The 115,343-nt window shown below is 52.0% G+C and carries 99 protein-coding genes, 1 pseudogene and 1 riboswitch (2 of these 101 running past the window's edge); of the genes and pseudogenes, 41 read left to right on the top strand and 59 right to left on the bottom strand.

The genetic code is table 11. From position 1 onward, the window contains the following. The 22 genes from OGY68_RS22845 to OGY68_RS22740 all read right to left on the bottom strand — a co-directional run. A protein-coding gene (locus OGY68_RS22845; protein WP_125362642.1) for a glycosyltransferase crosses the window boundary here: on the bottom strand, nt 1–587 show its 5' portion. 418 nt of this gene lie to the left of the window's left edge; only the first 587 of its 1,005 coding nucleotides appear in the window; its start codon is at nt 585–587; the stop codon falls past the left edge of the window. 398 nt (nt 588–985) lie between these two features. Next, a complete protein-coding gene (galF, locus tag OGY68_RS22840; RefSeq protein WP_057067813.1) occupies nt 986–1,879 on the bottom strand; it encodes a GalU regulator GalF in 894 nt (297 codons plus the stop codon). 165 nt (nt 1,880–2,044) lie between these two features. Beyond that, nucleotides 2,045–3,439 (bottom strand): colanic acid biosynthesis protein WcaM, encoded by a 1,395-nt coding sequence (gene wcaM / locus OGY68_RS22835; RefSeq protein ID WP_057067815.1) that lies wholly within the window; start codon nt 3,437–3,439, stop codon nt 2,045–2,047. Nucleotides 3,440–3,450: 11 nt separating this feature from the next. Then, nucleotides 3,451–4,671 carry a colanic acid biosynthesis glycosyltransferase WcaL gene (wcaL, locus tag OGY68_RS22830; protein ID WP_057067817.1) on the bottom strand — a complete coding sequence of 407 codons (1,221 nt, stop codon included), beginning with the start codon at nt 4,669–4,671 and terminating at the stop codon, nt 3,451–3,453. Next, entirely contained in the window at nt 4,668–5,948 is a 1,281-nt protein-coding gene (gene wcaK, locus OGY68_RS22825) for a colanic acid biosynthesis pyruvyl transferase WcaK (protein ID WP_057067819.1), read from the bottom strand. The genes wcaL and wcaK overlap by 4 nt, the downstream gene beginning before the upstream one ends. A gap of 23 nt (nt 5,949–5,971) precedes the next feature. Beyond that, the gene (wzxC, locus tag OGY68_RS22820) at nt 5,972–7,450 is read right to left on the bottom strand and encodes a colanic acid undecaprenyl disphosphate flippase WzxC (RefSeq protein WP_057067821.1); all 1,479 of its coding nucleotides are present in this window, start codon (nt 7,448–7,450) and stop codon (nt 5,972–5,974) included. A 1-nt stretch (nt 7,451) separates the two neighbouring features. Further along, a complete protein-coding gene (gene wcaJ, locus OGY68_RS22815; protein ID WP_057067823.1) occupies nt 7,452–8,846 on the bottom strand; it encodes an undecaprenyl-phosphate glucose phosphotransferase in 1,395 nt (464 codons plus the stop codon). 54 nt (nt 8,847–8,900) lie between these two features. Beyond that, a complete protein-coding gene (gene cpsG, locus OGY68_RS22810) occupies nt 8,901–10,271 on the bottom strand; it encodes a colanic acid biosynthesis phosphomannomutase CpsG (RefSeq protein ID WP_057067825.1) in 1,371 nt (456 codons plus the stop codon). Between the two features lie 135 nt (nt 10,272–10,406). Continuing rightward, nucleotides 10,407–11,843 (bottom strand): mannose-1-phosphate guanyltransferase, encoded by a 1,437-nt coding sequence (cpsB, locus tag OGY68_RS22805; RefSeq protein WP_008785192.1) that lies wholly within the window; start codon nt 11,841–11,843, stop codon nt 10,407–10,409. Beyond that, nucleotides 11,843–13,069, bottom strand: coding sequence for a colanic acid biosynthesis fucosyltransferase WcaI (wcaI, locus tag OGY68_RS22800; protein ID WP_057067827.1), 1,227 nt, complete (start codon nt 13,067–13,069; stop codon nt 11,843–11,845). Before wcaI ends, cpsB begins: the two co-directional genes overlap by 1 nt. Continuing rightward, nucleotides 13,066–13,545 (bottom strand): GDP-mannose mannosyl hydrolase, encoded by a 480-nt coding sequence (locus OGY68_RS22795; RefSeq protein ID WP_008785194.1) that lies wholly within the window; start codon nt 13,543–13,545, stop codon nt 13,066–13,068. The genes wcaI and OGY68_RS22795 overlap by 4 nt, the downstream gene beginning before the upstream one ends. Nucleotides 13,546–13,547: 2 nt before the next feature. Beyond that, entirely contained in the window at nt 13,548–14,513 is a 966-nt protein-coding gene (fcl, locus tag OGY68_RS22790) for a GDP-L-fucose synthase (RefSeq protein WP_057067829.1), read from the bottom strand. Between the two features lie 2 nt (nt 14,514–14,515). Continuing rightward, nucleotides 14,516–15,637, bottom strand: a complete 1,122-nt coding sequence (gene gmd, locus OGY68_RS22785; RefSeq protein ID WP_057067831.1) for a GDP-mannose 4,6-dehydratase — start codon at nt 15,635–15,637, stop codon at nt 14,516–14,518. Nucleotides 15,638–15,661: 24 nt separating this feature from the next. Next, on the bottom strand, nt 15,662–16,216 hold the full coding sequence (gene wcaF / locus OGY68_RS22780) for a colanic acid biosynthesis acetyltransferase WcaF (RefSeq protein ID WP_048235022.1): 555 nt from the start codon (nt 16,214–16,216) through the stop codon (nt 15,662–15,664). Nucleotides 16,217–16,225: 9 nt separating this feature from the next. After that, nucleotides 16,226–16,972, bottom strand: a complete 747-nt coding sequence (wcaE, locus tag OGY68_RS22775) for a colanic acid biosynthesis glycosyltransferase WcaE (protein WP_057067833.1) — start codon at nt 16,970–16,972, stop codon at nt 16,226–16,228. Between the two features lie 5 nt (nt 16,973–16,977). Continuing rightward, nucleotides 16,978–18,195: a colanic acid polymerase WcaD gene (gene wcaD / locus OGY68_RS22770; RefSeq protein ID WP_020996654.1), complete on the bottom strand. Its 1,218-nt coding sequence runs from the start codon at nt 18,193–18,195 to the stop codon at nt 16,978–16,980. Beyond that, the gene (gene wcaC, locus OGY68_RS22765; protein WP_057067835.1) at nt 18,170–19,387 is read right to left on the bottom strand and encodes a colanic acid biosynthesis glycosyltransferase WcaC; all 1,218 of its coding nucleotides are present in this window, start codon (nt 19,385–19,387) and stop codon (nt 18,170–18,172) included. The genes wcaD and wcaC overlap by 26 nt, the downstream gene beginning before the upstream one ends. Continuing rightward, nucleotides 19,384–19,872 (bottom strand): colanic acid biosynthesis acetyltransferase WcaB, encoded by a 489-nt coding sequence (wcaB, locus tag OGY68_RS22760; RefSeq protein ID WP_032943932.1) that lies wholly within the window; start codon nt 19,870–19,872, stop codon nt 19,384–19,386. Before wcaB ends, wcaC begins: the two co-directional genes overlap by 4 nt. 2 nt (nt 19,873–19,874) lie before the next feature. Then, nucleotides 19,875–20,717 carry a colanic acid biosynthesis glycosyltransferase WcaA gene (wcaA, locus tag OGY68_RS22755; protein WP_000206145.1) on the bottom strand — a complete coding sequence of 281 codons (843 nt, stop codon included), beginning with the start codon at nt 20,715–20,717 and terminating at the stop codon, nt 19,875–19,877. A 72-nt stretch (nt 20,718–20,789) separates the two neighbouring features. After that, on the bottom strand, nt 20,790–22,952 hold the full coding sequence (gene wzc / locus OGY68_RS22750; protein WP_057067837.1) for a tyrosine-protein kinase Wzc: 2,163 nt from the start codon (nt 22,950–22,952) through the stop codon (nt 20,790–20,792). Then, a complete protein-coding gene (gene wzb, locus OGY68_RS22745) occupies nt 22,949–23,398 on the bottom strand; it encodes a low molecular weight protein-tyrosine-phosphatase Wzb (RefSeq protein WP_032943935.1) in 450 nt (149 codons plus the stop codon). The genes wzc and wzb overlap by 4 nt, the downstream gene beginning before the upstream one ends. Nucleotides 23,399–23,403: 5 nt before the next feature. Further along, nucleotides 23,404–24,543 carry a polysaccharide export protein gene (locus OGY68_RS22740; RefSeq protein WP_003834266.1) on the bottom strand — a complete coding sequence of 380 codons (1,140 nt, stop codon included), beginning with the start codon at nt 24,541–24,543 and terminating at the stop codon, nt 23,404–23,406. Nucleotides 24,544–25,198: 655 nt separating this feature from the next. On the opposite strand from OGY68_RS22740, the gene OGY68_RS22735 reads away from it, so the two are divergent. Then, nucleotides 25,199–26,782 (top strand): TerC family protein, encoded by a 1,584-nt coding sequence (locus OGY68_RS22735; RefSeq protein ID WP_032943936.1) that lies wholly within the window; start codon nt 25,199–25,201, stop codon nt 26,780–26,782. 44 nt (nt 26,783–26,826) lie between these two features. Here the strand turns inward: OGY68_RS22735 and asmA are convergent, their stop codons facing one another. The 3 genes from asmA to udk form a co-directional block, all read right to left on the bottom strand. Continuing rightward, the gene (gene asmA, locus OGY68_RS22730) at nt 26,827–28,680 is read right to left on the bottom strand and encodes an outer membrane assembly protein AsmA (protein WP_057067259.1); all 1,854 of its coding nucleotides are present in this window, start codon (nt 28,678–28,680) and stop codon (nt 26,827–26,829) included. A 26-nt stretch (nt 28,681–28,706) separates the two neighbouring features. After that, nucleotides 28,707–29,288 (bottom strand): dCTP deaminase, encoded by a 582-nt coding sequence (gene dcd, locus OGY68_RS22725; protein WP_003834269.1) that lies wholly within the window; start codon nt 29,286–29,288, stop codon nt 28,707–28,709. 91 nt (nt 29,289–29,379) lie between these two features. Beyond that, nucleotides 29,380–30,021: a uridine kinase gene (gene udk / locus OGY68_RS22720; RefSeq protein WP_003036776.1), complete on the bottom strand. Its 642-nt coding sequence runs from the start codon at nt 30,019–30,021 to the stop codon at nt 29,380–29,382. Between the two features lie 315 nt (nt 30,022–30,336). Between udk and OGY68_RS22715 the strand changes: the two genes are divergently transcribed. Beyond that, nucleotides 30,337–33,666, top strand: a complete 3,330-nt coding sequence (locus OGY68_RS22715; RefSeq protein WP_057067281.1) for a diguanylate cyclase — start codon at nt 30,337–30,339, stop codon at nt 33,664–33,666. Here OGY68_RS22715 and alkA read toward each other — a convergent pair. Continuing rightward, nucleotides 33,634–34,503 (bottom strand): DNA-3-methyladenine glycosylase 2, encoded by an 870-nt coding sequence (gene alkA, locus OGY68_RS22710; protein WP_234692127.1) that lies wholly within the window; start codon nt 34,501–34,503, stop codon nt 33,634–33,636. The genes OGY68_RS22715 and alkA overlap by 33 nt on opposite strands. A gap of 136 nt (nt 34,504–34,639) precedes the next feature. Between alkA and yegD the strand changes: the two genes are divergently transcribed. After that, nucleotides 34,640–35,992 carry a molecular chaperone gene (gene yegD, locus OGY68_RS22705; protein ID WP_032943940.1) on the top strand — a complete coding sequence of 451 codons (1,353 nt, stop codon included), beginning with the start codon at nt 34,640–34,642 and terminating at the stop codon, nt 35,990–35,992. A gap of 99 nt (nt 35,993–36,091) precedes the next feature. Here the strand turns inward: yegD and OGY68_RS22700 are convergent, their stop codons facing one another. Then, complete coding sequence (locus OGY68_RS22700) at nt 36,092–36,151, bottom strand: type I toxin-antitoxin system Ibs family toxin (RefSeq protein ID WP_106672390.1); 60 nt, start codon at nt 36,149–36,151, stop codon at nt 36,092–36,094. A 279-nt stretch (nt 36,152–36,430) separates the two neighbouring features. Here OGY68_RS22700 and OGY68_RS22695 point away from each other — a divergent pair, with 279 nt between their 5' ends. The 8 genes from OGY68_RS22695 to trhP all read left to right on the top strand — a co-directional run bounded on the left by OGY68_RS22695 (nt 36,431) and on the right by trhP (nt 49,401). After that, nucleotides 36,431–37,678 carry an MdtA/MuxA family multidrug efflux RND transporter periplasmic adaptor subunit gene (locus OGY68_RS22695; protein WP_057067263.1) on the top strand — a complete coding sequence of 416 codons (1,248 nt, stop codon included), beginning with the start codon at nt 36,431–36,433 and terminating at the stop codon, nt 37,676–37,678. Next, a complete protein-coding gene (locus tag OGY68_RS22690) occupies nt 37,678–40,800 on the top strand; it encodes an MdtB/MuxB family multidrug efflux RND transporter permease subunit (RefSeq protein ID WP_057067264.1) in 3,123 nt (1,040 codons plus the stop codon). The genes OGY68_RS22695 and OGY68_RS22690 overlap by 1 nt, the downstream gene beginning before the upstream one ends. Further along, on the top strand, nt 40,801–43,881 hold the full coding sequence (gene mdtC, locus OGY68_RS22685; RefSeq protein ID WP_057067266.1) for a multidrug efflux RND transporter permease subunit MdtC: 3,081 nt from the start codon (nt 40,801–40,803) through the stop codon (nt 43,879–43,881). It abuts the gene before it with no gap. Continuing rightward, complete coding sequence (locus OGY68_RS22680; RefSeq protein WP_003834276.1) at nt 43,878–45,290, top strand: MFS transporter; 1,413 nt, start codon at nt 43,878–43,880, stop codon at nt 45,288–45,290. The genes mdtC and OGY68_RS22680 overlap by 4 nt, the downstream gene beginning before the upstream one ends. After that, nucleotides 45,290–46,693: an envelope stress sensor histidine kinase BaeS gene (gene baeS / locus OGY68_RS22675; RefSeq protein WP_032943945.1), complete on the top strand. Its 1,404-nt coding sequence runs from the start codon at nt 45,290–45,292 to the stop codon at nt 46,691–46,693. Before OGY68_RS22680 ends, baeS begins: the two co-directional genes overlap by 1 nt. Then, the gene (gene baeR, locus OGY68_RS22670) at nt 46,690–47,412 is read left to right on the top strand and encodes an envelope stress response regulator BaeR (protein ID WP_286617522.1); all 723 of its coding nucleotides are present in this window, start codon (nt 46,690–46,692) and stop codon (nt 47,410–47,412) included. Before baeS ends, baeR begins: the two co-directional genes overlap by 4 nt. A gap of 135 nt (nt 47,413–47,547) precedes the next feature. Next, nucleotides 47,548–47,880 carry a YegP family protein gene (locus OGY68_RS22665; protein ID WP_008785215.1) on the top strand — a complete coding sequence of 111 codons (333 nt, stop codon included), beginning with the start codon at nt 47,548–47,550 and terminating at the stop codon, nt 47,878–47,880. A gap of 159 nt (nt 47,881–48,039) precedes the next feature. Beyond that, on the top strand, nt 48,040–49,401 hold the full coding sequence (gene trhP / locus OGY68_RS22660) for a prephenate-dependent tRNA uridine(34) hydroxylase TrhP (protein WP_032943948.1): 1,362 nt from the start codon (nt 48,040–48,042) through the stop codon (nt 49,399–49,401). A gap of 267 nt (nt 49,402–49,668) precedes the next feature. Here the strand turns inward: trhP and clpA are convergent, their stop codons facing one another. Next, the gene (gene clpA, locus OGY68_RS22655; RefSeq protein ID WP_286617520.1) at nt 49,669–51,945 is read right to left on the bottom strand and encodes an ATP-dependent Clp protease ATP-binding subunit ClpA; all 2,277 of its coding nucleotides are present in this window, start codon (nt 51,943–51,945) and stop codon (nt 49,669–49,671) included. Between the two features lie 30 nt (nt 51,946–51,975). After that, nucleotides 51,976–52,296: an ATP-dependent Clp protease adapter ClpS gene (gene clpS / locus OGY68_RS22650; protein ID WP_003036810.1), complete on the bottom strand. Its 321-nt coding sequence runs from the start codon at nt 52,294–52,296 to the stop codon at nt 51,976–51,978. A 323-nt stretch (nt 52,297–52,619) separates the two neighbouring features. On the opposite strand from clpS, the gene cspD reads away from it, so the two are divergent. Continuing rightward, complete coding sequence (cspD, locus tag OGY68_RS22645) at nt 52,620–52,844, top strand: cold shock-like protein CspD (protein WP_003036813.1); 225 nt, start codon at nt 52,620–52,622, stop codon at nt 52,842–52,844. 74 nt (nt 52,845–52,918) lie between these two features. Here the strand turns inward: cspD and macB are convergent, their stop codons facing one another. Together macB and macA are read right to left on the bottom strand one after the other, a co-directional pair. After that, nucleotides 52,919–54,865, bottom strand: a complete 1,947-nt coding sequence (macB, locus tag OGY68_RS22640) for a macrolide ABC transporter ATP-binding protein/permease MacB (protein ID WP_048215946.1) — start codon at nt 54,863–54,865, stop codon at nt 52,919–52,921. Next, the gene (macA, locus tag OGY68_RS22635) at nt 54,862–55,977 is read right to left on the bottom strand and encodes a macrolide transporter subunit MacA (protein ID WP_057067268.1); all 1,116 of its coding nucleotides are present in this window, start codon (nt 55,975–55,977) and stop codon (nt 54,862–54,864) included. The genes macB and macA overlap by 4 nt, the downstream gene beginning before the upstream one ends. A 159-nt stretch (nt 55,978–56,136) precedes the next feature. On the opposite strand from macA, the gene OGY68_RS22630 reads away from it, so the two are divergent. Further along, on the top strand, nt 56,137–57,087 hold the full coding sequence (locus OGY68_RS22630; protein WP_032943951.1) for a VirK/YbjX family protein: 951 nt from the start codon (nt 56,137–56,139) through the stop codon (nt 57,085–57,087). Here OGY68_RS22630 and OGY68_RS22625 read toward each other — a convergent pair. Continuing rightward, on the bottom strand, nt 57,084–58,742 hold the full coding sequence (locus tag OGY68_RS22625) for an ATP-dependent endonuclease (RefSeq protein ID WP_003834292.1): 1,659 nt from the start codon (nt 58,740–58,742) through the stop codon (nt 57,084–57,086). The genes OGY68_RS22630 and OGY68_RS22625 overlap by 4 nt on opposite strands. Nucleotides 58,743–59,112: 370 nt before the next feature. Between OGY68_RS22625 and aqpZ the strand changes: the two genes are divergently transcribed. The 5 genes from aqpZ (at nt 59,113) to OGY68_RS22600 (ending at nt 65,556) form a co-directional block, all read left to right on the top strand. After that, nucleotides 59,113–59,808, top strand: coding sequence for an aquaporin Z (gene aqpZ / locus OGY68_RS22620; protein ID WP_003840208.1), 696 nt, complete (start codon nt 59,113–59,115; stop codon nt 59,806–59,808). Between the two features lie 268 nt (nt 59,809–60,076). Beyond that, nucleotides 60,077–60,976, top strand: coding sequence for a LysO family transporter (locus OGY68_RS22615; RefSeq protein WP_149617970.1), 900 nt, complete (start codon nt 60,077–60,079; stop codon nt 60,974–60,976). Nucleotides 60,977–61,131: 155 nt separating this feature from the next. After that, nucleotides 61,132–62,784: a hydroxylamine reductase gene (hcp, locus tag OGY68_RS22610; RefSeq protein WP_008785224.1), complete on the top strand. Its 1,653-nt coding sequence runs from the start codon at nt 61,132–61,134 to the stop codon at nt 62,782–62,784. A 10-nt stretch (nt 62,785–62,794) separates the two neighbouring features. Further along, nucleotides 62,795–63,763, top strand: a complete 969-nt coding sequence (gene hcr / locus OGY68_RS22605) for an NADH oxidoreductase (RefSeq protein ID WP_057067271.1) — start codon at nt 62,795–62,797, stop codon at nt 63,761–63,763. Between the two features lie 179 nt (nt 63,764–63,942). After that, nucleotides 63,943–65,556 (top strand): FAD-NAD(P)-binding protein, encoded by a 1,614-nt coding sequence (locus OGY68_RS22600; RefSeq protein ID WP_057067273.1) that lies wholly within the window; start codon nt 63,943–63,945, stop codon nt 65,554–65,556. A 74-nt stretch (nt 65,557–65,630) separates the two neighbouring features. On the opposite strand, the gene OGY68_RS22595 is transcribed toward OGY68_RS22600, so the two are convergent. Continuing rightward, nucleotides 65,631–66,065 carry a DoxX family protein gene (locus OGY68_RS22595; protein ID WP_003834302.1) on the bottom strand — a complete coding sequence of 145 codons (435 nt, stop codon included), beginning with the start codon at nt 66,063–66,065 and terminating at the stop codon, nt 65,631–65,633. A 153-nt stretch (nt 66,066–66,218) separates the two neighbouring features. Between OGY68_RS22595 and poxB the strand changes: the two genes are divergently transcribed. The 4 genes from poxB (at nt 66,219) to OGY68_RS22575 (ending at nt 71,646) form a co-directional block, all read left to right on the top strand. Beyond that, entirely contained in the window at nt 66,219–67,937 is a 1,719-nt protein-coding gene (gene poxB / locus OGY68_RS22590) for a ubiquinone-dependent pyruvate dehydrogenase (RefSeq protein WP_057067274.1), read from the top strand. A gap of 155 nt (nt 67,938–68,092) precedes the next feature. Next, a complete protein-coding gene (gene ltaE / locus OGY68_RS22585; RefSeq protein ID WP_286617518.1) occupies nt 68,093–69,094 on the top strand; it encodes a low-specificity L-threonine aldolase in 1,002 nt (333 codons plus the stop codon). Between the two features lie 10 nt (nt 69,095–69,104). Next, the gene (locus OGY68_RS22580; protein WP_048216410.1) at nt 69,105–70,535 is read left to right on the top strand and encodes an SDR family oxidoreductase; all 1,431 of its coding nucleotides are present in this window, start codon (nt 69,105–69,107) and stop codon (nt 70,533–70,535) included. A gap of 97 nt (nt 70,536–70,632) precedes the next feature. Then, the gene (locus tag OGY68_RS22575; protein WP_003834312.1) at nt 70,633–71,646 is read left to right on the top strand and encodes a 3-beta-hydroxysteroid dehydrogenase; all 1,014 of its coding nucleotides are present in this window, start codon (nt 70,633–70,635) and stop codon (nt 71,644–71,646) included. Nucleotides 71,647–71,746: 100 nt separating this feature from the next. Here the strand turns inward: OGY68_RS22575 and OGY68_RS22570 are convergent, their stop codons facing one another. The 4 genes from OGY68_RS22570 to cspE form a co-directional block, all read right to left on the bottom strand. Further along, nucleotides 71,747–72,577 carry an N-acetylmuramoyl-L-alanine amidase gene (locus OGY68_RS22570; protein WP_008785229.1) on the bottom strand — a complete coding sequence of 277 codons (831 nt, stop codon included), beginning with the start codon at nt 72,575–72,577 and terminating at the stop codon, nt 71,747–71,749. After that, the gene (locus OGY68_RS22565) at nt 72,574–72,897 is read right to left on the bottom strand and encodes a heavy metal-binding domain-containing protein (RefSeq protein WP_001160725.1); all 324 of its coding nucleotides are present in this window, start codon (nt 72,895–72,897) and stop codon (nt 72,574–72,576) included. Before OGY68_RS22565 ends, OGY68_RS22570 begins: the two co-directional genes overlap by 4 nt. 204 nt (nt 72,898–73,101) lie before the next feature. Then, nucleotides 73,102–73,290 (bottom strand): cold shock small protein YmcF, encoded by a 189-nt coding sequence (ymcF, locus tag OGY68_RS22560; RefSeq protein ID WP_071692589.1) that lies wholly within the window; start codon nt 73,288–73,290, stop codon nt 73,102–73,104. Between the two features lie 10 nt (nt 73,291–73,300). After that, complete coding sequence (gene cspE, locus OGY68_RS22555; RefSeq protein WP_057067279.1) at nt 73,301–73,513, bottom strand: transcription antiterminator/RNA stability regulator CspE; 213 nt, start codon at nt 73,511–73,513, stop codon at nt 73,301–73,303. 520 nt (nt 73,514–74,033) lie between these two features. Here cspE and OGY68_RS22550 point away from each other — a divergent pair. From OGY68_RS22550 to yegS, 7 genes are all read left to right on the top strand, one after another. Continuing rightward, the gene (locus OGY68_RS22550; protein ID WP_286617515.1) at nt 74,034–74,549 is read left to right on the top strand and encodes a lipoprotein; all 516 of its coding nucleotides are present in this window, start codon (nt 74,034–74,036) and stop codon (nt 74,547–74,549) included. 225 nt (nt 74,550–74,774) lie between these two features. Continuing rightward, on the top strand, nt 74,775–75,503 hold the full coding sequence (gene artP / locus OGY68_RS22545; protein ID WP_003027295.1) for an arginine ABC transporter ATP-binding protein ArtP: 729 nt from the start codon (nt 74,775–74,777) through the stop codon (nt 75,501–75,503). Nucleotides 75,504–75,519: 16 nt separating this feature from the next. After that, on the top strand, nt 75,520–76,251 hold the full coding sequence (gene artI, locus OGY68_RS22540; RefSeq protein ID WP_003027298.1) for an arginine ABC transporter substrate-binding protein ArtI: 732 nt from the start codon (nt 75,520–75,522) through the stop codon (nt 76,249–76,251). Nucleotides 76,252–76,257: 6 nt separating this feature from the next. Next, nucleotides 76,258–76,974 (top strand): arginine ABC transporter permease ArtQ, encoded by a 717-nt coding sequence (gene artQ / locus OGY68_RS22535; RefSeq protein WP_003027301.1) that lies wholly within the window; start codon nt 76,258–76,260, stop codon nt 76,972–76,974. After that, entirely contained in the window at nt 76,974–77,642 is a 669-nt protein-coding gene (artM, locus tag OGY68_RS22530) for an arginine ABC transporter permease ArtM (protein WP_003840185.1), read from the top strand. The genes artQ and artM overlap by 1 nt, the downstream gene beginning before the upstream one ends. 261 nt (nt 77,643–77,903) lie before the next feature. Continuing rightward, the gene (artJ, locus tag OGY68_RS22525) at nt 77,904–78,635 is read left to right on the top strand and encodes an arginine ABC transporter substrate-binding protein ArtJ (protein WP_003027308.1); all 732 of its coding nucleotides are present in this window, start codon (nt 77,904–77,906) and stop codon (nt 78,633–78,635) included. Between the two features lie 131 nt (nt 78,636–78,766). Further along, complete coding sequence (gene yegS / locus OGY68_RS22520; protein ID WP_048215937.1) at nt 78,767–79,666, top strand: lipid kinase YegS; 900 nt, start codon at nt 78,767–78,769, stop codon at nt 79,664–79,666. Between the two features lie 20 nt (nt 79,667–79,686). On the opposite strand, the gene fbaB is transcribed toward yegS, so the two are convergent. Then, on the bottom strand, nt 79,687–80,739 hold the full coding sequence (gene fbaB, locus OGY68_RS22515) for a class I fructose-bisphosphate aldolase (RefSeq protein ID WP_003834421.1): 1,053 nt from the start codon (nt 80,737–80,739) through the stop codon (nt 79,687–79,689). Nucleotides 80,740–80,991: 252 nt separating this feature from the next. Between fbaB and OGY68_RS22510 the strand changes: the two genes are divergently transcribed. Genes OGY68_RS22510 through OGY68_RS22500 form a run of 3 tightly spaced genes read left to right on the top strand, consistent with a single transcriptional unit; the run spans nt 80,992 to nt 84,232 of the window. After that, a complete protein-coding gene (locus tag OGY68_RS22510) occupies nt 80,992–82,269 on the top strand; it encodes a nucleoside permease (RefSeq protein WP_043016917.1) in 1,278 nt (425 codons plus the stop codon). After that, on the top strand, nt 82,266–83,270 hold the full coding sequence (locus OGY68_RS22505) for an ADP-ribosylglycohydrolase family protein (protein WP_057068853.1): 1,005 nt from the start codon (nt 82,266–82,268) through the stop codon (nt 83,268–83,270). Before OGY68_RS22510 ends, OGY68_RS22505 begins: the two co-directional genes overlap by 4 nt. Beyond that, nucleotides 83,267–84,232, top strand: coding sequence for a PfkB family carbohydrate kinase (locus tag OGY68_RS22500; protein ID WP_057068850.1), 966 nt, complete (start codon nt 83,267–83,269; stop codon nt 84,230–84,232). Before OGY68_RS22505 ends, OGY68_RS22500 begins: the two co-directional genes overlap by 4 nt. Here OGY68_RS22500 and OGY68_RS22495 read toward each other — a convergent pair. Genes OGY68_RS22495 through thiM form a run of 3 tightly spaced genes read right to left on the bottom strand, consistent with a single transcriptional unit; the run spans nt 84,206 to nt 86,580 of the window. Then, nucleotides 84,206–84,952, bottom strand: coding sequence for a GntR family transcriptional regulator (locus OGY68_RS22495; RefSeq protein WP_057068848.1), 747 nt, complete (start codon nt 84,950–84,952; stop codon nt 84,206–84,208). The two genes, OGY68_RS22500 and OGY68_RS22495, sit on opposite strands and share 27 nt — an antisense overlap. A 42-nt stretch (nt 84,953–84,994) precedes the next feature. Next, nucleotides 84,995–85,795 carry a bifunctional hydroxymethylpyrimidine kinase/phosphomethylpyrimidine kinase gene (thiD, locus tag OGY68_RS22490; protein WP_057068846.1) on the bottom strand — a complete coding sequence of 267 codons (801 nt, stop codon included), beginning with the start codon at nt 85,793–85,795 and terminating at the stop codon, nt 84,995–84,997. Further along, nucleotides 85,792–86,580, bottom strand: a complete 789-nt coding sequence (gene thiM / locus OGY68_RS22485) for a hydroxyethylthiazole kinase (RefSeq protein ID WP_057068844.1) — start codon at nt 86,578–86,580, stop codon at nt 85,792–85,794. Before thiM ends, thiD begins: the two co-directional genes overlap by 4 nt. A 31-nt stretch (nt 86,581–86,611) precedes the next feature. After that, a riboswitch (TPP riboswitch) is annotated at nt 86,612–86,707 on the bottom strand. Between the two features lie 240 nt (nt 86,708–86,947). On the opposite strand from thiM, the gene OGY68_RS22480 reads away from it, so the two are divergent. Continuing rightward, the gene (locus OGY68_RS22480; RefSeq protein WP_032940076.1) at nt 86,948–87,274 is read left to right on the top strand and encodes an RcnB family protein; all 327 of its coding nucleotides are present in this window, start codon (nt 86,948–86,950) and stop codon (nt 87,272–87,274) included. A 54-nt stretch (nt 87,275–87,328) separates the two neighbouring features. Here OGY68_RS22480 and OGY68_RS22475 read toward each other — a convergent pair whose 3' ends face one another. From OGY68_RS22475 to apbC, 6 genes and pseudogenes are all read right to left on the bottom strand, one after another. After that, nucleotides 87,329–88,339 carry a fimbrial protein gene (locus tag OGY68_RS22475; protein WP_057068841.1) on the bottom strand — a complete coding sequence of 337 codons (1,011 nt, stop codon included), beginning with the start codon at nt 88,337–88,339 and terminating at the stop codon, nt 87,329–87,331. An 11-nt stretch (nt 88,340–88,350) separates the two neighbouring features. Further along, entirely contained in the window at nt 88,351–90,837 is a 2,487-nt protein-coding gene (locus OGY68_RS22470; protein ID WP_057068840.1) for a fimbrial biogenesis outer membrane usher protein, read from the bottom strand. A gap of 13 nt (nt 90,838–90,850) precedes the next feature. Then, nucleotides 90,851–91,530 (bottom strand): annotated as a pseudogene (locus tag OGY68_RS22465) (fimbrial assembly chaperone). Nucleotides 91,531–91,593: 63 nt separating this feature from the next. Continuing rightward, nucleotides 91,594–92,133: a fimbrial protein YehD gene (gene yehD / locus OGY68_RS22460; protein ID WP_065772024.1), complete on the bottom strand. Its 540-nt coding sequence runs from the start codon at nt 92,131–92,133 to the stop codon at nt 91,594–91,596. Nucleotides 92,134–92,417: 284 nt separating this feature from the next. Next, complete coding sequence (locus OGY68_RS22455; protein ID WP_071941301.1) at nt 92,418–92,699, bottom strand: DUF2574 family protein; 282 nt, start codon at nt 92,697–92,699, stop codon at nt 92,418–92,420. A 265-nt stretch (nt 92,700–92,964) separates the two neighbouring features. Then, entirely contained in the window at nt 92,965–94,074 is a 1,110-nt protein-coding gene (gene apbC / locus OGY68_RS22450) for an iron-sulfur cluster carrier protein ApbC (protein WP_003027343.1), read from the bottom strand. Between the two features lie 164 nt (nt 94,075–94,238). Between apbC and metG the strand changes: the two genes are divergently transcribed. After that, nucleotides 94,239–96,272, top strand: coding sequence for a methionine--tRNA ligase (gene metG / locus OGY68_RS22445; RefSeq protein WP_057066541.1), 2,034 nt, complete (start codon nt 94,239–94,241; stop codon nt 96,270–96,272). Between the two features lie 205 nt (nt 96,273–96,477). Continuing rightward, nucleotides 96,478–96,936: a YehR family lipoprotein gene (locus OGY68_RS22440; protein ID WP_057066540.1), complete on the top strand. Its 459-nt coding sequence runs from the start codon at nt 96,478–96,480 to the stop codon at nt 96,934–96,936. 43 nt (nt 96,937–96,979) lie between these two features. On the opposite strand, the gene OGY68_RS22435 is transcribed toward OGY68_RS22440, so the two are convergent. From OGY68_RS22435 to OGY68_RS22425, 3 genes are read right to left on the bottom strand one after another with little or no spacing between them, the layout of a single operon-like run. Beyond that, nucleotides 96,980–97,450, bottom strand: coding sequence for a YehS family protein (locus OGY68_RS22435; protein ID WP_003834454.1), 471 nt, complete (start codon nt 97,448–97,450; stop codon nt 96,980–96,982). A 46-nt stretch (nt 97,451–97,496) separates the two neighbouring features. Further along, nucleotides 97,497–98,216: a two-component system response regulator BtsR gene (btsR, locus tag OGY68_RS22430; RefSeq protein ID WP_003840155.1), complete on the bottom strand. Its 720-nt coding sequence runs from the start codon at nt 98,214–98,216 to the stop codon at nt 97,497–97,499. Then, nucleotides 98,213–99,898, bottom strand: coding sequence for a sensor histidine kinase (locus OGY68_RS22425; RefSeq protein ID WP_020996665.1), 1,686 nt, complete (start codon nt 99,896–99,898; stop codon nt 98,213–98,215). The genes btsR and OGY68_RS22425 overlap by 4 nt, the downstream gene beginning before the upstream one ends. A 225-nt stretch (nt 99,899–100,123) precedes the next feature. Here OGY68_RS22425 and mlrA point away from each other — a divergent pair, with 225 nt between their 5' ends. After that, the gene (gene mlrA, locus OGY68_RS22420) at nt 100,124–100,855 is read left to right on the top strand and encodes an HTH-type transcriptional regulator MlrA (RefSeq protein ID WP_286617512.1); all 732 of its coding nucleotides are present in this window, start codon (nt 100,124–100,126) and stop codon (nt 100,853–100,855) included. A 199-nt stretch (nt 100,856–101,054) separates the two neighbouring features. Further along, complete coding sequence (locus OGY68_RS22415; protein ID WP_003027354.1) at nt 101,055–101,162, top strand: protein YohO; 108 nt, start codon at nt 101,055–101,057, stop codon at nt 101,160–101,162. Here the strand turns inward: OGY68_RS22415 and OGY68_RS22410 are convergent. The 5 genes from OGY68_RS22410 to bglX form a co-directional block, all read right to left on the bottom strand. Next, nucleotides 101,143–101,874 (bottom strand): ABC transporter permease, encoded by a 732-nt coding sequence (locus OGY68_RS22410; protein WP_048234924.1) that lies wholly within the window; start codon nt 101,872–101,874, stop codon nt 101,143–101,145. The genes OGY68_RS22415 and OGY68_RS22410 overlap by 20 nt on opposite strands. Next, nucleotides 101,858–102,805 (bottom strand): ABC transporter ATP-binding protein, encoded by a 948-nt coding sequence (locus OGY68_RS22405; protein WP_032943978.1) that lies wholly within the window; start codon nt 102,803–102,805, stop codon nt 101,858–101,860. Before OGY68_RS22405 ends, OGY68_RS22410 begins: the two co-directional genes overlap by 17 nt. Next, a complete protein-coding gene (locus OGY68_RS22400) occupies nt 102,798–103,964 on the bottom strand; it encodes an ABC transporter permease (RefSeq protein WP_057066543.1) in 1,167 nt (388 codons plus the stop codon). The genes OGY68_RS22405 and OGY68_RS22400 overlap by 8 nt, the downstream gene beginning before the upstream one ends. Nucleotides 103,965–103,979: 15 nt before the next feature. Then, nucleotides 103,980–104,897: a glycine betaine ABC transporter substrate-binding protein OsmF gene (gene osmF, locus OGY68_RS22395; RefSeq protein WP_008785251.1), complete on the bottom strand. Its 918-nt coding sequence runs from the start codon at nt 104,895–104,897 to the stop codon at nt 103,980–103,982. A 232-nt stretch (nt 104,898–105,129) separates the two neighbouring features. Beyond that, nucleotides 105,130–107,427: a beta-glucosidase BglX gene (gene bglX / locus OGY68_RS22390; RefSeq protein ID WP_057066539.1), complete on the bottom strand. Its 2,298-nt coding sequence runs from the start codon at nt 107,425–107,427 to the stop codon at nt 105,130–105,132. 232 nt (nt 107,428–107,659) lie between these two features. On the opposite strand from bglX, the gene dld reads away from it, so the two are divergent. Beyond that, entirely contained in the window at nt 107,660–109,366 is a 1,707-nt protein-coding gene (dld, locus tag OGY68_RS22385; protein WP_057066538.1) for a D-lactate dehydrogenase, read from the top strand. Nucleotides 109,367–109,470: 104 nt separating this feature from the next. On the opposite strand, the gene pbpG is transcribed toward dld, so the two are convergent. Both pbpG and OGY68_RS22375 read right to left on the bottom strand, forming a co-directional pair. Next, nucleotides 109,471–110,418, bottom strand: a complete 948-nt coding sequence (gene pbpG, locus OGY68_RS22380) for a D-alanyl-D-alanine endopeptidase (RefSeq protein WP_048234922.1) — start codon at nt 110,416–110,418, stop codon at nt 109,471–109,473. 180 nt (nt 110,419–110,598) lie between these two features. Continuing rightward, a complete protein-coding gene (locus tag OGY68_RS22375) occupies nt 110,599–111,186 on the bottom strand; it encodes a Yip1 family protein (protein ID WP_003834475.1) in 588 nt (195 codons plus the stop codon). Nucleotides 111,187–111,426: 240 nt separating this feature from the next. On the opposite strand from OGY68_RS22375, the gene OGY68_RS22370 reads away from it, so the two are divergent. Then, the gene (locus tag OGY68_RS22370) at nt 111,427–111,996 is read left to right on the top strand and encodes a DedA family protein (protein WP_003834476.1); all 570 of its coding nucleotides are present in this window, start codon (nt 111,427–111,429) and stop codon (nt 111,994–111,996) included. Between the two features lie 37 nt (nt 111,997–112,033). On the opposite strand, the gene mdtQ is transcribed toward OGY68_RS22370, so the two are convergent. Beyond that, entirely contained in the window at nt 112,034–113,473 is a 1,440-nt protein-coding gene (gene mdtQ, locus OGY68_RS22365; RefSeq protein WP_057066537.1) for a multidrug resistance outer membrane protein MdtQ, read from the bottom strand. Nucleotides 113,474–113,642: 169 nt separating this feature from the next. Here mdtQ and OGY68_RS22360 point away from each other — a divergent pair, with 169 nt between their 5' ends. After that, entirely contained in the window at nt 113,643–114,377 is a 735-nt protein-coding gene (locus tag OGY68_RS22360) for a class I SAM-dependent methyltransferase (RefSeq protein ID WP_057066536.1), read from the top strand. A 70-nt stretch (nt 114,378–114,447) separates the two neighbouring features. Continuing rightward, the gene (gene yohP / locus OGY68_RS23000; RefSeq protein ID WP_015572324.1) at nt 114,448–114,531 is read left to right on the top strand and encodes a small membrane protein YohP; all 84 of its coding nucleotides are present in this window, start codon (nt 114,448–114,450) and stop codon (nt 114,529–114,531) included. Between the two features lie 103 nt (nt 114,532–114,634). Here yohP and dusC read toward each other — a convergent pair whose 3' ends face one another. Further along, a protein-coding gene (gene dusC, locus OGY68_RS22355; RefSeq protein ID WP_048215919.1) for a tRNA dihydrouridine(16) synthase DusC crosses the window boundary here: on the bottom strand, nt 114,635–115,343 show its 3' portion. Its footprint extends 236 nt past the window's final position; only the last 709 of its 945 coding nucleotides appear in the window; its start codon lies off the right edge, out of view; its stop codon occupies nt 114,635–114,637.

Here is a 115,343-nt window from a genome sequence, read left to right as displayed (position 1 = left end):
AAATAATAGTCCAGAGCTGTGACTAGATCCTTATTTTCCCCTAAACCTGAAACTAAAAGTAAATATCCAAGATCTTTTATTTCGGTAACATTAGCAATTTTCTCAAATGTGAAAAATGGATTTGGGAGCAGGATAGATTCTATACGCTTAAATAGCGATATTCTCTTAGACACTCGCTGAGTGCTTTGAGAAATAAATATTACTTTCTTTGCTAAAAAAGAAGAAAAATAAATACAGATTTTCACATAAATAGCAGCAAGGTTTCGTTTGTTTTTCTTAAGACTAATGAAGTCATGAATTATAACAATTGCCTTACCTAATAACAAGTCAATGATGGAACTACTATTATAGGGATATATATTATACTTAGTTCTATAAACTATACCCATAATTGGTATTAAAAGCTGCTCTACTATTATAAAAAGAACATTCAGAAACCATGAAGGAAGCTTATGGAATATTTTTGGACATGCAACATAAATAACCTGAACATTATTATCTCTTAACTTTTGCACAAGTTCAGAAGTATAGATCGGTATTCCTCTTTTCAAAATACCATCAAAAAAATTATTTACAATTACTTTCATGTTTGCTCTTAAGTCTATTTCAGATATTATCAATTGTATAAAAATAGTCAGGATTATTATTTCTTCTTTTGAGAACGCATCATATAAACACAATCATACCACGCTACCGCCCCTGGCTTAACAGCTACCAGTGCACTAGCAAAATTCCAAAGATGTACCCCGCCCCGCTAGCTATCGCAAAGCTATCTTAAATTCAAACGCTAATTGTCTTACCAAACGCGGCCAGAAACAAGAAAAAATCCAACAAAAAACAAATTAAACTTGGTAGGTTAACTTGTTGTAATTCTTTATTTTTAATATAAAAAACGACAGTAACATTCCATTGCCTAAAGCATAGACGCTGGGATGTTAGCTGCCGCTATTTTTTCTGGCTAGCCGTCACAAAGACCTGTAAATTTCTACTCGCTCAGTAGGTTCTCGATGCTCTTACGGAACTTCGGACCTTCCTTCAGATTATGCAGCCCATACTTAACGAATGCCTGCATGTAGCCCATCTTTTTACCACAGTCATAGCTTTCGCCGGTCATCAGCATGGCATCAACAGACTGTTTTTTAGCCAGCTCTGCAATGGCATCCGTCAACTGAATTCGCCCCCAGGCGCCTGGCTGCGTATGCTCCAGTTCTGCCCAAATATCAGCAGACAGCACATAGCGCCCTACGGCCATCAGATCGGAATCAAGCGTTTGCGGCTGATCCGGTTTTTCGATGAATTCAACGATGCGACTGACTTTACCTTCATTGTCCAAAGGCTCTTTGGTCTGAATAACAGAATACTCAGACAGATCGCCTTCCATACGCTTAGCAAGTACCTGACTGCGCCCGGTTTCATTAAAACGGGCAACCATGGCAGCCAGGTTGTAACGCAGCGGATCCGCACTTGCGGTATCCAGAATGACGTCAGGTAATACCACGACAAACGGGTTATCGCCAATGATAGGGCGAGCACAAAGAATGGAATGCCCCAGACCCAGCAACTGAGCCTGACGAACGTTCATGATAGTCACGCCCGGAGGACAGATAGACTGCACCTCGGCTAATAACTGGCGCTTAACACGCTGCTCAAGCAACGATTCGAGTTCGTAAGAGGTGTCGAAGTGGTTCTCAACGGCGTTCTTAGACGCATGAGTCACCAGAACGATTTCTTTGATACCGGCAGCTACAATCTCGTCGACAATGTATTGAATCATCGGCTTGTCTACGATCGGCAGCATCTCTTTAGGGATTGCCTTCGTGGCAGGCAACATGTGCATCCCCAGACCTGCTACCGGAATAACTGCTTTCAAATTAATCATTAAGTCATTCACCTATTCAATTGTTGCTGAATTATAGCTTTTTAGCTTGTTTTAGCCAGTATGAATTACATTACTCCGATGCCGCGTATGTTACGCCGCTTAACTGCGGAATGCAGTAATCTTAATCCCAGGCGGGTACAACTTTTGCCAGGAATGGTCGCAAAGTTACCTCCCCTGCCCCGGCAGTCGAAAATTCACCGCTTCGACATTCACCACCTGATGGCTTACCCGGTCAATGTCAACTGAACTTTGCCCGCTTTCGTTTACCGCATGGATATTCGCCAGTGATAGCAAGGTGTCCTGCTTAGCCATAAACTTGCCGCGCACATCCTGGCGTAGATCGAATTGCATCTTGAGCGCGGGTCCTGTTGCGGATTGCTGCATCACTCTGATGTTACGTAAAAAAAGATGCTGCGGTTGGTTGTGCAACTCAAGCGTGGCTCGTTTCATCTCAACGTTGGTAATGGCCACGAACGACGTTGCATTACCTGATGAGATCTGAATGCCGCGTAATTTATATTCAAGTTTCGTGTTATCCAGATGGATATTATTTAACTTAAAGTTCTGCGGGATGGATAAATATCGTCCTTTAATAACACCGTAGCCAATGAGCATACCTGCGCTATTTTCCATATTGATATTATCAATCACGAAATTATCACAGCCATAAATAGTGACCGTCGCATTATCAATACCTGCTTTCTTACTAAAATCTGGGGTAATATTTCGTGCGGTGATATTACGAATGATAAAATGTTTACCGTTCTCTACATGGACTAACTGTCGACAGTCGGTGCCGGTGATATTCGCCACCACAAAGTTTTTTACCGCCAGCTCATCGGGATAGGTATTGTCATAGGTACTGCCCGCCAGTCCGATGCCGATGCCCCAATTCACGTTGCCATTGGTACAGTTGATACGTTCAATGACATGGTCAGAAATGAGGATGTTGCTGTCGTTGATCGCCACATTCCACTCAATGGCATCTCCCTGTAGATCGCTAAAACGGCAGTTTGTAATCTTTACGCCATCCATCCGGTTATGAAAGCCCTGACGCAGGATCCCATAGTTGGCGCGCGTGACGGTAATATCATCGATAACCAGATTGCGCATCAGCCTTGGTGTTTTGCCGCCGATATACATTTGCGTCACTGGGCCAAAACCACTCATGGCAATCCCTTTTATCACACAGTCTGAACCGCGCACATCGAGGGTAACATTCCTCAGGCTCCCCCTCTGCTCACCCACTACCTTACATCCATCCTGCAGAACAAAGCGACCACGGCCATTGCCGCTGATTCTGCCTTGCAGGTGTAGCGTTTTGCCAGGAGGAATAAGGATAGCGGTATTGAGATCCTTACATTCAAGTCCATTTGGTACGACTACCGTTTGTCCTTCTTTGAACGCCTGCCGGAAAGAAGCGACCCAATCCTTTGGGTTGTAATCCTGAATGTTAACACTGTCCGATGATTCAAGCGCCCGGACAACGGGAGAATGCAGTACGACAAGCGCAGAGCCTGCCGTCAGAAAAGTACGGCGTGAGAGTTTGTTCTCTGACATACAACCTCGATTTACATCGTTTGCAGCAGACTGGCTAACTGTTTATTGATCGCTAACTGATTAAATTCAGTTTCAATTTTTTCGCGCGCGCACTGCACAATCGGTTGTACCTGCTCACTGTCGAGTAGGCTAAATGCCGCTAATCTCTCTGCCAGTGCCTGCGCATCGTTTTCCGGTGCCAGCCAGCCAGACTTGCCCGACTCGACCAGCTCAGGGATCCCGCTGTGAACGGTAGAAATTACCGGGATACCTACCGCCATCGCCTCCATCAGCGCCACCGGGATCCCCTCCATATCGCCGTCTCTTCCGGTAATCGACGGCAGTAAAAATACATCCGCCTGTTCAAGCATCTCCTTTACCTGATGGCTGGGCTTAAAGCCGGGCATCTCAATCACGTCATCGAGTTGATATTGCTCGATCAGTGTGCGTAAACGTCGCTCCCAAGGGCCGATACCCAGGATGCGATAACGAAATGAGACGCCCTGCTCTTTTAACTGACGACAAGCTTCGATGGCGACGTGCAGTCCTTTTTTCTCGGTTAACCGGGCGACAGAGATAATTTCCAGCGGTGCAGCTGGTGCTTTCAGTTGGCGAGGGGTAAAACGCGTCATGTCGATACCCATACGCGAAACCGCGATTTTTTGCGGCGGGCATCCCATGTTTTTTAAACGTCCGGCCCAGAGATTGCTGATGGGTAACATCAAATCTCCACGTTGAAACAGCTGCTGATACTCAGGGGTATAGCGGGTAAGCACATCCCGATGCGAAACATCGACGCCGTGAAATACCGTGGCGATTTTTCCGCGGATCATCCCAAGCTCACGCAGCTTAGCGGCCGTTACGCCTGCTGGCCCAAAATGAGCAATAAAGACATCCGCTTCAAACGCCCGCGGATTCCCACCGCAAATGGCCGCCAAAATCAGATTGCGTGCCTCGTCGCCATAGTGTGCAACATTAAGCGCTTTCCAGGTCGCTGCGCGGGTGAGACCGTGCAGAGCCGCCGCCGCCCTATATTTCAGCTTCGCCAGTTTGCTTTCCGGTTCATTCAGCAACCAGCGCGTTTTTTCCCCCAGATGGTAGGTATTAAATGAGGCATGCGTATTTTCAAGATCGCCCTTCTGCAAAGCGACAATCTCCACGTCGTAGCCCATATCAATAAATGCGGTTATCTGATTGAGTACAAAGGTCTCAGAAGAGAGCGGAAATTTAAGCAGGAAAAAACCAATCTTCATTTTTCCCCCTCAATACGCGTTAAAACCGACTGCACCATGCGTACCCCGCGTTCGCGTTCGCGTGTCACAGCGTCCCCAAGTCGTATGTTCAGATCAGGTAACTGTCCGAGGGTATCGGCGACCTTTCCTTCCAGACTGCCATCGAGCAGATGACGAATATCGACAGCCATCTCCGGCAACCCCAACTGTTGCATGATCCCTGCCGATTTATGCTCGTAGTTAATGGCGATGGCCGGCGTCATAAAATTCATCGAGATGATGGCCGAGTGCAACCGAGTACCCACCGTCAGATCGCATGCCCCCAGAATCTTCCCCATCTCCAGATCGTTAAGTTCATCCATCACCACGTGATATCGGGACGAATCGTTAACATACTGGCGCAGGTTTAACGCCACCATGCGATCATCTTTGTTGTAACTATCAATACCAGTGCAGGTTGACAGCGCTATCACCTGGTAACCTTCATCAAGGATGCGGTTCACCACGCCGGCAAAGGCTTGCTCATAGGCCTGCTGCGTTGTCCCCAGACGCTTATCAAAAGGAGCCAGCTCGCGCAATGTAATGGCAACGGTCTTCTGTTTAGCCGCCATGTCTAACCAGTGCTGTACCGCATAACCTGGCTCAAAATCCTCATGATGATTGTCGACAAGCCAGGCCGTATCCACGCCTGTTTCGACTTTATCCGTGGTAATTGCGCTGCGTTTCATCAGATCCAGACTGACGGATTCACGTAAAATCAATGCATTACAGTGGCCAAACACGTAGTTCGCCAGTTGATTAAACTGCTCATCCTGGAATGGCCCCACGCTGTGACCAATCATGTACAACGGTTTTTTCGCCATAAACGAACACAACGCATGTTCAAACTGCGGCACACCATACAGATCGACAAAGAACGATCCACCGACCTGGATGATGGCGTCATAGCGCGACAACAAACGAACAAAATCGGTAAAGCCCTGTGCGATAGCTATATTGCGCAGATTACCGGAGTCGGTAACACGCGAGAGCAGTACCTGGTGCTGATAGCGACGACGCAGCACCTTCTTCACGCGCCCCATAACACCCGCTGCGTTGTTGTGTTGCTTCATCTGCGAATACAGCGGATCGCCCATAACCGGGCGGTTCAGCAACCACGAAGAGCTCACCGGGTAGCGGCTCATAACATCCACTTCAGTCTCAGGACGCAACGCGTTAATGGCATCCAGCAAACCGCGCAGGATCGCGCTATCCCCTCGGTTCCCGCAGGTATGGTTGCCCAAAATTAATAGTTTCATTATGACCTCTTAAAGCGTTGTTCTTATCCTGCACGGAGCAAGGTTTTCATTTTTTCACTGCGACAGAGCTGGCGTTTTATTTCCACCACCAGCGGATGACGCGACAGCACCATCATTAGCGCAAACGCCAGTGCCCCTGCCGCTATCTGGCTCCCCAACAACACGCCCAACGACAGTTGCCCATGCAGCATTACGCCCAGCGCATAGCTCACCACAAGGGTTGGCAAGGAGAGATACAACGGCAGCCAAAGACTGAGCATGTACTGGCGGTAGCTGGGGCCAAGAACAGGTTTAATCATCACGAAATAGCTGAGGACTGTGTTAATCACCTGGACCAGCAAAAAGCCCAGCGTCACGCCAATTGCCCCGGCCAGATGTCCACCGATGAAAATGGCGGGAATAAACAGAAAGGTTTTGAACACATTGAATTTAAAGCTGATATCGACCCGCGCTTTCGCCATCAGCAGTGAACCGATTGGATTCCCCACCGAGCGCAGCAGCCCAACAATGCACAGCAGTTGCAGGATGGGGATAATGCCGTTCCACTTCTCACCGAATACCAGCGGCACCACGTTATTCGACACCACCATCAGTCCCAGCAGCGCCGGGAAGTTGAAAATCCCAACCACCGACAGCAGCTTGTAAAAATTCACTCGCAGCTTTTCACTGTCGTCCTGGATTTTGGCAAACGCCGGAAACAGCACGCGGGTGATAATCGGGTTCAGTTTGATCGGGGGGACAACCGCCACATTCCAGGCGAGATTGAATCCGCCCGCCACGCCAGCTCCCAACGTGCGGGCTAAAACCAGCGTGGAAAGGTTGGTATTGATGTAATTGATGATGCTGTCTGCCGTCAGCCACGCACCAAAACGCAGATTCGACGAAACGGATGCCAGCGAAAAATGCAGCCCCGGACGGTAAATCCGGCGACCAAAATAGCCGAACAGCAGCGTACGTAGCGTACTGTTTACCAGGTACCCGAGAATGGCCGTCAGTGCGAGCGGCCAGAAATGGGCGCTGACTACGGTAAAGGTAAAACCGGCCAGTACCGAACTGGTTTCAATCATGCCAATTTTGTTGAAGGCCAGCTCTTTTTGCATCAGCGCACGAAACTGCTGCCCGTGCGGTATCACCACAAACGCCAGCGATAACGTTTTGATGAGCGGTGCCAGTTCTGGGTTATTAAGTACGCTGGCAATCGTCTCGCTCAGCAAAAACATCGCTACGCATACCACGATACCCAGCCCCACGTTGAGCCAGTACAGCGTGGTCAGTTCAAGATAGCCAATCTCTTTGCGCTGAATAATTGAGTTGGCAATACCAAAGTCAGACAACGTATCGGCCAGCGCGATGATCACCAGCGCCACGGTTAACAACCCGAACTGGTGGTTATCAATAATCCGTGCCAGTACGGTCATCTGGATAAGACCCAGACCAATGATGATCACCGTGGCAATCGCCGACCACTTTGCGCCGTTCAGCGTTTTTTCTCGTAAGCTCATGTTAATACGCCGCTTTGTTGACAAAGCCTTTGAATACCGTCAGAAAAACAATTTTGATATCGAACCACACGCTCCACTCGCGAATGTATTCGAGGTCAAACTCCACACGTTTTTCCATTTTTTCCAGCGTATCGGTTTCACCGCGCCAGCCGTTGATTTGCGCCCAGCCGGTAATACCCGGTTTCACCTTATGGCGTAACATGTACCCCTCGATAAGCTGGCGGTACTGTTCGTTATGCGCTACCGCATGCGGGCGTGGCCCGACAATAGACATGCCCCCGGTCAGCACGTTAATAAACTGCGGCAGTTCATCGAGCGACGTTCGGCGCAGGAAATTCCCCACAGGGGTAACGCGCGGATCGTTTTGCGTCGCCTGCGTCACAACCGCGTCGTTTTCCATCACTTTCATCGAGCGAAATTTCCAGACTTTGATCGGTTTTCCGTCCATGCCATAACGGGTCTGACGGAAAATCACCGGTCCTTTGGAGGTCAGTTTTACCAGTAGCGCTATGCCACACAGCACCGGAGAAATAAGCAGCAGGATCAGCGAAGCCAGCACGATATCTTCCGCGCGTTTCAACAGGCGATTGATCCCCGAGAGCGGCGTGTCATACAGCGGCACCACCGGAACGCCGTTCATCTCTTCAATCCGTGAATGCAGAATGTTGAATGTAAAGACATCAGGAATAAGGATCACTGAGCAGGTAGTGTCGGCCAGCGCGCGAACCAGTTTTTTGACGCTGGCGCCATCGCTCATCGACATGGCGATATAAACGTTATGAATACGTGAGGCTTTGGCGTCGTCCACCAGCTGTTGCAGATTACCGGCCCAGTCACGGGAGTTTTTTCCAGGGATAGGATCGTGATAGACCCCCGCCACTTCAAACCCCAGCCACGGTTCATGGCGAAAGCTGTCCAATAGCATTTGTCCGGCGGGCAGGTCCCCTGCCACCGCCACCCGGCGCGTGTTATACCCGCGATTACGCAGCCATCCCGCGCCGTAGCGAATAAACGAACGGCACAACACCAAGCCAACGCTGGATAGCAGATACCACGCCAGCCAGACGGCGAGACGGTTATCAAAATCGTTATTAAAGGCGATCAGACCTGCGCAAAAAATCAGGCTCAGCGTCCAGTTTTGCAGCAACAGCACCAGCTCAGTGGAAATTTTGACACCGCGCCAGGAGCGATAAAAATCCGTTATGCCACCGAGCATCTGAAAAACGACCAGCGTGATCAACGCCACCAGCAGGTGCATGTACAGGAAAGGCAAACCGCTTAATTCGCAGATTACCCACAACCCGCCAAACATGATGGTGATATCTGAAAAGCGTTGCACCATCGAAATTAACGACGCATTGGTTTTGGCGCGTTCGCGCTTCTTTAGATGTGTCATCGTGGTTCCTGTTAGTCACCCTTTGCCCAGAATCGGGCAAAGGAAGCACCAGCATTACTGATTCAGTAACGCCAGAAGAGTGCGCGTTCGCGCTTCCATCAACGGAATATCTCCGCGCGATTCCACGTTCAGGCGCACCACCGGTTCGGTATTGGATGAGCGTAAATTGAAGCGCCAGTCGACAAACGACATGCTGATACCGTCCGTTCTGTCCACCGACAACGCCTCACGGGAAAAATGCTGCTCCACGCGCGCAATCGCTGCCGTCGGCTCTGCCAGCGTACTGTTTATTTCTCCGCTCGCCGGATAGGCCACCATCCGGTCGCGGACCAGCTCGCCCAGCGACTGTCCTTTCAGACACAGCAGCTCCGCCACCAGCAGCCACGGGATCATTCCGCTGTCGCAATAGGCAAAATCGCGGAAATAGTGGTGCGCGCTCATTTCGCCACCATAAATGGCATCTTCGTGGCGCATCCGCTCTTTGATAAACGCGTGCCCGGTTTTTGACATCACCGGTTTACCGCCTGCCGCCGTCACCACATCCACGGTGTTCCAGGACAGGCGTGGGTCGTGGATAATTTTCGCCCCCGGACTCTTCTCCAGAAACGCCTCCGCCAGCAGGCCGACAATGTAGTAGCCTTCAATGAACTGACCTTTTTCATCGAACAGAAAGCAGCGGTCAAAATCACCGTCGAAGGCAATACCCATATCCGCGCCGTGTTCAATCACTGCATGGCGCGTATCGGCCCGGCATTCCGGCAGCAGAGGATTGGGAATACCGTTGGGGAAGTTGCCATCCGGCGTGTTGTGAATTTTGATGAACTCGACCGGCACGCCCAGCGCCTTAAAACGGGCTTCAATGGCGTCAACCACCGGACCTGCCGCGCCGTTGCCGGAATTGAGCACCAGCTTCATCGGTTTCAGGTTGGCGGGATTGATGTAACCCAGCAGGTGGTCAATGTAGGCATCACGGGTATTAATGCGCTGGTAGCGGCCACGTTTTGTCTCATCAACCGCCGGGAAGTCGTTGGCTTCCGCCAGACGCTGCACGTCGCGCAGACCGGTATCACCGCTGATGGGCCGCGCCCCTTCCCGCACCAGCTTCATACCGTTGTAATCCATCGGATTATGGCTGGCGGTCACTTCAATACCGCCGTCAATGCCCAGGTGGAAGGTGGCGAAGTAAATCTCTTCGGTGCCCGACATGCCAATATCCAGCACATCCACGCCCGCATCCTGCAGTCCTTTCGCCAGCGCCAGCTTTAGCGTCTCGCTGGTCAGGCGCACGTCACCGCCGAGGACAATCGTTTTTGGCTTCAGGTACTCGCCGTAAGCGCGGCCAATGCGCCACGCGATATCTTCATTCAGCTCTTCGCCCAACCTGCCGCGAATATCGTAGGCTTTGAAACAGGTTAATTTCGTCATGATTTACCCTTCTTCAGGCAACAGGAGGCCCTGACTCTTAATGAGCCTTTTAATGAGTGTTAAATGCATTTCCCGGAGCGCTTCGCTTATCGGCCCTACGGTGTTGTAGGCTGGATAAGCGCAGCGCATCCGGCATCAGGTACGCCCGTATCTGTCCGCAAACCGCACCACATCATCCTCATCGAGATAAGATCCGGAGCGCACTTCAATCAGATCGAGCGGGATTTTCCCCGGGTTCTCCAGACAATGGGTCGCCCCCAGCGGAATATAGACAGACTCGTTTTCAGCGAGCAGTTTGATGTCGTCATTGATTGTCACCTTCGCGGTACCAGCCACCACAACCCAGTGTTCAGCCCGGTGATGATGCATCTGCACGGACAATCCCTCACCGGGTTTAACGGTAATCCGCTTCACCTGGTAACGGTCTCCGGCATCAATAGAGTCGTACTTGCCCCATGGACGGTAAACTTCACGGTGAATATGGTGCTCATGACGTCCGTCAGCTTTAATTTGCTCCACCACTTTTTTGACGTCCTGCACCGCGTTGCGATCGGCGATCAGCACCGCATCTTTGGTCTGCACCACCACCAGATCTTTCACTCCGACGGTGGTTACCAGGCCAGACTCGGCATACACGTAGCTGTTTTCCGTTTTGTGACTAATGACGTCACCATGATGCACATTGCCTTCAGCAGTATGGGCACTGATTTCCCACAGCGATGACCAGGAGCCAACATCGCTCCAGCCTGCGTTCATGGGCATCACCACCGCATCGGCCGTACGTTCCATTACCGCATAGTCCACAGACTCTTCCGGGCAGGCGAGAAACGCCTGTTCATCAACGCGGATAAAATCGAGATCGGGATCAACCGTACTCATGGCGTTTTCGCAGGCCTCAAGAATGTCGGGGCGATATTTTTTCAGTTCTTCCAGATAACGCCCGGCCCGGAACAGAAACATGCCGCTGTTCCAGTAATAGTCGCCGCTCGCCACGTAAGCCTGCGCGGTTTCCAGATTGGGCTTTTCAACAAACTGCGCCACCTCAAAAGCCACGGCGTCGGTATTGGTCGGCGAAACCTCGCCGCGACGTATATAGCCGTAGCCGGTCTCCGGCTGGTCCGGCACGATACCAAACGTCACCAGCTTACCCGCGCTGGCATACGGCATTGCATTGCGAACCGCCTCTCGAAATGCCTCTTCATCGGCAATCATGTGATCGGCCGCCAATACCAACAGCAGCGGATCTTCCCCCGGACTTTGACGTTTTGCCGCCAGCGCGGCCAGCGCTATCGCCGGTGCAGTGTTACGTCCGGCGGGTTCGAGAATAATATTCTCAGTCAGCTTGTGCAGTTGCCGTAGCTGTTCCGCTACAATGAAACGGTGTTGTTCATTACAGATAACCACCGGGCTTTCACACTCCACGCCGTTCAGACGACAGATCGTTGTCTGCAGCATGGTGAGATCGCCTTTCAGACACAGGAACTGCTTTGGATACAGCACGCGGGACAGTGGCCATAAACGGCTACCCGAGCCACCGGCCATCACCACCGGAAAGAGTTTGTTTTGACTCATCATGTACCCCGAATATCTGCAATAAATTGGCTCAGCACGTTTTCTTTATCCAGCGTGCGTTCGGCATACTCACGTGCCACCGTGTTAACTTTTGGCATGGTTAGCGCCTGTTGAATCCCGCCAACCAGCGCATTCACTGATTCAGGCTCGACACACACCGCGATGCCTGGGTGAGCGTCACACAGCTGACCCAACTCGGTCTCAGGTTCGGCGGTAATCACCGCGTTACCGCCAACGGCGAGGATATTGGTCAGTTTGGAGGGCAATACGGCATCCGCCGCACCGCGCTTTTGTACCACCAGATGACAGTCCGCCATGTTGAGCAGCGCAGGCAGCGCATCATAAGATTGCAGCGGAAAGAACATCACATTGTTCAGGCCGCGTTCGCCAGACATACTCTCCAGCCGCGCTTTACCCCCGCCCTGCCCGACAATCACAAACATCCAGGGCTGTTCGCTCAACAGGGCCGCTGCGTCAATCACACTTTCCAGCCCTTGCTTTTCACCGATATTGCCTGAGTAGAGAATGATTTTTTTATCATCAGGCAAGCCCAGTTGCTGGCGCAACGCCAGAGCATCGGCGTCGCTCACGTCACGAAAGCGCGCTACTTCTGACCAGTTCGGAAAGAAAATGACCTTCTGTGCATCAACGCCCTTCTCCTGCGCTTTATTCATCATTGAGCGAGAAATGGTCGAAATATGATCCATATTCAACAGCCCACTGCGCTCAAAGGCGCTGGCCAGTTTTGCCACCGCGCCACGCTTGCCTTTGCCTGCCATGCCAAGCCCCAGCATGGCATCGACTTCGTAATCCTGAATATGCAGCAGCGTGCGCGCCCCGGACAGCTTCGCCAGCAGGCGCATGCCCGGCGTACAAAACAGCGTTGGCACTACCCCAATGATGCGATCCGGCTTCCAGCGGCGCTGCGCCAGCAGCGGGAAGAAACTGCTCAGGGCAAAACTGCCTAAATGCAGCAAGCGCTTGAGCGTAGAAGGCTGCTCAGGCACATACAGCGGACAACGCCAGACGATGGCATCGCCCTCTTCACGACGATAGCGCCAGGATGAATAGCGACCGTTGACCTTCCACTGCGGATAATAAGGCGGCGCAGTGATCACCCGTACGTCATGCCCCTGTTGCGCCATCCACTCCACCATTTCACCGGTGTATTTACCGATACCGGTCAACTCCGGCGAATAGTTGATGCCATACACAAGGATCTTCATAGCCCGGGTACTCCGGCCTGACTCTTCTCACAGAAGTAAGCCCGGCTGTTGTCGTGAACGTGGTCACTGGCCAGGATCTCTTCAATTGCCAGCCAGCGGTACGCGCCATGTTGAACGTCAGGCAGTTGCAGGTCGTTTTCCGACACCCGCAGACGAAATCCCAGCACGATGTAATGCGTTGAGAAATCTTCCCCGGAAAAGTTGTCGTCATAGAAGTGCTGCCAGACCCCGTAAAACTCTGCAGCGGACAGCGGTAAACGTAACCCCAGCTCAGCGTCAGTCAGCCGCTCAAAGGCCGCGCGCAGCGGTTCATCTTTTTGCACCCGACCGCCGGGCACGAACCAGTACCCCTGCGCCGGACGATTGAGGCGCTTGCCAAGCAGAAATTCGCCGTGGGCGTTTTCCACGATCAAATCGATGGAAATCAGCGGAGTTGAACGTACAACGGTGGCAAAATCCTCATGACGTAAAAACATGCTTACCCCCGGTAACGCTGCTGGTTTTCAAGGAACCACTGATATGTACTGGCAAGCCCCGCTTCCAGAGATATCTCGTGATACCAGCCCAACTGATGCAGACGCGTAACGTCAAGCAATTTGCGCGGCGTGCCGTCCGGTTTGCTGGCGTCAAACACCACGCGCCCCTTGTAACCCACGACCTGCGCGATAGTCTGGGCCAGTTCACGGATGGTGCAGTCCACACCGGTGCCCACGTTGATATGCGACAGCATTGGTTGGGTATATTCCTGCAACACTTCCTGAGCCAGCTCCATCACGTGGATACTGGCCGCCGCCATATCGTCGACATGCAGAAATTCACGCATTGGCGTCCCGCTTCCCCACACCACCACATCCGGCGTATTTTGCTCGCGAGCCTCATGAAAGCGGCGCAGCAGCGCCGGGATCACATGCGAATTACTCGGATGAAAGTTGTCATGAGGTCCGTACAGATTGGTCGGCATCACCGAGCGATAATCACGGCCATACTGTCGGTTATACGATTCGCACAGCTTGATACCGGCAATTTTGGCAATCGCATACGGCTCATTGGTCGGCTCCAGTTGCCCCTGCAAGAGTTCACTTTCGGCGATTGGCTGGGTAGCTTGCTTGGGATAAATACAGGATGACCCGAGGAACAACAGTTTATTCACGTTATGCAGATGCGCCGCATGAATAATGTTGCTCTCAATCATCATATTTTCATAAATAAAATCAGCAGGATAAGTATTGTTCGCCACAATCCCTCCCACTTTTGCCGCCGCCAGATAAACCTGGTCAATACTTTCAGCGGCAAAGAACGCCTGCACCGCACCGGCGTCCAGCAGATTAAGCTGGTCGCGAGTACGCAGCACCAGTTCTACGTTATCTCGCTGCGCCAGTTGTCTGACGATGGCGGCCCCCACCATCCCGCGATGGCCCGCCACAAAAATACGTTGTGTCTTCATCCTCAGTACTCCAGCGCGATGGCGACCTCGTAACCGTGCGACTTGAGCAGGGAATGTTTCTTCGCCGCATCAAGATCGTTGGCAACCATTTCCGAGATCATCTGGCGCAGTGTGATTTCCGGTTTCCAGCCCAGTTTTTCATGTGCTTTGGCCGGATCGCCCAGCAGCGTTTCCACCTCAGCCGGACGGAAGTAGCGCGGGTCAACGGCAATCATGACATCCCCGGGTTTCACCCCCGGCGCATCGTGTCCGGTCACAGAAACCACGATGCCTTTCTCATTCACGCCCTCGCCTTCAAAGCGCAATTTAATCCCCAACTGAGCGGCCGCCATTTCCACGAACTGGCGCACGGAATACTGCACGCCGGTGGCAATGACGAAATCATCCGGCTGATCCTGCTGCAGCATCATCCACTGCATCCTGACGTAATCTTTGGCATGCCCCCAGTCACGCAGCGAATCCATGTTGCCCAGGTACAGGCAAGACTCCAGCCCCTGAGCGATGTTGGCGATCGCCCGGGTAATTTTGCGAGTGACAAAGGTTTCGCCGCGGCGCGGAGATTCGTGGTTAAACAGAATGCCGTTACAGGCGTACATACCGTAAGACTCACGGTAGTTAACGGTAATCCAGTAGGCGTAGAGCTTAGCTACCGCATACGGCGAGCGCGGGTAGAACGGCGTGGTCTCTTTCTGTGGAATTTCCTGTACCAGACCGTAGAGTTCTGAGGTGGAGGCCTGATAGAAACGGGTTTTCTTTTCCAGACCGAGGAAGCGGATAGCCTCCAGCAAACGCAACGTACCGATTGCATCAACGTCTGCGGTGTATTCCGGTGAATCAAACGACACCGCGACATGGCTCATGGCACCCAGGTTATAGACCTCATCCGGTTGGACCTCTTTTAAAATACGGGTCAGGTTGGATGAATCCGTCAAATCACCATAGTGCAGATGAAATTTGGGATTGCCTGAATGCGGATCCTGGTAGATGTGGTCCACACGTTCGGTGTTGAATGACGAAGCGCGACGCTTAATACCGTGTACTTCGTACCCTTTTTCCAGCAGGAGTTCTGCCAGGTAAGAACCATCCTGCCCGGTTACGCCAGTAATGAGAGCGACTTTTGACATGTTATAACCTCTTCAGTGATCCCCTCAGGGAGTAACTTTCTCGACGCGTTCGCGCGTGACTACTGCGGGATTTCCCCGACAAATGACATTTGCTGGCAGCGATTTAAATACGCTGCTTCGTGCTCCAACGACGGTGCCATCGCCAATCGTCACGCCAGGCGCGACAAAGACATCTGTCGCCAACCAGCATTTAGCGCCAACCACAATCGGTGTGGCGTTAATATCAAAATGTTGACTGGCATAATCATGACTCCCGGTGCATAAATAACTTTTTTGCGAAATAACCGCATGGGCACCAATCGTAATATCACCTAACGTATATAAAACCGCGTCGTCACCCACCCAGGCATAATCTCCCAGGGTTAATTTCCACGGATAAGTAATTTTTACTGAAGGCCGAATGACTACGTTTTTTCCTATTTTTGCGCCAAACATTCGTAATAAAAATGCACGCCAGCGATACATAACCTGCGGTGACCAGCGAAATAATGTTGCTTGAACCGCCCACCATAATTGCACTTTAATAGCACCACCGCCGCGAAAACCTCCAGGCACTTTAAATCCGCTTAAGTCCTGCATAATATGCCCTTACGTTTTCTCATATAAGGTTTTTGTTTTACCGGTTGTGCGCAGACGTAAATATTCTGACAAACCGGTCCAAAAACCTGGCATGTGTAATATCTGGCGCTGTACTTTTTTGGCATCCCGACACAATTCCAGATTATTCGTCGTTGACACTCCGCCCATGGAAAACTCCGACACCAACCCGCTCAGCTTTTTAAAAGCGTAACCGGACTTGTATAATTGGGCTGCCAACGCGTAATCAGACGATATTTTATATTGCAAATCATAATGCCAGACATTCAGCCCTGAGAGCGGAAAGAATATCGCCTGATGACTGGCGGGCAGGCTGTGATAAATATACCAACCCGGTTTTGCCCGGCGCTTAATTTTGTTGCCATTGCCGAAATCCAGCAACGCATCGCCAATGACCATGGTTTGGTCGCTCTGCATTTTTAGCAGGCGGATAAAATGTGCCGCATCCCCATGCAGAATATCCCCGGAGTTGAGGAACAGCGCGAACCGTCCGCGCGCCATCGCGATGCCTTTGTTCATCGCATCATAGATGCCGTTATCCGGCTCGCTGACAAACCGTAACCGGTGTTCCCCACAGAGCCCTTCAAGAAACGCCGACGTACCATCCGAGGAGCCGCCATCAACAACAATCCACTCAAAACTGATATCACCCGCTTGCGCCAGATGTGCCAGCGATGCGTGAGTTTTGACGATCCCTTCCAGATTGCGAAAGGCGACGGTAATGATACTGAGCAGCATGTGAGTTACCTCGCGATATTCAGCGCCTTGCGCAATATAAACGGACACACAATTAAAAATGCGTATTCCGGACTAAATACTGAACCTGTAAAAAACAGTGACAACGGTGTAAAAAGATAAAGCTGCACCCGATAATTCTGATTATCGCCAAACGCATTGATCATCATTTTCATGACCTTCCCCATGTACCATAGGGCTAATATCACCGCGAACCATGAAAAATAAATAATCAGCAGATACAAACCATTGTCTATTGTTTTACCGACATCTGCACCGTTAAAAATTCCGAATGACGCAACGTATTCATAAAGTGAGCCAAATCTCACTACGCCATCAACGTTCAGTAACGAATAACCGACCATCACTAATGGCCCTACGATACGATAATACGATGACGAACCTTCAGTTCCTAAATCACCAAGCCGCGTTGCGATGTACGGAAAAGCAAATATCACCCCAACTAAAAACACGCTTAATGAGATTATCGCCAGCGGCAGCTTCTTTTTTATCGCATCCTTATTCAGGTACTGGAACGCCCACTCCAGGAGATAAAACAAAATAAACGTCATTACCCCTGAAAACGATCCTGATAATATTATCCCTGCCAGAATCATAGCATCGGACTTAGGTGTTTTGATACCAAACTGTTTGATGCTGAGCCAAATTGAGATTAACGCCAGAGCGAAGAATGCCGGTTCGAAATAGAGCGCAGTGGTACGTTTCCCACCAAACTTAATAAAGTTCAGAACATAGCTGTTACTGTAAATAAGATATTTCGAAATAACTTCCATTAAACTGCTGCCGCCGCTGAGAATTATCTGTGCCATTTCAACCGCAGCTAACCCCACCACCAGCCCCACCACCAGCCAGAAAAAACGCAAAATCTTAATATAGTTATGCGGTGAAATGGTTTTGAAGCGAATACTCCACACCATGCCAATGATCACCACGGTATAAACAAACAGCATCGCTGACGTTACGTACTTACTGGCATCCAGTGATTGACCGAACAGGTAGTTAAACGCCGTCAGCCCGCCCCCTACGCCCAGCGCAATCATTAATTTTTTGATATTGATGCGCTCGACAAACAGCAACAGCAGAACGGGTAAGAAGGTGACGATAGTTATCGGGAAGCTCTCGCCAAGCTGGGCGAGTTTGACGTTAACCAGCAGATAAAGCAGCGGTAGCACCAGATAGCTACAGATTCTGATAGAACGAGACATATTCCTCCAGCATCTGTTGCCCACTGTATGCCACCCGACTGCGTTGACTGAACGCGGTAAGGGACGTGTCAAATACCGCCTGCGCAATGTCTGATTTTTTCAGCTGCACCAGCTGCAATACGTCCGCTTCGCTGAACGTTTTACCGCCTGATTTAGCCAGCACTTCCTGCGCGGCATCGCTGTGCGTGGCAATTACCGGTACGCCGATGGAAAGCGCTTCACACAAAATCAGCGGGTAGTTATCGACACGGGAGCTGAACACCAGTCCATCCATCTGGTTAAGCGCACTCATCAACGTGCGCTTATCGCTCTCAAAACCGTGGTTGATGACGTTATCTCCCGCAAATGGCGAAAATTTGCCGAAGGTATGCAGCTCAATTTTGTCCCCAAGCGCGCTAATCGCTCGCACCAGTTGTTGACTGGTTTTGCCGTCATAGCGCAGGTCATGAGCTACCACGGCAATTTTCGGCCGACCGCTCTCCGCAGGCATCGCGGGTAGTTCGGCAAGAATGGCTTCGGTTGCCACATCAATTCCGTTGTTAATAATGTGACATCGTCCCACGCCATACAGGCTGTTGAATGCCTCGGCCACATGCTGACTGGGTGAGATAAACTGGCAGCCCAGCGCCAGCATGGCGCGAAACATCTGCCGCTTGCCGGGCAACTGCTGATGGGCTTTATCGATTTTTACCGGCGGATAGTTGCTGAGCGTTGGGCATTTCTGGCAGCCCGTTTTCCAGCCTTCGCAGCCATCAGTAAAGGCACAGCGCCCGGTCACGCTCCAGTGATCGTGCAGCGTCCAGACGAAGGTGATATCCGGTTTATGCGCCTTCACTTTTTGGCAAAATGTCACCACCTCTTCCAGGTTCAACCAGTAGCTGTGCAACACATGAAAATGCAGTACCAGTGGGCCGCTGGTGCGGGTAACTTCACGGTATAACTTGTTGAGATTGCCAAACATGTCGCGGTTCGCGAAACGAAACAGCGCAATGTTCGCCGCCGACGTCAGGCGCGGCGTATATTTGATAACCTGCGGGTAATTCGCATGACTGGCGCTTTTTTTACCGCCTTTGCCATAGCCATAGACAAACCGCGACGACAGCCCTTTTTCCAGCGACCTCAGATGCAAATCTAACGCCACGCCTGCCGCCCCACCTTCTGCGAGTCGCACATTAAACTGTAATATCTTCATTTTATTACCTTCACCCGTGCCTTCTCGCCCACGACCAGCGTATTGTCCGGAACGCTATCCACCACGACGCTCCCCGCGCCAATCGTCACGTTATCGCCAATAGCAACGTCGCCGAGCAGAGTGACATTGGCCCCCAACTCAACGCCGTTACCGATGACCGGACAAGATGGATCGTTGGCACCAAGATTGCCGATAGTGACGCCGTGGCGTAGGGTAAAATCATCCCCCGCCACCACGTGTTTGTTGATAACCACCCCATAACCATGATGGATGGTGAAACGACGACCGATTGATGCAGCAGCCTGAATTTCATAGCCAAACAGGCATTCGGTGATAAGGCGATACATCACCAGCACCGGGGCAGCCCACAGGTTGTTTATGATATTTTTTTTACGCCAGACGGAGCAAAAATGGGCAATCCGATAGGCCGCCACCATGCAGCAGGGGCGCAGACTCCAGCCGTTCGCGCGTAAATCTTCCAGCATAATTAGCGTCCTCGCAGTCCGTCGGCCAGACGCTTACTGTTACGAACAGAAAGCAGCGTCAGCAGCGTGCGCCAGTTCATCCGTTTGTTGCGGATCTGATAGAGGGTAAACAACTGATATTTCTTGCTGGCCCGGTCAAATTTGCCTTTGTGCTTGCGGTAAAACTGAAAGTAACCGGAGAATTTATTCGGCGATGAGGTAATACGCATCTCGCCGTGATTCACATGCAGGATCTGCGTCGCCTCTTTGACCTTCCACGGTTTGCCATACGCCACCACCATGCGCAGGAAGATGTCGTAATCCTGCGCCGCTTTCAGCGTGGTATCGAACAGGCATGCTTTAAACCGCCATGCCCAGGTAAATACCTGATTACCAATGATATTGCGTTTATAAAACCTGCGGCGCGAATAAACAGATTTCGGATAGAGCGGCAGACTGGTCGGCTGCGAATACACTTCGCCCTCACAGACATAGTCATTGGCATACAGAAACGCCCGTGTGACCAGTTGATGCCGATACTGCAGGAACACGCTCAGGCGGTTCGGCGTCCATTCATCATCATCATCAATCCCCGTAATGTATTGCCCGTTGGCCTGCATAATGGCCTGATTACGCACCGCGCAGGCCCCGGAGTTGGTGGAATTATGCGTATACGACACACGCGGATCGTTGAGTTCCTCAACAAACTGCTGCAACTGCTCATATGAGGAAGAGCAATCATCCACAATGATCATCTCCCAGTGAGGGTAGTCCTGGCGCAACACCGATTTAATCGCCCGAATGGCCAGCTGCTGGCGGTTCCAGGTTGGCATATAAATTGAAATTAGCGGGTTTTCTGTCGTCATTTTCGTTTCCGGATAGATACGCTTTTGTAGGCCGGATAAGGCGTTTTCGCCGCATCCGGCAGGGTTGGTGATTTATTTCGCATCCGACGTGTATTCGTATTCGTAGTAGCCGTAATCCTGATACCCGCTGGCACGGCGGAATATCGAGTTGAGGATCACCCCTTTCACCTGGATGCCATTTTGCTCGAAGCGACTCAGGCTGGTTTCCACCTCTTTCAGCGTGTTGACCGCATAACGCGCCACCATCAGCGTGGTGCCGACATGACGGCCAACAATCGCCGCGTCGGTCACCGCCAGAATTGGTGGGGTGTCAATCAGCACCAGGTCATAGTGCGAGCTGGCCCAGGCAATCAGTTCACCGAAACGCTCGCTCATCAACAGCTCGGAAGGATTGGGAGGGACTTGACCGCGAGGGATCAGATCAAAATGCGGAATCGATGTCGGTTTGGCGCTGGATGAGATATCCCCTTTGCCGATGAGGATCTCAGACAGGCCGTTGTCGTTATTGGTCCCCAGCAGTTCGTGGGTATAGCCTTTGCGCATATCGCAGTCGATCAACAGCACGCGTTTGTTGGTCTGGCTGATGACTGCCGCCAGGTTGGCGCAGACAAACGTTTTACCAATCGACGGGCTGACGCCGGTCAGCATCAATACGTTGTTACGCGCCTGCATCATGGCAAAGTGCAGGCTGGTACGCAGGCTACGTACCGCTTCTATGGCGAGATCCGTTGGATTACCCACGGCCAACAGCTGGCTTTGCTTGTAGCGTTTCACACCTTTAATGGTCTGAACGTTATCACGCGCTTTTTGCCATTCAGACAACGGAATACTGGCATACACGCTGATACCATGCTCTTCCAGCGCCTGCGGGCTTTCAATACCGCAATTAAACAGAGAACGCAGCAGTACGCCCACCACGGAAAGCATCAAACCGAGAATGATACTGCCGAGAATAATCAGGGCCGTTTTCGGCTTCAGCACGCCAGGCTGGGCAATCGCGGGATCGACAATGCGCACATCGCCGACCGTACTGGCCTCGGTAATCTTCAGTTCCTGTTGCTTGTTCAGCAACTGCATATAGACCTGCTGACCGGACTCCACATCACGCGTCAGACGAACAATTTCCTGCTGCGTTTTCGGCATCGCCGTTACGCGCCCGTTCAGCTTACTTTTCTCATCTTCCAGTGCCTGGCGTTTTTCCAGCAGCGTGCGGTACGCCGGATGCGCTTTGGTGAACAGCTTGGAAATCTCCGCTTCTTTGAAGGTCAGTTCATTCAGCTGCGCATCGATATTCACCATCGAATCCAGCACCGCTTTGGCTTCCAGCGGCAAATCCACGGAGTCTTTATCCTGACGAAAGGCGTTCAGCTTGTTTTCAGCAACGTCCAGCCGATTACGCACCTCAGGCAGTTGCTTTGCCAGAAACGCCAGACTTTTGGCGGCCTCTTCAGATTTACGTTCCACGTTTTGTTGCAGATAGTTGCGGGTAATACTGTCGAGGATCTGGCGGATTTGCTCGCGGTCTTCGCCGGTAAAGGTCAGGCTCAATACGCCGGTGTCTTTGCCAGTTTCCGTCACCATCAGGTTATTTTGCAGGGTGTTTATCATGCCCAGCGTGGAGAATTTGCTGACGGTAAATTGGCTCTCCGGGCTGGCATGAATCGCCTCAACCAGCATCGTCACGCCATCATGTTCCAACACCTTGCCGACTTGCCCCCGGGCGCTAAAACCCCCGTCACTCACCAGTTGATAGCTTTTGTCATTCAGCACATTGAGCGTGAAGGTCTGTTCATTCATTGCCTTTGGCAGCGTGAAGGTGGTCACATTAACCGTTTCGTTCTGACGCCCCATCAGCCGGTCCCAGCCCGCGCCAAAAATAGGGAATGTATCTTTGGTAACGGCGATATCGAGGTTAAGATCGTCTACCGTTTTCCCTAATACCAGTCGCGACTGAATGAGCTGAATTTCCGCTTCCGAGGCCGGCGGTTTGTTCGACAACGCCGAGCCAATATCCTGCACCAGTGAATTTCCGGTATTTTGCTCAATTTGCACCAGCGCGTCCGCACTGTAGATGGGTGTGGCGAACAGCGTGTAGACCGCGGCACACAATGCAAAAGCCGTGGTAATACCTAATACCCACCAGCGGGCTTCCACCACCGTTGCAACCAGACGACCAATATCGATTTCATCATTGCCCGTTACCGGCGCAGCAGACTGTTTAACTTTTTCTGTCATTGTTTTCCCTGCTCTGCGTTCAGTGCCTGAGCCCATTGGCGGGCAGACCGTTCAAGTAATGCGTACACCGCGTCAAACGCATCACGGCTTTTACGATACGGATCGGGAATTTCGCGCTCGCTGTCCCAGTGCCCAAAAAGCATCACTTTGCCGCGCATCTCCGGCACCATTTCACACAGGGCAGAGATATGGCGCTTTTCCATGGTCAGGATCAGGTCATACTCCCGGCACATTCGTCCCGAGATCTGCCGGGCACAATGATTATCCAGTGACAGGTTGTGCGCCTGCGCCACGCTAATAGCACACGGATCCGCGCCTTTCCCCACCAGCGCCCCAAGACCGGCTGAAGAGACCGTTAACGCCGGATGAAATTGCCTTAATAAGCGCTCTGCCATCGGGGAACGACAAATGTTCCCCACACAGACAACTAAGATTTTGTTAAACATGATGATTACCAGTTGTGAAGGTCGCTGGCCGTGTCCGTCATATAGCGAACACCGCTAATAGTCGGCAGCAACTGATTGATCAAACGGTTCCAGCGAGCAACCGGTGCGGTAGTGACGTACACCACATCGTATGGCTGGAGTCGGAATGATGTTGCCATCACCAGCGACGTCGCATCGGACATATCAAGCTGATAGATATTGGCGATCTTGCCGTTGTTCCCGCCCTCACCTTTCAATGGTCGAATAACGAAAATGCCGCTGGCATTGGAGGTGGTCAGGTCAATACCTTCGGCATTGCCCAGCGCTTCGGTAAGCGTCATGCCGCTGAAGTCCATTTTGAGGGTGCTCTGTTTTTTCACTTCCCCCATTACGAAGACTTTCAGATCGTCATTACGCGGAACAAACAGAATGTCGCCAGGATAGAGCAGCCGGTTCTGGCTCAGGTCGCCATTTTGCATCAGCGCTTGCAGTGAAATACGTTGCTCCTGCCCTTTATGAGTCAGTACAACGTTGCGCCAGTCTGCTGCCTCGGTGAGACCGCCAGCGGCGTTAATGGCATCGAGAACGGTAAGCGGTACGTTGGTGATGGCCTGCTGGCCGGATTTGTTCACCTGCCCGGAGACATAGGCCTTCTGCGAGCGGAAAGCGGCGATATTAACGTCCACCTGCGGGTCAGCAATGTACTTCGCTAAGCGCCCGGTAATATCACTACGAATCTCTGCCAACGTTTTTCCCACCACGCTGACTTTGCCGATGTAGGGGTAAAACATGGTGCCATCAGGCTGCACCCAGTTGCCGGTATCGCTTGAGCTACGGTACTGCCCGGCCGGCGTGGTGAGTTCAGGATGGTCCCAGACGGTCACATTCAGGACATCCCCCGGGCCTACCCGGTACTGATATCCGGAAATCTCCTGGTCCAGCGACATATTAGGCTGGGCAACATTTGGTCGAGGACGTAATTGTTCGACCAGCCGTGGCGTGAGTGGATAAACATTCACCATGCGATCGATATCAAAATCAGCGTCCTGCTGTTTAATCACATCTTTGCCCATCGTAGACATATTGCTGCCCGGAAGCACGGTACAACCGTTTATCAAGATTACCGATACCAATACTGGCATCAATTTAAGTTTGGATTTCATCATTGATTATTTATCACTTTGGCAGAGTATTTATCACATGCAATCTAAATAGCGACTTCGCCTGTACGTATTTACCTTGCCGTTAATTGAAATGGAATTTAACTGGCATCAGTCCTAAAAAAAATGAATTCATCTGCGGTCTCTTGACAGAATAATTTAGGCTTGTTTCAGGCGACCAGACACGCTACCGCCCCTGGCTTCACTAGCTACCAATGCACTGATTAATTTAAATTTTTATCTTCTCCTTTATTTTCATCACATTTACAGCGTTAACGCATCGGGAATGGCGCCACTGATTGATGAGGAAATATTTATCTTTTGATTATTACCGCAAGAATTGTTGCAGCTATGCGAATATCAGGCAAGATAACAAACCACCGATACCTGGCTTTTAAGATTAATATTAAGCGTCGGTTTTATATATTTTTAGGATTTTATTGATATTGACAATATTGATATAGAAATATTCCACCTGCGATATTTCCTAAATATATTTAGATTAATAAAATCATTTCCTGTAGTTACATTAAGGCTATTATCCTGCATCAGTTCTGATATAACCGACAGAGAAATCCCTTCTCGCCATTGCATTTTTCGCCAGTTTTACCCATGATCGAATTGTGACAATTGTCATACAACTATGGGTATAGCATTTACTATGGAATGGATTGCCGATCCGTCAATCTGGGCCGGACTGGTCACGTTAATCGTGATCGAACTTGTTCTTGGCATTGATAATCTTGTTTTTATTGCCATCCTCGCGGAGAAACTACCTCCTGCCCAGCGGGATAAGGCGCGTATTACCGGGCTACTGCTGGCGATGGTTATGCGCCTGCTGCTGCTGGCATCAATATCCTGGCTGGTAACGCTGACCACGCCGCTGTTCAGCATTCGCGATCTCAGCTTCAGCGCCCGCGATCTGATCATGCTGTTCGGTGGTTTCTTCCTGCTGTTTAAAGCCACTATGGAGCTCAACGAACGGCTGGAAGGGAAAGACAGCGATAACCCCACCCAGCGTAAAGGCGCTAAGTTCTGGGGTGTGGTCGCGCAGATCGTGGTGCTTGACGCCATCTTCTCTCTGGATTCCGTCATTACCGCTGTTGGCATGGTCGATCACCTGGCGGTGATGATGGCGGCAGTCATTATTGCCATCAGCCTGATGTTGCTGGCCAGCAAGTCGCTGACGCGCTTTGTTAACAGCCATCCAACTATTGTTATTCTGTGTCTGAGCTTCCTGCTGATGATTGGTTTCAGTCTGGTGGCCGAAGGGTTTGGTTTCCATATCCCGAAAGGTTACCTGTACGCGGCCATCGGCTTCTCGGTCATGATCGAAGCATTGAACCAGTTGGCTATCTTTAACCGTCGTCGCTTCCTCTCTGCCAACCATACTCTGCGCCAGCGCACCGCCGAGGCGGTAATGCGGCTGCTGAGCGGGCAAAAAGAAGATGCCGAACTGGATGCCGAAACCGCAGCGATGCTGGCGGATCATCATGAAGGTCAGATTTTTGCGCCACAGGAGCGGCGGATGATTGAACGTGTGCTGAACTTCAATCAGCGTACCGTCAGCAGTATCATGACCTCGCGCCATGATATTGAACATATCGACCTCAATGCGCCCGAAGCAGAAATCCGCGCCTTACTGGAAAAAAACCAGCATACGCGTCTGGTGGTCACTGGCGAAGACGAGCAGGAGGAACTGTTGGGCGTGGTGCATGTCATCGATTTACTGCAACAGTCTCTGCGCGGCGAACCGCTCGACCTGCGCGTCTTGATTCGCCAGCCGCTGGTGTTCCCGGAGACCTTGCCGCTGCTTCCGGCGCTTGAGCAGTTCCGTAATGCCCGGACGCATTTCGCGTTTGTAGCCGATGAATTTGGTTCCGTCGAAGGGATTGTGACGCTGAGTGATGTGATGGAAACCATCGCCGGCAATCTGCCAAACGAGGTAGAGGAAATCGACGCCCGTCATGATATTCAGAAAAACGCCGATGGTTCGTGGACCGCTAACGGACATATGCCACTGGAAGACCTGGTGCAGTACGTGCCTATCCCGTTAGACGATAAGCGTGAGTATCACACCATTGCCGGACTGTTAATGGAGTATTTGCAGCGCATCCCGAAAACCGGGGAGGAAGTCCAGGTTGGCGACTATCGGCTAAAAACCCTGCAGGTGGAAAATCATCGCGTGCAAAAGGTCCAGCTGATACCGCTACACAGTGAAGAAGAGATGGATTACGAGGTGTAAGTCACGAGCCGGATGGGGCATTAGCCACCATCCGGCAATATGAATCAGAGCTTATCCAGCAACTTTTTAACATCTTTGCCGTTGCGGGAATCTTTATTGCGATCTGCCCAGTCATTCAGACGACGTTTTGCTTCATCCTGCAGATGCTTACGCAAAAGCTGATCAACTTGCAGACTGTAGTTCAGTGATTGCCACTGGCCATAGACCCTGAGAGGAACCGGGGTGGCCTTCAGGAAACTAATCAACTTACTTTCGCCATCCCAACCGCCCAGCACGCGAATGTTAAACAGCGTGTCGCAATTCTGCTTCACCAGATCTAACGTTCCTTTGCCGGTTAGCGCCAACATCGCGGACTCCCCTGCCATGTTATCCAGCGTCACCTCACCGTTATCCAGCGTCATATCGGTTACAAAATGATCCAAGCGGGTCACGTTATCGAGGTTTTGCTGAGATTTAACATCCCCACCGCTGCGTTCTACAGCCTGTTGAATCATCTGCTGGAAGTTCATCCCTTCCATTCGCGTATCGTTCATTTCGACATGGGCCTGCCCTTGCCAGCTATGGCGAAACGCCTGGGCATCAATATCTGAGCCGGAAAAATCTCCCGCCAGCGACAGCTTGCCGGTGAGTGCGATGGGGTAATCAAAGGCCTTCAGAATCGTGCCAATTTCCACACCTTCCAGGCGCGGATGAAAGACCGCTCGCGGTTCTCCCTTTCTGGCATCCAGCGTGCCGGGCAGTGAGATCAGCCCGCCATCACTTTTTCCCTGCAACTGCGCAATGTTCAGTAAGCCGAACTGGTTGTCTATTTTTGCCGAAACATTCTCAAACGCCATTTTCCGCCACAGCACTTTGTCAGCCTGCAAAGCGATGTCTGCCGAAAAACCCTTGAGTCCCTGATACGAAACGGCATCAACCTGGGAAGCAATGACGGGGCGCGCCAGCGTTGACTGACTCTGACCTTGCTGAACGTCACCTTTTGCTGTCGCTGCTGCGTCATGCTGTACGAGCAGGTTATCCAGATTGAGCTGACCAAATTTTAAGTCGACGGCCCATTCCGGTTTTTCCAACAAGGATACGTGCGCTTGCCCGGAGAACGAAGAGTCATTAGCAGTCAAATTTATCTGGCTAAACGAAAGCTGTTTTTTCTCTTCCAGCCATTGTGTCTGAAGATGTCCCTGACCGTTGATCCCCTGGGGCGGCAAATCGGCCCCCTGCAATTGCCAGCTTAACTGCTCGATATTCGCAGATAAGTTGTGCGGATAATCGGAGGCATCGACCGTGCCGTTAAAGGATAACGCGAGATCGCGCTGATCGCGGTTCACACGCCCGGAAAAATTAAACGTGCCGCGGTGCTGGCTATCTTGTTCCATCTCCAGACGAATATCACGAACGGTAACTTGTTCATCGTCTTCATGCTGGAATACCAGAACACTGTCGGCAACCCGCAAACGGGCGATATCAAACGACCATCCTTTGTCTTCCGCCAGATCGGGCAACATATTGTCTTTTGGGGCAACAGGTGCATCTTTGCCGCGTACCGCCTCAGTTTGCGGGGTCAGTTGAATCACTGCGCCTTTGAGCATCACCTGCTTCACGCTGAGCTGGTGGCTCAACAGCGGCCATAACGCAACGTCAAGACGCATATTGTCGGCACGAACCAGAGGTTCGCTGGCACCTTCAGCCGTTAACACCACTCGCCCTGAGAGGATACTCAGTTGCGGCCATACGTGCCAACGCAGGGGGCCATCCAACTGCAGCTGATACCCGCTACGTGCGGCAACCTGCTTGACCATATACGCGCGGAAATCATTCGGATTCACCAACAGTACTAACGCAGAAAAGCCAGCCACCAGCACGACCAGAAGAATCATCAGCGTCGTCAGAAATCGTCTCATGCTATCCCCAATGGACTGAAAAACACTCAGTCTTTATCGATCCGGCTGGCAACGGCGCCCTGCTGGTCGCGATACTTCGCATCCTGACGACGGTTGTATGGTCGCGCTGCCGGACCGGAAAGCGGTTCGAAACTTAGCGCGCCAATCGGCATGCCCGGACGCAGAGCCAGGGGTAATTTTCCGGAGTTGTAAAACTCCAGTACAATACAGCCAGACCAGCCCGGATCGATACGGTGTGCGGTGACGTGTACCATCAGTCCCAGACGCGCCAGAGATGAACGGCCATCTAACCAACCGACGAGATCGGAAGGCAACGTCACGGATTCGAATGTTACTGCCAGCGCAAGCTCACCCGGATGCAAGAAGAATGCCTCGCCGTCCTTGAGGACGATTTCATCACTCATCACGCGATCCAGCGCGGCGCTGACTTCATCTTTCGGTCCGCTCAAATCGATATACGCCGCCGTATGACCGCGGAACGTACGGAATTTGTTGCCAAGACGCACATCTACCGTGGCGCCATTGATTCGCTCGACAGGAGGGCGTGGAGTGATCGACAGGCGACCTTCATCCAACCAGGCTTCAATATCTCGGTCACATAAACGCATGGCACTTTCTCCTTTCGTGCTTCAAACCCTTAATGCCAGGTGCGTTAAGGGTGAACCAGGTTATCACTGAACGGTACACAATTCGCTGAACTTATTCAAAGAACTGACTGATTTTAGCCTTCAGAATATCGATGGCGATGCGGTTTTTACCCCCGCGCGGCACAATGATGTCGGCGTATTGCTTTGAAGGCTCAATAAATTGCAGGAACATTGGACGGACGGTTTTCTGGTATTGCGCCATCACCGAATCCATTGAACGACCACGTTCATTCACATCGCGCTTAATACGGCGCATCAGACAAATATCCAGCGGCGTATCAACAAAAATAGAAAAGTTCATCTCATCGCGCAAACGCGCATCCGTCAGCAGCAAAATGCCTTCCAGGATAATGACTTTCTTCGGTTCGATATGAATAGTGTCTTGCGTACGCGTGTGCTCAACATAGCTATAAACCGGCAGCTCAATGGCAGAGCCGCGTTTCAGCGTTTGCAGATGTTGAAACAGCAGGCTGTGGTCCATCGCGTTCGGATGGTCGTAGTTGGTTTTTACGCGTTCTTCCATCGACAGATGGCTTTGATCTTTGTAATAGCTGTCTTCGGGAATAACGCCAATATGTTCGTCACCGACTTGTTCACGCAATTCGCGATAAAGAGTACTGGCAATAAGGCTCTTGCCGGAAGCCGATGCGCCGGCAATGCCGATAATGACGCACTGATGGGACTGATCAGTCATAAATTTAGCGACCTGATTAACCTGGATGTAAGGAAGGGCGGCGCCGAAACGCCAAACGCGGCAATTATAGGGATTTCAGCGGCGCGATGCCACCCCAGGCTGCACCAATGCTGTCCCTGTCGCAAATTAAAATGGTCAGATTTAGAACAGCCGCTATATTTATTCACATGCCTTAGGAATTAATAGCTTGGGAGTGTTAATTTATGAGCAGCTGGCGTATAAATTGTAAATTGTTTGTACTAGCATAATCCCAGATTAAATGTGATGCGTCCGGCATCTCTGCTGGGCGACAACGGCTATTTGGGTAGAGTGGTAATGAGTAAACAATCCCAACATGTTTTAGTTACCTTACCCCATCCTCTACTGCGCCTGGCCAGTTTAGGTCTGGTGGCTTTCATCTTTACGTTGTTTTCGCTGGAACTATCACGTTACGGCGCACAGCTTGCCCCTCTGTGGTTTCCAACCTCTATCATGATGGTGGCTTTTTACCGTCACGCGGGAAAGATGTGGCCAGGGATCGCGCTGGCTTGCTCATTCGGTAGCATCGGCGCCTCTTTACTTTTTTTCCCCGGACAGTCGCTTAATTTCTCCTATACGGTCATTAACATTATTGAGGCTGTTGTTGGCGCAATGTTATTGCGTAAACTGCTGCCCTGGTACAATCCCTTACAAAATTTGAATGACTGGGCGCGCCTGGCATTTGGTAGCGCGGTTGTTCCGCCACTGTTGGGCGGCATTTTGATGTGGTTGTTGCTGCCGAAGGACACGTCGTTAAATACCTTTCTCATTTGGGTACTGTCAGAATCCATTGGCGCACTGGCGTTGGTGCCGTTAGGTTTACTGTTTAAACCACATTACCTGTTGCGCCATCGCGACCCGCGATTATTGCTTGAGACCCTGATTACCCTGCTGGTGACCTTAACGCTCAGTTGGCTGTCCATGATGTACATTCCATGGCCATTTACCTGCGTTATTGTCCTGCTGATGTGGAGCGCTGTCCGTCTGCCGCGTATGGAGGCGTTTTTAATATTCCTCAGCACCGTGATGATGGTTTCGCTGATGCTGGCTGCCGACCCTTCGCTGCTTTACACCCCGAAACCGAACATGATGACGGACATCCCCTGGTTGCCGTTTTTGATGATCCTGTTGCCCGCTAATATGATGACCATGGTGATGTACGCGTTTCGAGCCGAACGCAAGCACATTTCAGAAAGCGAGTCACGCTTTCGCAACGCCATGGAATATTCCGCGATTGGCATGGCGTTAGTCGGTACCGAGGGGCAATGGTTACAGGCCAATAAAGCCTTGTGTCAGTTTCTGGGCTATAGCCAGGAGGAGTTACGTTCACTGACCTTCCAGCAATTAACCTGGCCGGAAGATTTGAATAACGACATTGAACAGCTGAACATGCTGGCACGCGGAGAGATTAATAGCTATTCCATGGAAAAACGCTATTACACCCGTTCGGGCGACGTCGTCTGGGCGTTGCTGGCCGTTTCGTTGGTGCGTCATAGCGACAATACCCCACTCTATTTTATCGCGCAGGTTGAGGACATTAACGACCTGAAGCATACCGAGTGGATTAACAAACGGTTGATGGAGCGCATTACCCTCGCCAATGAAGCCGGGGGGATTGGGATCTGGGAATGGGAACTCCAGCCTGACGTGATCAGCTGGGATAAACGGATGTTCGATCTCTACGAAGTTCCTGCGCATATCAAGCCCAGTTGGCAAGTCTGGTATGAGTGCGTGGTACCCGAAGATCGTGAGTACGCCGAAAATGTGATTCGTGATTCGCTGGCCGCACGGGCTCCGTTCAAACTTGAGTTTCGTATCGCGGTAAAAGATGGCATACGCCATATCCGCTCGTTGGCCAACCGGGTACTGAATAAAGACGGTGAAGTTGAACGCTTACTTGGTATCAATATGGATATGACCGAAGTCAAGCAGCTTAACGAAGCGCTGTATCAGGAAAAAGAGCGCCTTCACATTACGCTGGATTCAATCGGCGAAGCGGTGATTTGTATTGATGTCGATATGAACGTGACCTTTATGAATCCGGTTGCTGAGAAAATGAGCGGCTGGCAGCAGGACAGTGCCATCGGCATTCCGCTATTGACGGTACTACATATTACTTTTGGCGAGAACGGTCCGCTGATGGAAAATATCTACAGTGCTGACATGTCACGTACGGCAATCGAACAGGAAGTGGTTCTGCATTGTCGTAACGGCAACAGTTATGACATTCAGTACAGCATCACGCCCCTCAGCACCCTCGACGGCGGCAGCATTGGCTCGGTGTTGGTTATTCAGGACGTCACAGAGTCGCGGAAGATGCTCCGCCAGCTTAGCTACAGCGCCTCGCATGATGACCTGACCCAGTTGGCAAACCGGGTCAGCTTCGAAAACCATCTAAAACAATTGCTGCATTCGGTACACGACACGCACCAGCGTCATGTGCTGGTTTTTATCGACCTGGATCGTTTTAAAGCGGTGAACGACAGCGCGGGTCATGCCGCTGGAGATGCCCTGCTGCGTGAACTCTCAGCGCTTATGCTCAGCATGTTGCGATCCAGCGATATGCTGGCACGCCTGGGCGGCGACGAGTTTGGTCTGTTGCTACCGGATTGTAATATCGAAAGCGCTCGCTTTATTTCAGGTCGCGTCATCAGCGCCATTAATGATTACCACTTCATGTGGGAAGGCCGCTTACACCGTATTGGCGCCAGCGCAGGGATTACGCTCATTGATGAGAAAAACCATGTCGCCAGCGACGTAATGTCTCAAGCGGATATTGCCTGTTATGCGGCGAAAAACAGTGGGCGTGGACGCGTCTGCGTTTATGAACCGCAGCAAAGCCAGGGTCATGCCGCGCGTAGTCAACTGACATTGGATGAGCAAAGACACACCATTATGCACAACCCAATGCTGATGATCGCCAGAGGTGTGGCTTCCCCGCGTATACCGGAGACGTTTAGCTTCTGGCTTCTCTCGCTTCGCTTAGGCACCGCTGAAGGTGAAGCCATTGAGGAGCAAGCCTTCCGCGCCGGGCTGGTCGATCCCGCGTTAAGCAAGGCGCTTGACCGTCGGGTATTTAGCGAGTTCTTCCAGAACTCTGCCCAAGCAGTAGCCAGTAAGGGCCTCAGTATTGCCCTGCCCCTTTCCGCCGTCGGCCTGCTCAACACAGAACTTATCGATGAGCTGCTGGAGCACTTGCAACGCAGTCCACTACCGCCGCGATTGCTGCATCTGACCGTTCCGGCAAGCGTCTTCAAAACCAACCCAACGCAGGCTATATCCGCCCTGCATCGACTGCGTCAGTACGGTTGTCGAATTGTATTAAGTCAGGTTGGTCGCGATTTAGAGCTCTTTGACAACCTGAAATATCGCATTGTCGATTACCTGTTGCTCGACAGCGAGCTAAGTGCCAGCGCTCCCGGCAACCTGATCGACGAAATGTGGATGTCCATTATTCAGGGTCATGCCCAGCGCCTGGACATAAAAACTATCGCCGGTCCGGTGCAGTTGCCACTCATCATGGATACGCTTTCTGGCATCGGTGTTGATATGATTTATGGCGATATTATTGCCGACGCCCAACCACTGGATCTGTTACTGAATACCAGTAATTTCGCCATCAACTGACGGCTGCCAGCCATCCGTATACCAGATATGCAACAGGGCATAGGAGCGCCAGGGTTTCCAGCGCTCTGCATACCGTCGGATCTGGGCCGGTGTCATGCCGGGAAAACGCTGTTTAATCAGATAATCATCCGGCAGAAAAACGTCCTTCGCCTGCCAACCACGTAGCGCGAAATAGTTGGCGGTCCAGCGCCCTATCCCGGGAAACGTTTGTAGCTGCTTAACGCCTTGTTCGATATCGGCAGGGGCTGTTGTCGCGAGCGTTCCTTCAAGGGTTGCATGAGCCAGGTGGATCAACGCCTCAGCGCGTTTGAGCGGCATTCCTAACGCTTTCAGGTGCAGCGGATCGGCATTGGCAAGCGCTTCCGGCGTAGGAAAACACACATACTCGGGCGCATCCTCCAGCGCTTCCCCGTAAGCGTGCGCCACTTTCGCCGTCAGTTTAGCGGCCATCAATACGCTGACTAACTGCCCTAAAATCGCCCGTACCCCTTGCTCAAACGCATCGACACATCCCGGCAGGCGCAGTCCCGGACGCGCCGCACCGAGGCTACCCAGCGCGGCGATAATTTGCTGCGGGCAACAGCCAAGATCGAACAAGCGCGTTATTTTTGCCAGACACTCGGAGGCGACCGGCTGTAACCCTGTGCTCAATGTCACGTGTAGCACGTTGGCGTGCAGATCCGGGACAACGCGCACCAGACCACGATGCCCCCCTACGCACAGGCTTCTGACATAGCTCAGTTCCTCTACGGTTTCGACACCTTCAACCGCACGGGCGGCAAGAAACCCCAGCATCCAGGGCCAATCATAAGGCGGTTGCCAGCTCAGCGTGAACATTCAGTTTTCCTTTTTACGCAAACCTACAGCATAAACGGTATTCAATCAGTACGCCTTGCTTTCATATTCCAGTTGTCGGGGCGTCAACTATTCGTTAAAGTCACGCCCCTTCTTCACTGGCATGGGGATTTTTACGGTGTTTATTGGTTTTGACTACGGTACGGCAAACTGTTCAGTGGCCGTTATGCGTGACGGGCAGCCCCACCTGCTCAAAATGGAAAATAACAGCACGCTGCTACCCTCAATGCTGTGCGCACCAACGCGCGAAGCGGTTAGCGAGTGGCTGTATCGCCATCATGACATCCCAACTACGGACGATGAAACGCAGGCGCTGCTTCGCCGTGCGATGCGCTACAACCGCGAAGAAGATATCGACGTTAACGCCAACAGCGTACAGTTCGGTCTGGCATCGCTGGGTCAGTATATTGAAGACCCGGAAGAGGTGTACTTCGTTAAATCGCCAAAATCATTTTTGGGCGCCAGCGGTCTGAAGCCGCAGCAGGTTGCGCTGTTTGAAGATCTGGTCTGTGCAATGATGCTGCACATTCGCAACCAGGCGCAAAGCCAGCTGCCGGAAGCTATCACTCAGGCCGTGATTGGTCGGCCCATCAACTTCCAGGGATTAGGTGGCGATGACGCCAACACCCAGGCGCAGGGTATTCTTGAACGTGCGGCCAAACGCGCCGGTTTTCAGGATGTCGTCTTCCAGTACGAGCCGGTAGCGGCGGGACTGGATTACGAAGCGACGCTGCAGGAAGAAAAACGCGTGTTGGTGGTGGATATCGGCGGGGGTACGACCGACTGTTCGCTGCTGCTGATGGGGCCGCAATGGCATCAGCGTGCCGATCGCGAAAACAGCCTGCTGGGACACAGTGGCTGCCGCGTAGGCGGGAACGATCTGGATATCGCGCTGGCGTTTAAACACCTGATGCCACTGCTAGGTATGGGCGGTGAGACAGAAAAAGGTATCGCCTTACCGATTCTCCCGTGGTGGAACGCGGTCGCAATCAACGACGTTCCCGCGCAAAGTGATTTCTATAGCAGCGCCAACGGTCGACTGCTCAACGATCTTGTCCGCGACGCGAGAGAAGCCGATAAAGTCGCTCTGCTGCTTAAAGTCTGGCGCGAGCGTCTGAGCTATCGCCTGGTGCGCAGTGCAGAAGAGAGCAAAATCGCACTTTCCGACCAGACTATTGTAACGGCGGCGATACCGTTTATCAGCGACACGCTGGCAACCGATATCAATCAACACGGACTGGAAGCTGCGCTCAATCAGCCCCTGGCGCGTATTCTCGAGCAGGTCCAGCTGGCGCTGGACAACGCACAGGAAAAACCAGACGTGATTTATCTGACCGGCGGCAGCGCGCGTTCGCCGCTGATTAAAAAAGCCCTCGCCCAGCAGCTTCCCGGGATCCCTATCGCGGGTGGCGATGACTTCGGTTCTGTCACCGCCGGGCTGGCCCGCTGGGCTGACGTTGTTTTCCGCTAAGCCGCTCGCATGCTGAAAAGTGTGCGTATTGACATCATCCTTGCTGTGGCTTATTTTCAGGAGTGAGGGTTAGGGAAGGTTTCCCCTCCCCCTGGTGTCTTAGTAAGCCGGTAAGCTAATGACTAAGAGTATCACCAGTATGATGACGTACTTCATCATAACCCTTTCCTTATTTTGGCCCCTTCCTCGGGAGGGGCTTTCCCGTTCCAGCGTCCCGCTGAAATCTCTGGCTTTCCTCCTTTTTGCCTTGTCAGCACTCTATCGCACAATTGCGTATTCGCTATCTTCACCACCGATTGTTGCGTAACGCCTCGCAAAGCCGCGTCAGCATTCAGACGAATCCCGACAGTGTTTCATAATTCCTCCATTTTTCTCCCTTGTTCGCTGGCTAAACTAGTATCATTCCGCGAATCGTTTCAGGATGAGAAACTCATAACAATGAAAGGCAGTAATAAATCCCGCTGGGTGATAGCAATCGTGATCGTCGTGGCCGCCGTCGCCGCCATCTGGTTCTGGCAAAGCCGTAGCGCATCCCAGGGAACCGCACCGGGCGCAACCAAACCCGCGCAGCACACTGCGGGGTCAGGACGGCGTGGAATGCGCTCCGGACCGTTGGCTCCCGTGCAGGCTGCCACCGCCACCGAGGAAGCCGTGCCACGTTACCTGACAGGGCTGGGGACCGTTACTGCCGCAAATACCGCCACGGTGCGTAGTCGGGTGGATGGTCAACTCATCGCCTTACACTTTGAGGAAGGACAACAGGTTAAAGCCGGTGACCTGCTAGCAGAAATAGATCCCAGCCAATTCAAAGTTGCTCTGGCTCAGGCGCAGGGACAACTGGCAAAAGATAAAGCCACACTGGCGAATGCCCGTCGCGATCTTGCCCGCTATCAACAGTTGGTTAAAACCAATCTGGTCTCCCGTCAGGAGCTGGACGCCCAGCAGGCGTTGGTCAATGAGACGTTAGGCACAATCAAAGCAGATGAAGCCAGCGTCGCCAGCGCTCAGTTGCAGCTCGACTGGAGCCGGATAACCGCACCTGTCGATGGTCGTGTCGGCCTGAAACAGGTCGATGTCGGTAACCAAATTTCCAGCGGCGATACCACCGGAATCGTCGTCATTACGCAAACGCATCCCATCGACCTGATATTTACGTTGCCTGAAAACGACATTGCTACCGTGTTGCAGGCACAAAAATCGGGGAGCCAGCTGAAGGTCGAAGCCTGGGACCGAACCAATTCGCAAAAGCTGAGCGAAGGTGTCCTGCTCAGTCTCGACAATCAGATTGATGCCACCACCGGAACAATCAAAGTTAAGGCTCGTTTTAACAATCAGGATGATGCTTTATTCCCTAACCAGTTCGTTAACGCCCGCATGCTGGTCGACACACAACAAAATGCCGTTGTGATCCCAACTGCCGCCCTGCAAATGGGTAACGAAGGCCATTTTGTCTGGGTGCTGAACAGCGATAACAAAGTGAGCAAACACCTGGTTAAACCGGGAATTCAGGATAGCCAAAAAGTGGTGATTACTGCCGGGTTGTCTGCGGGCGATCGGGTCGTGACCGACGGTATTGATCGTCTGACGGAAGGCGCAAAAGTCGAAGTCGTTGAGGCGCACGATGCCTCTGTTCAGGACGAGAAAACAGCGCCACGCGGATACGGCAAAAAAGGAGCTAACTCCTGATGCAGGTGTTACCTCCGGACAACACAGGCGGACCATCGCGCCTGTTTATTCTGCGCCCCGTCGCCACCACGCTGCTGATGGTCGCGATTTTGCTTGCCGGAATTATCGGTTATCGCTTCCTGCCAATCGCCGCCTTACCTGAAGTGGATTACCCCACGATTCAGGTCGTTACGCTCTACCCCGGTGCCAGCCCGGATGTCATGACCTCGGCGGTCACCGCACCGCTTGAACGTCAGTTTGGGCAGATGTCTGGCTTAAAACAGATGTCATCACAAAGCTCCGGTGGCGCATCGGTCGTTACGTTACAGTTTCAACTGACGCTCCCGTTGGATGTTGCCGAGCAGGAAGTTCAGGCCGCGATTAACGCCGCCACCAATTTATTACCCAGCGATCTCCCTAACCCTCCGGTCTACAGCAAGGTAAACCCGGCAGATCCGCCGATCATGACGCTGGCGGTCACATCCAGCGCCATGCCGATGACGCAGGTGGAAGATATGGTCGAAACCCGCGTCGCGCAGAAAATCTCTCAGGTATCCGGCGTGGGCCTGGTAACACTTTCCGGTGGGCAACGTCCGGCGGTCCGCGTGAAGCTTAACGCTCAGGCCATTGCCGCACTCGGTCTGACCAGCGAAACCATCCGTACGGCCATTACCGGTGCCAACGTCAATTCGGCAAAAGGGAGTCTTGATGGTCCAACGCGTGCCGTTACCCTTTCAGCCAACGACCAGATGCAGTCCGCGGATGAATATCGTCAGCTCATTGTTGCCTATAAAAACGGTGCGCCGGTTCGTCTGGGCGATGTCGCCACCGTTGAGCAAGGGGCCGAAAACAGCTGGCTGGGCGCATGGGCCAATAAGCAACAAGCTATAGTAATGAATGTTCAGCGCCAACCTGGCGCAAACATCATCTCCACGGCAGACAGTATCCGCCAGATGCTGCCGCAGCTCACCGAGAGCCTGCCCAAATCGGTTAAGGTCAGCGTACTTTCCGATCGTACAACCAATATTCGTGCGTCCGTAGCGGATACCCAATTTGAATTGATGCTGGCGATTGCGCTGGTAGTCATGATTATCTACCTGTTTTTGCGCAATATTCCGGCAACTATTATTCCTGCAGTCGCCGTACCGTTATCGTTAATCGGTACTTTCGCGGTGATGGTATTTCTTGATTTCTCCATCAACAACCTGACCCTCATGGCGCTAACCATTGCGACAGGTTTTGTGGTGGATGACGCTATCGTGGTTATCGAGAATATTTCACGCTATATCGAAAAAGGCGAAAAACCGCTGACTGCTGCCCTGAAGGGCGCGGGCGAGATTGGTTTTACCATCATCTCTCTGACATTTTCACTGATCGCCGTACTGATCCCACTGCTATTTATGGGTGATATCGTAGGTCGATTATTCCGGGAGTTCGCTGTGACGCTGGCCGTGGCGATTCTGATTTCCGCCGTTGTCTCGCTCACTCTTACGCCGATGATGTGCGCGCGTATGCTGAATCAGGCCTCATTGCGTAAGCAAAACCGCTTCTCCCGTGCCTCAGAGCGCATGTTTGATCGCGTTATTGCCGGGTACGGCCACTGGCTGGCGAAAGTGCTCAACCATCCGTGGCTCACGCTGAGCGTTGCGCTCGGCACGCTGGCGCTGAGCGTTATGCTATGGGTCTTTATCCCCAAAGGCTTCTTTCCGATCCAGGATAACGGTATTATCCAGGGCACGCTGCAGGCACCGCAGTCCAGCTCATTTGCCAGCATGGCCCAGCGCCAGCGTCAGGTTTCAGATGTCATTCTGAAAGATCCGGCGGTAGAAAGCCTGACCGCTTTTGTCGGTGTGGACGGCACTAATACGGCATTGAACAGCGCGCGCTTACAAATCAACCTTAAGCCGCTGGATGAACGCGACGATCGGGTGCAGAAAGTGATTGCGCGCCTACAGGATGCGGTTGACAGAGTTCCCGGCGCTGACCTTTATCTTCAGCCCACTCAGGATCTGACGATTGATACTCAGGTCAGCCGGACGCAATATCAGTTCACGCTGCAAGCGACATCCCTTGATGCCCTCAGCACCTGGGTTCCACAGCTGATAGCAAAACTAAATCAGCTACCGCAACTATCCGATGTCAGTAGCGACTGGCAGGACAAAGGGCTGGTAGCGTATGTGAACGTCAATCGCGACAGCGCCAGCCGTTTGGGCATCAGCATGTCAGATGTCGACAACGCCCTGTACAACGCCTTCGGCCAGCGACTGATTTCAACCATCTACACCCAGGCAAATCAGTATCGCGTGGTGTTAGAACATGACACCAACAATACGCCAGGGCTTGCGGCACTGGATACAATTCGTCTGACCAGTAGCGACGGCGGCATGGTACCGCTCAGCGCGATAGCAAACATTGAACAGCGTTTCGCCCCGCTGTCGATTAACCACCTCGATCAGTTCCCGGTCACCACCATCTCGTTCAACGTGCCAGACGAGTGGTCGCTGGGTGATGCGGTACAGGCCATTCTGGATACCGAAAAAACGCTTAACCTGCCCGCAAATATTACCACCCAGTTCCAGGGCAGCACGCTCGCCTTCCAGGCTGCGCTGGGAAATACCATCTGGTTGATTGTGGCTGCGGTTGTCGCGATGTATATCGTCCTCGGCGTGCTGTATGAGAGCTTTATTCACCCAATTACTATTCTCTCCACGCTGCCGACGGCGGGCGTCGGGGCGCTTCTGGCGTTAATGATTGCCGGGAGCGAACTGGACGTCATCGCGATTATCGGCATTATTTTGCTCATCGGTATCGTCAAGAAAAACGCCATCATGATGATCGACTTCGCCCTGGCTGCAGAGCGCGAACAGGGCATGGCACCGCGCGAAGCCATCTTCCAGGCGTGTCTGCTGCGTTTTCGCCCAATTCTGATGACCACGCTGGCAGCACTGCTCGGCGCCTTGCCGCTGATGTTAAGTACCGGCGTAGGTGCCGAATTACGCCGCCCATTAGGAATTGGTATGGTCGGCGGCCTGCTGGTAAGCCAGGTATTAACCCTGTTTACCACCCCGGTGATTTATCTGCTGTTTGACCGTTTGTCGCTGTATGTGAAAAGCCGCTTCCCGCGCCAGGAAGAGGAAGCGTAAATGAAATTTTTTGCGCTTTTCATTCATCGTCCGGTGGCGACCATTCTCATTTCGGTGGCCATCACCCTGTGCGGCATACTCGGATTTCGTCTGCTGCCGGTCGCTCCGCTACCGCAGGTGGATTTTCCGGTGATCATGGTCAGCGCATCGTTACCCGGTGCCTCACCCGAAACGATGGCGTCCTCGGTCGCAACTCCGCTGGAGCGCTCGCTGGGGCGCATTGCGGGCGTGAACGAAATGACATCAAGCAGTTCACTTGGCAGTACGCGTATTATTCTCGAATTCAAATTCGACCGTGACATCAATGGCGCGGCGCGGGACGTTCAGGCCGCAATTAACGCGGCGCAAAGCCTGCTACCCAGCGGGATGCCGAGCCGACCAACGTATCGCAAAGCCAACCCTTCCGATGCGCCAATCATGATCCTGACGCTAACGTCGGACACGTACTCGCAAGGTGAATTGTACGATTTCGCATCAACACAACTGGCGCAAACCATCGCGCAAATTGACGGTGTGGGCGACGTGGACGTTGGAGGCAGCTCACTGCCTGCGGTGCGTGTAGGGCTCAATCCGCAGGCACTGTTTAACCAGGGCGTGTCGCTGGACGACGTGCGTAGCGCAATTGACAACGCCAATGTGCGTAAGCCGCAGGGCGCTATCGAGAATGATACCCACCGTTGGCAGGTACAAACCAACGATGAGCTGAAAACCGCCGCCGAATACCAGCCGATTATCATCCACTACAATAACGGCGCGGCGGTGCGACTGGGCGACGTTGCGTCTGTAACCGACTCGGTGCAGGACGTACGCAACGCGGGGATGACCAATGCCAAACCGGCCATTCTGCTGATGATCCGCAAGCTACCGGAAGCCAATATCATTCAGACGGTAGACAGCATTCGCGCCAAATTGCCGGAGTTACAAACGCTGGTCCCGGCCGCCATCGATCTGCAAATCGCCCAGGACCGCTCGCCGACTATTCGCGCCTCGCTGGAAGAAGTCGAACAGACGCTGATTATCTCCGTGGCGCTGGTTATCCTGGTGGTCTTTATTTTCCTGCGCTCCGGGCGCGCGACGCTGATCCCCGCGGTAGCTGTTCCGGTCTCGCTGATCGGTACCTTTGCCGCCATGTATCTGTGCGGATTCAGCCTGAACAACCTGTCGTTGATGGCGCTCACCATTGCTACGGGATTTGTCGTCGATGACGCCATCGTGGTGCTGGAAAATATTGCCCGCCACCTGGAAGCAGGAATGAAGCCGCTCCAGGCGGCGTTACAGGGTACGCGCGAAGTGGGATTCACCGTGCTCTCCATGAGTCTGTCGCTGGTGGCGGTGTTCCTGCCACTGCTGTTAATGGGCGGATTGCCTGGGCGCTTGCTGCGCGAATTTGCCGTCACGCTGTCGGTTGCTATCGGTATCTCGCTGCTGGTGTCGCTGACATTAACGCCAATGATGTGCGGCTGGATGCTCAAATCCAGCATCCCGCGCGAACAGTCTCGCAAGCGGGGTTTTGGTCGTGTGCTAGTGGCGCTGCAACAGAGTTACGGCACCTCGCTTAAATGGGTGCTACGCCATACGCGGCTGGTAGGCGTGGTGTTACTTGGCACCATCGCGCTGAATATCTGGCTTTATATTTCCATCCCCAAAACCTTCTTCCCGGAGCAGGATACCGGCGTATTGATGGGTGGGATCCAGGCCGACCAGAGCATCTCATTTCAGGCGATGCGCGGCAAACTGCAGGACTTTATGAAGATCATCCGCGACGACCCGGCGGTGAATAACGTCACCGGTTTTACCGGTGGTTCGCGGGTCAACAGCGGGATGATGTTTATTACCCTCAAGCCACGCGATGAACGCCGTGAAACCGCTCAACAGGTGATCGACCGCCTGCGCGTCGCGCTTTCAAAAGAGCCAGGTGCGAATCTGTTTTTAATGGCGGTGCAAGATATTCGCGTTGGTGGACGCCAGGCCAACGCCAGCTATCAATACACATTGCTGTCCGACGATCTCGCGGCGTTGCGTGAGTGGGAACCGAAGATCCGTAAGGCGCTTGCCGCCCTGCCCCAACTGGCAGACGTCAACTCCGATCAGCAAGACAATGGCGCGGAGATGAATCTGATTTACGATCGCGACACCATGTCTCGTCTGGGGATCGACGTGGCAGCCGCCAACAGCCTGTTGAATAATGCTTTCGGACAACGACAGATCTCTACCATCTATCAACCGATGAACCAGTACAAAGTGGTGATGGAGGTCGATCGACGTTACACCCAGGACATCAGCGCACTGGACAAAATGTTCGTCATCAACAATGACGGTAAAGCGATCCCGTTATCGTACTTTGCTAAATGGCAGCCGGCGAATGCGCCACTGTCTGTGAACCATCAGGGCTTGTCTGCCGCCTCAACCGTGTCGTTTAACCTGCCGACAGGTTCTTCACTGTCAGAAGCGACAGAGGCCATCAACAGAACCATGACCCAGCTCGGCGTCCCTTCCACGGTTCGCGGTAGCTTTGCCGGTACCGCACAGGTATTTCAGGACACCATGAATTCGCAGGTGATCCTGATTATCGCCGCCATCGCCACGGTCTATATCGTGCTGGGGATGCTGTATGAAAGCTATGTCCATCCGCTGACCATTCTCTCCACGCTACCTTCGGCTGGCGTCGGGGCGTTGCTGGCGCTGGAACTGTTCAATGCCCCGTTCAGCCTAATCGCCCTGATAGGGATCATGCTATTAATTGGCATTGTGAAGAAAAACGCCATCATGATGGTCGATTTTGCGCTGGAAGCGCAGAGAAACGGCAAACTACAGCCGGAAGAAGCTATTTTCCAGGCCTGCCTGTTGCGCTTTCGCCCAATAATGATGACCACGCTGGCGGCGTTGTTTGGCGCGTTGCCGTTGGTATTATCCGCAGGAGATGGCTCTGAACTGCGTCAGCCTTTGGGGATAACCATTGTCGGTGGGCTGGTCGTGAGTCAGCTCCTGACGCTGTACACCACGCCCGTGGTCTATCTCTTTTTCGACCGTCTGCGTCTGCGTTTTTCGCGTAAAAACAGCAAACCGGTAGCAGAGTTATGACAGAACTTCCCGACAGCACCCGCTGGCAACTTTGGATTGTGGCATTTGGCTTTTTTATGCAGTCGCTGGATACCACCATCGTTAACACCGCGCTTCCCTCGATGGCGGCAAGCCTCGGGGAAAGCCCGTTACACATGCATATGGTCATTGTGTCATATGTTTTAACTGTTGCCGTGATGCTGCCCGCCAGCGGATGGCTGGCGGACAAAGTTGGCGTGCGTAATATCTTCTTCACCGCCATCATCCTGTTTACGCTTGGCTCGCTGTTTTGTGCCGGGTCCAGCACGCTCAACGAACTGGTGATGGCGCGCGTCTTACAAGGCGTTGGCGGCGCGATGATGGTGCCGGTCGGCAGGCTAACGGTGATGAAAATCGTCCCGCGTGAGCAATATATGGCGGCGATGACGTTTGTCACTTTACCCGGTCAAATCGGCCCGCTGCTGGGCCCGGCGTTAGGCGGAATTCTGGTTGAATACGCCTCCTGGCACTGGATATTTTTGATTAACATTCCGGTAGGCATTGTCGGCGCAATAGCGACGTTAATGCTGATGCCCAACTACACCATGCAAACCCGACGTTTCGACCTCTCAGGGTTCGCGATGCTGGCGGTCGGCATGGCGGTACTGACGCTGGCGCTCGATGGCAGCAAAGGAACCGGCCTCTCCAGTATCACGCTGGCGGCGCTGGTTATCTGCGGGGTATTGGCTATTGCGCTGTATCTGAAACACGCCCATCGTAATCCACGTGCGCTATTCAGCCTGAATCTGTTTCGCACACCAACCTTCTCGCTAGGTCTGTTCGGCAGTTTTGCCGGACGCATCGGCAGCGGCATGTTGCCGTTTATGACGCCGGTGTTTTTACAGATTGGCCTCGGTTTTTCACCTTTTCATGCCGGGCTGATGATGATCCCGATGGTGCTGGGCAGTATGGGCATGAAGCGCATTGTGGTGCAGGTCGTTAACCGCTTTGGTTACCGTCGTGTGCTGATTACCACTACGCTTGGCCTGTCGCTGGTCAGTCTGTTGCTAATGACCACGGCACTGCTGGGCTGGTATTACGCCCTGCCCTTCGTGCTGTTTTTACAGGGAATGGTCAACTCAACGCGTTTTTCATCCATGAACACGCTTACGTTAAAAGATCTGCCTGACGATCTGGCCAGCAGCGGTAACAGCCTGCTGTCGATGATCATGCAGCTATCGATGAGTATTGGTGTGACCATCGCAGGCCTGCTGCTGGGCATGTTCGGCCAACAGCATATCGCCATCGACAGCGGAAGTACGCATACCGTCTTTATGTATACCTGGCTGTGCATCGCCTTCATTATTGCGCTGCCCGCCATTATTTTTGCCCGCGTGCCGAACGACACGCAAACCAACGCGGTGATTTCACGGCGCAAAAGGAGCACCTGATGAAGTTCTGGCGGCCCGGTATCACCGGCAAACTGTTTCTGGCGATTTTCGCCACCTGCATTGTGTTGCTGATCAGCATGCACTGGGCCGTACGCATTAGCTTCGAACGTGGTTTTATTGACTATATCAAGCACGGCAACGAGCAGCGGCTGCAAATGCTCAGCGACGCATTAAGCGAGCAGTACGAGCAGCACGGCAACTGGCGATTCTTACGCAATAACGATCGTTTTGTTTTCCAGATCCTGCGCTCTTTTGAACACGACAACGACGATGATAAACCGGGTCCAGGCATGCCGCCGCACGGCTGGCGTACACAGTTTTGGGTTGTCGACCAAAACGCCCGTGTGCTTGTCGGCCCGCGCGGCCCAGTTCCTCGCGACGGCATGCGCCATCCCATACGCGTTAACGGTAGCGAAGTGGGCGCCGTGATTGCCTCTCCTGTGGAACGCTTAACGCGGAATACGGATATCAATTTCGACATGCAGCAACGACGATCCAGCTGGCTTATCGTTGCGCTCTCCACGATCCTGGCCGCGCTGGCGACGTTTACGCTGGCGCGCAGCCTGCTGGCCCCGGTTAAGCGGTTGGTGGAAGGCACGCACAAACTGGCGGCGGGCGATTTCACCACTCGCGTTACGCCAACCAGTACGGATGAGCTGGGCAAGCTGGCGCAGGACTTCAACCAGCTCGCCAGTACACTGGAAAAAAACCAGCAGATGCGTCGTGACTTTATGGCCGATATTTCTCACGAACTGCGTACGCCGTTGGCGGTGTTGCGCGGTGAACTGGAGGCCATTCAGGATGGTGTCCGCCAGTTTACCCCTGACTCCGTTGCCTCGTTGCAGGCTGAAGTCGGTACGCTCACCAAACTGGTTGACGACCTTCATCAGCTCTCCATGTCAGATGAAGGCGCGCTGGCCTACCAGAAAACATCGCTGGACCTCATCCCCCTATTGGAAGTGGCAAGCGGCGCATTTCGTGAACGCTTCTCCAGCCGTGGATTGACCATACAGCTTTCGCTCCCCGACAGCATGACGGTATTTGGTGACAGGGATCGTCTGATGCAGTTGTTCAACAACCTGCTGGAAAACAGTCTGCGCTACACCGATAGCGGTGGCGGGTTGCATATCAGCGCCGAACAACGCGAACGCATGGTGTTATTAACCTTCGCTGATTCCGCTCCCGGCGTAAGTGACGAGCAGTTACAGAAGCTGTTTGAACGATTTTATCGCACCGAAGGCTCGCGCAACCGCGCCAGCGGAGGTTCCGGATTGGGGCTGGCGATTTGCGTCAATATCGTACAAGCGCATAATGGTCTAATCCGCGCCGCCCATTCGCCTTTTGGTGGGGTTAGCATTACAGTAGAGTTACCGCTGGAACGCGATTTACAGAGAGATGTATGACTGAGTTACCCATTGATGAAAACACACCGCGTATTCTGATCGTGGAAGATGAGCCTAAGCTGGGGCAACTGCTGATCGACTACCTGCGGGCAGCGAGCTATGCCCCTACGCTGATCAACCACGGCGACCTGGTTCTGCCTTACGTGCGCCAAACGCCGCCCGATCTGATCTTGTTGGATCTGATGCTGCCCGGTACCGACGGTCTGACTCTGTGTCGGGAAATCCGCCGCTTCTCAGAAGTCCCCATCATGATGGTAACCGCTAAAATCGAAGAGATTGATCGCCTGCTGGGGCTGGAGATCGGTGCTGATGATTATATTTGTAAACCTTACAGCCCGCGCGAAGTTGTCGCGCGCGTAAAAACGATCCTGCGCCGCTGCAAACCGCAGCGCGAACTGCAACAAATGGATGCAGACAGCCCGCTTATCGTCGATGAAAGCCGTTTTCAGGCCTCCTGGCGTGGGAAGATGCTCGATTTAACGCCCGCCGAATTCCGCTTACTTAAAACGTTGTCACATGAGCCGGGTAAAGTGTTCTCCCGTGAACAGTTGCTCAATCATCTCTATGACGATTACCGCGTCGTTACCGACCGCACCATCGACAGCCATATTAAGAACCTGCGACGCAAGCTGGAGTCGCTGGATACCGAGCAGTCGTTTATCCGCGCGGTCTATGGCGTGGGGTATCGCTGGGAAGCCGACGCCTGCCGAATTGCTTAAACTCTCCTGCCCTTCAGGGCTCCGCTGCTCCGTGAGCCCTGGTAACTAGCAACTCTCCAAATATCGCTCATACTCTTTCTGACAATACTGTCGTCAATAACTGTTTGATATAAAACTTTTAATCAAGGAGTTCATATGGCTGGTTGGTTTGAATTAAGTAAGAGTAGCGATGATCAGTACCGCTTTGTTCTTAAAGCTGGGAACGGGGAAATAATCCTTACCAGTGAGCTTTACACTACAAAAGGTGCTGCAGAAAAAGGGATCGCATCTGTCCATGCTAACAGCCCTCTGGATGAGCGTTATGAGAAAAAAACAGCGTCTAATGGCAAATTACATTTCAACCTGAAAGCTGCAAACCACCAGATTATTGGTAGCAGTCAACTGTATGCGAATGAACAGTCACGCGAGACCGGTATTGCTTCAGTTAAGACCAATGGTGTCAGTCAGACGATAAAAGATAAGACCTGATAATTATTTGCTCAGCCGGGTAACGCAACGCTGTCGCCCGGCGTTTTTCTTTACCTGACTTCCTCGCAGCGCTACAATGCCCGCCCTTAATATGGGGGCACTCCCCTAACCGCCTCATTGAGTGAGGCGAGTCTGACCTGTCATCAGAACGAGAAAATTATGTTTAAACCGGAACTCCTTTCCCCGGCGGGAACGCTGAAAAACATGCGTTACGCTTTCGCCTATGGCGCTGACGCTGTGTATGCGGGCCAACCGCGTTACTCACTGCGCGTACGCAACAACGAATTCAACCACGAAAACCTGCAGCTCGGCATTAATGAAGCCCATGAACTGGGTAAAAAATTCTATGTGGTGGTTAACATTGCCCCACACAATGCCAAGCTGAAGACCTTCATTCGTGATCTGAAACCGGTGGTGGAAATGGGGCCGGATGCACTGATCATGTCAGACCCTGGTCTGATTATGCTGGTGCGCGAAAACTTCCCTGACATGGACATTCACCTTTCAGTACAGGCTAACGCCGTAAACTGGGCGACGGTGAAATTCTGGAAGCAGATGGGACTGACCCGCGTGATCCTCTCCCGCGAGCTGTCGCTGGAAGAAATCGAAGAGATCCGCACCCAGGTTCCGGATATGGAGCTTGAGATCTTCGTTCACGGCGCGCTGTGTATGGCCTACTCCGGCCGTTGCCTGCTCTCTGGCTACATCAACAAGCGTGACCCTAACCAGGGTACCTGCACCAATGCCTGCCGCTGGGAATACAACGTGCAGGAAGGCAAAGAAGACGTGGTGGGCAATATCGTGCATAAGTACGAGCCTATTCCGGTACAAAACGTTGAGCCTACGCTGGGTATTGGCGCACCGACAGACAAAGTCTTTATGATTGAAGAAGCCCAGCGTCCGGGTGAGTATATGACCGCGTTCGAAGACGAACATGGCACTTACATCATGAACTCGAAGGATTTGCGTGCCATTGCCCACGTTGAACGCCTGACGCAGATGGGCGTGCATTCCCTGAAGATCGAAGGCCGCACCAAGTCATACTATTACTGTGCACGTACCGCGCAGGTCTATCGTAAAGCCATTGATGATGCTGCTGCCGGTAAACCGTTCGACCCGCAACTGCTGGAAACGCTGGAAGGTCTGGCGCATCGTGGTTACACCGAAGGGTTCCTGCGCCGTCATACCCATGACGACTATCAGAACTACGAATACGGCTTCTCTGTTTCCGAGCGTCAGCAGTTTGTCGGCGAATTTACCGGCGAACGTAAAGGTGAACTGGCCGCCGTACTGGTGAAAAACAAATTCACCGTCGGCGACAGCCTGGAGCTGATGACCCCACAGGGCAACATTAACTTTACCCTCGAACAGATGGAAAACGCGAAAGGTGAAGCCATGCCGGTTGCGCCGGGCGACGGTTACACCGTGTGGATGCCAGTACCAGAGGATATCGATCTGAATTATGCATTGTTGATGCGTAATTTTACCGGTGAGTCCACGCGCAACCCGCATACTAAGTAGTTAATTACGGTTATTTTTCAGCGTTCGGAAGATTCTTAGAAATCGATCACATACCGTTTCGTTCATTAAGGGTATTATCCCCTCCGCTGAAAAACATAACCCATAAATGCTAGCTGTACCAGGAACCACCTCCTTAGCCTGCGTAATCTCCCTTACGCAGGCTTATTTTTTGCCTGCCGTTTAAACTCCCTGAATATCCCAATTCAAATCACTTTTATCAGGCGAAAAAAACCGGGCATTGCGCCCGGCTGATTAGGTGATTAAAGATTAATGTGCTGCTTCTGGCTTGTGCTTTTGTGCACTCTGGAAACCATAGGTCAGCTCATTTTTCTCTTTATCCAGCGCAACGGTCACCTGGCCACCATCCACCAGCGAACCGAACAGCAGTTCGTTAGCCAATGGTTTTTTCAGGTTATCCTGGACCACACGCGTCATTGGACGTGCGCCCATTGCGCGGTCATAGCCTTTCTCTGCCAGCCAGTCACGTGCTTCCTGACTCACTTCCAGAGAGACACCTTTCTGATCCAGCTGAACCTGAAGCTCGACGATAAACTTATCAACAACCTGATGAATCACCTCGGTAGAGAGATGATCGAACCAGATAATGTTGTCGAGACGGTTACGGAATTCCGGCGTAAACACTTTTTTGATTTCGCCCATTGCATCAGTACTGTTGTCCTGATGAATCAACCCAATCGATTTACGCTCAGTTTCACGTACACCGGCGTTGGTGGTCATGACCAGCACCACGTTGCGGAAATCCGCTTTACGCCCGTTATTGTCGGTCAGCATGCCGTTATCCATCACTTGCAGCAGCAGGTTAAAGACATCCGGGTGCGCTTTTTCGATTTCATCCAGCAGCAGCACCGCATGCGGATGCTTAATAACAGCATCGGTCAGCAAACCGCCCTGGTCGAAACCGACATACCCCGGAGGCGCACCAATCAGGCGGCTGACGGTGTGGCGTTCCATATATTCGGACATATCAAAACGCAGCAGTTCAATGCCGAGTGCTTTGGACAACTGCACCGTGACTTCGGTCTTACCGACGCCAGTTGGTCCGGCAAACAGGAACGAACCGACCGGTTTATGTTCGTGTCCCAGACCGGCACGGCTCATTTTGATCGCTTCAGTCAGCGCCTCAATGGCTTTATCCTGTCCGAATACCAGCATTTTCAGACGGTTGCCCAGGTTTTTCAGCGTGTCGCGATCGCTCTGCGAAACGCTCTTCTCCGGGATCCGCGCAATGCGGGCCACAACGGACTCGATATCCGCCACGTTGACGGTTTTCTTGCGCTTGCTGACCGGCATCAGACGTGCACGCGCGCCCGCCTCATCAATCACGTCAATCGCTTTATCCGGCAGATGACGATCGTTAATATATTTCACCGCCAGTTCGACCGCTGCACGCACCGCTTTGGCGGTATAGCGGACGTCATGGTGCGCTTCGTATTTCGGCTTCAGACCGTTGATTATCTGCACGGTCTCTTCTACCGATGGCTCAGTGACATCGATTTTCTGGAAACGGCGCGCTAACGCACGATCTTTTTCAAAGATATTGCTGAATTCCTGATAGGTTGTGGACCCTATCACACGGATCTTACCGCTGGAGAGCAGCGGCTTGATCAGGTTAGCCGCATCCACCTGGCCGCCCGATGCCGCACCCGCACCGATAATGGTGTGGATCTCATCGATAAACAGAATGCTGTTAGTATCCTGTTCCAGCTGTTTCAGCAGCGCCTTAAAGCGTTTCTCAAAATCACCGCGATATTTGGTGCCAGCCAACAGCGAGCCGATATCCAGGGAGTAAAGGGTGCAATCAGCCATGATTTCAGGCACATCACCCTGGACGATACGCCAGGCGAGGCCTTCAGCAATGGCGGTTTTACCGACACCAGACTCTCCCACCAGCAACGGGTTATTTTTTCTGCGACGGCACAGTACCTGAATGGCGCGCTCCAGCTCTTTGTCCCGGCCAATGAGCGGATCAATTCCGCCCACTCGGGCAAGCTGGTTAAGGTTAGTCGTGAAGTTTTCCATACGGTCCTCCCCGCCAGCTTGCTCTTCGTTATTTGGCTGATTCCCAGAGTCAGAAGACTGACTGGGTTCGTCTTTGCGCGTGCCATGAGAAATAAAATTCACCACATCAAGGCGGCTCACTTCATGCTTACGCAGCAGATAAGCCGCCTGAGATTCCTGCTCGCTGAAGATAGCGACCAGCACATTTGCGCCGGTAACTTCATTACGCCCGGAGGACTGAACATGAAAGACCGCACGTTGCAGTACGCGCTGAAAACTCAACGTTGGCTGCGTGTCGCGTTCTTCCTCACTGGCAGGCAATACAGGTGTGGTCTGTTCAATGAAGGCTTCGAGTTCCTGACGGAGCGCCACCAGATCCACAGAACACGCTTCCAGCGCTTCGCGGGCCGATGGGTTACTGAGCAACGCCAGTAACAAGTGCTCGACGGTCATAAACTCATGTCGGTGCTCGCGCGCTCTGGCGAAAGCCATGTTTAAACTGAGTTCCAGTTCTTGATTGAGCATAGGCACCTCCCCCAATGTTTATGCCTGCATTCAGGCTTTTTCCAGCGTACACAGCAACGGATGCTCGTTCTCCCTCGCATATTTGTTCACCATCGCTACTTTGGTTTCAGCCACTTCGGCAGTGAACACACCGCAGATAGCTTTGCCTTGATAGTGAACTGCAAGCATCAGTTGCGTTGCACGTTCTACATCATAAGAAAAGAATTTTTGTAACACGTCAATAACAAACTCCATCGGAGTGTAATCATCATTGACTAATATCACTTTATACATAGATGGCGGTTTTAGCGCGTCGCGCAATTTGTCTTCCGCCAGCAGATCGAAATCCAGCCAGTCGTTCGTCTTACCCATTGTCAGTCGTCATCTTCAGTTACGGTTTCCGGCAGAAAATCTTGCCGCTGACAAGCAGCCTATGCGCACAATCAATCTACCTCAAGTATTAGATAACTATCATCTATTAGTGCCATCCGCGACATCTGTCACATAACCGACAATAGCGTTAACTGCTTCAAATTTTGATGCATTTTTACCCTATTCCGTCTGCATGGCGCTTGACGCCCCGCCTGATTTCTCTAAATTGTAGTCTCGAGAGTTGGCGAGGTTTTGAACAGCCCCCACTCCGCCACCGGTTCATTCCATCTTACTTATATAAGATTTACGAAGGATGTCGAAGTATGGAAACGGGTACTGTTAAGTGGTTCAACAACGCCAAAGGGTTTGGTTTCATTTGCCCCGAAGGCGGCGGCGAAGATATTTTCGCCCATTACTCCACCATTCAGATGGATGGTTACAGAACGCTAAAAGCCGGACAGTCTGTCCAGTTTGATGTCCACCAGGGGCCAAAAGGCAATCATGCCAGTGTCATCGTGCCTGTCATTGAAGCAGAAGCTGTCGCATAGCTCTTCTGTCTCATTGTGTACATCCCGCAGTCAAAATGCCAGCCCTTGCGGCTGGCATTTTTATCTCTGTGGCATTATTCCCGCGCCAGAGCATCTACCGGATCCAGACGTGCCGCATTCCGCGCCGGTAGCCAGCCAAACAACACCCCGGTTGCAGTCGAACACAGAAACGCCGTCAACAGCGCGACGGGTGAAAATCCAATTTCCCAGCCCGGCAGAAATAGCTGTAGCGTAAAAGCGATCAGCATCGACAGGCTAATGCCCAACGCGCCGCCAACCAGACACACCAACACTGCTTCAATTAAGAACTGTTGCAGCACGTCACTGGCGCGAGCGCCAACCGCCATACGAATGCCAATCTCACGCGTTCGTTCGGTTACTGAAACCAGCATAATATTCATCACGCCAATCCCACCGACCACCAGCGAAATCACCGCCACCAGCGTCAGGAAGAGTTGTAATGTACGTGTGGTCTTTTCGGCGGTTTTCAAGATGCCGTCCATATTCCAGGTGAAGAAATCCTTCTTGCCGTGGCGCAACGTCAACAGTCGGGTCAGTTGCTGTTCGGCCTGGGCACTGTCAAAACCATCCTTCACTCGCACGGTGATCGAGTTCAGCCACGACTGTCCCATAATGCGCCCGGACATAGTGCTATAAGGCAGCCAGACACGCAGGATCTTGCTACTGCCAAACATCGACTGTTTCTCTTCTGCAACACCAATCACCGTGGCAGGCATATTCCCCACCAGCACGACTTCGCCAACAACTTTCGCTTTATTGGGGAACAACTGACGACGGGTATTGCTGTCGAGCACCACCACCTGAGCGCGCCCCGCCAGTTGCTCGGCGTTAAAGGTGGTCCCTTCGCTAAATGTCATGCCATAGACGTTGAAATAGTCGCCGCTAACGCCATTAGCACTGGCAGCAACATCGATATTGCCATAGCGCAACCGCAGGTTCTTCGACACCGCAGGCGTTACTGAACTGACCCAGGGCTGCTTCTGTAGCGCCGTCAAATCGTCATACTTCAACGCCTGTTGATATTGCGGATCGTCGTCGCCGAAGTCTTTGCCAGGATAGATATCAATGGTGTTAGTACCAATAGCGCGAATATCTGCCAGTACCAGTTGTTTAGCCGCATCGCCTACCACCACGATCGACACCACCGAAGCAATACCGATGATGATCCCAAGCATGGTCAGTAGCGTACGCATCTTATTCGCGGCCATTGCCAGCCAGGCCATGGTAAGCGCTTCACGAAAACCGCTGACAAACTGGCTCCAGCCGGATGCCGTTTTCACCGTTGGCTCCGCAATATCGCGTCCGCCAGAGGGTTTCTGTGGCGGTGGATTGCGCACAATCTCACCGTCACGAATTTCAATGACCCGTTCGGCCTGCGCGGCGACCTGGCTGTCGTGAGTAACGATAATTACCGTATGCCCGCGATCGCGCAGCTGATGCAAAATCGCCATCACCTCTTCGCCGGAATGGCTATCCAGTGCGCCGGTGGGTTCGTCGGCAAGAATAACCTGCCCCCCGTTCATCAGCGCACGCGCGATACTGACCCGCTGCTGCTGACCACCGGAAAGCTGGGAAGGTTGATAGTCAACCCGGTCACCCAACCCCAGCCGCTGGAGTAATTCCTGCGCACGCGCCAGGCGCTGCTTACGTTCAGTGCCCGCGTAGACCGCCGGTACCTCAACGTTTTGTGCGGCGGTTAAATGCGACAGCAGGTGATAGCGCTGGAAGATAAAACCAAAATGCTCACGACGCAGTTGCGCTAGCGCATCGCTATCCAGCGTAGAGACATCGCGTCCGGCAACCCGATACGTACCGCTGGTTGGCTTATCCAGACAGCCGAGAATGTTCATCAGCGTCGATTTACCCGAACCCGACGCCCCGACAATCGCCACCATTTCCCCGGCCTGAATGCTCAAGGATACGTCCTTCAACACCTCAACCTGGCCTTCGCCTGACGGATAGCTGCGGCGGATATGGCTCAGTTCAAGCAATGCCGTCATTTTGCAGCTCCAGCGTTGCCCTCACCGGTAATGACTTCATCCCCCTCTTCCAGCCCTTTCACGATCTCCACATCGGTGTCATTACGCGCGCCGATAACCACTTCACGTTCGCGGGTTTCGCCGTTACGCAGCAGCCTGACGTTATAACGATTGTTGCCGATAGGATCGCCCAGCGCCGACAGCGGGATCGTCAGGACATTTTTGACTTCAGTGAGCTGGATATGGACCTGCGCGGTCATATCCAGACGCAGGATCCCTTTCGGGTTGGGAACTTCAAAGCGGGCATAGTAGAAAATCGCATCATTCACTTTTTCTGGCGTCGGAAGAACATCTTTGAGCTTACCTTCGTAACGCGTCTGCGGATCGCCCAGTACGGTAAACCAGGCCTTTTGCCCCGGATGCAGGTGAATTACATCAGCCTCAGAAACTTGCGCTTTCACCAGCATGGTGCTCATATCGGCCAGGGTCAGAATGTTAGGTGCCTGCTGGGCGGCAATAACGGTTTGCCCTTGCAGGGTAGTAATTTGTGTTACTTCGCCAGCCATTGGCGCAACGATGCGGGTGTAATCAAGGTTGGTTTTTGCCGTATCGAGAGAGGCCTGATTACGCTTAATTTGCGCGTCAATTGTGCCAATTTTCGCCTGTTTGACCGCCATTTCGGTGGCCGCCGTGTCGAGATCCTGCTGTGAAACGGCCTGAGTTTTCGCCAGCTGTTGTTGGCGGGAGAGAGTGACCCGCGCCAGCTTCCACTCAGCTTCGGCTTGTAAACGCTGGGCGCGCAATTCCATTAGCGTCGCTTCAACCTCTTTGATTTGGTTTTGCGCCTGTTCAGGATCGATAACACCGAGCAACTGATCTTTTTTCACTTTATCGCCAATCGCAACCGACAGCGTTTTTAACTGCCCGCTGACCTGCGCCCCGACGTCAACTTTACGCAGCGCATCCAGCTTACCGGTCGCCAGCACGCTTTGTTGCAGATCGCCAGGACGAACAATTAATGTTTGATACTGAGGTAAAGGTGCATTAAGCGTTCGCCAAAGTGCAATTACCGCCACAATAAGGATGACGGCGAACAGAAAATAGCGTTTTTTGATTTTTCCCTTGAGCTTCATAAATGTCCCAATTCCCCCAATACGCCCACCAAAGTGGAGTGCTAAACATCAACGTTAAATAAATCGCCGTTGAAAAGCGCAAGAATAACAGAGTTATTGATGAATGGTTAAGATCCGCTGTGCTGAAATTAGTACAAAGGTATCAATCGGATTTATATTATGAGCCAGCTAACTGAAAGCACTTTTCTTTCTTCAAAACCAGTCACAAGTTTTAGCCTCTTTTGTAGCCTGATGACCGGACATTGGCGCCCAGGACAATTTTGGCATCAGCGTAGCTTTCGTCGTAAGTTTTTGTTGCGCTCAGCGCTTATGCCGCGATTAACGCGTGAATGGATGACCGAGTTGGCGCAATGGCCTGACCTTGATAGCATACTTGCACGCCAGCCACGATTGCCGGTTCGTTTGCATCGCGCCTATCTCGCGAAAAACCTTGACCACAAAACGAAACTGGATGCCGTGCGTTATCACTACAATGCTATCCGCAGCTTTTTTTCAGCCACTGAATTTAAGGATTATTTAAGTGAAGATGGATTACAACTAGCACAAATTGAGGGAAAAAATAGCGAAGTATTTAGTGTAATAATGACTTCATTCATCATACTGGATAAAGAAGGTGAAAGCACCATTCTGGTACGCAATTGCGCTGGCGAGACTTTAGCGGAAATGACGTTTACGCTGTGCAATTATGAAGGGAACAGTACGTTGTTTATTGGCGGGTTACAGGGAGGAAGCCGATTACTGCCACATGAAGAAATTCAAAAAGCGACCAAATCATGCCATGGGATTTTCCCAAAACGTATTGTGATGGAAGCCATTTGCTGTTTTGCGGAACAATTAAATATCGAACAAATTCTGGCTGTAAGCAATGAACAGCATATTTTTCGTAGCCCGCGCTACGACGATAAAAACAAGGTAATTCTTTCCGACTACAACACTTTTTGGGAGTCGGTTGGCGGTGAGTGCGACAGCAACGGGTACTATCATATTCCACGCACGCTGGCGCGAAAAAGCGAGGCGGATATTGCCAGCAAAAAACGCGCAGAATACCGCCGCCGCTATCAGCTACTGGACAGCATCCATTCGCAGCTGTCGTCGATGTTTCGCCACTAATCCGCTCTGCCGCGTGCCAGCCACAGCACGCGGGAAAACATTTTTCGCAGCAGCGTTGGCACCGCATCAACGCCCCGCCGCCCGGCTTCCATCGCCACCTCAATGGCCAAATCCGGTTTTGACGAACGATGTATCGCCTTGGAGATAATTTTGCGCATATTCATAGGCACATTCTCAGGGATTTGCGCCACCCGGTGAAAGACGTCAGCAAACCCCTGGCGATACATAAAGTGTTCCATATCCAGCGCGGGGAGCATGGTCAAATGCTCACGCTCTTCCTCTCTGTCGTCATTCAATAAGCTACGTACCGTGGCCGCGTACTTTTTCCCGGCTTCATCGCCATCGACCAGCACATGCCACTCTATCCCCATCCGGCGGGCGAATTTAACCAGCGGCTTAAGACCGGACTGGGCAAATTCAATGACTTTAATCCCTTCTGCATCAAAGTGGTGTCCGCACTGGCGGGCCAGTTCGTTAATAACCCATGTTTCCGTTTCACCTTCCACCAGCAGCCAGCAGCGGGCAAACAACGATGACGCACGATTAAAACGAATATGAAATGCGATTCGCCGACCATCTTCTGCACTGATCCCACCCGGCCCCAGCCGCCAGGCAGCGACGCGGGATGATTCACGTACCAGACGAACAACATGCTCAACAGGCGTAAGGGACAGCAGCTCACCGGAGTTGGTGGTCGCCACTCGCTGCAGAGGCAGTAAATTCAACAAGTGCCAGGCCACCGACAGCATGATGGGATGTAAACGCGTTTCCGGATCTTCCACCAGCAGTAAAGGTCGGGCGTCTTTGTCCAGCCTTAGCGTGCCTTTGGCCTGCAACAAGGTCGAAAACAGGCCCAACAGAATAACCCGGTGCGTACGTCCGCCGGGTTTATCAATCATGCGGTTAATAATGTCCAGATAGCGCCAGCTCCGTTGTTCGTTATTGGAGCGACGGCGCATCAGACGGTAGCGGGACTGGCCAGCCCCCTGCTCGGAAAAATAGTGCTCCAACAACTGAACCATGGCCGATAACCCCTGGCGGATCTGCCCGTCGGTCAGGTTTTGCGGCCGGGTAGCCAGCTCACGCGCCAGAAAATCCAGTTGGCGGGCGGTGACTTCGACATCCGCCGAGTCCGGCACGGTACCGTTGCGGATCCGTCGCATGAATCGCGCGTCGCGCAGACGCAGTACCGGCATCAGACGCACAAGGTGGCGCGCCTGATCGTTAATGTCATCGAGAGGTAATGGATGGCCGTCGCCATCAAGAAAACTGCGTAAGGTCAGAACGCTACCGTCATCCGCACACTCGCCTTCCAGGCGATAAAAAATGCGGTGATAGCCATCCTGGCAAGGCGTCCAACTGGCTTCCAGAGGACGATAGCGACGCACCCGGTGACGACCCGGCTGGGATTCACGAAACGTCAGGATAATGTGCAGGTGGTGTTCCCTGCCCTGTATATCACCCGGCGGGAACCAGAAATCCTCGCGGACAAAATGATACAAGTCTGACTCCGGCGACAGCAGCAGGGTTAAAGCATCCAGCAGACTGGATTTACCCCACGCGTTCTCCCCAATCAGCACGTTGCTCTGCTCCAGCATCAACGACAGACGGTTAATACCGCGAAATCCAACAATCTCAACGCGTTCGAGAATCATATAGCCTCCGGAAATGCTAACTTTTTCCTTCAAGTTATCAGGAGTATAACGGCAAGCGGGCGCTCAGGACACCCGATATCAACCTGGCGTGAATCGCAAAAGCAAAAAAATAAGAATATTCTTCTTATGTTTTCTCCTGAATATAATTTCAGAACTTAATCATCGTCCTTTCGCTAATTGAACTATGCTTCATTCACCCAAGATTCAAAAAGGAATCGCAACATATTGCCTTAAATCAAATTTTTTCATCAATTTAACTGGCGAAGGGATGATATTTTTTTCTAAAATACCCGCTCTTTCATCATCGTCCCTTTTAGCGATGAATTACCGGGCAAGGAACACGAACCCGGAACTTTTAATTGAGGTGGTTATGTTCAGGAAATTAGCAGCTGAATTCTTCGGTACGTTTTGGCTCGTTTTTGGTGGGTGCGGTAGTGCAGTGCTGGCAGCCGCATTCCCGGAATTGGGAATTGGATTTGCCGGTGTCGCGCTGGCATTCGGCCTGACAGTATTAACCATGGCATTCGCTGTGGGTCATATTTCAGGTGGGCATTTTAACCCGGCGGTAACCTTCGGTTTATGGGCTGGCGGTCGTTTCCCGGCAAAAGATGTTATTGGTTACGTTATTGCTCAGGTTGTGGGCGGTATTGTTGCAGCTGCGGCACTGTATCTTATTGCCAGCGGTAAAGCAGGTTTTGATGCAACGGCCAGTGGTTTTGCTTCGAACGGCTTTGGTGAACATTCACCAGGCGGTTATTCCATGCTTTCTGCCGTCGTCATTGAAATTATTCTGACCGCAGGTTTCTTATTAGTGATCCACGGCGCGACCGATAAACATGCTCCGGCAGGTTTTGCACCTATCGCAATTGGTCTGGCGTTAACACTGATTCACTTGATCAGTATTCCGGTCACCAACACCTCCGTAAACCCGGCACGTAGTACCGCAGTAGCCATTTTCCAGGGCGGCTGGGCATTGCAACAATTGTGGTTCTTCTGGGTCATGCCGATTATCGGTGGGGTTCTCGGCGGTCTTATTTACCGCACCCTGCTCGAAAAACGCGATTAATCGCTAACAAAAAGGCCTGGCGAAAGTCAGGTCTTTTTTTTCCTCTCTATATTTCCTTTTATTTGCAACTTTACTCCCCTCTTTGCATTGAGTAGTGTGTATACCCGTTATACTTCAAGTTGCAGATGTGTTGACTGCGCTCACTCCCCCCAGTCACGTACTTATGTACGCTCCCGGGGATTCACTCCCTTGCCGCCTTCCTGCAACTTGAATTATTTAGGTTATAGTGACGCATTTCGTCTTACTTCTCAGCAAGGATCTGATTTTCATGTTTTCAGGGCTGTTAATCATTCTGGTTCCCCTTATTGTGGGCTACCTTATTCCGCTCCGGCACAGGGCTGCATTACAACTTATCAATCGCCTGTTAAGCTGGATCGTCTACCTTATTCTCTTTTTTATGGGTATTAGCCTGGCGTTTCTGGATAATCTCGCCAGCAACCTGTTAGCCATTCTTCATTATTCTGCGGTCAGCGTGACGGTCATTATACTGTGTAATATTGCGGCGCTGTTCTGGCTGGAGCGTTCGCTGCCCTGGAGACACAACCACAAGCAAGAAAAGCTCCCCTCGCGAATTACAATGGCGCTTGAGTCGCTTCAGCTTTGCGGCGTCGTCGTCATCGGTTTCCTGCTCGGCCTCACTGGGCTTCCCATTCTGCAGCATGCCACCGAAGCCAGCGAATATACGTTAATCTTTTTACTGTTCCTGGTGGGGATTCAACTGCGCAATAGCGGCATGACCTTAAAGCAAATTGTGCTGAACCGTCGGGGGATGATCGTGGCCGTCGTCGTCGTTGTCAGTTCGATGCTGGCGGGGGTTATCAATGCCTTGATCCTCGGTCTACCGCTGAAAACCGCGCTGGCGATGGCATCAGGTTTTGGCTGGTATTCCCTGTCCGGTATTCTGTTAACCGAATCGTTCGGGCCCGTAATTGGTAGTGCCGCCTTCTTTAACGACCTGGCCCGTGAGCTGATCGCCATTATGTTGATTCCAGGAATGGTGGGCCGCAGCCGCTCTACCGCGCTGGGATTATGCGGCGCGACATCAATGGATTTTACCCTGCCCGTTTTACAACGCAGCGGCGGTCTGGAAATGGTCCCGGCAGCCATCGTCCACGGCTTCATTCTGAGTCTGTTAGTACCTCTGCTGATGGCGTTTTTCTCCGCCTGACGCCGGGACAAATACCTCTCTGGCGGTAGTCAGCTACCGCCAAAATTGCGCTAAATCAATCTCCCTGCAAGTAGTAGCAGAAATCCCTTTTATCCCTTCGCGCACAGGCATAACCTTAAACATGTATATTAAATATAACTTTAAAAGGTGTGACCATGTTTTGTGTGCAATGTGAACAAACCATCCGTACTCCGGCAGGAAACGGCTGCTCTTACGCGCAGGGTATGTGCGGTAAAACGGCTGAAACCTCCGATTTGCAGGATCTGCTGATTGCTTCCCTACAAGGTCTGTCTGCATGGGCTGTTAAAGCACGTGAATACGGCATCATCGACCATGAGGTTGATAACTTTGCTCCGCGTGCATTCTTCTCCACGCTGACTAACGTTAACTTCGATTCCCCACGTATTGTTGGCTATGCCCGTGAAGCTATCGCCATGCGCGATGCCCTGAAAGCGCAATGCCTGAACATCGACGCGAACGCAGCGGTCACCAACCCGATGGCCGATCTGCAACTGGTCAGCGACGATCTGGGCGACCTGCAACGTCAGGCCGCTGAATTTACCCCGAACAAAGACAAAGCAGCCATTGGCGAGAACATTCTCGGCCTGCGTCTGCTGTGTCTATACGGCCTGAAAGGTGCGGCAGCTTACATGGAGCACGCGCACGTTCTCGGTCAGTACGACAACGAAATCTACGCTCAGTACCACAAAATCATGGCATGGCTGGGTACCTGGCCTGCCGATATGAACGCTCTGCTGGAGTGTTCAATGGAAATCGGCCAGATGAACTTCAAAGTGATGAGCATTCTGGACGCCGGTGAAACCACCAAATACGGCCACCCGACCCCGACTCAGGTCAACGTAAAAGCAACCGAAGGTAAGTGCATCCTGATCTCCGGTCACGACCTGAAAGATCTGTACAACCTGCTGGAGCAGACCGAAGGTACCGGTGTTAACGTTTATACCCACGGTGAAATGCTGCCGGCGCACGGCTACCCGGAACTGCGTAAGTTCAAGCACCTGATCGGCAACTACGGCAGCGGCTGGCAGAACCAGCAGGTAGAGTTTGCCCGCTTCCCAGGTCCGATCGTCATGACCTCTAACTGCATCATCGACCCGACCGTTGGCGCGTACGACGACCGTATCTGGACCCGTAGCATCGTCGGTTGGCCGGGTGTGAGCCACCTCGAAGGCGACAACTTCGGTCCGGTTATCGCTCAGGCACAGCAGATGGCTGGCTTCCCGTACAGCGAAATCCCGCACCTGATCACCGTAGGTTTCGGTCGTCAGACCCTGCTGGGCGCTGCTGATACCCTGATCGACCTGGTGAGCCGCGAAAAACTGCGTCACATCTTCCTGGTTGGCGGTTGTGATGGTGCACGTGGTGAACGTAACTACTTCACCGACTTCGCCACCAGCGTGCCGGATGACTGCCTGATCCTGACCCTTGCTTGCGGTAAATACCGCTTCAACAAACTGGAGTTCGGCGATATCGAAGGCCTGCCGCGTCTGGTGGATGCTGGTCAGTGTAACGATGCTTACTCTGCCATCATCCTGGCGGTAACCCTGGCTGAGAAACTGGGCTGTGGCGTGAACGATCTGCCGCTGTCTCTGGTGCTCTCCTGGTTCGAACAGAAAGCGATTGTTATTCTGCTGACCCTGCTGTCTCTGGGCGTGAAAAACATCGTCACTGGCCCGACTGCACCTGGTTTCTTTACACCGGATCTGCTGGCAGTTCTCAACGAGAAATTTGGTCTGCGTTCCGTGACCACCGTTGAAGAAGACATGAAGCAACTGCTGAGCGCGTAAGGAGTAAAGAATGACAATGCCAACTCATCAGTGCCCATGGCGGATGCAGGTTCACCACATCCATCAGGAAACGCCGGATGTATGGACAGTTTCGTTGCTATGCCACGATTATTATCCTTACCGCGCCGGGCAGTATGCACTGGTCAGCGTACGTAATTCAGCGGATACGCTGCGTGCTTACACCATTTCTTCAACGCCGGGCGTTAGCGAGTACATCACGTTGACCATCCGCCGGATTGACGATGGCGCAGGTTCACAGTGGCTAACCCGCGACGTGAAGCGCGGCGACTATATCTGGCTGTCGGATGCAATGGGTGAGTTCACCTGTGAAGATAAAGCGGAAGACAAGTTCCTGATGCTGGCCGCCGGCTGCGGCGTTACGCCAATCATGTCAATGCGTCGCTGGTTGGCAAAGTACCGCCCACAGGCTGATGTGCAGGTGATCTTCAACGTACGTTCTCCGCAAGATGTTATTTTTGCCGAAGAATGGCGGGAATATCCGGTGACACTAGTTGCTGAAAACAATGCCACTGAAGGTTTTGTTTCCGGCCGACTGACGACCGAACTGCTGAAAAGCGTACCGGATCTGACCTCGCGTACCGTGATGACCTGTGGCCCGGCACCGTATATGGATCTGGTCGAGAAAGAAGTCAAAGCGCTGGGTGTGACGCGCTTCTTTAAAGAGCAGTTCTTCACACCTGTTGCCGAAGCCGCCACCAGTGGCCTGAAGTTTACCAAGCTACAGCCGGCGAAAGAGTTCTACGCGCCGGTGGGCAGTACGCTGCTGGAAGCGCTGGAAAGCAACAAGGTTCCGGTTGTCGCCGCATGCCGTGCAGGTGTTTGCGGCTGCTGCAAAACCAAAGTGGTTGACGGTAACTACACGGTCAGCAGCACCATGACGCTGACCGACGCAGAAATCGCTGAAGGTTATGTGCTGGCTTGTTCCTGTCATCCGCTGGGTGATTTAGTGCTGGCGTAATTGGCCGGTATCTGATGTGCAAAAGGCCGCCTGGCTGTACCGGGTGGCCTTTTTTTATGCTGTCAGGCGTTGCAAAATTCTGATGTTTTCACTCTCCCCGCAAATTATCGACCACACTTACCCTGCGCAGATTAAACATAATCCCTGACTACCACGTCGAACTTTCTACAAGGATCCCCATGAAAAAAGTGGCCATTGTCGGCGTCGGTCCCACCGGGATTTATACGTTTCATGCCCTGGTTGAGCGCGGTGAACCGCTGGAAATAGAGCTTTACGAGCAAGCTGAAGAGGCGGGCGTCGGCATGCCTTACAATAGCGACAACAACGCAGACCACATGCTGGCAAATATAGCCAGCATTGAGATCCCGCCGATCTATATCAGTTATCTGACGTGGCTTCAGAATCAAAGTGATGACTATCTGGCCCAGTTTCAGATTGAACGCGCGTCTTTGCATGAGCGGCAATTTTTGCCCCGCGTGATCCTCGGCGACTATTATCGCGATCGTTTTTTAGCCATTGTCGAGAAAGCGCAACAAGCCGGTTTCACGATTCGCGTACATGAATCAAGCGAAGTCACCGACCTGCGAGCAGACCCGAATGGGGTTTCTTTGTGGATCAACCACGCGTCACAGCCCGTTGAGGTGGATTTCGCCGCTATCGCCACTGGTCATCTGTGGCCTGAAACGGATGCTCAGGAACGCAAATTTTTCCCCAGTCCGTGGACCGGTCTGATGGACGCGCAGATTGGTGCTTGCCGGGTAGGGATTCTGGGCACCTCGTTAAGTGCTATCGACGCCGCGATGGCTGTGGCCAGTCAGCATGGCACCTTCACTACCAATACCGACCATTCACTGCAATTCACACCTAAATCCGACAGTCAAAACCTGAAACTAACCCTGATGTCGCGCAGCGGGGTACTGCCTGAGGCGGATTTTTACTGCCCCCTTCCGTATGAATCGCTGAATATCGCGACGCCAGAAGCGATTGAAGATGCCATTGCCCATGGCCAAAACGGATTACTGGACCGCATCTTTCAGCTTATGGTGCAACAACTGCAAGACGCGGCGCCAGGCTGGTGCCAACAGGTGGCGCTTGCGACGCTTAACGCCGACACGTTCCCCGAGGCCTATTTCGCCGACAGGCTCAGGCATGACCCTTTTGACTGGGCGAGACGTAACCTGGTAGAAGTTGAGCGCAACAAGCAAAAACAACATACCGTCGCCTGGCGCTATACCTTGCTGCGCCTGCACGAGGTTATCGAGGAGATAGTCCCTCATCTTGATACCCGCGACGAAAAACGTTTCAGGTGCGGACTGGCGCGGGTATTTATTGATAACTATGCGGCAATCCCGTCAGAGTCAGTTCGCCGACTGCTGGCGCTGCACGAAGCCGGGCTGATTGAGATCCTCGCGCTTGGCACAGATTATGAGCGTATGAATGAACAGGAAATGACGGTAATTTCCCACCACGGTCAGCGCAGCGAATTTGATGTGTTTATTGACGCCCGAGGACAACGGGCATTGCAGAGCAAAGATATCCCGTTCCCAACGCTACGCGATCAACTGCTGGCCTGTGGCGATGAGATCCCGGATATCGGCGAAGATTACACGCTGCAAGCGCCGGAAAACGCCCGCAATCGCATCGCTTTTGGCGGGCTGCCGTGGTTAATGCACGATCGTCCGTTTATTCAGGGACTGGTGGTCAGTGCTGAAATAGGCGCCGCGATGGCAAGGGCATTGACGCAGCGAGCGCTGAGACGTCGGCACAAACTATGGAACAGTGACGACATATAGATTAGCGACAAATTGAACGACGAGGCGGAGCAATGCTACGCTTTCCCGCCTCGGTATAGACTCTCAGATGGTAACTATCGCCAGGCTGAATTCCCGGCAACGGAGTAACGCCCCGCCCCCAAAAACGCCACGGCCAGCGCGCCGATAAAGAAATAAACCAGACTTTCAATCGCCCATGCACCGGTTTTATCCAGTGTCCAGGTTTCCCCCATCCCGACCATCAGCCATGCCACAACCATCGTAAACGCCAGCCCCAACGCCGCCGGACGCGTCAGGATGCCAAGAATAATCAGGCACGGTGCCACGACCTCTCCCAACAGAACGCCATACGCAATAAAGCCTGGGAAACCTTTCGCTATCAACATACCGCTGATGCCATCAATACCCGCAAAGAGTTTATGCAGCCCATGAAACAGCATCAGCCCACCGACGGCAAAGCGTAACAATAACTTGCCAAAATCTTCGTGAGTCAGTACTCGGTTAACTGAATTTAATAGTTTTATAACCATTTGAATTTATTCCTTGTTTCACCATGTCCAATAACAAACTACGCTTAATACAGGTTAAATGAAACCTGCCGGAAATAAGGGGGAAATGAGAAGCATAACTATTATCTTCATCTAAACTTGTAACCGGTATCACATTAGAGGAGAAGGAAAACCATGAAACAAACGGTTGCCGCTTTTATTGCTAAAACACTCGAACAGGCTGGCGTAAAACGCATTTGGGGTGTAACGGGTGACTCGCTAAATGGTCTGAGTGACAGTCTGAATCGTATGGGAACAATTGACTGGATGCCAACCCGTCATGAAGAGGTTGCAGCCTTCGCTGCGGGCGCTGAAGCGCAGTTGACGGGCGAACTGGCCGTCTGCGCAGGCTCGTGCGGGCCAGGCAACCTGCACCTGATCAACGGGCTGTTTGATTGTCACCGTAACCACGTCCCGGTACTGGCAATCGCCGCGCATATTCCCTCCAGTGAAATAGGCAGCGGTTATTTTCAGGAGACCCACCCGCAAGAGTTGTTCCGCGAATGTAGCCACTATTGCGAGCTGGTTTCCAGCCCAGAACAAATCCCACAGGTGCTGGCAATTGCCATGCGTAAGGCGGTGCTCAACCGTGGCGTTTCCGTGGTGGTTTTACCCGGTGACGTGGCGCTAAAACCTGCACCTGAAAGCGCCACCACGCACTGGTATCATGCGCCGCTCCCGGTGGTGACTCCACAAGAAGAAGAGCTGAGAAAACTGGCGCAACTGCTGCGCTACTCCAGCAATATCGCCCTGATGTGCGGTAGTGGCTGCGCCGTTGCGCATAAAGAACTGGTTGAGTTTGCGGCTAAAATCAAAGCGCCGATTGTTCACGCCCTGCGTGGTAAAGAGCATGTTGAGTACGATAACCCCTATGATGTGGGTATGACCGGGCTGATTGGCTTTTCATCCGGCTTCCATACCATGATGAATGCCGACACGTTGATCCTGCTTGGCACCCAGTTCCCCTATCGCCCGTTCTACCCCACCGATGCCAAAATTATTCAGATTGATATCAATCCGGCGAGCATTGGCGCACACAGTAAAGTTGATATGGCGCTCGTAGGCGACATTAAATCCACTCTCCGTGCCCTACTGCCTCTGGTGGAAGAGAAAACCGAGCGGCAATTCCTGGACAAAGCGCTGGAGCACTATCGCGAGGCGCGCAAAGGGCTGGATGATTTAGCCAAACCCAGCGATAAAGCCATTCACCCGCAGTATCTAGCGCAACAGATCAGCCACTTTGCCGCTGACGATGCCATCTTTACCTGCGACGTTGGTACGCCAACGGTGTGGGCAGCACGCTATCTGAAAATGAACGGCAAACGTCGCCTGCTCGGATCGTTTAACCACGGGTCGATGGCGAATGCCATGCCGCAGGCACTCGGCGCACAAGCCACAGAACCAAGACGCCAGGTTGTGGCAATGTGCGGTGACGGCGGCTTTAGCATGCTGATGGGAGACTTTCTGTCGGTTGTCCAAATGAAGCTGCCGGTGAAGATTATTGTCTTCAACAACAGCGTACTGGGATTTGTGGCGATGGAGATGAAGGCTGGCGGTTATCTGACCGACGGCACTGAACTGCACGACACCAACTTCGCGCGGATTGCCGAAGCCTGTGGCATTACAGGCATTCGCGTGGAAAAATCCTCAGAGGTTGATGAAGCGCTACAAAGGGCGATGTCGATTGACGGCCCGGTGCTGGTCGATGTGGTCGTCGCGAAAGAAGAGCTGGCGATCCCGCCGCAGATCAAACTCGAACAGGCCAAAGGTTTTAGCCTGTATATGCTGCGTGCAATCATCAGTGGACGCGGTGATGAAGTGATCGAACTGGCGAAAACGAACTGGCTCAGGTAAAACATCCTTATTAAATCACACACAAAATCATTCATGATGCATCAAGGCGGCTAGCCCGAAAATCCCCAGTCACATAGGTATACTATGTGACTGGGGTTTAAGGGTGCGGCCAACGCCGAGGCAGCTTGAAGGATGAAGTGTAATAAGGAGACACCATGATTGATTTACGCAGTGATACCGTCACCCGGCCGAGTCGCGCCATGCTGGAAGAGATGATGGCCGCCCCGGTCGGGGATGACGTGTATGGAGACGACCCTACCGTTAACGCCCTCCAGCAATACGCCGCAGAACTTTCTGGTAAAGAAGCCGCTATTTTCTTACCTACCGGTACTCAGGCTAACCTGGTGGCGCTGCTCAGCCATTGTCAGCGTGGCGAAGAGTACATTGCCGGTCAGGGCGCGCATAACTATCTCTACGAAGCAGGTGGCGCAGCGGTGCTCGGTAGCATTCAACCGCAACCTATCGACGCCGCACCAGATGGCTCCCTGCCTCTGGACAAAATAGCTGCAAAAATCAAAGTGGACGATATCCATTTTGCCCGCACCCGCTTGCTCAGCCTGGAAAATACCCACAACGGCAAAGTGCTGCCGCGCGAGTATCTGAAAGACGCCTGGGAATTCACCTGTGAGCGTAATCTTGCCCTGCACGTCGACGGCGCACGTATTTTTAACGCCATCGTCGCCTACGGCTGTGAACTTAAAGATGTCACGCAATACTGTGATTCGTTCACCATTTGCCTCTCCAAAGGCCTCGGTACCCCCGTTGGTTCACTGCTGGTCGGCAGCCACGAGTACATCAAACGCGCTATTCGCTGGCGCAAAATGACCGGCGGCGGAATGCGTCAGGCCGGTATTCTGGCAGCGGCCGGGCTGTATGCGCTGAAAAATAACGTGGCGCGTTTGCAGGAAGATCATGACAACGCCGCCTGGACGGCGGAGCAGCTGCGCGAAGCAGGGGCGGACGTCATGCGCCACGACACCAACATGCTGTTTGTTCGCGTTGGCGAAGAGCACGCTACCGCGCTGGGCGAGTATATGAAAGCGCAAGGTGTGCTGATTAACGCCTCCCCGATTGTGCGCCTGGTGATGCACCTGGACGTATCACGTGAACAACTTGCTGAAGTCGTCGCCCACTGGCGCGCTTTTTTAACCCAATAAGGAGATGGGCGTGCCGCAACGGATTTTGGTTCTTGGCGCCAGTGGCTACATTGGTCAGCATTTGGTACAGGCGCTCAGTCAGCAAGGGCACCAGGTGTTGGCTGCGGCACGTCGCATTGAACGGCTGGAAAAGCAGCAACTGGCCAATGTCAGTTGCCACAAGGTCGATTTGAATTGGCCAGATAACCTCACCCCGCTGCTGACGGGTGTTGATACGGTTTATTATCTGGTTCATGGTATGGGCGAAGGCGGTGATTTTATCGCCCACGAACGTCAGGTCGCGATGAACGTGCGCGATGCGCTGCGTAATACGCCAGTTAAACAGCTTATTTTCCTGAGCTCATTGCAGGCTCCCCGGCATGAACAATCCGATCATCTGCGTGCGCGACAGATAACCGCAGACACCCTGCGCGAGTCAGGCGTGCCAATGACGGAATTGCGCGCGGGCATTATCGTGGGAGCGGGTTCCGCTGCCTTTGAAGTCATGCGCGATATGGTTTACAACCTGCCGGTTCTCACCCCTCCACGCTGGGTACGCTCGCGTACCACGCCTATCGCGCTGGAGAATTTAATGTACTATCTGGTGGCATTGTTGGAAAATCCCACACCACATCACCGCGTCCTCGAAGCCGCCGGGCCGCAGGTGTTGAGCTATCAGGAACAGTTCGAGCATTTTATGGCGGTCAGCGGTAAACATCGCCTGCTCATCCCCATCCCCTTTCCTACCCGCTGGATTTCGGTCTGGTTTTTGAACGTCATTACGTCAGTGCCGCCAACCACGGCCAAAGCGCTGATCCAGGGCTTAAAACACGACCTGCTGGCCGATGACACCGAATTACGTGCGCTGATCCCACAAAAACTGATTGCCTTTGATGACGCGGTGCGCAGCACGTTGAAGGAAGAAGAGAAGCTGGTCAACTCCAGCGACTGGGGTTACGACGCACAGGCGTTTGCCCGCTGGCGTCCAGAATATGGCTATTTCGCCAAACAAGCTGGCTTTAGCGTTGAAACCTCTGCCAGCACAAAAGCGCTGTGGCAGGTTGTGAATCGACTCGGCGGCAAAGAAGGCTATTTCTTTGGCAATATTCTATGGAAGACGCGCGCGGCGTTGGACCTGCTGGTCGGCCATAAGCTGGCAAAAGGTCGTCCCGAACACCCACTATTGCAAGTTGGCGACACCGTTGATAGCTGGAAAGTCATCATCGTTGAGCCGGAGAAACAGCTGACTCTGCTGTTTGGAATGAAAGCGCCGGGACTGGGTCGCCTGAGCTTCACACTGGAAGATAAAGGTGACCACCGACGCATTGATGTACGCGCGTGGTGGCATCCGCACGGTATGCCTGGCCTCTTCTACTGGCTGTTGATGATCCCCGCCCACCTGTTCATTTTCAGGGGGATGGCGAAGCGTATAGCCAAACTTGCAGAACAAATCACAGACTAATGATAAAAAGAGCCTGTATTCTTTCATGTTTCCCATTGCATACAGGCGTAATTCACGGAAGAATGCGCACGACGTTTTTTAAACACAGTGGATTGATATGAAGGTACTGGTTACCGGAGCCACCAGCGGCTTGGGCCGAAACGCGGTTGAGTTTTTATGCAGCAAAGGCGTCAGCGTCAGAGCCACCGGTCGCAACGAAGCGATGGGCAAGCTGCTGGAGAAAATGGGCGCAGAATTTGTGCATGCGGATTTGACCGAGCTGGTTTCTTCGCAGGCAAAAGTGATGCTGGCCGGCATTGACACGCTGTGGCACTGCTCCAGTTTCACCTCTCCATGGGGAACTCAGGAAGCTTTTGATCTGGCCAACGTTCGTGCTACCCGCCGTCTGGGCGAGTGGGCCGTAGCCTGGGGTGTACGTAACTTTATTCATATCTCCTCTCCGTCGCTGTATTTTGATTATCACCATCATCGCGATATCAAAGAAGACTTCCGTCCCCATCGCTTCGCCAACGAATTCGCCCGCAGCAAAGCGGCTGGTGAAGAGGTGATTGCACTGCTCGCCCAAGCTAACCCGCAGACTCGCTTTACTGTCTTACGCCCACAAAGCTTGTTCGGACCTCACGATAAAGTCTTTATTCCCCGCCTCGCCCATATGATGTACCACTACGGCAGCATCCTGTTGCCGCACGGCGGGAGTGCGCTGGTGGATATGACCTATTACGAGAACGCGGTTCACGCGATGTGGCTGGCGAGTCAGGAAGCCTGCGATAAGCTGCCGTCGGGTCGCGCGTACAATATAACCAACGGTGAACATCGCACCCTGCGCAGTATTGTGCAGAAACTTATCGACGAGCTGAATATTGATTGCCGTATCCGCTCCGTGCCCTACCCGATGCTGGACATGATTGCCCGCAGCATGGAGCGCTTAGGCAATAAATCGGCGAAAGAGCCAAAGCTTACGCATTACGGCGTTTCGAAGCTGAATTTTGACTTTACGCTGGATACCAGCCGCGCCCAGGAAGAGTTAGGTTATCAGCCCGTTGTGACGCTGGATGAAGGGATTGAGCGTACCGCGGCCTGGCTGCGCGACCACGGTAAGCTGCCGCGTTAGGCTGATAGCCATTGCAGGGTGGCGGCACAAGCGCCACAAAAACCTGCCAAATTAACCGTAGGCCTGATAAGCGAAGAGCCATCAGGCATTGGTGTCTGCGTTAACCCTGCCCGTATTTCTCCAGTAACGCTTCGGCAATCGCCTGCGTTTCCGCATCCGCCACGCCATTCCACAACGTCGAGCGGAAGTGCATCTGGAACGCCATAATCACCCGCTGCTGTTCACGCGGCGTCATCTCAGGTTTTACCTCATAACCATAGCGTGACAGCAGATCGAGCAATGACGCGGTTTCTACCGGCGTATGGGGCGCTCGTCCGGCGAGATAAAATGCCACACGCTGAGCATCCGGCCATGCGCCAATGCCCTGAGCGGCCAGTGCTTGCCACGGAAACAGCGGACCGGGATCGTCCTTACGCTGCGGCGCAATGTCTGCATGAGCCACCACGTTTTGCGGTTTTATGTCGTAGCGGGCGATGATATCTTTCGCCAATGGGATTAACGCCTGAATCTGCGCGGGCTCAAACGGCGCAAAATACTTGCTGCCCGCTGATTTTTGCCAGCCGCGGTTTTCCAGCTCAATACCAATTGAGGTATCGTTAATACGCGTAGCACCGCGCCAGAAGCTAATCCCCGCATGCCAGGCCAGATCTTTTTCCGGCACCAGTTGCCAGATACGCGGTTTACCATGGTAAAGCGGCGGCACTGCGGGGATCAAATAGTGTGAACTGACGTTTTTATCGGTCAGCGTAGCCAGGGAAGAGTCAAAATCATCGGCCGTGTAATGGATAACCAGTACTTTAATGCGCGGATAAGCAGCCTGGGCCTGACGGCGGGTATCTAACTGATACCCGTCTTTGTCGACAATCCCTTTTTCGCCAGCACATCCCACCAGCAACAGCGTAAATGCCAGCAGACACAACAGACGTTTCATCGGCGAGTTTTCACCGCGGTACCGCTGACGCTCACCATCAGCATGCTACCGTCTTTGCCTACGGTTTCGTAATCGATATCGATACCGACCACCGCATCAGCACCCAGCGCTTTCGCCTGTTCGCCCAGCTCCTGAAAAGCAATTTCACGCGCTTTACGCAGCTCTTTTTCATACGCGCCGGAGCGACCGCCAACAATATCGCGAATGCCGGCGAAGAAATCGCGGAAAATATTCGCGCCTAAAATGGCTTCACCGGTAACAACACCGCAGTACTCCACGATGCTCTGTCCTTCCAGCGTAGGGGTTGTCGAAAACTGCATGGTTAATCTCCTTTTTGTGCTAAGAGCACAATCTCAAAAGCATTATCAAACCAATACACTATGACACTCAAAGGAAAGCCCGCCAAATAAAACTGCTATCCTTGTTGATGTGTAGCGGTTTCAGGTGGTGCGTTTTTTATTTTTATTTGACTGGCATGCCGCCAGAAATAAAAAAGCCCCCAGATGTTTGGGGGCCTGAAGTTATTATTTTCTAAAATCTAATGGCGCCTGGCCGGACTGAATGTACATTGCTACGTTATCAAATGTAATCATTTTTGATTTACAAAAAATACATTTTGCCCCGAACGGATTTCCCTCAGTAACATCAAAGGTTGATGTTCTGTATTGGGAACCATGGCAACATGGACAGCGAAAGTGAATATGATTAGTAATAATAGTTACCTCAAAGCGCCACAACATTAATTGCGGATGGACCTTTAGGTCCCTGCTCCACACCGAATTCGACTTTCTGGTTTTCATTCAGCGTCTTAAACTCATTACTTTGAATCGCTGAGAAATGGACAAAGACATCTTTGCTGTCATCTGCAGGCGTAATGAAGCCAAAACCTTTTTCAGGATTGAACCATTTAACTAAACCAGTCATTTTAGTAGACATATATTTATTCCTTAATTTGAGCCTTTCGGCAAGCTTGGTTTTTATGACAGAAACTTCGTAGTGCTTAATGAAGAGACTCAAAGAGGGGATAAACGGATTACACCTGAAAATGAGAACTGCTTGAGTAAACTACTTTGTATATCGTCTGTTATTCAAACCGACCGGATCATTAACGCACGGGCACCGAGATTAAGCAACTCTTATTTTAGCCATCCGGAGTCCCTTATAGCCAACAACACGGCATGAGTTTTGTTTAGCCAGGCGTAAAGCGCGGCAAATGGAACATGCAAATGCTCAGATGGTCTATACAGTATAAGAAGCATGAATGGCTGCCAACGCCCCGTTGCAGGTTGATATACTAAAGCTGAAGCTGGCAACGAGCGCCACCAACATACTTCAGGTGGGGTGTCCGCGAATTTGCTTTAGCAAAAACAATGTGTTAATCGATCATACAATCTTTAGTGAGACCGAATTGTTCATCGTAGAACACAATTAGTAGGAAGCTTATAAGGAAATCATTATGCGCTATTCGAAACTCTCTCTGCTGGTTCCATGTGCACTACTTCTCAGCGCCTGTACGACCGTGACGCCGGTCTATAAAGATAACGGCACGCGTAGTGGTTCATGCATAGAAGGTGGGCCAGACAGCGTGGCTCAACAATTCTATGATTACCGTATTCAGCATCGAAACAATGATATTACCGCCCTTCGTCCGTACCTGAGCGACAATCTGGCTAAACTGCTGACCGATGCCAGCCGTGATAATGCACACCGCGATCTGTTTAACAGCGATCCGTTCTCCAGTCGCGCTACGTTACCAGACAGCGCCAGTGTCGCCAGCGCATCGACTATTCCGAATAGTGATGCACGCAACATTCCACTGCGCGTAGAGCTGAAACAGGGTGACCAAAGCTGGCGTGATGAAGTGCTGATGATCCGTGAAGGTCAGTGCTGGGTCGTTGATGATGTACGCTATCTGGGCGGCAGCGTACACGCGCCAGCCGGGACGTTGCACCAGTCTGTCGAAAACCGCTAACCGCCCCATTCACCCGCTTAAATCATAACCCCCATAAATTGTCTGGCATTCTGCATAGAATGCCGACATTTATTCTTGCCCACTGGTGACCTCGCTATTTTGTGCTATGTTTAGAGAAGAATGCGGTTTGCATTTAACTTTTAACGCATAAATATTGCATAACTATTCTGTCAAAGGTAGTATCTGCGGCTTCAATAGCTATCAGACTGCCAGTATCGAGTGTCAATGAGTATTCAATTAAACGGCATTAACTGCTTCTACGGCGCACATCAGGCGCTGTTCGATATCACGCTGGATTGCCCTCAGGGTGAAACACTGGTGTTACTTGGCCCAAGTGGAGCCGGGAAAAGCTCGCTGCTGCGCGTACTCAACCTGCTTGAGATGCCGCGCTCAGGCACGCTCTCTATTGCGGGCAACCGTTTCGACTTCACGAAGACCCCGTCAGATAAAGCCATTCGGGATCTGCGTCAGAACGTGGGCATGGTCTTTCAGCAATATAATCTCTGGCCGCATCTCACGGTTGTGCAGAACCTGATTGAAGCGCCCTGCCGTGTGCTCGGTCTGACAAAAGAGCAGGCAATGGCGCGCGCCGAGAAACTGCTGGAACGTCTGCGCCTCAAGCCTTACAGCGATCGTTACCCATTACATCTTTCCGGTGGACAGCAACAGCGTGTAGCCATTGCCCGCGCGTTGATGATGGAGCCGCAGGTGCTGCTGTTTGATGAACCGACCGCCGCGCTTGACCCGGAAATTACCGCCCAAATCGTCAGCATCATTCGCGAACTGGCGGAAACCAACATTACTCAAGTGATCGTCACCCACGAAGTGGAAGTTGCACGTAAAACGGCCAGCCGTGTGGTGTATATGGAAAACGGTCATATCGTCGAGTTTGGGGATGCGAGCTGCTTTGCCAACCCGCAAACCGAAGCGTTTAAAAACTATCTTTCTCACTAAGATTCGGGACAATACAATGAAAAAAGTTCTGATTGCCGCGCTAATCGCAGGTTTTAGTCTTTCCGCTACCGCAGCCCAAACCATTCGTTTCGCCACCGAAGCGTCTTATCCTCCGTTTGAATCTATCGATGCGAATAACAAGATCGTAGGTTTTGACGTTGATCTGGCAAACGCGCTGTGTAAAGAGATTGACGCTACTTGTACCTTCACCAATCAGGCCTTCGACAGCCTGATTCCTAGCCTGAAGTTCCGTCGTTTTGACGCGGTAATGGCCGGTATGGACATCACGCCTGAGCGTGAAAAACAGGTGCTGTTCACCACCCCTTACTACGACAACTCTGCGCTGTTTGTGGGCCAGCAGGGTAAATACACCAGCATCGACCAGCTGAAAGGTAAAAAAGTCGGCGTTCAAAACGGTACCACGCACCAGAAATTCATCATGGATAAACATCCGGAAGTGACCACTGTGCCGTATGACAGCTACCAGAATGCCAAACTCGATCTGCAAAATGGTCGTATTGACGGCGTCTTTGGTGATACCGCAGTAGTAACCGAGTGGCTGAAAGACAATCCTAAGCTTGCCGCGGTTGGTGACAAAGTGACGGATAAAGATTACTTCGGTACCGGTCTGGGCATTGCTGTGCGCCAGGGCAATACCGAGCTGCAGCAGAAATTTAACGCTGCGCTGGAAAAAGTGAAGAAAGATGGGACTTACGAGACCATCTACAACAAATGGTTCCAGAAGTAATATTTGATGAATGAATTTTTTCCTTTAGCAAGCGCCGCCGGGATGACCGTCGGCCTTGCCGTTTGTGCGCTGATCATTGGCCTTGCGCTCGCCATGTTTTTTGCCGTCTGGGAGTCAGTAAAATGGCGCCCGGTGGCATGGGCGGGCTCGGCCCTGGTCACCATCCTGCGCGGTCTGCCAGAAATTCTGGTGGTTCTGTTTATCTATTTCGGCTCCTCACAGCTGCTGCTGACGCTGGCCGATGGCTTTACGATCAATCTCGGGTTTGTACAAATTCCGGTTCAGATGCAGATCGAAAACTTCGACGTCAGCCCGTTCCTGTGCGGTGTCATTGCACTGTCATTACTGTACGCCGCTTACGCATCACAAACGCTGCGTGGCGCGCTGAAGGCCGTGCCACTCGGACAATGGGAATCAGGTCAGGCGTTGGGTTTGTCTAAAGCCGCGATCTTCTTTCGTCTGGTGATGCCGCAGATGTGGCGTCATGCCTTACCGGGACTGGGTAACCAGTGGCTGGTATTGCTGAAAGATACCGCGCTGGTCAGCCTTATCAGCGTGAACGATCTGATGCTGCAAACGAAAAGTATTGCCACCCGCACCCAGGAGCCATTTACCTGGTACATTGTGGCGGCCGCTATTTATCTGGTGATTACGCTGGTGAGTCAGTACATTCTCAAACGCATTGACCTGCGCGCGACACGTTTTGAGCGGAGACCAGGCTGATGCTTGAGTATTTACCTGAATTGTTGAAAGGGCTGCATACCAGCCTGACGCTGACGGTCGCCTCCATCGTGGTTGCTCTGGTGCTGGCGCTGATCTTCACCGTCATCCTGACGCTGAAAACGCCGGTGCTGGTGTGGCTGGTTCGCGCTTATATCACGCTGTTTACCGGTACACCGCTGCTGGTGCAAATCTTCCTGATCTACTACGGACCAGGACAGTTTCCGGCATTGCAAGAATATCCGGTACTGTGGCATCTGCTCTCTGAACCCTGGTTATGCGCCTTAATTGCGCTGTCGTTAAACAGTGCGGCCTACACTACGCAACTGTTCTACGGCGCTATCCGTGCAATCCCGGAAGGCCAGTGGCAGTCCTGCGGAGCGTTAGGGATGAGCAAAAAGGATACGCTGGCGATTCTGTTGCCGTACGCCTTTAAACGCGCCCTCTCCTCGTATTCCAACGAAGTGGTACTGGTATTTAAAAGTACCTCACTGGCTTACACTATCACGCTGATGGAAGTCATGGGCTATAGCCAGCTGCTGTACGGTCGTACTTATGACGTTATGGTCTTCGGTGCGGCAGGTGTGATTTATCTGATCGTCAACGGTTTGCTGACGCTGATGATGCGCTTAATCGAACGTAAAGCGCTGGCGTTTGAACACCGGAATTAAGCATATGCCTGATGGCGCTACGCTTATCAGGCCTACGGTTCATGCACCTTTTGTAGGCCGGATAAGGTGCCAGCACCGCCATCCGGAAAATATGCATAAAGCAAAATAATTAAGACGGACAAGAACATAAAGTGTCCGTCTTTTTTTATACTGTAAAAAATACTTAATCATTTTTATTGCATATAAATTCATTAAATGGCATTGTTACTCCACGCCGCAGACACGGTAATAATCATAAGATTGACAGACGGGAGTTCCACCATGAAAAAGTTAGTACTGGCCGCATTACTGGCTACTTTCGCCGCTGGCGCCTCAGCCGCTGATAAAATTAGCTTTGGTGTATCAGCGACTTATCCGCCATTTGAATCGCTTGACGCGAGCAACAAAATTGTCGGTTTTGACATCGACCTGGCAACGGCGCTGTGCAAACAAATGCAGGCGGAATGTACTTTTACCAATCATGCTTTCGACAGCCTGATCCCCGCGCTGAAATTCAAAAAATATGATGCAGTGATTTCCGGAATGGATATCACGCCCGAGCGTAGCAAACAGGTTGCGTTCACTCAGCCTTACTATGCCAACTCCGCGCTGGTGATTGCCAAAAAAGATACCTATAAAACCTTTGCCGATCTGAAAGGAAAACGCATCGGTATGGAAAACGGCACCACCCATCAGAAATACCTGCAGGACAAACATCCTGAGGTGAAAACCGTGGCCTACGATAGCTATCAGAATGCGATTATCGACCTGAAAAATGGCCGTATTGATGGCGTATTTGGCGATACCGCTGTGGTTAACGAATGGCTGAAAACCAACCCGCAGTTAGGCGTAGCCACTGACAAAGTAACCGATCCGCAATACTTCGGTACTGGCCTTGGCATCGCGGTTCGCCCGGATAACAAAGCCCTGCTGGAAAAACTGAACAGCGCGCTGGCGGCAATCAAAGCTGACGGCACGTACCAGAAAATCAGCGATCAGTGGTTCCCGCAGTAACGTCTGCCCAATCTGAAAAGCCGCGCTCTGCGGCTTTTTTTATCTCTTCCCCTGCGCTTTCAGTCAGTTCTTACGCCATAAACGCTTTCCTGGCATACACTTGTTAAAACGAAAAAAAGTGAGGCAAACGGATGATAGCGTTCCCTGCCAGTTTACTGATCCTCAATGGAAAAAGTGCTGATAATCTCCCCCTGCGTGATGCCATTGCGAAGCTTCGCGATGAAGGCGTGGAAATCCATGTTCGCGTGACCTGGGAAAAAGGCGATGCCCAACGCTACGTTGATGAAGCTCGTCAGCTAGGCGTTGCTACGGTGATAGCCGGCGGCGGTGACGGCACCATCAACGAAGTTTCGACAGCGCTGATTCAGTCGCAGGGTGGCAATATTCCAGCGCTGGGTATTTTACCGTTGGGAACGGCGAATGACTTTGCCACCAGCGTTGGTATACCCGACGACCTTGATAAGGCGTTAAAGCTGGCTATCGCTGCAAATGCGACTGCGATCGATATGGTGCAGGTCAACGATAAAACCTGTTTTATCAACATGGCGACCGGCGGGTTTGGCACTCGCATCACCACCGAAACGCCGGAAAAACTCAAGGCCGCACTGGGCGGTGTATCGTATTTTATTCACGGATTAATGCGCATGGATACGCTCAAGCCCGACATCTGTGACATTCGTGGGGAGGATTTTCACTGGCAGGGTAAAGCGCTGGTGATTGGTATCGGTAACGGTCGCCAGGCCGGTGGTGGGCAACAGCTTTGCCCGACGGCGCTGATCAACGACGGCCTGCTGCAACTGCGCATTTTTACCGGCGAAGAACTACTGCCAGGACTGCTTTCGGCGTTAACGCAATCCGAAGACAACCCTAACATTATTGACGGCGCATCGTCGTGGTTTGATATCCGCGCCCCACACGAAATTACCTTTAATCTCGATGGTGAACCACTCAGCGGACAAGAGTTTCATATTGAAATCCTGCCCGCTGCGCTACGTTGCAGACTGCCACCGGGTTGTCCGCTATTGCGCTAACCCAACGACAATCCGAGGGATCAGGCAATAGTGACTTTGCTGTCCAGATAAACGTCCTGTACGGCGTTAATCAACTTAACGCCGTCGGCCATGGTTTTTTTGAACGCTTTACGCCCCAGAATCAGCCCCATACCACCCGCACGTTTGTTAATAACCGCCGTACGCACTGCATCGCTCAGGTCGGTATCGCCGCCGGCCGCCCCGCCAGAGTTAATTAACCCAGCACGCCCCATATAACAGTTCGCCAGTTGGTAACGCACCAGGTCAATTGGATTCTCGCTGGTCAACTTGGTATAGACGCGATCGTCGGTATAGCCAAAATTAACCGCTTTATACCCGCCGTTATTTTCCGCCATTTTCTGCTTAACGATATCCGCTCCGATAGTGGCAGCCAGATGGTTAGCCTGCCCGGTAAGATCGGCGGAAACATGGTAATCCACGCCATCTTTTTTAAACGCGGAGTTACGCAGATACGCCCACAGCACGGTAACCATACCCAACTCATGGGCGCGCTCAAACGCTGCTGAAATCTCTTCAATCTGGCGGCGAGATTCCTCAGAACCGAAATAGATGGTTGCCCCTACCGCAACCGCACCCATATTGAACGCCTGCTCTACGCTGGCATACAGCGTCTGGTCAAAGGTATTCGGATAGCTGAGCGTTTCGTTGTGGTTAATTTTAACGAGGAACGGGATACGGTGCGCGTAGCGGCGGGAGACAGAAGCCAGCACACCGTAAGTCGATGCCACGCAGTTGCACCCTGCTTCGATAGCCAACTCCACAATATTCTTCGGATCAAAGTACAGCGGGTTAGCGGCAAACGAAGCCCCAGCAGAATGCTCTACCCCCTGATCCACCGGTAGGATCGACAGATACCCTGTCCCGGCAAGTCGCCCCGTGTTATACAGCGTCTGCATATTACGCAGCACGGCAGGCGGCCGGTTGTTATCCACCATCACGCGATCGACGTAATCATGTCCAGGCAGGTAAAGTTGGTCAGAAGGAATGGTCATACAACGATGCTGTAAAAGGCTGTCGGCATCTTTGCCAAGCAACTGCGCAATATCAGTCATAGCTATGCTCCCGTAAGTTCCGGTTTAAAACCGGAATATGGATTGTCCTGACCCGCCTTTTTGCGGGCAGCATTAAGCCTGGTACCGACTGCGCTTTTTTTCCATCTTTAGCGCACTTTTCAGCAACTTCTGCTGGCTCGATTCAGGAAAAAATAATGTTAAGACGGTCAAAGTTTAATCTCAAAGGTATTTTAAAGGTATTACTGAATGGTACTATCAGCGCGTACCTTACCTGTCATGAAGGATTTAAAGATGAAAACTACAGTTAAGCTGTCGTTCATGATGTTTGTAGAGTGGTTTATCTGGGGCGCCTGGTTTGTACCACTGTGGCTGTGGCTGAGTAAAAGTGGCTTTAGCGCCGGGGAGATCGGCTGGTCTTACGCCTGTACCGCGATTGCCGCGATCCTGTCGCCCATCCTGGTCGGCTCTATCACTGACCGCTTTTTCTCCGCGCAGAAAGTGCTGGCGGTGTTGATGTTCGCTGGCGCTATTTTGATGTATTTCGCCGCCCAGCAAACCACCTTCAGTGGATTCTTCCCGCTGTTACTGGCCTATTCGTTAACCTATATGCCGACGATTGCGTTGACCAACAGCATCGCTTTTGCCAACGTACCGGACGTTGAACGTGATTTCCCACGCATCCGTGTGATGGGGACCATCGGCTGGATTGCTTCTGGTTTGGCCTGCGGTTTCTTACCGCAAATGCTTGGCTATAGCGATATTTCACCCACCAATATCCCCCTGCTTATCACTGCCGGAAGCTCCGCGCTGTTGGGCGTCTTTGCCTTCTTTTTACCGGATACGCCGCCAAAAAGTACCGGCAAAATGGATTTCAAAGTTATGCTGGGTCTGGATGCGCTGATCCTGCTGCGCGATAAGAACTTCCTCGTCTTCTTCTTTTGCTCTTTCCTGTTTGCGATGCCACTGGCGTTCTATTACATCTTCGCCAACGGCTACCTGACAGAAGTCGGAATGAAAAACGCCACCGGCTGGATGACACTGGGCCAATTCTCTGAAATCTTCTTCATGCTGGCGTTACCGTTTTTCACCAAACGCTTTGGCATTAAAAAGGTATTGTTGCTTGGTCTTATTACTGCGGCGATCCGCTACGGATTTTTCGTTTACGGCGGTGCGGAAGAATATTTCACTTACGCCCTGCTGTTTCTCGGCATTCTGCTGCACGGCGTCAGTTACGACTTCTATTACGTCACGGCTTACATCTATGTCGATAAAAAAGCGCCGGTCCACATGCGCACCGCAGCGCAAGGGCTTATCACCCTCTGCTGTCAGGGGTTCGGCAGCCTGCTCGGTTACCGTCTGGGCGGCGTGATGATGGAAAAAATGTTTGCTTATCAGGAACCGGTTAATGGTCTCACCTTTAACTGGGCTGGCATGTGGGGATTTGGCGCGGTCATGATTGCCGTCATTGCCGTGATGTTTATGATTTTCTTTCGCGAATCAGACAAAGAAATCACCGCCATTAAGGTGGACGATCGCGATGTAGCGTTGAAACAAGGGGAAGTAAAATGAAAGCAGAACGTATTCTCGGTGCTCTTTATGGGCAGGCGTTAGGGGATGCGATGGGCATGCCGTCGGAACTGTGGCCAAGAACCCGGGTAAAAGCACACTTCGGTTGGATCGACCGTTTTTTGCCCGGCCCTGCGGAAAATAATGCCGCCTGCTATTTTAACCAGGCGGAGTTCACTGATGACACGTCCATGGCACTGTGTCTGGCAGATGCCCTGCTTGAGTGCGACGGCGAAATTGTGCCAGACGTTATTGGTCGCAATATTTTGGCCTGGGCCGAGCAGTTTGATGCTTTTAATAAAAACGTGCTCGGCCCGACCTCGAAAATTGCGTTGAAAGCTATTCGTGACGGTAAACCGGTCGCCGAACTGGAAAACAACGGCGTGACCAATGGCGCGGCAATGCGCGTTTCCCCGCTGGGATGCCTGCTGCCCGCCCGCGATCTTGATGCCTTTATCGATGATGTAGCCCTGGCCTCCAGCCCAACGCATAAATCGGATCTGGCTATCGCGGGAGCCGTTGTCGTCGCGTGGGCGGTATCGCGCGCCATCGACGGAGGAAAATGGTCAGAGATTGTCGACGCGCTACCTGCCATTGCCCTGCATGCGCAGCAAAAACAAATCACCACCTTTAGCGCATCGCTTTGTGCACGCCTTGAACTGGCGCTGAAAATCGTCCGTAACGCCGATGGCGTCGAGTCCGCCAGCGAGCAGTTGTATCAGGTTGTGGGGGCAGGAACCAGCACCATTGAGTCCGTTCCTTGCGCTATCGCCATGGTTGAGCTGGCACAGACCGATCCTAACCGCTGCGCCATTTTGTGCGCTAACCTCGGCGGCGATACCGACACCATCGGGGCGATGGCAACCGCCATTTGTGGTGCATTACATGGCGTGAGCGCGATCAACCCAGCATTGAAGCAGGAATTGGACGCGGTGAATCAGCTGGACTTTACCCACTACGCCAACGGGTTAATGCGACTGCGCGAGCAGCGGGAGGCGCTATGAGCAACACGCATCTGCAACAACTTCTCTCGCAGTTACGTACACAGCGGCCAGTAACGGTGGTGGGTGCGGCGGTGATTGATGTCATTGCCGATGCGTATGCCCTCCCCTGGCGCGGCTGTGACATCGAGCTCAAGCAGCAAGGTGTTAACGTTGGCGGCTGCGCACTCAATATCGCCGTCACGCTTAAGCGTTTAGGTATCGATGCCTGCAATGCTCTACCACTGGGTCAGGGAGTGTGGGCCGACATTATCCGCAACCGGATGGCAAAAGAGGGACTGCACAGCCGGATCGACAATGCCGAAGGCGATAACGGCTGGTGTCTGGCGCTGGTGGAGCCGGATGGCGAGCGTACCTTTATGTCTTTTAGCGGCGTTGAGAATCAGTGGAATGCCGCCTGGCTGGCACAGCTGGATATCCCGCGTCATAGCCTGGTGTATCTGTCGGGTTATCAGCTAGCGTCCCCGTGCGGTGAATTGCTGGTGCAGTGGCTGGAAGGCCTGGATGAGGTGACACCATTTATCGATTTTGGCCCGCGCATCGGCGACATTCCCGAGCCCTTACTGGCAAGAATTATGGCCTGTCGTCCGCTGGTGTCACTTAATCGTCAGGAGGCGGAAATTGCTGCCGAGCGGTTTGCATTAAGTCAGGATGTGGAAGGTTTTGGCGCAGAATGGGTGCAGCGTTTCACCGCACCGGTGGTCGTGCGTCACGATAAAGACGGCGCATGGTATTTCAGCGCACAGACATCTGGCTGCGTACCGGCATTTGCAACGGCGGTCGTTGATACTATCGGCGCAGGTGACAGCCACGCTGGCGGCATGCTGGCTGGGCTGGCGTCTGGCTGGACGCTGGCCGACTCAGTGCTGTTAGGTAACGCGGTGGCGTCCTGGGTAGTTGGACATCGCGGCGGCGATTGCGCCCCGTCACGCGAGGAGCTACTCCTCGCACACAAAAACGTATAGATCGCTACGACAGTAACTGATGCTGTATTCAATAGGCCGTTGCTGCTGGTCAAGCGCTACCTGCTTGATCACCAGTACCGGCACTTTGCTATCCATTTGAATGTGCGCCTGGAACTCTGCGTCAGGCATTCTGGCGCTAACACGTGAGCGCGTGCGCTGCGGGAAAATATGCTGGTTACGAAAATAGTCATACAGCGAAACACCGATGGCATCCACGTCATGAATTAGATGTGCGGGTACCCAGGACTCTTCAATAGAGACTGCGTCTTCGTCAACGTAACGAATGCGTTTGAGCAGGAAGACATCACTCCCTGCGACAACAGCCAACTGCTGTGCCACCTCTTCCGGGCAAGGCACAATTCTTTTGTTAACCCACAACGTATCCGGTTTTTTACCGCGCAACACCACCTGCTGAGAAAAACCGCGCGCTTCTTTAAGCGAATACTCGAAGATATTGTTAATTTGCGTTCCGTAACCGCGGGCACGTGTTACTACACCTTCTTCTTCCAGAGCCTGCATCGCCTTGCGTACCGTAATCCGAGAAACGCCGGTCAACTGGCTGAGGTCGCGCTCGCCGGGCAGGATATTGCCGTGCTCCAGGATCCCACTGCGCACAGCATTCTTCACCGTCTGCGCAAATTTCATATACAGCGGCGTGTTATCCGCCGCTGAAATACGTTCATTCAGTTGTGCGATAAGCTGGGTATGCGCTTGTTCCATTTATCTTTTTCCTGGCCGCCGTTTCTGCAGCCAGTATACCCATTACCACCACGCGTGGAAATGATGCACCGGACCGATTCCTTCGCCAACTTCCAGCGTGTCGGCCTGTGCCAGCGCCGCTGAAAGCCACAGTTTGGCTTCCTGTACGGTATCGGCCCAGTTGTTATGGCGCGGACGCAGGGCTGCCAACGCCGCCGATAGCGTACAACCGGTGCCATGGGTATTTTTGGTCATCACCCTTGGTGCGGTAAAACGCTGCTCACCATCGCGCGTAAAGAGCCAGTCGGGGCTTTGTGCACCATCCAGATGACCGCCCTTCATCAACACTGCCTCGCAGCCCAGCGCCCGTAGCGCCCTTCCCTGCTCTAACATCTCCTGCTCAGTCTGCGCATGCGATGCCCCGAGCAGTGCAGCAGCTTCGGGTAAATTAGGGGTGATAATTGAAACCTGCGGCAGCAAACGGGTACGCAACGTTTCTACCGCCGAGGGCGACAGCAACGGATCGCCGCTTTTCGCCAACATCACCGTGTCCAGCACCACATTTTGTACTCGATGGCGACGTAAACGTTCGGCAACAGCTTCGACAATATCCGTCTCAGCCAGCATACCGATTTTAGTCGTATCAATACGCACATCATTGAACACAGAATCCAACTGCGCGGCGACAAAATCAGGTTCAATGCGATACACCGACTGCACCCCACGCGTATTTTGCGCCACCAACGCCGTGATAACGGAACAGCCGTAAGCGCCCAGCGCCGAGAAGGTTTTTAAATCAGCCTGAATACCCGCGCCACCGCTTGGGTCGGTTCCGGCGATCGTTAATGCGTTAATCCGTTTCATGCTTGCTCCTGGGCGTTCAGGTTATAGAGGGCGTCGAGAAATGCCGGGACAAAGCTGCCCGGTCCGTTTGATTGTTGTGTGGCTATTTGCCCGGCCTGTTTCATCCAGCTACAGGCGGAGGCGACGTTATCAAGTCGGTCACCACGTAAAGCGCAACTGGCCGCAACAACCGCTGATAGCGCGCATCCGGTGCCCACCACGCGAGTCATCAACGGGTCACCACCGTCCACGCAAACGGTACGCTGACCATCGGTGACGTAATCCACTTCGCCGGTAACCACGACAATGGTCCCAATCTGACGAGCCAGCGCCTGCGCTGCCGGAAGCGCAGCGACAGCCGTATCGGTTGTATCCACGCCGCGTCCCCCACCGTTCATGCCGGCCAGAGCAAGTATTTCCGAAGCGTTGCCACGAATAGCCGCAGGCTGTAGTGACAATAATTCCAGGCAGAAGCGCCGGCGAAACACAAGCGCGCCTACGGCAACGGGATCGAGCGTCCACGGGGTTTTAGCATGATGAGCCTGCTCAACTGCGGCACGCATCGCCGTGGCCCGTTCCCGAGTTAAGGTGCCGACATTAACCAGCAATGCACTGGCAATAGCGGCGAATTGGCTGGCTTCTTCAGGCTCGATCACCATCGCAGGCGATGCGCCCAGCGCCAGTAACGTATTGGCAGTAAAGCTTTGCACGACCTCATTGGTCATACAGTGTGTGAGCGGGGATAAGGTTCTAAATTGGTGCAAAGTGTGAGCCGCGAGCGCGCGGCTGTGCAGGTCAGGCTGCATGGTTCAGCTCCTGCCCGCGCGAAGAAGGGACACGAGCAGTGTCAGACTTCCCTACGCTGGCATTATCCAGATCAGGTGGTACGGGTATTTCTCAGCCTTCACCAGAAGGGCACCCCGAGTCGTTGAAACACAAACGTAATACGCTGGTTTCAGTAACAGGATACTGCCTGTGCTTAACGATGTAAATTGGCGCACTCCCCACTCCCGCAGTGAAACTACTGGTCAAGGTTGCTGCAATTCTGTACTTTCATTTACACTTTTTACGAAATGACTGGAGTGATCACAAAATAGTGCTTGTCAGACATCCGGTATGCCAGGAATGATACATGACTGATTTTGATGACCCGAAGAGGTAGAGAGGATGGGTATGAAGAAGAAAATGTTGCTGGGCGCGCTGTTGCTCGTAACCAGCACCGTCTGGGCCGCGCCTACAGCTACTGCTGCCGCAAAGGGTATTGATCAATATGAGCTAAAAAGTTTTATTGCCGATTTTACCCATTTCAAACCCGGTGACAAAGTTCCACCACTGTATCTCACCAGCGAATACACCATTAAGCAGTGGAATCTGCGCAACCTGCCCGCACCGACGGCAGGCACCCACTGGACCTACATGGGCGGCGCTTATGTGCTGGTCAATGATGCCGATGCTAAGATCATTAAAGCCTACGACGGCGAGATTTTTTATCATCGATAATAAAATAAAAACACGTACTTTCAGCAAGAAAGTACGTGAAATACTGCAAATCAATTAGTCATAAGATACTGCAAATATGACTTTACTTTGTACCTCACCTGGTCGTAAAGATTCTCCTGTCACGCGAACATATTTCGCAGTGATAGGGAAAATGTACTGATTATTGATTGTTTCCAATTTAGCTATTCTGTTCATCAGAGTATTCCCCAGTTTTAGGGGAGTAGTCGCGGTGCCGTTATATATCTGGAACCCCACCCCTTTTGCGCCATTCGTTATCGTATTATTTAGTATTTTCCCGCTTTCATCCCAGTCACCGCGAACCACCTTAAAACTCACGGGATTGGTAGTGACATTGTAAACACTGTTGCAATTTAGTACCAAATTTGTAGACCCTGATTTAGTATTGTTTGCGCTTAACATTTCGTTTAACGTCGTATCCGGCATTTTGATTTCATATGTCGGCTGAGAGAAACGACAGGTTGTTGGTTTGTGTATGACTGTAAACGTCAAATGTTGTGAGTAAGCATTACCACTATTCAATAATCCTAATGCCGAGCAAAACCACCATGCTATAATATTCGAATTACAGGAATTATCAGATAAAAAATTGACTGCGGGCTGAGATAATCCAAACGAGTTCCCATACACTATTTCACCACTATCTGAACTATATGTGGTTGGTGCCACATATGATGCCTCAATAGACATTTTTTTATTATTAATAACATCATTTACCGTGTAATTTTTAGGTGAAAATAAAGACCCATTTGTATCTACTGGAAAACCTGTACCTGTAAGCGTCAATTTAATAAAAATGCTCTTACCAGCAGCGGAGTCCTTCATTTCAACAATATAATCCTTCAAATTTGTTGCATAATACATTTTATCGCCTGTCGAGTTACAGTCGAATGTCCCTTGGAGATTAGGATTGAAACTCACTGTTGTTGAACCCGTGGTCAAATCCAATGTAATTGACTGTGTCGCGCTCGGACTTCCTTTGGGGGTACATTTAGCCTGCCCCAAAAAAGGGAACAACAGTAAAATTAAAAACCAATACTTCTTCATAAACGGATCCCTTATCGGCAAATATAAACTTTATTCTCATCAATTGCCTTATCGAAGGTAATCGTACAGAATTGTCCCTGTTGTTTATTAACTGCGACGCGTACCGAGGTAGGAATATCGTTAGTACGAATAAATAACCGGCTACCCTGCCCCACCAGGCCAACATTATTACCAATATCATCTTCCACTTCATAACCGAACGATAACGGAGAGCCGTCCGGACGCTCAGCAATGAAGAACCAGGGTTTACGCCTATCGGTTTCAAACTCCGTCATCACAACCGCGCCGCGATAAGGCACTGCGCCTTTGCGATTGCCAAGCAAGGCGACATCGCTATTACTGTCGGAAAGATCCAGCACCAGCATATTCTCACGATACGGCGTCAAACTGTCGTAAACCGCGTAACCTTTGCTGTTGGTTGTTAAATAACGATGCCCCTGCACAGCTGCCCCCTGCAATCCAGGCGCTTTGATAATGGCGAATGTATCTGAAAGCCGAGGAGCTAACGCAACACCATCTGACCATACCACTAAACCCCCCTGAATATTGCCGCTGGCCTGTTGATACTTATTCGATTGGCTGTAACTACCGCCTACAGTCGCAACTGGCGCGCGCCAGACCAGGCTACCACCCGCTGTTGTCTCATTCCCCTGTCGTTGGTGACTGAGATTGGCACCATAGCTGAATTGATTGCGATTACCCGCCACCCCGCTTAAGCTGGTGTTGTTCGATTGATAACCATCGTCATCAAACGTCGTTGAGTTAGAGACAAACAGATCGCGTCGAGGAGTTGAAATACCGTCACCCCACGAGAACGGGATGGAGATATACAGGTTAAAACGTTTATCCTCGTGGTTGTCCTCATCATAGGTCTGGCTGACGGACAAGGTATAGCTGACACGCTGCCAGGCGTTCGAGTAGCTCAGCTGATAATCTTTGCCGGTTCCACTGCGCTGCCAGTAGTCGCGCCACAGGCCGCTGACGGCCAAGGATCCCCAGTTTTCGGGTAATACTTGATTGATATTCAGCGAAAAGCTGTTCTTTCGGCCAAAGTCATTTTGATAGTAGTCTGCAACGTCATAAACATCATTTTCATCGCGGTCATAGTGATTTTTGTTATTCGCCCATACGTAGTCATTAAAGGTACGATAATCCCGCGAGGAGTAACGAAAAGCTGCCAGCGCAAACTGCGTGCCGGTCTGTGCGACATACTTGTTCCACGCAACCTGATAGCTCTGGCCATCAAATACATCGCCATTGTCTTGCTCGCTATGCGATCGCGTGGCATCTACCGATACCGCGCCAATGGGTGTATTCCAGCCGGTCCCGAGTACAAACGAGGTATAGTTTTGTGACAGCATTGTACCGCCATAGACCGTTAGCAGATTGTTCAAGCCATACTGATAGCTGCCTTGCAGGAAATCATACTGATTGCCAGCCCCCTCAATATGACTGCGCCCCGCAGCAAAATCATATTTCGATACGCCCGACTGCAGCATATTCGGCACAGATGAATAAGGCACCAGATAATGAGATACCGAACCGTCGGCCTCTTTCACGCTCACATCTAAGTCCGCACCGCCGCCGGCGAGTTGCAGATCATCAATTGCAAATGGGCCTGGCGGAACTTCTTTCTGGTAAATAACAAAGCCGTTTTGTTCGATAGTTACCAGCGCGTTACTCTGGGCAATCCCACGGACTACTGGGGTAAAATTCTGTTTTGAGTTCGGTAACATTTGCATATCGCGCCAGATACGCACACCGCGAAAACGTACCGCATCAAAGATATCCGAGCCGGTATACATATCCCCAGTACGTAGCGTGCCAAGTATTTGCGGTATACCTCGCTCCATATATAGGGTGTTGCTTTTCCAATTGCCACTACCCTCATTACCTTTGGTATAGTTGGCATTTGAGTGCAACTGCCATCCTAGTAGGTTCAACCCACTATTCAGGCTCACATAACTACTTTTATCATCGCCGCCGTGTTTATAACTACTGTAATACTGGCTGGCATAATAAGAGGTATAAAAAGCGTTAACACCGCGATCCCAAGTTTCAGGCGGCATATATCCTGGCTCATATTCAAGCACATACGCCTGCGGCACGCTTAAGTTCAGAATAAATTGCCCAATATCATAACTAACACTACCTCCCTGTACTGCTTCACGTAGCGGCACGCACTCCTCTTTTTTATCTGTTTTAATATTCCCGGTGCGAATACCAATCTGCTGCAATTGTGTCCATGATAAACATGTCGCATCAGGATCGGCTTTGATATTAATATCGTACCGACCGCGCCACTGGTTATTAAGATAAATATCCATTTCATATATGCCGGGCATTGGCTTATCACCATCAATTTGATAGCGAGAGATTTTCTCACCGTTCAAACCACCGATCATAAAGTGGGTATCAAATGTGTCTTCTTCAGCCCATGTGGATGAAGTGACCAACACCGACAGGATTGCCAGTGTAATGGAATTTATCTTTAACATAATCAGTCCTTGACTATCTTTCCGTTTTTATTTTTTCACTTAAATAGTTTCCGTGATCATCAATAAGAGTAACCTTGTAATGATTAACAACAGCAGCAGTGATAACTTTTTTATCTGACCACGGAGCAAGTAACACTGTCTCACTATTTATTTTAGAATTACCTACTAATTCAGGAATAGTTATCCAGTTGGCTGAATTATTTTTAATATTAATACCATCACTGACATACCTGACACTTAAGCGAGAAAAGCTTTTTTCATCCACACCAGTAAGACCCTGCGGACGATAAATAAATTTGATGCGATTCTGCATAGCAAATTTAATCATATTCTTACCTTCAAATTCCGCAGAATTAGGAGGAATATCCAGCACATTAAGAAAAAAAGGCTTTCACGATCTTTCGGCAGCGTGTTTGCCAGTAGCTTAATTTTCAGCTGTTGACCAGAACCTCCGCTGACCTTAGCCACTGGAGGGGTCATCACGAATGGCACCTGGATTTTTTCTGGTGGCAGGCTGGTGTCTCCGTCATCTATCCAGGATTGGACAAGCGAGCTGCGGTTGCCTTCATTCATTAACTGAACGGTAATTTCTTTTTTCTGTGCCGGATAAATTACACGGGTGCCGTAAATGTAAATGCCCCCCCACGCAGGCATTACCGTACCGACCAGCAATAATGCGAGTATTTTTTTCATTATAATTATCCTTACTGCGGGAATAATCGGCGGCAAGAGCCGCCGACAAACAGGATAGTAATCTTAATCTGTAACAACGGTCATCGTCAGCGAAGAGGCCACGTCACCAGCGGTGACAGCGGCGGCACCAATTCTTGCATAACGTGCGCTAAAGTTGAGCGTATATTTATTGTCTGAAGTTTTAGTTAACTCAATACCTGTATCGGGGTTAACCTGTTTAGTAAAGTCATCACCATAGTAAACGGAGAAGCCAGCACCATTATTTGCGGCAGTATTTCGTGTAATATATTTATTAGAACTATCAAATTGAGAACTGGAGAAAGTAATTTTCGGTGCTTTATCCCCCGTACATTCAACAGTTAATGGCACAGTAGTCTTATTTGAATATCCTTCATAAACACCTCCAGCACCTAAGTTATTTAATCTGTCAGCACCAATTTGGTTCATGCCGATGGTTGCAGTGGTATCACCCGTAAATTTACAGGTTGTTCCAACTACCTTACCAGTAATAATCAATTCACCCTGATCGGTATCCGCAGCAAAAGCCCCAGCGCTCATAAATACAGCAGACAATACAGCAGCAGAAATAATTGAACGTTTCATAGCATCTTCCTTAATAAAATAATTTCTATTTGTTAAGAGGGTTAACTCTTGAATTTAAATTCGCACATCAGAAACGTTGCCGCAATGTGAACGCGTTGTTTTGTTGATTTAAAACAAGTTACGAATTGCAATGTAATTGCAACAAATAAGTGAAGCTAAACACTATTTATACATTTAATAAATTAGCGTTATTAATTGTCGATTTTTATTTGTTAGGGAAATAAAAAAGCACTCATCATTCATATAAATGATGAGTGCTTAATATCAACACTGAGATTCTTAGTCTAATCGTAACGGTTTAACACTATCTGTCGCATTGAATCCCCTGGTAAAGAAACGATCTCGGTCACGACGCCCTTCGCTGGAACAGGATCCACATGACTGACATTTGAAAGATGAAGAGATTGACCACATTTCTGTTGAACGTTGTTATTCACGACGTCAGCACTACAGGTTGGTTCAACGACTCGCCCACTGATTGTTAAGGTCGCAGTATCGGAAGCGAAGGTAGGGGCGCTCATTCCATAAGTCAGAGCTATAATTCCCATCAGTAAACTTTTTTTCATTTTAATCGTTATTCCTGTGGTTAGCATCAAATAGCATACAAAGGACCTGTTCAGCAGATTATGGGCATAACACCCTATTTGAACCAATTGAAATTGTAGATTAATGAGATAGATTTGATCAATTGTAATGATGCATTGAAGTAATTTATTCGGAAAAAGACATGAATTATAAACGCAGAGTGAACAATATCGTAAGATTTTTAAATTTAATATATTCACCGCATCAATAATACATTGATACGGTGAATATCTGTAACGCTATAAATTACACCGCGCGGAAGGCAATCTCGCCCGGAATAACTTCTCCTTGCCAGTAGAGCTGTGCAGCCACTCGTCCTGCCAGGTCGCGGTAAATAGCAGTAAATTCGCTATCAGGACGGCTAATCACCGTCGGCGTACCACGATCGAGATCCTCACGCAGAGAAATATGCAGCGGCATCTGTCCCAGCAGTTGAGTGTGATACTGCTCGGCCAACTTCTGTGCCCCACCGGTACCGAAGATCGGTTCATGGTGACCACAGTTGCTGCAAATATGCATACTCATATTCTCAACAATACCCAGTACCGGCACTTCGACTTTTTCGAACATCACGATGCCCTTTTTCGCATCGATCAGCGCGATGTCCTGCGGCGTAGTGACAACAACTGCGCCCGTTACCGGAATGTTCTGCGCCAGAGTCAGCTGGATGTCACCGGTGCCCGGCGGCATATCCAGTACCAGATAATCAAGATCCGGCCATAAGGTTTCCTGCAACATCTGCAGCAGCGCTTTGCTGGCCATCGGGCCGCGCCATACCATCGCGTTATCGTCAGTGACCAGATAACCAATGGAGTTCGTTGCCAGACCATGAGACATGATCGGTGCCATGTGGGTACCATCTGGCGAGGTTGGACGCTGGTTTTCCGCGCCAAGCATTGTCGGGATAGACGGACCATAAATATCGGCGTCCAGAATCCCTACCTTCGCCCCTTCTGCAGCCAGCGCCAGCGCCAGGTTCACGGCGGTAGAGGATTTACCCACGCCACCTTTACCTGAACTGACGGCGATGATGTTTTTCACACCATTAATACCCGGCTGGTTTTTCACGCGTTTCAGCGTCGCGATGTTATGCGACAGTTTCCAGTCGATCGCTTTCGCACCGGTAATACGCAGCAGATCGGCGCTACATTGCTCTTTTAAGTCCTCAAACGCGCTATGCCAGACAAACGGCATGACCAGCTCAACGTGCAACGTGTCATCCATCCAGGCGACGTGGTGCAACGCTTTAAGCGTCGTCAGATTATGCTTCAGGGTTGAATGCTGAAAATTCGCCAGCGTCCCGGCAACCATGGCGCGCAGGGTCTCTGGTGATTTGGCCTGGGATTGTGCGTTCATCCCGACTCCTTTTTGTTGTTCTGAATATACAATAGTCACCAGGTAGTTTACTCCAACCGCAACAATTATTCATTTACGGATAAATGCCCTTATCGCTTGGCGCAGTAATTACCATTTTGGTACTATCAAAGCCCTTTTCACTACAAAAGAAGTAATTGCCCACTATGACTCAAGTCGCGAAGAAAATTCTGGTAACGTGCGCGCTGCCGTACGCCAACGGCTCAATCCACCTCGGCCATATGCTGGAGCACATCCAGGCTGATGTCTGGGTCCGTTACCAGCGAATGCGCGGCCACCAGGTTAACTTCATCTGCGCGGACGACGCACACGGTACGCCAATCATGCTGAAAGCACAGCAGCTTGGAATCACGCCAGAGCAGATGATCGGTGAAATGAGTCAGGAGCATCAGACTGATTTTGCAGGTTTTGACATCAGCTACGACAACTACCACTCGACGCACAGCGAAGAGAACCGTGAGTTGTCTGAGCTGATTTATACTCGCCTGAAGGAGAACGGTTTTATTAAGAACCGTACAATCTCCCAGCTTTACGATCCGGAAAAAGGCATGTTCCTGCCGGACCGTTTCGTTAAAGGCACCTGCCCGAAATGTAAGTCTCCGGATCAGTACGGCGATAACTGTGAAGTCTGCGGCGCAACCTACAGCCCGACCGAACTTATCGAGCCGAAATCCGTCGTGTCTGGCGCAACGCCGGTGATGCGTGACTCCGAACACTTCTTCTTTGATCTGCCGTCATTCAGCGAAATGCTGCAGGCGTGGACGCGCAGCGGCGCGTTACAGGAGCAGGTCGCCAACAAAATGCAGGAATGGTTCGAATCCGGCCTGCAACAGTGGGATATCTCTCGCGATTCCCCGTACTTCGGTTTTGAAATCCCGAATGCGCCTGGCAAGTACTTCTATGTCTGGCTGGACGCGCCAATTGGCTATATGGGTTCATTCAAAAACCTGTGCGATAAGCGCGGTGACACCACCAGTTTTGACGAGTACTGGAAGAAAGATTCTGACGCCGAGCTGTATCACTTCATCGGTAAGGATATCGTTTACTTCCACAGCCTGTTCTGGCCTGCCATGCTGGAAGGCAGCAACTTCCGTAAGCCGACCAACCTGTTTGTACACGGTTATGTGACGGTGAACGGCGCGAAGATGTCCAAATCTCGCGGCACCTTCATTAAGGCCAGCACCTGGCTGAAGCACTTCGATGCCGACAGCCTGCGCTACTACTACACCGCGAAGCTTTCTTCACGTATTGATGACATCGACCTGAACCTGGAAGACTTTGTCCAGCGCGTTAACGCCGATATCGTCAACAAAGTAGTCAACCTGGCATCCCGTAACGCTGGCTTTATTGCTAAGCGTTTTGACGGCATTCTGGCGGCTGAGCTGGCCGACCCGGCGCTGTATAAAACCTTCACCGACGCCGCAGCGGTGATTGGCGAAGCATGGGAAAGCCGTGAATTTGGTAAAGCTATCCGTGAAATCATGGCGCTGGCCGACGTGGCAAACCGCTACGTTGACGAACAGGCACCGTGGGTGGTGGCTAAACAGGAAGGCCGCGATGCCGACCTGCAGGCGATCTGCTCCATGGGTATCAACCTGTTCCGCGTGCTGATGACCTACCTGAAACCGGTTCTGCCAACGCTTGCTGAACGTGTTGAAGCTTTCCTGAACAGCGAACTGAGCTGGGATGCCATTGAGCAGCCACTGCTCGGCCACAAGGTCAACACCTTTAAAGCGCTGTACAATCGCATCGACATGAAACAAGTTGAAGCGCTGGTTGAGGCGTCGAAAGAAGAAGTGAAAGCAGCTGCTGCATCGGTTACCGGCCCGCTGGCTGATGACCCGATTCAGGAAACCATCACCTTTGACGATTTCGCCAAAGTTGACCTGCGTGTAGCGCTGATTGAAAACGCCGAGTTCGTGGAAGGTTCCGACAAACTGCTGCGTCTGACGCTGGATCTCGGTGGTGAGAAACGTAACGTCTTCTCTGGTATTCGTTCTGCGTATCCAGATCCGCAGGTCCTGATTGGCCGCCAGACCATTATGGTTGCCAACCTGGCACCACGTAAGATGCGCTTCGGCATTTCCGAAGGGATGGTGATGGCCGCAGGTCCTGGCGGGAAAGATATCTTCCTGTTAAGCCCGGACGAAGGTGCAAAACCAGGCCAACAGGTGAAGTAAATCAAACATCTCAAGCGCTGCAACCGCAGCGCTTTTTTTTGCTACGCAAGTGCTTCCTCTAATCTTAACCCCTGCTCCATTTTCGGACTGCTTCGTTGTTAATATTAGATTTATTCTATACTGCTCTGGTATCAAGGTAGTCCGGGCTCACCAGATTCGTGGACGTTATTATTTAACATCCGATATTCATGAAATGGAGTTTTACATGAAAGCGTTACAAAAATTATTTTCTCTCGCCGTGGCATCGATTGTGGTTTTTTCCCTGGCGGGATGTGGTGATAAAGAAGAGAAAAAAACATTCAATGCCAACATTAATGGTTCTGATATCACCGTCTCTTACACCTATAAAGGTGATAAGGTCCTGAAGCAAATCTCCGAAAGTAAAATTAGCTATGCGTCAGTCGGTGCCAGCAATAAAGAGGAAGCAGCAAAAGTATTCGACGCATTAAGCGCCAAATATCAAAACATTACTGGCATAGAAGAAAAACTCACCTATTCAGATACCTACGCGCAAGAAAATGTCACTATCGATATGGAAAAAGTTGATATAAAAGCGTTGCAGGCCATTTCAGGGATGAAACTCTCTGAAAACGCCGATAAAAACATCAGCATGAAGCAAATGCAAACGGTAATGGAATCGGCGGGTTTTAAAGAAGTGAAGTAAACCATCGGCGACCCGATGTTAATCGGTGTCGCCCATTTTTTCTTTATGGTTTCGCGTTATGTACCCGTGATGTCAAACCACGCAGAAAATAACGCAGGAACTGATCGCCGCATTCGCGATAGTTCTTATGATCAGGGGCACGCATCATGGCGGTAATTTCCGGCATCGACACACGGAATTTCTGCTCGGTCATAATAGCCAGAATATCGTCGGTTTTCAGCGAAAAGGCGATACGCAGCTTTTTCAGCACCGTATTGTTATTAACACGACGCTCCAGCGCCAGTTCCGGTGCAGAATCATCTTTACCACGCAGATGATAAATCAGGCCGTTTAAAAAACCGGAGAGAATGATATCCGGGCAACGAACAAACCCAGCCTCATCTTCTTTTGTCATCCAGGTATCGAAACCTGCGGAGGTGGATTCCATGTCAGCAAGCGCAAGAATACGCACCATGTCGTTATTGTTCGCTTTCAGGGTGTAGCGCAGGCTACGAAGAATATCGTTACTTAGCATAGAGCCTTCAACTGTCGGTGATGCAATGGCGCGCAGTGTATCAGTTTTACAGTCCAATCGCCTCTTTTAGACTTTTAAGATAACGACGACTCACCGGAACGGTCAGTCCGTTACGCAAAATCAGTTCCGCCTGACCGTTGTCTTCCAGACGGATCTCCTGCAATTGCGCCATATTTACCAGATATTGCCGATGACAACGCAGCAGAGGAGTACGGCTCTCCAGCGTCCTGAGCGTCAACTCAGTGAAGCCTTCTTTACCATCGCTGCTCGTCACATACACACCACTCATGCGACTGCTGATAAACGCCACATCATCCATTTGCAGCAAATAAATCCGGCTATGGCCGCTGCACGGAATAAACTTCAGCGCCTGCTGATTTTCTGGCAGCAGTGATACATCCTGCTTGGTACGCTCCTGACGCAAACGGATTAGCGTTTTTTCCAGCCGTGCTTCTTCAATCGGCTTGAGCAGATAATCAAACGCATGTTCTTCGAAGGCTTTCACCGCATACTCATCAAAGGCGGTCAGAAAAACAATGTACGGACGATGCTCGGGATCAAGCATGCCAACCATTTCCAGGCCGCTGATTCGCGGCATCTGAATATCAAGGAACAGAACATCCGGACGCAATTTATGCACCGCGCCAATGGCTTCCACCGCATTCGAACATTCACCGACAATCTCGATGTCGCTTTGCTCTTGCAACAGGATCCGCAGATTCTCCCGGGCTAACGGTTCGTCATCGACAATCAGCACTTTGATCATGCCAGTTCCTCCAGAGGAAGTCGTAAAGTGATTCGGGTAAAGCGGTCAGGTTCACACGCTACGCTGATGCCAAAATCATCGCCAAACCGCTCGCGCAGTCGTTTATCGACCAGATTCATACCCAGTCCACTGGCTTCTGAGGTTGGCTGATACAGCCCGGCATTGTCTTCGATATCCAGCATCAGATATTGCCCTTCGCGATGGGCGGTAATCGATACTTCACCGGTATCCAGTAACTGAGAAGTACCGTGTTTAATGGCATTCTCCACGATGGGTTGCAGAGTAAAGGCGGGTAATTGCTGATGCGAAAGTTCTTCTGGCACCGTCAAGGTCACCTGAAGACGCGACTGGAATCGTGCCTTTTCAATTTGCAGATAAGCATTAACGTGTTCAATTTCATCTGCCAGCGTCACAATTTCCGACGGGCGTTTTAAATTTTTACGAAAGAACGTCGACAGATACTGCACCAGTTGGCTGGCCTGCTCGCTATCGCGTCGGATCACAGCTTTGATGGTGTTGAGAGCATTAAACAGAAAATGGGGATTGACCTGGGCGTGCAGGAGTTTTATTTCCGACTGCGTGAGCATCGCTTTTTGCCGCTCATACTGCCCGGCCAGAATTTGCGCCGAAAGCAGTTGGGCGATCCCTTCCCCCAGCGTACGGTTGATCGAACTAAAGAGGCGGTTTTTGGCCTCATAAAGTTTGATGGTCCCCATTACCCGCTGGTTTTCACCTCGCAGGGGGATCACCAGCGTCGAGCCTAATTTGCATTGCGGGTGCAAAGAGCAACGGTAAGGAACTTCATTCCCATCGGCATACACCACCTCTCCGGTTTCAATCGCGCGTTGGGTATATGACGATGAAATAGGTTTTCCGGGTAGATGGTGATCGTCACCAATACCGGTAAATGCCAGCAGTTTCTCACGGTCGGTAATCGCCACCGCACCGATATCCAACTCTTCATACAGCACCTGAGCAACCTTCATGCTGTTAACCTCGTTGAATCCCTGGCGCAAAATACCTTCCGTTGAGGCGGCAACTTTGAGTGCTGTGGCGGAAAAAGCGGAGGTATATTTTTCAAACATCGCCCGTTTATCGAGCAAAATACGCATAAATAAGGCGGCGCCCACGGTATTGGTCACCATCATCGGCGCGGCAATATTGCTGACCAACCGAAACGCATCATCGAACGGACGCGCAATTAATAAGATGATCAGCATCTGCACCAGTTCGGCAACAAAGGTAATCGCTCCCGCGGTCAGCGGACTAAAGACTTTATCGGTACGACCACGACGGGTAAGCACGCTGTGCACCAGCCCGCCGAGCAACCCTTCCACAATGGTCGAGATCATGCAGCTAAGCGCAGTCATCCCCCCCATCGAATAACGATGCAAACCGCCGGTAAGACCAACTAAACCGCCAACCACCGGGCCGCCAAGCAGCCCGCCCATCACCGCGCCAATAGCGCGAGTGTTAGCAATGGAGTCATCAATGTGCAGCCCGAAATAGGTGCCTAAAATGCAGAAAATGGAAAAAGTAACATAGCAAAGCAGTTTGTGCGGGAGTCGGATAGTCACCTGCATCAGCGGGATAAACAAACGCGTTTTGCTCATGAGCCACGCGATAACGAGGAACACACACATCTGCTGAAGCAGCAGCAACACCAGATTAAACTCGTACATACCCGCCAACCACACATCACTTAAAAGCGCGTAACATACATGGGCTGCGTGTAACTTTCTTTGAAGTGTTGCAAAAAAAGACGAATTTGTGAGAACGATCACTCGAAAGCGCGAGCATGGTTACAAAATCACCCATTCATAGATCAAAAAACAGACAAAACTACCTGGTTCGCAAAAGAGCGTCTAAAGTAAAACTGGGACCTCGCGAGCAAGAGTGAGACGACGATGGCGCTTTACACAATAGGTGAAGTGGCTTTGCTTTGTGATATCAACCCTGTCACTTTACGCGCGTGGCAGAGGCGTTACGGATTACTTAAACCGCAGCGGACAGACGGCGGGCATCGCCTGTTTAACGATGCGGATATCGACCGGATCCGCGAGATAAAACGCTGGATAAACAACGGTGTCCAGGTCAGCAAGGTTAAAATGTTGCTCAGCAATGAGAGCATTGATGTGCATAACGGTTGGCGTGAACAACAAGAGACGCTGTTGAGCTATTTGCAAAGTAATAATCTGCATAGCCTCAGACTGTGGATCAAAGAGCGCGGCCAGGATTATCCCGCACAAACGCTCAACACCCATTTGTTCATTCCGTTACGCCGACGTCTGCAATGCCAACAGCCGATCCTGCAGGCGTTACTGGGGATCCTCGACGGCGTACTGATCAACTATATCGCGATTTGTCTGGCCTCAGCACGTAAGAAACAGGGGAAAGATGCTCTGGTGGTTGGCTGGAACATTCATGATACGACCCGTTTATGGCTGGAAGGTTGGGTCGCCAGCCAGCAGGGATGGCGCATTGACGTCCTTGCCCATTCGCTGAACCAACTGCGACCGGAGCTGTTTGAAGGTCGCACCTTGCTTGTCTGGTGCGGCGAGAACCAAACGCCCGTTCAGCAGCAACAGCTGAACGAATGGCGCGCGTTGGGTCACGATATTTATCCACTCGGTATTTAGAGCCTGGCCCATTAGGGCTATTTTGCTTGCCATTTCGAACCTGGGCAGTGCTCAGAATCCTCACGTACTACGTGTACGCTCCGGTTCTTCCGCGCTGGCCGTGTTCAAACTGTCTGCGCCAATAACGCCTAATGATCCAGGCTCTTAATATTCTATTAACAAACGTGTACAATCCTTGGATTCACATAAGGAGTGCATAATGAGCGCAGCTAAAATCGGTGTCATTACCCTCTTCCTGCTGATGGCCATCGGCGGTATCGGCGGTGTCATGCTGGCAGGCTATACTTTTATTTTACGTGCCGGGTAAGATGCCTCGCTAATTTCTCAAACCCGCGGTCAACAATTACCGCCGCCAGCGCGACCAGCAGCGCTCCCTGAATCACATAGGCGGTATTGAACCCACTCAGCCCGATAATAATCGGCGTACCCAGCGTGTTTGCCCCAACGGTTGAGGCGATGGTTGCGGTGCCGATATTAATAATCACCGACGTGCGAATCCCGGCCAGAATCACCGGGGCCGCCAGCGGCAACTCGACTTTACGCAGCCGCTGCCCCTGACTCATGCCCATTCCGCTGGCAATATCCATCACGCTGGGTGAAATTCCGCCGAGTCCCGCCAGTGTTGCCTGCAAGATCGGTAATACGCCATACAGGATCAACGCGATAATTGCCGGTTCAGGACCAAATCCCATCACCGGTACGGCGATCGCCAGCACAGCAACTGGCGGAAAGGTCTGCCCCACGGCGGCGATGGTTTCCACCATCGGCCGGAATTCCGCGCCCCAGGGCCGGGTTACCGCTATACCGGCCCCGGTGCCAATAAGTACAGCAATCAGGCTTGAAATCCCCACCAGGCCAAAATGGCTCAGTGCCAGCGCCGCAAAACTTTCCTGCTGATACACGGGACGCGGTAGCGCCGGAAATAGCGCACTGAATAAGGCCTGACTATGAGGCAACCCAACTAACAGGACCAGAAACAGGACAATAAGCCATAACAACGGATCAGCAAGACGTTTCACGGGTCGGCATCTCCGAAAGCAAATCACGAAAATGAAGCGTCCCGCAGGACAACCCCTGCGGGGTCACGACCGGCAAGACGTCGCAACCGCGCGCTACGAACACCGACAACGCATCACGCAGCGTCATTTCATCTACCAACGGTTCACCGGCTGTGTGTTCACCGCGACGGATAAAATCCCCTACCGTGCGAAGCGACAGTAGACGTACGCCCAGTTCACTACGGCCAAAGAATGTTTGCACGAATTCGTTCGCCGGTGCTGTCAGCATCGACAGCGGCGTGCCTTGCTGCACTACCTTTCCTGCATCCATCAGAACCAGATGCTCCGCCAGCCTTAGCGCCTCGTCGATATCATGCGTCACCAGCACAATGGTACGCCCGAGCAGACGATGAATACGCGTCATCTCCTGCTGCAGCGCACCGCGGGTGACCGGATCCAGCGCGCCAAAAGGCTCATCCATCAGCAGTACCTGCGGATCTGCCGCCAGGGCACGCGCCACTCCGACCCGCTGCTGTTGCCCGCCAGACAGCTGATGCGGGTAACGATGGCGCAAACTTTCCTCAAGACCCAGCAGCGCCATCAGTTCGTCTGTTCGGTCATCAATACGAGAACGCGACCACTTTTGTAGCTGCGGCACCGTGGCGATGTTCTGCGCGACGGTCCAGTGGGGAAACAAGCCAATAGACTGAATCGCGTATCCCATGCGCCGCCTTAACTCCAGTACCGGTAGGCTGCGGATCTCTTCCCCGGCAAAGCGAATCTGTCCGCTGTCATGTTCAACCAGCCGATTGATCATTTTCAGCGTGGTGGATTTCCCGGAACCTGATGTGCCAATTAACACCGAAAAGCTGCCCTCCCCCAACCGCAGATTAAGGTCGTCAACGGCTTTTTGCTGGCCATAGGTTTTACTGACATGGCGAAATTCAATCATTGTTTGTTACCTTCAACAGCGCGAGCCCTAAATCAAACAGCGCATCAATCAATACCGCCAGTACCACAACCGGGATCACGCCCAGCAACACTAAATCGACGGCGCTACTGAGCAATCCCTGAAAGACCAGCGCGCCAAATCCCCCTGCGCCAATCAGTGCAGCAATCACCGCCATTCCCACCGTTTGCACCATCACTACCCGTAAACTGCGCAAGAAGACTGGCAATGCCAGCGGGAACTGCACCGAGACAAACCGCTGGAAAGTGTTCATCCCCATCGCTCGGGCGCTTTCCAGTACATCCTGCGGCACCTGATTCAACCCAGCCACAACGCCACGTACCAGCGGTAACAGCGCATACAGCACTAACGCAATAAGCGCAGGCGTCAGGCCGGTTCCGGCGACGCCGAGCGAACCCAACAAAGGAAAGTGCTTCACCAACCCGGAAAGGGGCGCAATTAACAGGCCAAACAGCGCGACTGAGGGAATGGTTTGGATGATATTCAGTACCGCAAAAACCGGCCCCTGACGGGAGACAGAGAAAGCACACCAGATGCCCAACGGCACACCAATAAGCAGCGCGGGCACCACGGTAGCGAACAGAATTGTCAGATGCTGCGCAAGGGCGTCGTTGAAGACATCCTGACGGTTGGCATATTCTTTAAGTAGGGAAAGTTCGTTAAACGTGCCGGAGAACAAAAGCACCAGCGGAAAAATAAACATTTGCGCGTGTAACAGCCAACGCCATGATGCCTGTTCGGTTATGCGACGAATGGCGTCACTGGCGGCCAGCAACATTAGTCCTAGCCCCAACCAGAACCCGCTGCCCAGGCTGGTTCTGGCCAGTGGACTTCCCGTCTGGGCCAGATACGTTGCCGTTGTTCCTGCGGTTACCAGCGCTGCAATAACCAGCAACTGGCTAATAACAAGCGTCAATATATTGCCGGGCTTTCCCGGTACAAAGCACAGAAGAAACAGCAGCAAACAGGCTACTGCCAATCCCCACGCCATGTCGGGCCGGATATCCCAGAGTTGGCGCCCCTCACCGGAGACCAGGCGATTAGGCGCATAGCTAATGAAAGGCAGCGCTGCCGCCGCAAAGGTAAGAAGTACCAGCAACAACAGCACCCGATTAACTGAAATCTTTGACAAAACACCCACCTGCTGCAAACTCCGTTACTTCACCCATCCTTTTTGCTTCAGGTAGTCTGCTGCAACTTTTTTCGCATCCAGCCCCTCCACGGCAATACTGGCATTCAGCTGCTGCAACGTTTTTTCATCCAGGCTGGCAAAAACCGGTTGTAGCCATTCTCCCATTTGCGGGTAGTCTTTCAGCACCGATTCACGTACGACGGGTGCTGGCGCATAAATGGGCTGGACACCTTTTGGATCGCTTAAAGTTTGCAGACCGAGCGCCGCTACCGGGCCATCGGTGCCATAAGCCATCGCCGCATTGACTCCAGAAGTCTGCTGCGCCGCTGCTTTAATCGTCACCGCGGTATCTCCCCCAGCTAGCGACAACAGCTGATTTTGATTCAGTTTGAAATCATAGGCTTTTTCAAACGCAGGCAACGCGTCAGCCCGTTCGATAAATTCAGCAGAGGCAGCAAGTTTGAACGTTCCCCCGTCTTTTAGGTAGCGGCCTAAATCAGCAAGGGACTCAAGCTTGTTCTTTTGCGCGACATCCTGGCGTACCGCAATGGTCCAGGTATTATTGGCGGGTGCAGGTGTTAACCAGACCAGCTTATTTTGCTCTGCATCCAGCTTTTTCACTTTCTCGAAACCGGCCTGCGCATTTTTCCACGCGGGATCATTTTCATCTTTAAAAAAGAATGCGCCATTACCGGTATATTCCGGATAAATATCCAGCTCACCGGAAGTGATTGCCCCACGCACTACTGGAGTGGTACCCAGCTGTACTTTATTGACGGTTTTCACGCCATGGCTTTCGAGCACCTGCAAAATAATGTTGCCGAGCAGCGCCCCTTCGGTATCTATTTTTGAACCAACCGTGACGGGTGACGCGGCCTGTAAGGGTAGGCTTATCGCGGCTAACAGCACCAGCGAACCCACCGATACTTTTGAGATTATCATGCTGTACTCCTCATCCTTTTGCGGCCCTTTTCAGAGACTTGAGGAAAAAGCATAGTCGAAAAATCAAGCCTTAACCTGGCAATTGGGTGGTAACGCTGAGAGTTATTAGCGGTAAGGCGATAATACAATAAAAAAAATCCGGCAAACCCAATGTGAATTTGCCGGATGATACGACTTTGTCAGCCTGATAAGCGTAGAGCCATCAGGCATGCTGCATGACTATATTCATCTATTACAGCAGTTCAAATTCGCCCTGCTTCACTCTGGCGGAATCCACGCCGATGAAAACGTTAAATTTGCCAGGTTCTGCATCGTATTTCATCTGCTGGTTCCAGAATTTGAGCGCTTCAATATCAATCGGGAAGCTGACGGTCTGTGTTTCACCTGGCTTAAGATTCACTTTTTCAAAACCTTTCAGCTGTTTTACCGGACGACTCATGGAGGCGGTCACATCCTGTAAATACATCTGAATCACCGTTGCACCTTCGCGCTTGCCAGTGTTGGTCACCTGTACGCTGGCCGTCACGGTTCCGTCACGCTTCATCGTCGGAGAAGAGAGCTTCACATCAGAAATCGTAAACGTGGTGTAGCTCAGGCCATAACCAAAGGGATACAACGGACCATTGGCTTCATCAAAGTAGCGCGACGTGTACTTGTTCGGCTTATCGGCGTTATACGGACGACCGGTATTGAGATGGCTGTAATAGACCGGGATCTGTCCAACAGAGCGCGGGAAAGACATCGGCAGCTTGCCTGACGGATTGTAATCACCAAACAGCACATCGGCGATGGCGTTACCGCCCTCCGTCCCGGCAAACCAGGTTTCGAGGATCGCATCGGCTTGTTGATCTTCCTTCACCAGCGCCAGCGGACGACCGTTCATCAACACCAGAACCAACGGTTTACCCGTGGCTTTCAGCGCGGCAATCAGGTCACGCTGACTTTGTGGAATGGTGATATCGGTGCGGCTGGAGGCTTCATGCGCCATGCCCTGCGCTTCACCGACTACCGCGACAACCACATCAGATTGCTTCGCGGCGTTAACGGCTTCATTGATCATCGCCTGCGGCGAACGCGGGTCAACCTTTACCGCTTCTTCATACAGGTTGAGGAAATCGACAATGCCTTTGTCGTTGGTGATATTCGCCCCTTTGGCGTACAGCACTTTGCCCTGTTCGCCGACGGCATTTTTAATCCCCGTCAGCACCGTTACCGACTGATCGGCAACACCGGCGGCGGACCAACTGCCCATCACATCACGCTTGCTGTCGGCCAGCGGACCGACAACCGCCACTGTGGCGGATTTTTTCAGCGGCAACGTTTCCAGACGGTTTTTCAGCAGCACCAGGCTTTCGCGCGCCACTTCACGCGCCTCTTTGCGATGCAAACGGCTTTCTGCGTTGGTGTCCTGTGGGTCAGATTCTTTGGCTCCCAGATGGCTGTACGGATCGTTAAACAGCCCCATATCATATTTCACGTTCAGCACGTGGCGCGCGGCGTCGTCCAGCTCCGCCATCGTCACTTTGCCGGATTTAATCAAGCCCGGCAGATATTTGCTGTAATACTCATCACTCATACTCATGTTGATGCCGGACTTGATCGCCACACGCACCGCATCTTCAGGATCGGAGGCGGTACCGTGCTTAATCAGTTCCTTAATCGCGCCGTGATCGGAAACGGTAATCCCCTTAAAGCCCCACTCATCACGCAGCACGTCTTTTAACAGCCAGGCGTCTGAGGTTGCAGGCGTACCGTTTAGCGAATTAAGACCCACCATCACCGCACCGCTACCGGCGTCCAGCCCGGCTTTATACGGCGGCATATAGTCGTTGAACAGGCGCTGTGGGCTCATATCGACGGTGTTATATTCCTTGCCACCTTCAACCGCGCCATAGGCGGCGAAGTGCTTGACGCTGGTCATCACCGAATAGCGGTCAGCCGGGCTTTTCCCCTGCATCGCTTCCACCATGGTTTTACCCATCGTAGCCGTTAAATACGTGTCTTCACCAAAACCTTCTGAAGCACGGCCCCAGCGCGGATCGCGAGAGACATCGACCATTGGCGCCCAGGTCATATTCAGACCATCATCGGCAGCTTCATACGCGGAAATACGGCCAACGGTTCTGACCGCATCGAGATTAAAAGAGGACGCCAGGCCGAGACTTATCGGGAACACGGTACGCTGGCCGTGCAATACGTCGTAGGCAAAAAAGAGAGGAATTTTCAGGCGGCTGAGCTCCATCACCTGATCCTGCATTTTGCGGATATCCTGGCGCGTGACGGTGTTAAAAATTGCCCCAACCTGCCCGTCTTTGATCATCTCGCGGATGGCTTCTTTCGGGTTATCAGGCCCGACGCTTATCAAGCGTAGTTGCCCAATTTTCTCATCCACGGTCATCTGTTTAAGTAAATCGGTAACGAATGCATCCCGCGCTTCTGGCGTCAGAGGATGGTTACCAAACAGCGTGTCCGCCAGCGCTGGTTGCAACGCCAGACTCACCGCGACACCTACAGAACATAGCCATTTCATGTTGATTCTCTCTTTATTTTTTCCCGACGAGGCAGCGAAAATATAACAAAAACCGCAGTTTGCCGTAAGACTAAACGGGAGCGATAAAGAAAGCTAAGGTTATTCTCCTAATTTTCGAAACCAACGCGACTCAGAGGAAGACAACCCAGAGACAATGTGAATGAGAAAGCGTATTGTCATACAAAGCGCTATGCTTGTTCCTGATATTGAGTCCCACCACAAGGAGTGGAGAATGTCTTCCATTACAACAGATAATAAAGCTTTTCTGAATGAACTGACCCGTCTGGTAGGTCATTCACACCTGCTCACAGACCCTGCTAAAACCGCCCGCTATCGCAAGGGATTCCGCTCCGGTCATGGCGATGCGCTCGCCGTGGTGTTCCCTGGCTCGCTTTTAGAATTGTGGCGCGTCCTGAACGCTTGTGTCGCCGCAGATAAAATTATCCTGATGCAGGCCGCCAACACCGGCCTGACCGAAGGCTCTACGCCGAGCGGTAATGATTATGACCGCGAGATTGTCATTATCAGCACCCTGCGCCTTGATAAGCTGCACGTCATCGGCAAAGGCGAACAGGTGCTGGCCTATCCCGGCACCACGCTTTATTCACTCGAAAAAGCGCTCAAACCGTTTGGCCGTGAGCCGCATTCGGTGATCGGATCTTCCTGTATCGGCGCTTCAGTGATTGGCGGTATTTGTAACAACTCCGGCGGCTCGCTGGTTCAGCGCGGCCCGGCATACACGGAGATGTCGCTGTTTGCGCGTATTGACGAGCAGGGAAAATTACAGCTGGTTAACCATCTGGGTATCGAACTGGGCCAGACCCCGGAACAGATTCTGAGCAAACTTGATGACGAGCGGATCAAAGATGACGATGTGCGCCATGACGGGCGTCATGCACACGATCACGACTACGTTACCCGCGTCAGAGATATTGAGGCGGACACGCCCGCTCGCTATAACGCCGACCCGGATCGGTTGTTTGAATCATCCGGTTGTGCAGGCAAGCTCGCGGTTTTTGCGGTGCGTCTGGACACCTTCGAAGCCGAAAAAAACCAGCAGGTCTTTTACATCGGTACCAACCAGCCAGAGGTGCTGACGGAGATCCGCCGTCATATTTTGGCAAAATTTGAGCATCTGCCGGTCGCCGGTGAATATATGCACCGCGATATTTATGACATCGCTGAGCAATACGGCAAAGATACGTTTCTGATGATCGACAAGCTCGGCACCGACAAAATGCCGTTCTTCTTCACCCTGAAAGGTCGCACCGATGCAATGCTGGAAAAAGTGAAAATTTTCCGTCCACATTTCACCGATCGGGCAATGCAGAAATTTGGCCATTTGTTCCCCAGCCACTTACCCGCGCGCATGAAAAGCTGGCGCGATAAGTACGAACATCACCTGCTGTTAAAAATGGCCGGTGGTGGCGTGGCTGAAGCGCAAAACTGGCTAAGCGAGTTTTTCAAAACCGCTGAAGGCGACTTCTTTGCCTGTACGCCGGAAGAAGGCAGCAAGGCGTTTTTGCATCGCTTTGCGGCGGCTGGCGCGGCGATTCGTTATCAGGCCGTACATGCCGATGAAGTGGAAGATATTCTGGCGCTGGATATCGCGCTGCGCCGTAACGACACCGAATGGTACGAGCATCTGCCTGCAGAGATCGACAGCCAACTGGTGCACAAACTCTATTACGGCCACTTTATGTGCTACGTCTTCCATCAGGATTACATCGTGAAAAAAGGCGTCGATGCGCATGCGCTGAAAGAGCAGATGCTGGAGCTTCTGCACGAGCGCGGAGCACAGTATCCGGCAGAGCATAACGTCGGACATCTGTATAAAGCACCGGAAACATTAACCCGTTTTTACCGCGAGAATGACCCCACCAACAGTATGAATCCGGGGATTGGTAAAACGAGTAAGCAAAAGTTCTGGAAAGAGTAGTAAACCAGAAAAAGATAAGCGCCACCGGGCATGTTGCCGGGGGCGCTTCGCTTGCCCGGCCTACCGCTACATTAGCTATGTGTATGCCGGATGAGGTGTCTTATTTAATCGTTCTGTGCAGTTTGCTCGCTCGTCGCTGAACCCGCCGCTGCCATCTGCGCCGCTTTTTGCTTTTTATAGCTCAGCGCCGCTGCCGGAACCGGCATCACCTTGCCCGTTTCGATCCAGGTACGTAAACGGCTGGCATCGGCAAAGTGGGTATATTTACCGAACGCATCCATCACCACCAGCGCCACCGGTTTGTTATTGATCACGGTGCGCATCACCAGACAGTGGCCTGCCGCATTGGTAAACCCGGTTTTGGTTAACTGAATATTCCAGTTATCGCGGTATACCAGATGGTTAGTGTTACGGAATGGCAGCGTATAAGCCGGGTTGGCAAAGGTCGCCATATCTTCGCGCGTCGTACTTAACTGGCCAATCAGCGGATACTGCTTGCTGGCGATCAGCAGCTTGGTTAAATCACGAGCGGTCGAGACGTTATGAATCGATAAGCCGGTTGGTTCCACAAAGCGTGTCTGAGTCATGCCGAGCGCTTTCGCTTTGGCATTCATGGCCTTAATAAACGCGTTATAACCGCCAGGGTAATGATGCGCCAGGCTCGCCGCCGCACGGTTTTCTGATGACATCAGCGCCAGCAGCAGCATGTCTTTACGGCTAATTTCACTGTTCAGTCGCACACGAGAGTAGATGCCTTTCATTTCCGGCGTCTGGCTGATATCAACTTTCAGCTTCTCATCCAACGGCAGTCGTGCATCAAGCACTACCATCGCGGTCATTAATTTGGTAATCGACGCAATCGGACGCACAAGGTCCGGGTGGTTCGAATAGATAACTTTGTTGGTATTCAGATCAACAATCATCGCGCTACCGGACGCTATCTCAGGCTGAGAAGCTGCTGCGGTAGTTGCCGTTTTAGCCACGGCTTGGGGTGCAAAAGGAACGGCCAGCACCAGGGCAAGGCTTAATAATGAAACTCGGAATTTCAGCATGATGAGATTTCTGATAATGGTTCACGCACGTCACAACGCACACCGCCAGAGACTAAGTATTATCTCAAGCTAGCTCAGGCATCATAGCGATCCGGCAGGTTTGCCGCCACAGGAGAATCGTCTCGAAATGCTGCGTTGCTGACTTTTACGTCAACAACGCAGCGCAGACAGGTTTATCCGTCAAAATAACCGATAGCCGTAACCCCACAGGATTACCGTAATCGCCAGCAGAACTTCCAGTACCAGAACACCGATCGCCAGTGTTGAACTGGAAAAGCTCAGGCCTTCCTCTTTAGAGATATTCAGGAACGTCGGAATGCCGAGATAGAGTAAATAACCGGTGTAAAATAGCGCGATCGTTCCTACTAATGCACACAGCCAGACCAGCGGATAAAGTGCGACCAATCCGCTTAAAAACAGCGGCGTCGCAACATACCCTGCAAAGACCATACAGTGGGCCAACGACGGGCGCTGCGGGTAATTACGTGCCATCCACCAGATAACCCGGCCCATGACGGCGACGCCTGCCAGCATCACCCCGTAAAACAGAATTGCCATCGCAAATCCGGTCAACAGAGATAACTTCAGGATATTGCCATCGCCAAAATTCCAGCCGATTTGCGTGGTACCGATAAATGCGCAAACAACCGGGATTGCCGCCATCAGCAGTACATGGTGGGTATAGTGATGCGAAACACTTTCGTTTTCGCTGTTGATCACGTGCATTTCACGATCGGGATGGGAAAACAGCCCCCAGACATGGTTCATACCGCCCCCTTCTTGTCAGCTCCGGACCTCAACACTTCAAGTATAATTCAGCTTTTGATTATTTTATGTACACATGAAAAATACCGAAGCGCCGGGTAAAAAGTGTGTAAGCCGTAGGCCTGATAAGCGAAGCGCCATCAGGCATTAGGGAACTGAACGACGTTAAGCGCTACTATGCGTCTTTTCCGGCATCAAGTATTCATAGGGTGTATGCTATGACCAGTGGAGGTCATACAACGTATGGATATAACGCATTATGTTGCGCAGTACGGCTATGCTGCGTTAATCATCGGCAGCCTGGCGGAAGGTGAAACCATTACCCTGTTAGGCGGCGTCGTGGCGCATCAGGGAGTCCTGAAATTCCCGCTGGTGGTGCTCTCGGTCGCGCTGGGTGGGATGATTGGCGATCAGTTGCTTTATTTACTCGGACGTCGTTTTGGCGGCAAAATTCTGCGTCGTTTCTCGCGCCATCAGGCGAAAATTCATTATGCGCAGAAAATGATCCAACGGCGTCCTTACCTGTTTGTGGTCGGTACGCGCTTTATGTACGGCTTTCGCGTTATTGGTCCCTTACTGATTGGCGCCAGTCACCTGCCGCCGAAGATCTTTTTACCGCTGAATATTCTTGGCGCGTTTGTCTGGGCGTTGCTATTTACCACCCTCGGCTACGTCGGTGGTGAAGTGATCGCGCCGTGGCTGCATAGCCTTGACCAGCATATCAAGCATGGCATCTGGCTGGTGCTGGTTATCGGGATAGTCGCGGGCGTCCGCTGGTGGATGAAACGCCGAAGCACGCGTAAAGCGCAATGAAGATGGCCCGACAGCGGAACACCGTCGGGCCGAACAATCAGGATGCGTGATAACCGCCGCCCAGCGCGCTGGTCAACTGGATTGAGGCATCCAGCCATTGGCCTTGCAAAAGCAGACCGTTGCACTGCTCACGTAATGCCGGGATCTTTGCCTCGCTAACCCTGGAGCCCGCAATAATACCCGCATTAAAGCGCGCCTGTGCCAGCCCCACTACGCGCTGAGCGTCATGTTCAATCTGCTGCTGATGCTGATTTTTCTGCGCCAGTGTTTCTACCTGCGATGCCGCACGTGCCACGTCATTCACCGCATCCACCACAGCTTTGTTGTAATTCGCCACCGTCAGGTTACTTTGCGCTTTCGTAATATCGAGATTCGCATTCAGCCTGCCACTGTCAAAGATAGGCAGCGTCAGCCCGGCGGTTACGCCCATTTGCTGCGCGGAATGGCGGAACAGGTCACTCAGATGTAACGCATCCTGTTGTAAAAATGCCATCAGATTCACATCGGGATAAAACGCCGCTTTCGCCGCATCAATACTGCTCAGCGATGACTCAATGTACCAGTGTGCTGCCTGCAAATCTGGTCGACGGGCCAGCAGCGAGTAGCCCAACTGGGACGGGAGCTGACTTTCAACCACGGGCAGTTTGGTCGAATGGAGCTTCAGGGCAACGGACTGCGAGTTGCTCAACGCGCTTAGGCGCGCCTCAATCACCTTCATTTTACCGCTGACATCGTTCAGTTGCTGCTCCGTCTTGCTGGAATCGATATCGGTTTCAACACCTTCCACCGAAGAAGTGAGGCCGTTTTGATACAGTTGACGATCGACGGTAATCACATTTTGCTGCTCGCTTTCGATTTGCGTCAGCACGGTTTTCAGTGCGGCCTGCGTCTGCCATTCCCAGTAAAGACGGGAGACACCGCTCGCCAGTAGCTGCCGGGTTTGCTCGCGCTCAGCCTCACGCGCCTTAACGGCTCCAATGCGCGCAGTCACTTCGGCCCGATTCTTACCCCACAGATCCAGATTCCAGCCGGCGGTTAAACCAAAGGTTCCATTGGTGTACCACGGCCCCGTGGTTCCTGCTGCGGGATCAGTTATGGCGAAAGGTCCCATCAGCCCCTCAGCTGACATTTTCTGACGCTCAACGTCTGCGGAGAAGTCGATCTCCGGGCCATCCTGCGCTTCCACAGCCTTAGCCTGCGCCTCCGCCAGTTGAATGCGCTGTTCCGCGACCTGCATATCAGGAGAATTTCGCAAGGTGCTGTCAATCAACGCATTAAGCTGGGGGTCGTGATATGCCTTCCACCACTGGCTGTCCGGCCAGCCATTTTTTAACGCGGCAGGCAATGTGGTATCGACATTTGCGGCAGGCGTCTGCTGTGACAGAGACTGGCGGTCATCATGCATCGGCGCGCAGCCAGACATCAGAACAAAAAGCGGCAACAATGCCGTCGTGACAAACACAGAATTACGATTCATGGAGATATACAGGTAAGAAAAGATGTGCAGAGATTACGACTTGTCGCTGTTGCTTTTTTAGTTACGCGTGGCAATACATCTTTGGCAATAAAAATATATAATCAGAAAAATATACACCTCGTGAATAATATAGATTAAATAATTTTAATAATTAATGGATGGAGATGTTATGTCACAGAATATCTATGACGATCCTGAGTTCTTTGCCGGATATGCCACGCTGGATCGTTCAGTAAAGGGACTCGACGGCGCGCCAGAATGGCCGACAATACAAGCGATGCTCCCCTCTCTTCAAGGCAAAAACATTCTTGATTTGGGCTGTGGATATGGTTGGTTTTGCCGCTACGCGCGCGATAATCAGGCAGCCAGTGTAATGGGACTGGATATTTCACAAAAGATGTTAACCCAGGCACACAGTATGACGCAGGGTAATGGCATCGTTTATCAGCGTGAAGATCTCGAAACGCTAACCCTGTCCCCAAATTCTTTTGACCTGGTTTATAGCTCGCTTGCCCTGCACTATTTGCACGATATAGAACGATTATTCGTAACCATTTACCAGTCATTAACACCAGGCGGTATGTTAGTTTTCTCTGCCGAGCATCCAATTTATACCGCACCGCTTAATCAGGGTTGGATAAAAGATAAATCCGGGCAGCTGTCCTGGCCGGTTAATCATTATCAGCAGGAAGGTGAGCGCATCAGTAACTGGTTTGCTGAAGGCGTCAAAAAACAGCACCGTAAGCTGGCGACCTGGATTAATGCGCTGATTGCCGCCGGATTCGAGATCGTCTGTGTCGATGAATGGGGACCGTCCGGGCAACAGATTGCTGAAAACCCGGCTTTAGATGAAGAAAAAGAGCGGCCGATGGTGTTTCTGCTCAGCGCACGTAAACCAGCATAACAACGCCTCCAGGCAGAATGATTGATACTTTCCTATACTCAATCTGAACTTACCAAAAAAAGGAAAGTTAATGAAAATTCTGCTGTGGGTAATTCTGATTATTTTTCTGATTGGGCTATTGGTGGTAACAGGCGTGTTTAAGATGATTTTCTGATGTCGTCATTTCGCCCAGGCCTGATAGCAGAAATCTCAGGCTATTCTTCTCTCTGATGCCGGATGGCGACGTAAACGCCTTATCCGGCCTACTGGAACTGAGATCAGGCAGTAATCTCGATAGCCTGAATCGCACGTGCGATATCCGGCGAATTATTTAACGCTCGAATTTCCTGAAACAGTTCTGTTGCCTCTGAATATTCTTTGCGCAAATACCCTAACCACTGCTTAATCCGCGCTACATGATACAGCCCTGTGTCCCCCTGCTTTTCAAGTCGGGTATATTTTTGCAACAGCGTCACGACTTCAGGCCACGGCATACGCGGCTCGTTGTATTTCACCACGCGGCTCAGGTTCGGAATATTTAATGCGCCACGTCCGATCATCACCGCATCACATCCGCTGATGGCCATACAATCCTGGGCGCTCTGCCAGTCCCAGATTTCGCCATTCGCGATAACCGGAATGGAAAGCCGCTGGCGGATCTCACCGATCGCCTGCCAGTTGATATGTTCGGCTTTATAGCCCTGCTCCTTGGTTCGGCCATGCACCGCCAGTTCGCTGGCACCAGCCTGCTGGACGGCATCGGCAATTTCAAACTGCCGGTCGCTGTTGTCCCAGCCCAGACGAACTTTCACCGTCACCGGAAGATGAGCCGGGACCGCCTCGCGCATAGCTTTTGCGCCCCGGTAGATAAGCTCAGGATCTTTCAATAATGTTGCGCCACCGCCGCTACCGTTCACCAGCTTCGATGGACAGCCACAGTTTAGATCGACACCGTACGAGCCCAGTTCTACCGCGCGCGCGGCATTC

Source organism: Citrobacter sp. Cpo065, from assembly GCF_030332805.1.
GTDB lineage: Bacteria > Pseudomonadota > Gammaproteobacteria > Enterobacterales > Enterobacteriaceae > Citrobacter > Citrobacter portucalensis.
This window is presented reverse-complemented; position numbering and strand designations above follow the sequence as displayed.

What these genes read in the sequence shown, in the direction of transcription:
- baeR (WP_286617522.1), top strand. Translation starts at nt 46,690, where the DNA reads ATGACTGAGTTACCCATTGATGAAAACACACCGCGTATTCTGATCGTG.
- OGY68_RS22690 (WP_057067264.1), top strand. Translation starts at nt 37,678, where the DNA reads ATGCAGGTGTTACCTCCGGACAACACAGGCGGACCATCGCGCCTGTTT.
- wcaC (WP_057067835.1), bottom strand. Translation starts at nt 19,387, where the DNA reads ATGAAGATATTACAGTTTAATGTGCGACTCGCAGAAGGTGGGGCGGCA.
- cspD (WP_003036813.1), top strand. Translation starts at nt 52,620, where the DNA reads ATGGAAACGGGTACTGTTAAGTGGTTCAACAACGCCAAAGGGTTTGGT.
- bglX (WP_057066539.1), bottom strand. Translation starts at nt 107,427, where the DNA reads ATGAAATGGCTATGTTCTGTAGGTGTCGCGGTGAGTCTGGCGTTGCAA.
- macA (WP_057067268.1), bottom strand. Translation starts at nt 55,977, where the DNA reads ATGAAGCTCAAGGGAAAAATCAAAAAACGCTATTTTCTGTTCGCCGTC.
- wcaI (WP_057067827.1), bottom strand. Translation starts at nt 13,069, where the DNA reads ATGAAGATCCTTGTGTATGGCATCAACTATTCGCCGGAGTTGACCGGT.
- OGY68_RS22375 (WP_003834475.1), bottom strand. Translation starts at nt 111,186, where the DNA reads ATGAACCATGTCTGGGGGCTGTTTTCCCATCCCGATCGTGAAATGCAC.
- OGY68_RS22415 (WP_003027354.1), top strand. Translation starts at nt 101,055, where the DNA reads ATGAGCGCAGCTAAAATCGGTGTCATTACCCTCTTCCTGCTGATGGCC.
- OGY68_RS22630 (WP_032943951.1), top strand. Translation starts at nt 56,137, where the DNA reads ATGAGCCAGCTAACTGAAAGCACTTTTCTTTCTTCAAAACCAGTCACA.
- wcaJ (WP_057067823.1), bottom strand. Translation starts at nt 8,846, where the DNA reads ATGACACATCTAAAGAAGCGCGAACGCGCCAAAACCAATGCGTCGTTA.
- macB (WP_048215946.1), bottom strand. Translation starts at nt 54,865, where the DNA reads ATGACGGCATTGCTTGAACTGAGCCATATCCGCCGCAGCTATCCGTCA.
- fbaB (WP_003834421.1), bottom strand. Translation starts at nt 80,739, where the DNA reads ATGACTGATATTGCGCAGTTGCTTGGCAAAGATGCCGACAGCCTTTTA.
- yegS (WP_048215937.1), top strand. Translation starts at nt 78,767, where the DNA reads ATGATAGCGTTCCCTGCCAGTTTACTGATCCTCAATGGAAAAAGTGCT.
- yohP (WP_015572324.1), top strand. Translation starts at nt 114,448, where the DNA reads ATGAAAATTCTGCTGTGGGTAATTCTGATTATTTTTCTGATTGGGCTA.
- mdtC (WP_057067266.1), top strand. Translation starts at nt 40,801, where the DNA reads ATGAAATTTTTTGCGCTTTTCATTCATCGTCCGGTGGCGACCATTCTC.
- asmA (WP_057067259.1), bottom strand. Translation starts at nt 28,680, where the DNA reads ATGAGACGATTTCTGACGACGCTGATGATTCTTCTGGTCGTGCTGGTG.
- artJ (WP_003027308.1), top strand. Translation starts at nt 77,904, where the DNA reads ATGAAAAAGTTAGTACTGGCCGCATTACTGGCTACTTTCGCCGCTGGC.
- wcaM (WP_057067815.1), bottom strand. Translation starts at nt 3,439, where the DNA reads ATGTCAGAGAACAAACTCTCACGCCGTACTTTTCTGACGGCAGGCTCT.
- btsR (WP_003840155.1), bottom strand. Translation starts at nt 98,216, where the DNA reads ATGATCAAAGTGCTGATTGTCGATGACGAACCGTTAGCCCGGGAGAAT.
- clpS (WP_003036810.1), bottom strand. Translation starts at nt 52,296, where the DNA reads ATGGGTAAGACGAACGACTGGCTGGATTTCGATCTGCTGGCGGAAGAC.
- cpsG (WP_057067825.1), bottom strand. Translation starts at nt 10,271, where the DNA reads ATGACGAAATTAACCTGTTTCAAAGCCTACGATATTCGCGGCAGGTTG.
- OGY68_RS22470 (WP_057068840.1), bottom strand. Translation starts at nt 90,837, where the DNA reads ATGTTAAAGATAAATTCCATTACACTGGCAATCCTGTCGGTGTTGGTC.
- baeS (WP_032943945.1), top strand. Translation starts at nt 45,290, where the DNA reads ATGAAGTTCTGGCGGCCCGGTATCACCGGCAAACTGTTTCTGGCGATT.
- OGY68_RS22695 (WP_057067263.1), top strand. Translation starts at nt 36,431, where the DNA reads ATGAAAGGCAGTAATAAATCCCGCTGGGTGATAGCAATCGTGATCGTC.
- OGY68_RS22615 (WP_149617970.1), top strand. Translation starts at nt 60,077, where the DNA reads ATGTTTTCAGGGCTGTTAATCATTCTGGTTCCCCTTATTGTGGGCTAC.
- pbpG (WP_048234922.1), bottom strand. Translation starts at nt 110,418, where the DNA reads ATGCTGAAATTCCGAGTTTCATTATTAAGCCTTGCCCTGGTGCTGGCC.
- OGY68_RS22425 (WP_020996665.1), bottom strand. Translation starts at nt 99,898, where the DNA reads ATGTACGAGTTTAATCTGGTGTTGCTGCTGCTTCAGCAGATGTGTGTG.
- thiM (WP_057068844.1), bottom strand. Translation starts at nt 86,580, where the DNA reads ATGCAGCCTGACCTGCACAGCCGCGCGCTCGCGGCTCACACTTTGCAC.
- wcaK (WP_057067819.1), bottom strand. Translation starts at nt 5,948, where the DNA reads ATGAAACTATTAATTTTGGGCAACCATACCTGCGGGAACCGAGGGGAT.
- wcaA (WP_000206145.1), bottom strand. Translation starts at nt 20,717, where the DNA reads ATGACGACAGAAAACCCGCTAATTTCAATTTATATGCCAACCTGGAAC.
- dld (WP_057066538.1), top strand. Translation starts at nt 107,660, where the DNA reads ATGTCTTCCATTACAACAGATAATAAAGCTTTTCTGAATGAACTGACC.
- artP (WP_003027295.1), top strand. Translation starts at nt 74,775, where the DNA reads ATGAGTATTCAATTAAACGGCATTAACTGCTTCTACGGCGCACATCAG.
- hcr (WP_057067271.1), top strand. Translation starts at nt 62,795, where the DNA reads ATGACAATGCCAACTCATCAGTGCCCATGGCGGATGCAGGTTCACCAC.
- artI (WP_003027298.1), top strand. Translation starts at nt 75,520, where the DNA reads ATGAAAAAAGTTCTGATTGCCGCGCTAATCGCAGGTTTTAGTCTTTCC.
- clpA (WP_286617520.1), bottom strand. Translation starts at nt 51,945, where the DNA reads ATGCTCAATCAAGAACTGGAACTCAGTTTAAACATGGCTTTCGCCAGA.
- wzb (WP_032943935.1), bottom strand. Translation starts at nt 23,398, where the DNA reads ATGTTTAACAAAATCTTAGTTGTCTGTGTGGGGAACATTTGTCGTTCC.
- OGY68_RS22475 (WP_057068841.1), bottom strand. Translation starts at nt 88,339, where the DNA reads ATGAAGAAGTATTGGTTTTTAATTTTACTGTTGTTCCCTTTTTTGGGG.
- metG (WP_057066541.1), top strand. Translation starts at nt 94,239, where the DNA reads ATGACTCAAGTCGCGAAGAAAATTCTGGTAACGTGCGCGCTGCCGTAC.
- OGY68_RS22625 (WP_003834292.1), bottom strand. Translation starts at nt 58,742, where the DNA reads ATGATTCTCGAACGCGTTGAGATTGTTGGATTTCGCGGTATTAACCGT.
- thiD (WP_057068846.1), bottom strand. Translation starts at nt 85,795, where the DNA reads ATGAAACGGATTAACGCATTAACGATCGCCGGAACCGACCCAAGCGGT.
- OGY68_RS22440 (WP_057066540.1), top strand. Translation starts at nt 96,478, where the DNA reads ATGAAAGCGTTACAAAAATTATTTTCTCTCGCCGTGGCATCGATTGTG.
- OGY68_RS22575 (WP_003834312.1), top strand. Translation starts at nt 70,633, where the DNA reads ATGAAGGTACTGGTTACCGGAGCCACCAGCGGCTTGGGCCGAAACGCG.
- OGY68_RS22680 (WP_003834276.1), top strand. Translation starts at nt 43,878, where the DNA reads ATGACAGAACTTCCCGACAGCACCCGCTGGCAACTTTGGATTGTGGCA.
- mdtQ (WP_057066537.1), bottom strand. Translation starts at nt 113,473, where the DNA reads ATGAATCGTAATTCTGTGTTTGTCACGACGGCATTGTTGCCGCTTTTT.
- OGY68_RS22500 (WP_057068850.1), top strand. Translation starts at nt 83,267, where the DNA reads ATGAGCAACACGCATCTGCAACAACTTCTCTCGCAGTTACGTACACAG.
- wzc (WP_057067837.1), bottom strand. Translation starts at nt 22,952, where the DNA reads ATGACAGAAAAAGTTAAACAGTCTGCTGCGCCGGTAACGGGCAATGAT.
- wcaF (WP_048235022.1), bottom strand. Translation starts at nt 16,216, where the DNA reads ATGCAGGACTTAAGCGGATTTAAAGTGCCTGGAGGTTTTCGCGGCGGT.
- OGY68_RS22570 (WP_008785229.1), bottom strand. Translation starts at nt 72,577, where the DNA reads ATGAAACGTCTGTTGTGTCTGCTGGCATTTACGCTGTTGCTGGTGGGA.
- OGY68_RS22795 (WP_008785194.1), bottom strand. Translation starts at nt 13,545, where the DNA reads ATGTTTTTACGTCATGAGGATTTTGCCACCGTTGTACGTTCAACTCCG.
- wzxC (WP_057067821.1), bottom strand. Translation starts at nt 7,450, where the DNA reads ATGAGCTTACGAGAAAAAACGCTGAACGGCGCAAAGTGGTCGGCGATT.
- artQ (WP_003027301.1), top strand. Translation starts at nt 76,258, where the DNA reads ATGAATGAATTTTTTCCTTTAGCAAGCGCCGCCGGGATGACCGTCGGC.
- OGY68_RS22715 (WP_057067281.1), top strand. Translation starts at nt 30,337, where the DNA reads ATGAGTAAACAATCCCAACATGTTTTAGTTACCTTACCCCATCCTCTA.
- OGY68_RS22595 (WP_003834302.1), bottom strand. Translation starts at nt 66,065, where the DNA reads ATGGTTATAAAACTATTAAATTCAGTTAACCGAGTACTGACTCACGAA.
- mlrA (WP_286617512.1), top strand. Translation starts at nt 100,124, where the DNA reads ATGGCGCTTTACACAATAGGTGAAGTGGCTTTGCTTTGTGATATCAAC.
- OGY68_RS22455 (WP_071941301.1), bottom strand. Translation starts at nt 92,699, where the DNA reads ATGAAAAAAAGTTTACTGATGGGAATTATAGCTCTGACTTATGGAATG.
- OGY68_RS22735 (WP_032943936.1), top strand. Translation starts at nt 25,199, where the DNA reads ATGGAATGGATTGCCGATCCGTCAATCTGGGCCGGACTGGTCACGTTA.
- yehD (WP_065772024.1), bottom strand. Translation starts at nt 92,133, where the DNA reads ATGAAACGTTCAATTATTTCTGCTGCTGTATTGTCTGCTGTATTTATG.
- aqpZ (WP_003840208.1), top strand. Translation starts at nt 59,113, where the DNA reads ATGTTCAGGAAATTAGCAGCTGAATTCTTCGGTACGTTTTGGCTCGTT.
- OGY68_RS22600 (WP_057067273.1), top strand. Translation starts at nt 63,943, where the DNA reads ATGAAAAAAGTGGCCATTGTCGGCGTCGGTCCCACCGGGATTTATACG.
- galF (WP_057067813.1), bottom strand. Translation starts at nt 1,879, where the DNA reads ATGATTAATTTGAAAGCAGTTATTCCGGTAGCAGGTCTGGGGATGCAC.
- dcd (WP_003834269.1), bottom strand. Translation starts at nt 29,288, where the DNA reads ATGCGTTTATGTGACCGAGATATTGAAGCCTGGTTGGATGAAGGTCGC.
- OGY68_RS22665 (WP_008785215.1), top strand. Translation starts at nt 47,548, where the DNA reads ATGGCTGGTTGGTTTGAATTAAGTAAGAGTAGCGATGATCAGTACCGC.
- cpsB (WP_008785192.1), bottom strand. Translation starts at nt 11,843, where the DNA reads ATGAGTCAAAACAAACTCTTTCCGGTGGTGATGGCCGGTGGCTCGGGT.
- poxB (WP_057067274.1), top strand. Translation starts at nt 66,219, where the DNA reads ATGAAACAAACGGTTGCCGCTTTTATTGCTAAAACACTCGAACAGGCT.
- osmF (WP_008785251.1), bottom strand. Translation starts at nt 104,897, where the DNA reads ATGATAATCTCAAAAGTATCGGTGGGTTCGCTGGTGCTGTTAGCCGCG.
- OGY68_RS22360 (WP_057066536.1), top strand. Translation starts at nt 113,643, where the DNA reads ATGTCACAGAATATCTATGACGATCCTGAGTTCTTTGCCGGATATGCC.
- OGY68_RS22510 (WP_043016917.1), top strand. Translation starts at nt 80,992, where the DNA reads ATGAAAACTACAGTTAAGCTGTCGTTCATGATGTTTGTAGAGTGGTTT.
- alkA (WP_234692127.1), bottom strand. Translation starts at nt 34,503, where the DNA reads ATGTTCACGCTGAGCTGGCAACCGCCTTATGATTGGCCCTGGATGCTG.
- OGY68_RS22435 (WP_003834454.1), bottom strand. Translation starts at nt 97,450, where the DNA reads ATGCTAAGTAACGATATTCTTCGTAGCCTGCGCTACACCCTGAAAGCG.
- artM (WP_003840185.1), top strand. Translation starts at nt 76,974, where the DNA reads ATGCTTGAGTATTTACCTGAATTGTTGAAAGGGCTGCATACCAGCCTG.
- OGY68_RS22550 (WP_286617515.1), top strand. Translation starts at nt 74,034, where the DNA reads ATGCGCTATTCGAAACTCTCTCTGCTGGTTCCATGTGCACTACTTCTC.
- wcaD (WP_020996654.1), bottom strand. Translation starts at nt 18,195, where the DNA reads ATGTCTCGTTCTATCAGAATCTGTAGCTATCTGGTGCTACCGCTGCTT.
- OGY68_RS22405 (WP_032943978.1), bottom strand. Translation starts at nt 102,805, where the DNA reads ATGATTGAATTTCGCCATGTCAGTAAAACCTATGGCCAGCAAAAAGCC.
- ltaE (WP_286617518.1), top strand. Translation starts at nt 68,093, where the DNA reads ATGATTGATTTACGCAGTGATACCGTCACCCGGCCGAGTCGCGCCATG.
- gmd (WP_057067831.1), bottom strand. Translation starts at nt 15,637, where the DNA reads ATGTCAAAAGTCGCTCTCATTACTGGCGTAACCGGGCAGGATGGTTCT.
- OGY68_RS22495 (WP_057068848.1), bottom strand. Translation starts at nt 84,952, where the DNA reads ATGGAACAAGCGCATACCCAGCTTATCGCACAACTGAATGAACGTATT.
- OGY68_RS22370 (WP_003834476.1), top strand. Translation starts at nt 111,427, where the DNA reads ATGGATATAACGCATTATGTTGCGCAGTACGGCTATGCTGCGTTAATC.
- fcl (WP_057067829.1), bottom strand. Translation starts at nt 14,513, where the DNA reads ATGAAGACACAACGTATTTTTGTGGCGGGCCATCGCGGGATGGTGGGG.
- wcaB (WP_032943932.1), bottom strand. Translation starts at nt 19,872, where the DNA reads ATGCTGGAAGATTTACGCGCGAACGGCTGGAGTCTGCGCCCCTGCTGC.
- apbC (WP_003027343.1), bottom strand. Translation starts at nt 94,074, where the DNA reads ATGAACGCACAATCCCAGGCCAAATCACCAGAGACCCTGCGCGCCATG.
- OGY68_RS22505 (WP_057068853.1), top strand. Translation starts at nt 82,266, where the DNA reads ATGAAAGCAGAACGTATTCTCGGTGCTCTTTATGGGCAGGCGTTAGGG.
- hcp (WP_008785224.1), top strand. Translation starts at nt 61,132, where the DNA reads ATGTTTTGTGTGCAATGTGAACAAACCATCCGTACTCCGGCAGGAAAC.
- OGY68_RS22740 (WP_003834266.1), bottom strand. Translation starts at nt 24,543, where the DNA reads ATGATGAAATCCAAACTTAAATTGATGCCAGTATTGGTATCGGTAATC.
- trhP (WP_032943948.1), top strand. Translation starts at nt 48,040, where the DNA reads ATGTTTAAACCGGAACTCCTTTCCCCGGCGGGAACGCTGAAAAACATG.
- wcaL (WP_057067817.1), bottom strand. Translation starts at nt 4,671, where the DNA reads ATGAAGATTGGTTTTTTCCTGCTTAAATTTCCGCTCTCTTCTGAGACC.
- OGY68_RS22565 (WP_001160725.1), bottom strand. Translation starts at nt 72,897, where the DNA reads ATGCAGTTTTCGACAACCCCTACGCTGGAAGGACAGAGCATCGTGGAG.
- OGY68_RS22480 (WP_032940076.1), top strand. Translation starts at nt 86,948, where the DNA reads ATGAAGAAGAAAATGTTGCTGGGCGCGCTGTTGCTCGTAACCAGCACC.
- udk (WP_003036776.1), bottom strand. Translation starts at nt 30,021, where the DNA reads ATGACTGATCAGTCCCATCAGTGCGTCATTATCGGCATTGCCGGCGCA.
- cspE (WP_057067279.1), bottom strand. Translation starts at nt 73,513, where the DNA reads ATGTCTACTAAAATGACTGGTTTAGTTAAATGGTTCAATCCTGAAAAA.
- wcaE (WP_057067833.1), bottom strand. Translation starts at nt 16,972, where the DNA reads ATGCTGCTCAGTATCATTACCGTCGCCTTTCGCAATCTGGAAGGGATC.